A 113,112-nucleotide genomic window follows, 5' to 3' on the forward strand; every position below is an offset into this window, starting at 1 on the left:
TCCCGACTTACCAAACCGATGCAAACTCCGAATACCTACAAGTGCCGAGCATGGGAGACACACGGCGGGTGCTAACGTCCGTCGTGAAAAGGGAAACAACCCAGACCGTCAGCTAAGGTCCCAAAGTCATGGTTAAGTGGGAAACGATGTGGGAAGGCTTAGACAGCTAGGAGGTTGGCTTAGAAGCAGCCATCCTTTAAAGAAAGCGTAATAGCTCACTAGTCGAGTCGGCCTGCGCGGAAGATGTAACGGGGCTCAAACCATGCACCGAAGCTACGGGTGTCACCTCTGGTGACGCGGTAGAGGAGCGTTCTGTAAGCCTGTGAAGGTGAGTTGAGAAGCTTGCTGGAGGTATCAGAAGTGCGAATGCTGACATGAGTAACGACAATGCGAGTGAAAAACTCGCACGCCGAAAGACCAAGGTTTCCTGCGCAACGTTAATCGACGCAGGGTTAGTCGGTCCCTAAGGCGAGGCTGAAAAGCGTAGTCGATGGAAAACAGGTTAATATTCCTGTACTTCCAGTTATTGCGATGGAGGGACGGAGAAGGCTAGGCCAGCTTGGCGTTGGTTGTCCAAGTTTAAGGTGGTAGGCTGAGATCTTAGGCAAATCCGGGATTTCAAGGCCGAGAGCTGATGACGAGTGCTCATTAGAGCGCGAAGTGGTTGATGCCATGCTTCCAAGAAAAGCTCCTAAGCTTCAGATAACTGGGAACCGTACCCCAAACCGACACAGGTGGTTAGGTAGAGAATACCAAGGCGCTTGAGAGAACTCGGGTGAAGGAACTAGGCAAAATGGCACCGTAACTTCGGGAGAAGGTGCGCCGGTGAGGGTGAAGCACTTGCTGCGTAAGCCCACGCCGGTCGAAGATACCAGGCCGCTGCGACTGTTTATTAAAAACACAGCACTCTGCAAACACGAAAGTGGACGTATAGGGTGTGACGCCTGCCCGGTGCCGGAAGGTTAATTGATGGGGTTAGCGCAAGCGAAGCTCTTGATCGAAGCCCCGGTAAACGGCGGCCGTAACTATAACGGTCCTAAGGTAGCGAAATTCCTTGTCGGGTAAGTTCCGACCTGCACGAATGGCGTAACGATGGCGGCGCTGTCTCCACCCGAGACTCAGTGAAATTGAAATCGCTGTGAAGATGCAGTGTATCCGCGGCTAGACGGAAAGACCCCGTGAACCTTTACTATAGCTTTGCACTGGACTTTGAGCTTGCTTGTGTAGGATAGGTGGGAGGCTTTGAAGTGGGGACGCCAGTTCTCATGGAGCCATCCTTGAAATACCACCCTGGCAACCTTGAGGTTCTAACTCAGGTCCGTTATCCGGATCGAGGACAGTGTATGGTGGGTAGTTTGACTGGGGCGGTCTCCTCCCAAAGAGTAACGGAGGAGTACGAAGGTGCGCTCAGACCGGTCGGAAATCGGTCGTAGAGTATAAAGGCAAAAGCGCGCTTGACTGCGAGACAAACACGTCGAGCAGGTACGAAAGTAGGTCTTAGTGATCCGGTGGTTCTGTATGGAAGGGCCATCGCTCAACGGATAAAAGGTACTCCGGGGATAACAGGCTGATACCGCCCAAGAGTTCATATCGACGGCGGTGTTTGGCACCTCGATGTCGGCTCATCACATCCTGGGGCTGAAGCCGGTCCCAAGGGTATGGCTGTTCGCCATTTAAAGTGGTACGCGAGCTGGGTTTAGAACGTCGTGAGACAGTTCGGTCCCTATCTGCCGTGGACGTTTGAGATTTGAGAGGGGCTGCTCCTAGTACGAGAGGACCGGAGTGGACGAACCTCTGGTGTTCCGGTTGTCACGCCAGTGGCATTGCCGGGTAGCTATGTTCGGAAGAGATAACCGCTGAAAGCATCTAAGCGGGAAACTTGCCTCAAGATGAGATCTCACTGGGATCTTGAATCCCCTGAAGGGCCGTCGAAGACTACGACGTTGATAGGTTGGGTGTGTAAGCGCTGTGAGGCGTTGAGCTAACCAATACTAATTGCCCGTGAGGCTTGACCATATAACACCCAAGCAATCTGCGCACGAAAGCAGATTGTGGTGGTGAAGACGAAAGACCCGAAAGTTCGCAACTTCACAAATCACATATCCGAATTGGCTGAGGGTGCTGCAAGGCATTCACGGCAACAGAATTTCTTGACGACCATAGAGCATTGGAACCACCTGATCCCATCCCGAACTCAGTAGTGAAACGATGCATCGCCGATGGTAGTGTGGGGCTTCCCCATGTGAGAGTAGGTCATCGTCAAGATTCATTTCGCAAAACCCCTATCTGCGCGAGCAGGTAGGGGTTTTGTCTTTTCCGCGCCCTCAAAATCAACACTTCCCCCTGTAGGAGCGGCCTTGTGTCGCGAAAGGGCTGCGTAGCAGCCCCGGCGATCTTTGCGTCAATGCTGAGACCATGGGGCTGCTACACAGCCCTTTCGCGACACAAGGCCGCTCCTACAGGTAAAGTGGCGGCTCCAAGCCCGGCGGCAGCCCTTTTCCTATGCAAGCCCTCGGGGCGTGGCTATCATGCCAGCCTTATTCCAAGTCGAGACTGGCATGCTGAAGTTGTTGAATCTCCTCAAGGATGGCCGGTTCCATTCCGGAGAAGCCCTGGGGGCCGCCCTTGGGGTGAGCCGCAGCGCCGTCTGGAAGCAGCTGCAGCACCTCGAGAGCGAACTGAACCTGACCATCCACAAGGTTCGTGGCCGTGGCTATCAACTAGCCGCGCCGCTTAACCTGCTTGAAGCGCAGGCGATCGCTGGATTCTCGGAGGGCGAGCCGTGGCCGGCCTTCATTCACGACAGTATCGACTCCACCAATGCCGAGGGCCTGAGGCTCGCAGCCCAGGGGCAGGCAGCGCCGTTCCTGGTGCTGGCCGAGCGTCAGAGCGCCGGGCGCGGGCGTCGAGGCCGCGAATGGGTCAGCCCTTTCGCTGAAAACCTCTATTACAGCCTGGTGCTGCGCATCGATGGCGGCATGCGCCAACTCGAGGGCCTGAGTCTGGTGGTTGGTCTGGCGGTCATGCGTACGCTGAAGACGTTTGGCCTCAAGGATGTCGGGCTGAAGTGGCCCAATGACGTGCTGGCCAGTGGGCGCAAGATTACCGGGATCCTCCTGGAACTGGTCGGCGATCCGGCGGATGTCTGTCATGTGGTGCTGGGTATCGGTATCAATGTGAACATGCAGGGCGCTGAGCAGATCGACCAGCCTTGGACCTCGATGCGCGGCGAGACCGGGCAGTTGGTGGACCGTAACCGCTTGGTGGCGGAACTCAGCCAGCACCTGCAGCACGAGCTGGCCCGTCATCGCCGCTATGGTTTCGCCGCCTTCCAGGAAGAGTGGGAGCAGGCGCATCTGTGGCAGGGGCGTAAGGTTTCGCTGGTCGCCGGCACTACCCGTATCGATGGGGTGGCGCGAGGCGTGGATGGTCAGGGCGGTTTGCGTCTTGAAATCGACGGTGTGGAAAAGAGCTTCAGCGGTGGCGAGCTCAGCCTGAGGTTGCGTGATGATTCTTGAGCTCGACTGTGGAAACAGCTTTATCAAGTGGCGTGTGATTCACACTGCCGATGCAGCCATCACCGGTGGCGGCATTGTTGATTCGGATCAGGCGCTGCTGGCTGCGGTTGCTGGCCTTGGTGACTTGCCTCTTGTTGGCAGCCGGATGGTCAGTGTGCGTAGCGAGGAAGAAACCTCGTCTTTGTGCGCCCTGATCAAGGAGCGCTTTGGTGTCGCGGTGAGCGTTGCCCAGCCGGTCAAGGAAATGGCCGGTGTGCGCAACGGCTATGAAGACCACCAGCGCTTGGGTATGGATCGATGGTTGGGTGCGCTTGGCGCCTTTCACCTGGCCAGGGGTGCCTGCCTGGTCATCGACTTGGGTACGGCGGCAAAGGCTGACTTTGTGGCGGCGGATGGTGAGCACCTGGGTGGCTATATATGCCCGGGTATGCCATTGATGCGCAGCCAATTGCGTACGCATACGCGGCGCATTCGCTATGACGACGCTTCCGCTGAGCGTGCGCTGAACAGCCTGGCTCCTGGGCGCTCAACCGTTGAGGCGGTCGAGCGTGGTTGTGTGCTGATGCTCCAGAGCTTTGCCCGGGCACAGATCGAGCAGGCCCAGGCACTATGGGGTGATGATTTCACGGTGTTCCTCACGGGTGGGGATGCCCCCCTTGTGCATGTGGCCGCGCCCCAGGCGCGTATCGTGCCGGACCTGGTATTCGTTGGCCTGGCAATGGCCTGTCCGTTGAGCTGAGGTGCCTATGCGCTGGTTGTTTCTTCTATTGGTCGTGCTGAACGTCTTCTATTACGTTTGGCATCAGCAGGAAGCACCCCTGAAGGTCAAGGAAGTGGCCCCGCTCTCCCTTTATAAAGGCAGTCAGCAGGAGATTCGCTTGCTGCGCGAGACGGGGGCCGCGGCACCGACCAGGCGCCGCGACGAATGCCTGGTGGTCGGTGGCGTTGCAGCACGAGAGCAGCTCGAGGCGCTGCGTCAGCGTCTACTGAGCCTTGATATCGCCGCAGCGCCGCTCGCGGGGCAGCTACCAGGGGCTGACGGTTTCTGGCTGAAGGTGGCTCCTGAAAGCGAGCGCTTGTTGGACCCGACAGTGCTCTCGACTCTTTCCAAGGATTTCAAAGACTTAAAACACAAAATTATTTTGTGCGAGGGTATTGCAACTGCTGAATAGCTTGATAGAATGGCGCCCGCTTCACAGGGAACACCACTCAGGTGGTAGAGCTGGAAGCGGTGTCAAAGCAGCTAAGTTTCAGATTTGATTGAAAAAATTTGAAAAAACGCTTGACACTAGGGCGGCAGACAAATAGAATGCCGGCCACATCTGGAGGGATTCCCGAGCGGTCAAAGGGGACGGACTGTAAATCCGTTGCGAGAGCTTCGAAGGTTCGAATCCTTCTCCCTCCACCAGTTTTAGCGAGAGCCGCAAGCTCCGCGGGTATAGTTTAGTGGTAGAACCTCAGCCTTCCAAGCTGATGATGCGGGTTCGATTCCCGCTACCCGCTCCAAGTTTGCTGGATTTTGCGCAAAGTGTTTCGCTCTTGTAGCTCAGTTGGTAGAGCACACCCTTGGTAAGGGTGAGGTCAGCGGTTCAAGTCCGCTCAAGAGCTCCATATAGACAAAGGCAGATATGAAAATATCTGCCTTTGTTTTATCAGCGGTAAGTCTATTTCTTCTGCGGAGGATGTATCGATGGCTAAGGAAAAGTTTGATCGTTCCCTACCTCACGTTAACGTCGGCACTATCGGCCACGTTGACCACGGTAAGACCACTCTGACTGCAGCGCTGACTCGCGTCTGCTCCGAAGTTTTCGGTTCGGCCGTCGTTGAGTTCGACAAGATCGACTCGGCTCCGGAAGAAAAAGCGCGCGGTATCACCATCAACACCGCTCACGTCGAGTACAACTCGAACATTCGTCACTACGCTCACGTTGACTGCCCAGGTCACGCTGACTACGTGAAGAACATGATCACCGGTGCTGCCCAGATGGACGGCGCGATCCTGGTTTGCTCGGCCGCCGATGGTCCGATGCCACAAACCCGTGAGCACATCCTGCTGTCCCGTCAGGTTGGCGTTCCGTACATCGTGGTCTTCCTGAACAAGGCTGACCTGGTAGACGACGCTGAGCTGCTGGAACTGGTCGAGATGGAAGTTCGCGACCTGCTGTCCACCTACGACTTCCCAGGCGACGACACTCCGATCATCATCGGTTCGGCTCGTATGGCTCTGGAAGGCAAAGACGACAACGAAATGGGTACCAGCGCTGTCAAGAAGCTGGTTGAAACTCTGGATGCCTACATCCCTGAGCCAGTTCGTGCCATCGACCAGCCGTTCCTGATGCCGATCGAAGACGTATTCTCGATCTCGGGTCGTGGTACCGTTGTTACCGGTCGTATCGAGCGTGGTATCGTCCGCGTTCAGGATCCGCTGGAAATCGTTGGTCTGCGTGACACCACCACCACCACCTGCACCGGCGTTGAGATGTTCCGCAAGCTGCTGGACGAAGGTCGTGCTGGCGAGAACTGCGGCGTCCTGCTGCGTGGTACCAAGCGTGACGACGTTGAGCGTGGCCAGGTTCTGGTCAAGCCAGGTTCGGTCAAGCCGCACACCAAGTTCACCGCAGAAGTCTACGTCCTGTCGAAGGAAGAAGGCGGCCGTCACACTCCGTTCTTCAAAGGCTACCGTCCTCAGTTCTACTTCCGTACCACTGACGTGACCGGTAACTGCGAACTGCCGGAAGGCGTTGAGATGGTAATGCCAGGTGACAACATTCAGATGACTGTCACCCTGATCAAGACCATCGCAATGGAAGACGGTCTGCGCTTCGCCATCCGTGAAGGCGGTCGTACCGTCGGCGCCGGCGTCGTAGCAAAAATTATTGAATAAGTAGTTGATTTAAATGATCGGGTCGGTATAATGGCCGGCCTGATACAGCGTTAAAGGTCAGTAGCTCAATTGGCAGAGCGACGGTCTCCAAAACCGTAGGTTGGGGGTTCGATTCCCTCCTGACCTGCCATTCACCTCGGTGTGATTGGCTTTCTTCTCACAGGATCCTCCTTGATGACTCCCAAAACTGAAGCCCAAGAATCGCGTTTTGATCTGTTCAAGTGGCTGGCTGTTGTCGCATTGGTAGTCGTAGGTGTTGTGGGTAATCAGTATTACTCCGCCTCCCCGATTCTGTATCGCGTACTCGTCCTGCTTGCTCTGGCTGCTGTCGCTGGCTTCGTTGCCCTGCAGACCGCCAAAGGCAAGTCGTTCTTTGCGCTGGCGAAGGAAGCTCGTACCGAGATCCGTAAAGTCGTGTGGCCGACCCGCCAAGAAACCACGCAGACCACGCTGATTGTCGTGGCTGTTGTTCTGGTCATGGCGTTGCTGTTGTGGGGTCTTGATTCCCTGCTCGGCTGGTTGGTCTCCTTGATCGTTGGCTAAGGGTGTCTCGTGGCTAAGCGTTGGTATGTTGTTCATGCTTACTCGGGTTACGAGAAGCATGTCATGCGCTCCCTGATCGAGCGTGTCAAGCTGGCTGGCATGGAAGACGAATTCGGCGAGATCCTGGTCCCGACCGAAGAGGTCGTCGAAATGCGTAACGGCCAGAAGCGCAAGAGCGAGCGGAAATTCTTCCCTGGCTATGTGCTGGTCCAGATGGAAATGAACGAAGGGACTTGGCACCTTGTCAAGGATACTCCTCGGGTCATGGGTTTCATTGGTGGTACCGCAGACAAGCCTGCGCCGATCACTGATAAAGAAGCTGAAGCTATCCTGCGTCGCGTTGCCGACGGCAGTGACAAGCCGAAGCCGAAGACGTTGTTTGAGCCGGGTGAAGTGGTTCGCGTCATTGACGGTCCCTTCGCTGACTTCAATGGCAGTGTCGAAGAAGTTAACTACGAGAAGAGCCGGCTGCAGGTTGCAGTGCTCATTTTCGGTCGCTCCACCCCGGTGGAGCTCGAGTTCAGCCAGGTCGAGAAGGTCTAGCCGAACGAAGCATCCCATACCCCGCAGCCCTATGTGCTGCGGGGTTTTTTCGTCACTGGGATAAAACGCAAGTCATACGGGGAGCCATCTGGCGCTTGTACCCGATTTTGGAGTAGCTCATGGCTAAGAAGATTCAGGCTTACATCAAGCTGCAAGTAAAGGCCGGCCAGGCCAACCCAAGCCCACCCGTTGGTCCAGCACTGGGTCAACACGGTGTGAACATCATGGAATTCTGCAAGGCCTTCAACGCCCGTACCCAGGGTCAAGAGCCAGGTCTGCCGACTCCAGTGATCATCACTGTCTACAGCGACCGTAGCTTCACCTTCGAGACCAAGAGCACCCCTGCCTCGGTTCTGCTGAAGAAAGCTGCTGGCCTGACCAGCGGTTCGGCTCGCCCGAACACCGTCAAGGTCGGTACCGTTACCCGTGCTCAGCTGGAAGAGATCGCCAAGACCAAACAGGCTGATCTGACTGCTGCTGACATGGATGCAGCTGTGCGCACCATCGCCGGCTCTGCCCGTAGCATGGGCCTGAACGTGGAGGGTGTGTAATGGCTAAGCTGACCAAGCGCCAAAAGGCTATCGCCGAGAAAATCGAAGCAGGCAAGGCCTACAACTTCGAAGAAGCCGCAACCCTGCTGGCTTCGCTGCCGACTGCCAAATTCGTAGAATCCTACGACATCGCTGTCAACCTCGGTGTTGACCCGCGTAAATCCGACCAGGTCGTTCGTAGCGCTACCGTGCTGCCACACGGCACTGGCAAGACCGTACGTGTTGCCGTCTTCACCCAGGGCCCAGCTGCTGAAGCTGCTCTGGCTGCTGGCGCCGACCGCGTAGGCATGGACGATCTGGCTGCCGAAATGAAAGGCGGCGACCTGAACTATGACGTCGTCATCGCATCGCCTGATGCCATGCGCGTTGTAGGTCAGCTGGGTCAGGTCCTGGGTCCTCGTGGCCTGATGCCTAACCCGAAAGTTGGTACTGTGACCCCAGACGTAGCCACTGCCGTGAAAAACGCCAAGGCTGGTCAGGTTCGCTACCGTACCGACAAGAACGGTATCATCCACACCTCCGTTGGCAAGGTCGGCTTCGAAGCTGGCAAGCTGAAGGAAAACGTTGAAGCCCTGATCGCTGATCTGAAGCGTATCAAGCCAGCTTCCTCGAAAGGCATCTACGTCAAGCGCGTTACCCTGAGCACCACCATGGGCCCAGGTCTGATCATCGATCAGAGCTCGCTGAACGTGTAATATTCGGCCGCTGCGACTTGCTCGCAGCGGCTTACTAAATTGGGGTCCCTGCCTGGCGGGGGCTATCCAAGACCGTAGGCGGCGCAAGCCTTAAACCACAAGCCTACGCAGATGGTGCTCCCGATTCGTTTACGAATCAGACACCAAAACGACATCCGGCTTCGGCCAGATGAAACGGTAGAAACCAGGAGTAAACCCGTGGCAATTAAACTCGAAGACAAGAAGGCCATCGTCGCTGAAGTCAACGAGGCTGCCAAAGTCGCTCTGTCCGCTGTCGTGGCCGATGCCCGTGGTGTGACTGTAAGCGCAATGACCGGACTCCGTAAAGAGGCCCGCGAAGCTGGCGTATACGTGCGTGTCGTACGTAACACCCTGCTCAAGCGCGCTGTTGAAGGCACCGAGTACTCGATCCTCAACGACGCGTTCAAAGGCCCGACCCTGATTGCTTTCTCCAACGAACACCCGGGCGCTGCTGCTCGTCTGTTCAAAGAGTTCGCCAAGGGTCAGGACAAGTTCGAGATCAAGGCAGCCGCGTTTGACGGCAATTTGATTGCGGCGAACCAGATCGACGTGTTGGCTTCCCTGCCGACCCGCGACGAAGCTATTGCGAAGCTGATGAGCGTGATCCAAGGCGCTACCAGCAAGCTGGCTCGTACTCTGGCAGCCATTCGCGACCAGAAAGAAGCTACCGCCGCCTAAGGCGTGCGAATTCTTTCAAAATCATTCGTTTAATTTGATGGCTGCGTAGGCTGTCACCCCAATACAGGATTCAAGTCATGTCTCTGACTAACGAACAAATCATCGAAGCAATCGGCCAGAAAACCGTTCTGGAAATTGTTGAGCTGATCAAAGCTATGGAAGAAACCTTCGGCGTTACCGCTGCTGTTGCCGCTGCTGGCCCAGCTGCTGCTGCTGCCGTTGTCGAAGAGCAGACCGAGTTCAACGTCGTTCTGACCGAAGCTGGCGACAAGAAAGTCAACGTGATCAAGGCCGTTCGTGAACTGACCGGTCTGGGCCTGAAAGAAGCCAAAGAGAAAGTCGACGGCGCTCCTCAGGTTATCGCTGAAGGCGTTTCGAAAGAAGCCGCTGAAGACGCGAAGAAGAAGCTGGAAGAAGCTGGCGCTAAAGTCGAGCTGAAGTAATTTCGACTTTGCGACAACAGTCCGAGCGTTGAGCGAAGGGCTGATGGCTGGTGGCTTATGCCACCGGCCTTTTTCCGTTATTGGTGGTCGATCAGGTCGGCCCCGATAACGAGCTGCAAGACACCCAAGTGGGTGGCGCAAACCAAGGGGTTTGCACGATTTTCGGCTGCTCCCGCCGGGAGATGCCAAACAAGCAGGTGACCAAGCTGGGGAATGCTGATGGCTTACTCATACACTGAGAAAAAACGTATCCGCAAGGACTTTAGCAAGTTGCCGGACGTCATGGATGTGCCTTACCTCCTGGCCATCCAGCTGGATTCGTATCGCGAATTCCTGCAGGCGGGAGCATCCAAGGACCAGTTCCGCGACGTCGGCCTGCATGCGGCCTTCAAATCGGTATTCCCGATCATCAGCTACTCCGGCAATGCTGCCCTGGAGTACGTCGGCTATCGCCTGGGCGAGCCGGCGTTCGATGTGAAGGAATGTGTCCTGCGTGGTGTGACCTTCGCGGTCCCGCTGCGTGTGAAGGTGCGCCTGATCATCTTCGACAAGGAATCGTCGAACAAAGCGATCAAGGACATCAAAGAGCAAGAAGTCTACATGGGTGAAATCCCCCTGATGACTGAGAACGGTACCTTCGTTATCAACGGTACCGAGCGTGTGATCGTATCCCAGCTGCACCGTTCGCCGGGTGTGTTCTTCGACCACGACCGTGGCAAGACCCATAGCTCGGGCAAGCTGCTGTACTCCGCACGTATCATCCCTTACCGCGGTTCCTGGTTGGACTTCGAGTTCGACCCGAAAGACTGCGTGTTCGTGCGTATCGACCGTCGCCGCAAACTGCCGGCCTCGGTGCTGCTGCGCGCGCTGGGCTACAGCACTGAAGAGGTGCTGAACACCTTCTACACCACCAACGTCTTCCACATCTCCGGCGAGAAACTGAGCCTGGAGCTGGTGCCGCAGCGTCTGCGTGGTGAAGTTGCGGTCATGGACATCCATGACGGCAGCGGCAAGGTCATCGTTGAGCAAGGCCGCCGTATTACCGCGCGCCACATCAACCAGCTGGAAAAAGCTGGCGTGAAAGAGCTGGACGTGCCGATGGAGTACGTGCTGGGTCGCACCACCGCCAAGGCCATCGTGCATCCGGCGACCGGTGAGATCCTGGCCGAGTGCAACACCGAGCTGACCACCGATCTGCTGATCAAGATCGCCAAGGCTCAGGTTGTCCGCATCGAGACCCTGTACACCAACGACATCGACTGCGGTCCGTTCATCTCCGATACCCTGAAGATCGACACCACCAGCAACCAGCTGGAAGCCCTGGTCGAAATCTACCGCATGATGCGTCCAGGCGAGCCGCCAACCAAGGACGCCGCCGAGACCCTGTTCAACAACCTGTTCTTCAGCGCCGAGCGTTACGACCTGTCCGCCGTTGGCCGCATGAAGTTCAACCGTCGTATCGGTCGCACCGAGATCGAAGGTTCGGGCGTGCTGAGCAAGGAAGACATCGTCGAGGTCCTCAAGACCCTGGTCGATATCCGTAACGGCAAAGGCATTGTCGATGACATCGACCACCTGGGTAACCGTCGCGTCCGTTGCGTCGGCGAGATGGCCGAGAACCAGTTCCGCGTTGGCCTGGTGCGTGTAGAGCGCGCGGTCAAGGAACGTCTGTCGATGGCCGAAAGCGAAGGCCTGATGCCGCAGGACCTGATCAACGCCAAGCCTGTGGCTGCGGCGGTGAAAGAGTTCTTCGGTTCCAGCCAGCTCTCGCAGTTCATGGACCAGAACAACCCGCTCTCCGAGATCACCCACAAGCGCCGTGTCTCCGCGCTCGGCCCTGGTGGTCTGACCCGTGAGCGCGCCGGCTTCGAAGTCCGTGACGTACACCCGACCCACTACGGCCGCGTGTGCCCGATCGAGACTCCAGAAGGTCCGAACATCGGTCTGATCAACTCCTTGGCCGCCTATGCCCGCACCAACCAGTATGGCTTCCTGGAAAGCCCATACCGCGTGGTGAAGGAAGGCGTGGTCAGCGACGACATCGTGTTCCTGTCCGCCATCGAAGAGGCCGATCACGTGATCGCCCAGGCTTCGGCCGCGATGAACGACAAGAAGCAGCTGATCGATGAGCTGGTAGCTGTTCGTCACCTGAACGAATTCACCGTCAAGGCGCCGGAAGACGTCACCCTGATGGACGTTTCGCCGAAGCAGGTTGTTTCCGTCGCTGCCTCGCTGATTCCGTTCCTCGAGCACGACGACGCCAACCGTGCATTGATGGGTTCGAACATGCAGCGTCAGGCTGTACCGACCCTGCGTGCCGACAAACCGCTGGTAGGTACCGGCATGGAGCGCAACGTCGCCCGTGACTCCGGTGTCTGCGTGGTTGCTCGCCGCGGTGGTGTGATCGACTCGGTCGACGCCAGCCGTATCGTCGTTCGCGTTGCCGATGACGAAGTCGAGACCGGCGAAGCCGGTGTGGACATCTACAACCTGACCAAGTACACCCGTTCGAACCAGAACACCTGCATCAACCAGCGTCCGCTGGTGAGCAAGGGTGACAAGGTTCAGCGTGGCGACATCATGGCTGACGGCCCGTCCACCGACATGGGTGAACTGGCACTGGGCCAGAACATGCGCATCGCGTTCATGGCGTGGAACGGCTTCAACTTCGAAGACTCCATCTGCCTGTCCGAGCGTGTGGTCCAGGAAGACCGCTTCACCACGATCCACATCCAGGAACTGACCTGTGTGGCTCGTGATACCAAGCTTGGCCCAGAGGAAATCACTGCGGACATCCCGAACGTCGGTGAAGCCGCACTGAACAAGCTGGACGAAGCCGGTATCGTCTACGTGGGTGCCGAAGTCGGCGCTGGCGACATCCTGGTCGGCAAGGTCACGCCAAAAGGCGAAACCCAGCTGACGCCGGAAGAAAAACTGCTGCGCGCGATCTTCGGTGAGAAGGCCAGCGACGTTAAGGACACCTCCCTGCGCGTGCCGACCGGCACCAAGGGTACTGTCATCGACGTACAGGTCTTCACTCGTGATGGCGTCGAGCGCGACAGTCGCGCCCTGGCCATCGAGAAGATGCAGCTGGACGAGATCCGCAAGGACCTCAACGAAGAGTTCCGCATCGTCGAAGGCGCAACCTTCGAGCGTCTGCGTTCCGCCCTGAACGGCCAGGTGGTCGACGGTGGCGCGGGCCTGAAGAAAGGCACCGTGATCTCCGACGAAGTGCTGGACGGTCTGGAGCACGGCCAGTGGTTCAAACTGCGCATGGCCGAAGATGCACTGAACGAGCAGCTGGAAAAGGCTCAGCAGTACATCGTCGACCGCCGCCGCCTGCTGGACGACAAGTTCGAAGACAAGAAGCGCAAGCTGCAGCAGGGCGATGACCTGGCTCCAGGCGTACTGAAGATCGTCAAGGTCTACCTGGCAATCCGCCGTCGCATCCAACCGGGTGACAAGATGGCCGGTCGTCACGGTAACAAGGGTGTCGTCTCGGTGATCATGCCGGTCGAAGACATGCCGCACGACGCCAACGGTACTCCGGTCGATGTCGTACTGAACCCGCTGGGCGTACCTTCGCGTATGAACGTCGGTCAGATCCTTGAAACCCACCTGGGCCTCGCGGCCAAGGGCCTGGGCGAGAAGATCGACCGCATGATCGAAGAGCAGCGCAAAGCCGCTGAACTGCGCACCTTCCTCACCGAGATCTACAACGAGATCGGTGGTCGTCAGGAGAACCTGGAAGAGTTCACCGACGAAGAGATCATTGCCCTGGCGAACAACCTGAAGAAAGGCGTGCCGATGGCCACCCCAGTCTTCGACGGTGCCAAGGAGCGTGAGATCAAGGCCATGCTGAAACTGGCAGACCTGCCAGAAAGCGGCCAGATGGTGCTGTTCGACGGCCGTACCGGCAACAAGTTCGAGCGTCCTGTGACCGTTGGTTACATGTACATGCTCAAGCTGAACCACTTGGTGGACGACAAGATGCACGCGCGTTCCACTGGTTCCTACAGCCTGGTTACCCAGCAGCCGCTGGGTGGTAAGGCACAGTTCGGTGGTCAGCGTTTCGGGGAGATGGAAGTGTGGGCGCTGGAAGCATACGGCGCGGCATACACCCTGCAAGAAATGCTCACAGTGAAGTCGGACGACGTGAACGGCCGTACCAAGATGTACAAGAACATCGTGGATGGCGATCACCGTATGGAGCCGGGCATGCCCGAGTCCTTCAACGTGTTGATCAAAGAGATCCGTTCGCTCGGTATCGATATCGATCTGGAAACCGAATAACACGTGACGCGAAGGGGAGTGGGGCAGGTAATGCCCGCTCCCTGCTCCGCCAGGAGGAAAGGCCTTGAAAGACCTACTGAATTTGCTGAAAAACCAGGGTCAAGTCGAAGAGTTCGACGCCATCCGCATCGGTCTGGCGTCGCCTGAAATGATCCGTTCGTGGTCGTTCGGTGAAGTCAAAAAGCCGGAAACCATCAACTACCGTACGTTCAAGCCTGAGCGTGACGGCCTGTTCTGCGCCAAGATCTTTGGCCCAGTCAAGGACTACGAGTGCCTGTGCGGCAAGTACAAGCGCCTCAAGCACCGCGGCGTGATCTGCGAGAAGTGCGGCGTTGAAGTTGCCCTGGCCAAAGTTCGTCGTGAGCGCATGGCGCACATCGAACTGGCCTCGCCGGTTGCCCACATCTGGTTCCTGAAGTCGCTGCCGTCCCGTATCGGCCTGCTGATGGACATGACCCTGCGTGATATCGAGCGCGTGCTCTACTTCGAGAGCTATGTCGTTATCGACCCGGGCATGACCACCCTCGAGAAGGGTCAGCTGCTCAACGACGAGCAGTACTTCGAAGCGCTGGAAGAGTTCGGTGACGACTTCGACGCCCGCATGGGTGCCGAGGCTGTCCGCGAGCTGCTGCACGCTATCGACCTGGAGCACGAGATCGGTCGCCTGCGCGAAGAGATTCCGCAGACCAACTCGGAAACCAAGATCAAGAAGCTGTCCAAGCGCCTGAAGCTGATGGAAGCTTTCCAGGGCTCGGGCAACCTGCCTGAGTGGATGGTCCTGACCGTCCTGCCAGTACTGCCGCCGGACCTGCGTCCGCTGGTACCGCTGGATGGCGGCCGCTTCGCGACCTCCGACCTGAATGACCTGTATCGTCGGGTGATCAACCGTAACAACCGTCTGAAGCGCCTGCTCGATCTGTCGGCGCCGGACATCATCGTGCGCAACGAAAAGCGCATGCTGCAGGAGGCGGTCGACGCCCTGCTCGATAACGGTCGTCGCGGTCGCGCCATCACTGGCTCGAACAAGCGTCCGCTGAAGTCGCTGGCCGACATGATCAAAGGTAAGCAAGGTCGCTTCCGTCAGAACTTGCTCGGTAAGCGTGTGGACTACTCTGGCCGTTCGGTAATTACCGTTGGTCCGACCCTGCGTCTGCACCAGTGCGGTCTGCCGAAGAAGATGGCCCTCGAGCTGTTCAAGCCATTCATTTTCGGCAAGCTGGAAATGCGTGGTCTGGCGACCACCATCAAGGCCGCCAAGAAGATGGTCGAGCGCGAGCTGCCGGAGGTGTGGGACGTCCTCGCCGAGGTGATCCGCGAACACCCCGTCCTGCTCAACCGTGCGCCAACCCTGCACCGTCTGGGTATCCAGGCTTTTGAACCGGTTCTGATCGAAGGTAAGGCTATCCAGCTGCACCCGCTGGTCTGCGCCGCGTACAACGCCGACTTCGACGGTGACCAGATGGCTGTTCACGTGCCGCTGACGCTGGAAGCCCAGCTCGAAGCGCGCGCGCTGATGATGTCGACCAACAACATCCTGTCGCCAGCCAACGGTGAGCCAATCATCGTTCCGTCGCAGGACGTGGTACTGGGTCTGTACTACATGACCCGTGAAGCCATCAACGCCAAGGGCGAAGGTCGCGTGTTCGCCGACCTGCAGGAAGTCGACCGCGTATTCCGCGCCGGCGAAGCCGCCCTGCACGCGAAAATCAAGGTTCGTATCAACGAAACCGTGAAGGATCGCGATGGCAGCATCACCAAGAACACCCGTATCGTCGACACCACCGTCGGCCGTGCGCTGCTGTTCCAGGTTGTACCGGCAGGCCTGCCGTTCGACGTCGTCAACCAGTCGATGAAGAAGAAGGCGATCTCCAAGCTGATCAACCAGTGCTACCGCGTGGTTGGTCTGAAAGAGACCGTGATCTTCGCTGACCAGCTGATGTACACCGGTTTTGCCTACTCGACCATTTCCGGTGTTTCCATCGGTGTTAACGACTTCGTTATCCCTGACGAGAAAGCGCGCATCATCAACAGCGCCACCGACGAAGTGAAGGAAATCGAGAGCCAGTACGCCTCCGGCCTGGTAACCCAGGGCGAGAAGTACAACAAGGTCATCGACTTGTGGTCCAAGGCGAACGACGAAGTGTCCAAGGCGATGATGGCCAACCTCTCGAAAGAGAAGGTCGTCGACCGCGAGGGCAAGGAAGTCGAGCAAGAGTCCTTCAACTCGATGTACATGATGGCTGATTCCGGTGCGCGTGGTTCCGCGGCTCAGATCCGTCAGCTGGCCGGTATGCGTGGCCTGATGGCCAAGCCGGACGGCTCGATCATCGAGACGCCGATCACCGCGAACTTCCGTGAAGGTCTGAGCGTACTGCAGTACTTCATCTCGACCCACGGTGCTCGTAAGGGTCTGGCGGATACCGCATTGAAGACCGCGAACTCCGGTTACCTGACTCGTCGTCTGGTAGACGTGGCGCAGGATCTGGTGGTTACCGAGATCGACTGCGGCACCGACCAGGGCCTGCTGATGACTCCGCACATCGAAGGCGGCGACGTTGTTGAGCCGCTGGGTGAGCGCGTACTGGGCCGTGTCATCGCCCGCGACGTGTTCAAGCCAGGCACCGAGGACGTCATCGTTCCGGCCGGTACCCTGGTCGACGAGCAGTGGGTCGAGTTCATCGAGCTGAACAGCATCGACGAAGTAGTCGTGCGTTCGCCGATCAGCTGCGAAACCCGCTACGGCATCTGCGCCAAGTGCTACGGTCGCGACCTGGCTCGTGGTCACCAGGTGAACATCGGTGAGGCTGTTGGCGTTATCGCTGCACAGTCGATCGGTGAGCCGGGTACCCAGCTGACAATGCGTACGTTCCACATCGGTGGTGCTGCAAGCCGTACCTCGGCTGCCGACAGCGTCCAGGTGAAGAACGGCGGTATGGTGCGTCTGCACAACCTGAAGCAGGTCGAGCGCGCCGATGGCAACCTGGTTGCCGTATCGCGTTCCGGCGAGCTGGCCATTGCCGACGAGTTCGGTCGTGAGCGTGAGCGCTACAAGCTGCCTTACGGCGCGGTGATTTCGGTCAAGGAAGGTGAGAAGGTCGAAGCTGGCGCCATCGTCGCCAAGTGGGACCCGCACACCCACCCGATCGTGACCGAGCTGAAAGGTACCGTGACCTTCGTGGGCATGGAAGAAAACATCACCATCAAGCGCCAGACCGACGAACTGACCGGTCTGACCAACATTGAAGTGATGGACGTCAAGGATCGCCCTGCCGCAGGCAAGGAAATCCGTCCGGCGATCAAGATGGTCGATGCCGCTGGCAAGGACCTGTACCTGCCAGGTACCGACGTACCGGCTCAGTACTTCCTGCCGGCCAACGCCCTCGTAGGTGTGGCTGACGGTGCCCAGATCGGCGTCGGTGACGTTATCGCGCGTATCCCGCAAGAAACGTCGAAGACCCGTGACATCACCGGTGGTCTGCCGCGCGTTGCCGACCTGTTCGAAGCGCGTCGTCCGAAAGAAGCCTCGATTCTGGCTGAAGTCAGCGGCACCATTGCCTTCGGTAAAGAAACCAAGGGCAAGCGTCGCCTGGTCATCACCCCGACCGATGGCAGCGATCCGTACGAAGAGCTGATTCCGAAGTGGCGCCACCTGAACGTCTTCGAAGGCGAACAGGTAAACCGCGGCGAAGTTATCTCCGACGGTCCGAGCGATCCGCACGACATCCTGCGTCTGCTGGGTGTGAGCGCGCTGGCCAAGTACATCGTCAACGAGATCCAGGACGTTTACCGTCTGCAGGGCGTGAAGATCAACGACAAGCACATCGAGACCATCCTGCGTCAGATGCTGCGTAAAGTTGAGATTTCCGAGTCCGGCGATTCCAGCTTCATCAAGGGCGACCAGATGGAACTGACTCAGGTACTGGTCGAGAACGAGCGTCTCGCCAGCGAAGACAAGTTCATCTCGAAGTTCACCCGCGTGTTGCTGGGTATCACCAAGGCCTCGCTGTCCACCGAATCGTTCATCTCGGCGGCTTCCTTCCAGGAAACCACCCGCGTACTGACCGAAGCGGCGGTAACCGGCAAGCGTGACTACCTGCGCGGCCTGAAAGAGAACGTGGTCGTGGGTCGTCTGATCCCGGCCGGTACCGGTCTGGCCTACCACAGCGAGCGCAAGCGTCGCCGTGATGCCGACAAGCCGTTGCGTGTGAGCGCCAGTGAGGTGGAAGCCGCACTGACCGAAGCGCTGAACTCCAGCGGTAACTGAGTACAGGGCAGGGCCCCGGCACGCCTCGCCAGGGCATCGGTGACATGAATTGTTGCCGATGACCGGGCGAGGAGGGCCGGGGCCTCGTCTTGACTGGGTGCAAGATCCTCTTTAGACTTTTGTACCCTTAAATTTGGTGAGGCTCCGTCTCGCCAATTTTTGGCTTTCTTGCAAGACAATAGAGTCGCAAGACAATCAGTGGAGCTAGTAGATGGCAACTATCAACCAGCTGGTACGTCAGCCGCGTAAGCGTTCGGTCGAGAAGTCCGACGTTCCTGCGCTGCAGAACTGCCCGCAGCGTCGTGGCGTGTGCACCCGTGTGTACACCACCACGCCGAAAAAACCTAACTCGGCACTGCGTAAAGTATGCCGTGTGCGTCTGACCAACGGTTTCGAGGTTTCCTCGTACATCGGTGGTGAAGGCCACAACCTGCAAGAGCACAGCGTCGTCCTGATCCGTGGCGGCCGTGTAAAAGACTTGCCAGGTGTTCGTTACCACACCGTTCGCGGCTCTCTGGATACTTCGGGCGTCAAAGGCCGTAACCAGGGTCGTTCGAAGTACGGTACCAAGCGTCCGAAGTAATCGGCCGTTTGCAGACATCCATTTTTTTGAGTCGATAAGAGTAAGGTCGGGCAGGGGTCGAAGACCCACGTCCCGGGCTAACCTGAAGACCGTTTGAGGGCTTATCATGCCAAGACGTCGTGTAGCAGCAAAACGTGAGATCCTTGACGATCCGAAGTACGGATCCCAGATCCTCGCCAAGTTCATGAACCACGTGATGGAAAGCGGCAAGAAGGCCGTAGCCGAGCGCATCGTTTACGGTGCCCTGGATACCGTCAAAGCACGCAAGAACAGCGACCCCCTGGAAATCTTCGAGAAAGCTCTCGACGCCATCGCTCCGCTGGTCGAAGTTAAGTCCCGCCGTGTCGGCGGTGCCACTTACCAGGTTCCGGTTGAAGTTCGTCCATCCCGTCGTAACGCTCTGGCAATGCGCTGGCTCGTAGACTACGCCCGCAAGCGCGGCGAGAAGTCGATGGCTCTGCGCCTGGCCGGCGAACTGCTGGATGCTGCCGAAGGCAAGGGTGCTGCAGTCAAGAAGCGTGAAGACGTGCACCGTATGGCCGAGGCCAACAAAGCGTTCTCGCACTACCGCTTCTAATTCAAGCATCAATATTTTTGCGAGGGCTCTATGGCTCGTACTACAGCAATTAACCGCTACCGTAACATCGGTATCTGTGCCCACGTTGACGCGGGCAAGACTACCACTACCGAGCGGATCCTGTTCTACACAGGTCTGAGCCACAAGATGGGCGAGGTGCATGACGGCGCCGCGACCACCGACTGGATGGTGCAGGAGCAGGAGCGCGGTATCACCATTACCTCCGCTGCCGTTACCACCTTCTGGAAAGGTTCCCGTGGTCAGTACGACAACTACCGCGTAAACGTCATCGATACCCCCGGCCACGTTGACTTCACCATTGAAGTAGAGCGTTCGCTGCGTGTACTCGACGGCGCGGTCGTTGTGTTCTGCGGTACCTCCGGCGTTGAGCCGCAGTCCGAAACCGTATGGCGTCAGGCCAACAAGTACGGCGTTCCACGTGTTGTCTACGTGAACAAGATGGACCGTGCTGGTGCCAACTTCCTGCGCGTTGTCGGCCAGATCAAGAACCGCCTGGGTCACACCCCGGTTCCGGTCCAGCTGGCTATCGGTGCTGAAGATGACTTCCAGGGTCAGGTTGACCTGATCAAGATGAAAGCCATCTACTGGAACGATGACGACAAGGGCACCACCTACCGTGAGGAAGAAATTCCTGCGGACATGCTCGAGCTGGCCGAAGAATGGCGCGCGAACATGGTGGAAGCTGCTGCCGAAGCCAACGAAGAGCTGATGAACAAGTACCTTGAAGAAGGTGAGCTGACCGTCGAAGAGATCAAGGCAGGCCTGCGCGCGCGCACCCTGGCCAGCGAGATCGTTCCGGCTGTCTGCGGTTCGTCGTTCAAGAACAAGGGCGTTCCCCTGGTTCTCGACGCTGTCATCGACTTCCTGCCTGCTCCGACCGAAATCCCGGCGATCAAGGGTATCCACCCTGACCTGATCGACGTGCCGAAGGATGAAGTCACTCCAGAGCAGTACGACGAGCGTCCTGCTGACGACAACGAGCCGTTCTCGGCTCTGGCGTTCAAGATTGCCACCGACCCGTTCGTTGGTACTCTGACCTTCGTTCGCGTTTACTCGGGCTTCCTGACCTCCGGTGACTCCGTCATCAACTCGGTCAAGGGCAAGAAAGAGCGCGTTGGTCGTATGGTGCAGATGCACGCCAACCAGCGTGAAGAGATCAAAGAAGTGCGCGCTGGCGACATCGCTGCTCTGATCGGCATGAAGGACGTCACCACTGGTGACACCCTGTGCAACGCCGACAAGCCGATCATCCTCGAGCGTATGGACTTCCCTGAGCCGGTAATTTCGCTCTCCGTAGAGCCGAAAACCAAGGCTGACCAGGAGAAGATGGGTATCGCTCTGGGCAAACTGGCCCAGGAAGACCCGTCGTTCCGCGTCAAGACCGACGAAGAAACCGGCCAGACCATCATCTCCGGTATGGGTGAGCTGCACCTGGACATCCTCGTTGACCGCATGAAGCGCGAGTTCAACGTCGAGTGCAACGTCGGCAAGCCTCAGGTTTCGTACCGCGAGAAGATCACCAAGTCCAACGTCGAGATCGAAGGCAAGTTCGTTCGTCAGTCGGGTGGTCGTGGTCAGTTCGGTCACTGCTGGATCCGTTTCTCGGAGCCGGACGTTGACGAGAAGGGCAACATCACCGAAGGTCTGGTGTTCACCAACGAAGTCGTTGGTGGTGTGATTCCTAAGGAATTCATCGCCCCGATCCAGAAGGGTATCGAAGAGCAGATGAAAAACGGCGTTGTCGCCGGCTATCCGCTGCTCGGCCTGAAGGCCACGGTATTCGACGGTTCGTACCACGACGTCGACTCCAACGAAATGGCGTTCAAGATCGCCGCTTCGATGGCGACCAAGCAACTGGCCCAGAAGGGCGGTGGCGTGGTGCTTGAGCCGATCATGAAGGTCGAAGTTGTAACCCCGGAAGACTACCTGGGTGACGTGATGGGTGACCTGAGCCGTCGTCGCGGGATGATCCAGGGTAATGAAGACTCGGTGTCCGGCAAGGTAATCACTGCTGAGGTACCGCTCGGAGAGATGTTCGGTTACGCAACCGACGTTCGTTCCATGTCTCAGGGTCGCGCAAGCTACTCCATGGAATTCTCCAAATACGCCGAAGCTCCGTCGAACATCGTCGAAGCACTCGTTAAAAAACAAGGCTAATCCCCTTTAGGCAAGAGGTTCACTGTCGTGGCTAAAGAAAAATTTGATCGTTCCCTTCCCCACGTTAACGTCGGCACCATCGGCCACGTTGACCACGGTAAGACCACTCTGACCGCAGCTCTGACTCGCGTCTGCTCCGAAGTTTTCGGTTCGGCCGTCGTTGAGTTCGACAAGATCGACTCGGCTCCGGAAGAAAAAGCGCGCGGTATCACCATCAACACCGCTCACGTCGAGTACAACTCGAACATTCGTCACTACGCTCACGTTGACTGCCCAGGTCACGCTGACTACGTGAAGAACATGATCACCGGTGCTGCCCAGATGGACGGCGCGATCCTGGTTTGCTCGGCCGCCGATGGTCCGATGCCACAAACCCGTGAGCACATCCTGCTGTCCCGTCAGGTTGGCGTTCCGTACATCGTGGTCTTCCTGAACAAGGCTGACCTGGTAGACGACGCTGAGCTGCTGGAACTGGTCGAGATGGAAGTTCGCGACCTGCTGTCCACCTACGACTTCCCAGGCGACGACACTCCGATCATCATCGGTTCGGCTCGTATGGCTCTGGAAGGCAAAGACGACAACGAAATGGGTACCAGCGCTGTCAAGAAGCTGGTTGAAACTCTGGATGCCTACATCCCTGAGCCAGTTCGTGCCATCGACCAGCCGTTCCTGATGCCGATCGAAGACGTATTCTCGATCTCGGGTCGTGGTACCGTTGTTACCGGTCGTATCGAGCGTGGTATCGTCCGCGTTCAGGATCCGCTGGAAATCGTTGGTCTGCGTGACACCACCACCACCACCTGCACCGGCGTTGAGATGTTCCGCAAGCTGCTGGACGAAGGTCGTGCTGGCGAGAACTGCGGCGTCCTGCTGCGTGGTACCAAGCGTGACGACGTTGAGCGTGGCCAGGTTCTGGTCAAGCCAGGTTCGGTCAAGCCGCACACCAAGTTCACCGCAGAAGTCTACGTCCTGTCGAAGGAAGAAGGCGGCCGTCACACTCCGTTCTTCAAAGGCTACCGTCCTCAGTTCTACTTCCGTACCACTGACGTGACCGGTAACTGCGAACTGCCGGAAGGCGTTGAGATGGTAATGCCAGGTGACAACATTCAGATGACTGTCACCCTGATCAAGACCATCGCAATGGAAGACGGTCTGCGCTTCGCCATCCGTGAAGGCGGTCGTACCGTCGGCGCCGGCGTCGTGGCCAAAATCATCGAGTAATCACTCGATCGATTGAAAAAACCCCCGCTCAGCGGGGGTTTTTTTTATTGGGTTGACACTAAATTGGGGCGTCTATAGAATCACGCCTCCTTTTAACGGGCGTAGTGCGCCCGATGGGAACAGCCTGGAGTCTGAAATCCAATGCAAAATCAGCAAATCCGTATCAGGTTGAAGGCTTTCGACCATCGCCTGATCGACCAATCCACCCAGGAAATCGTGGAAACCGCGAAACGTACTGGTGCACAAGTGCGTGGTCCAATTCCACTGCCTACCCGCAAAGAGCGTTTCACCGTTCTGGTCTCCCCGCACGTCAACAAAGACGCGCGTGACCAGTACGAGATTCGCACTCATAAGCGTGTTCTGGACATCGTCCAGCCAACGGATAAAACCGTTGACGCGCTGATGAAGCTTGATCTCGCGGCCGGCGTGGAAGTGCAGATCAGCCTCGGCTAAGACTTCGGTCTGGTCGTGTAACGCTCTGAAATGGGCGGCCATAGCGGGTGAAAGCCCCGTACACTCATGAGGTTTACAACATGACTATTGGTGTAGTCGGTCGAAAAGCGGGTATGACCCGTATTTTCACCGAAGAAGGTGTCTCCATTCCGGTCACGGTCATCGAGATCGAGCCGAATCGCGTCACCCAGTTCAAAACCGAAGAAACTGATGGCTACCGTGCAGTGCAAGTCACTGTCGGCGAGCGTCGTGCTTCGCGTGTGACCGCCGCTCAGGCAGGCCACTTTGCCAAGGCTAACGTTGCCGCTGGTCGCGGTGTTTGGGAGTTCCGTCTTGAAGAAGGCGATTTCCAGGCTGGCGATCTGATCAAAGCTGAACTCTTCACTGCAGGCCAGCTGGTAGACGTAACCGGTCAGTCCAAAGGTAAAGGCTTCGCCGGTACCATCAAGCGTTGGAACTTCCGTGGTCAAGACAACACCCACGGTAACTCCGTATCGCACCGTGTCCCTGGCTCCATCGGCCAGTGCCAGACTCCTGGTCGTGTATTCAAGGGCAAGAAGATGTCCGGTCACATGGGCGCCGAGCGCGTGACTGTTCAGTCCCTGGAAGTAGTACGCGTAGACGCTGAACGCAACCTGCTGCTGATCAAGGGTGCCGTCCCAGGCGCTACTGGCGGCGACGTGGTCGTGCGTCCGGCTGTCAAGGCTCGCGGTTAAGGGGAAACTGACATGCAACTTAATGTAAATGACGCTCAGGCGATCGAAGTTTCCGAACTGACCTTCGGTGGCGAATTCAACGAGACGCTGGTACACCAAGCAGTCGTGGCCTACATGGCCGGCGGCCGTCAGGGCACCAAGCAGCAGAAGACCCGTTCTGACGTAGCCGGTGGCGGTAAGCGCCCATGGCGTCAGAAAGGTACTGGCCGCGCTCGTGCTGGTACTACCCGTGGTCCGATCTGGCGTGGCGGTGGTGTTACCTTCGCAGCTCGTCCTCAGGATCACTCGCAGAAGCTCAACAAGAAGATGTACCGCGCAGCCCTGCGCTCCATCCTCGCTGAGCTGGTGCGTAGCGACCGTCTGGTCGTGGTTCAGGACTTCGCTGTTGAAGCCCCGAAAACCAAAGACCTGCTGAACAAGCTGAACGGCATGGGTCTGAGCGATGTTCTCATCGTTTCGGATGCTGTTGATCAGAACCTGTACCTGGCTGCTCGCAACCTGCCGCACGTCGACGTACGTGACGTTCAAGGTTCCGACCCGGTCAGTCTGATCGCATACGAGAAAGTGTTGATCACTGTCTCGGCCGTGAAGAAATTCGAGGAGCTGCTGGGATGAACCAGGAACGCGTATTCAAAGTCCTCCTTGGCCCGCACGTTTCCGAGAAGGCTACCGTTCTGGCTGAGAAAAAAGGCCAGTTCGTATTCAAGGTTGCTACCGATGCAACCAAGCTGGAAATCAAGAAAGCTGTCGAAGGCCTGTTCAACGTAAAAGTTGAAAACGTGTCGACTGTTAACGTTCTGGGTAAAACCAAGCGTACCGCACGTGGTCTGGGCAAGCGTAATGACTGGAAGAAGGCGATCGTCTCCCTTCAGCCAGGCCAAGATCTCGATTTCAGCAGCAGTGCTGAGTAAGGAAGGGGTGCATCATGGCAATCGTTAAATGCAAACCGACTTCCCCTGGCCGCCGTTTTGTGGTCAAGGTGGTCAACAAGGAGCTGCACAAAGGCGCTCCTCACGCACCGCTGCTCGAGAAAAAATCGAAGTCTGGTGGTCGTAACAACAATGGCCGCATCACCACTCGTCACGTTGGTGGTGGTCATAAGCAGCATTACCGTCTGGTTGACTTCCGTCGCAACGACAAAGATGGCATCCCTGCCACTGTCGAGCGTATCGAATACGACCCGAACCGTACTGCTCACATCGCCCTGCTGTGCTACGCAGACGGTGAGCGTCGCTACATCATCGCCCCTAAAGGCGTGAGTGCTGGCGACCAGCTGATCGCAGGTGCCCTGGCCCCAATCAAGGCCGGTAACTCCCTGCAACTGCGCAACATCCCAGTAGGTAGCACCATTCACGGCATCGAACTGAAGCCGGGCAAAGGTGCTCAGATCGCTCGTTCCGCTGGTGCTTCGGCTCAGCTGATCGCCCGCGACGGTGTCTATGTGACCCTGCGTCTGCGCTCTGGTGAAATGCGTAAAGTCCTGGCTGAGTGCCGTGCGACCCTGGGCGAAGTCTCGAACTCCGAGCACAGCCTGCGTTCGCTGGGTAAAGCTGGTGCCAAACGCTGGCGCGGCGTTCGCCCAACCGTTCGTGGTGTTGCCATGAACCCGGTTGACCACCCACATGGTGGTGGTGAAGGTCGTACCTCCGGTGGTCGTCATCCGGTATCGCCATGGGGCTTCCCAACCAAGGGTGCTAAAACCCGTGGTAATAAGCGTACCGACAACATGATCGTCCGTCGTCGCAAGTAACTAGAGGGATACGACAGTGCCACGTTCTCTGAAAAAAGGTCCTTTTATCGATCTTCACCTGCTGAAGAAGGTCGAAGTGGCGGTGGAAAAGAACGATCGCAAGCCAGTTAAAACCTGGTCGCGCCGTTCGATGATCCTGCCACAGATGGTCGGTCTGACCATCGCGGTACACAACGGTCGTCAACATGTCCCAGTTCTCGTGAACGAAGACATGGTCGGCCACAAACTGGGCGAGTTCGCCGGTACCCGCACTTATCGTGGGCACGTGGCTGACAAGAAAGCCAAGCGTTAAGGGGTAAGGAAATGGAAGTAGCCGCTAAGTTGTCGGGCGCTCGCATCTCCGCCCAGAAAGCCCGCTTGGTCGCCGACCAGATCCGCGGGAAGAAGGTGGGCGAAGCGCTCAACCTGTTGGCCTTCAGCAGCAAAAAAGCCGCTGAAATCATGAAGAAAGTCCTCGAGTCGGCCGTTGCCAACGCCGAACACAACGAAGGCGCAGACGTTGATGACCTGAAGGTCTCCACCGTCTTCGTCAACGAAGGGCGTTCGCTGAAGCGCATCATGCCACGTGCCAAAGGCCGTGCTGATCGCATCGTCAAGCGGTCTTGCCATATCACTGTCAAGGTTGCGGACAAGTAACGGAGTCGATCAGATGGGTCAGAAAGTACATCCCACTGGCATTCGCCTGGGAATCGTCAAGGAGCACACCTCCGTCTGGTACGCAGACGGCGCGACTTACGCAGATTACCTGCTGAAGGATCTGCAAACTCGCGAGTACCTCCAGGACAAACTAAAAAGCGCGTCCGTTAGCCGTATCGATATTCATCGTCCGGCTCAAACTGCACGCATCACCATCCACACCGCTCGTCCCGGTATCGTTATCGGCAAGAAAGGTGAAGATGTTGAGAAGCTGCGTCAGGACCTGACCAAGCAGATGGGTGTGCCTGTGCACATCAACATCGAAGAGATCCGCAAGCCGGAACTCGACGCTATGCTGGTTGCTCAGAGCGTTGCCCAGCAGCTGGAGCGCCGCGTTATGTTCCGTCGCGCCATGAAGCGCGCCGTTCAGAACGCCATGCGTATTGGTGCCAAGGGCATCAAGATCCAGGTGAGCGGTCGTCTCGGCGGTGCCGAGATCGCACGTACCGAGTGGTATCGCGAAGGTCGTGTGCCTCTGCACACCCTGCGTGCCGATATCGACTACAACACCTACGAAGCTCACACCACCTACGGTGTGATCGGTGTGAAGGTTTGGATCTTCAAAGGCGAAGTAATTGGTGGTCGCCAGGAAGAGCTGAAGCCTCAAGCACCAGCGCCTCGTAAAAAAGCTGCTAAGTAAGGGGTACGCCAAATGTTGCAACCAAAGCGTACAAAATTCCGCAAGCAGATGACCGGCCACAACCGTGGTCTGGCACTGCGCGGTAGCAAGGTCAGCTTCGGCGAGTTCGCTCTGAAAGCTGTCGCCCGCGGTCGTCTCACCGCTCGCCAGATCGAGTCGGCACGTCGTGCCCTGACCCGTCACGTAAAACGTGGCGGCAAGATCTGGATCCGTGTCTTCCCGGACAAGCCGGTTACCAAGAAGCCTCTCGAGGTTCGTATGGGTAAAGGTAAAGGTTCCGTGGAATACTGGGTTGCCCAGATTCAGCCAGGCAAAGTCCTGTACGAGATCGAGGGTGTTTCTGAAGAGCTGGCGCGCGAAGCTTTCGCCCTGGCCGCTGCAAAGCTGCCTCTCGCCACCTCCTTTGTTAAGCGGACGGTGATGTGATGAAAGCGAATGAACTTCGTGAAAAATCCGCACAGCAACTGAATGAGCAACTGCTCGGCTTGCTGCGCGACCAGTTCAATCTGCGCATGCAGAAAGCAACTGGCCAGTTGGGGCAGTCGCACCTGCTCTCGCAAGTTAAGCGTGACATCGCTCGCGTGAAAACTGTGCTCAACCAGCAGGCAGGTAAGTGATCATGGCTGAAGCTGAAAAAACCGTCCGTACGCTGACTGGCCGTGTCGTCAGCGACAAAATGGACAAGACCATCACCGTTCTGATCGAGCGTCGCGTAAAGCACCCGATCTACGGTAAATACGTTAAGCGTTCGACTAAGCTGCACGCGCACGACGAAGCCAACCAGTGCAAGATCGGCGACAAGGTTTCCATCCGTGAAACCCGTCCGCTGGCCAAGACCAAGTCCTGGGCACTGGTTGAAGTCCTCGAACGCGCTGTTGAAGTCTAAGGGCTAGGGGTCGGAGAAATTTTATGATTCAGACTCAATCCATGCTCGATGTGGCCGATAACAGCGGCGCTCGTCGCGTCATGTGCATCAAGGTGCTCGGCGGTTCCCACCGCCGTTACGCCGGTATCGGTGACATCATCAAAGTAACCGTCAAGGAAGCGATTCCACGCGGTAAGGTCAAGAAAGGCCAGGTGATGACCGCTGTTGTCGTCCGTACCCGTCACGGTGTACGTCGCGCTGACGGTTCCATCATTCGTTTCGACGGCAACGCTGCTGTTCTGCTGAACACCAAGCAAGAGCCGATCGGTACTCGCATCTTCGGGCCAGTGACCCGTGAACTTCGTACCGAGAAGTTCATGAAGATCGTCTCGCTCGCCCCTGAAGTGCTCTAAGGAGATCCGACATGCAAAAGATTCGTCGTGACGACGAGATCATCGTGATCGCCGGCAAAGACAAAGGTAAGCGCGGTAAGGTGCTGAAGGTTCTCGCTGACGACCGTCTGGTCATCGGTGGTGTCAACCTGGTCAAGCGCCACACCAAGCCTAACCCGATGGCGGGCGTCCAGGGCGGTATCGTCGAGAAAGAAGCGCCACTGCACGCTTCCAACGTCGCCATCTTCAACGGCGAAACCAACAAGGCTGACCGCGTTGGTTTCAAAGTAGAAGACGGTAAAAAAATTCGTGTCTTCAAGTCGACCCAAAAAGCGGTTGATGCTTGAACACTGCTAGGTAGAAGACCATGGCACGACTGAAAGAGATTTACCGGAACGAAATCGCTCCTAAGCTTAAGGAAGAACTTAAGCTGTCGAACGTGATGGAAGTTCCGCGCGTTACCAAAATCACCCTGAACATGGGTCTGGGCGAAGCGATCGGCGACAAGAAAGTCATCGAGCACGCTGTTGCCGACCTGGAAAAGATCACCGGTCAAAAGCCGGTCGTGACTTTCGCTCGTAAATCCATCGCGGGCTTCAAAGTCCGTGAAGGCTGGCCGATCGGTGTCAAGGTGACCCTGCGTCGCGAAAAAATGTACGAGTTCCTGGACCGCCTGCTGGCGATCTCCCTGCCACGGGTTCGCGACTTCCGCGGCCTGAATGCCAAGTCCTTCGATGGTCGTGGCAACTACAGCATGGGCGTGAAAGAGCAGATCATCTTCCCGGAAATCGACTACGACAAGATCGATGCTCTGCGCGGTTTGGACATCACCCTGACCACCACTGCTCGTTCGGACGACGAAGGCCGCGCTCTGCTGCGTGCTTTCAAGTTCCCGTTCCGCAACTGATTGGAGTAGGAAAATGGCCAAGAAGAGCATGAAAAACCGCGAGCTGAAGCGTCAGCTCACGGTAGCCAAGTACGCCAAAAAGCGTGCCGAGCTGAAAGCGACCATCGTCAACCAGAACGCCTCTCCTGAAGAGCGTTTCGCTGCCGTAGTCGCCCTGCAGAAGCAACCACGTGACGCCAGCGCCTCGCGCATGCGTAACCGTTGCCGCATCACCGGCCGTCCGCACGGCGTGTACCGCAAGTTCGGCCTCGGCCGTAACAAGCTGCGCGAAGCTGCCATGCGTGGTGACGTGCCAGGTCTGGTCAAGGCCAGCTGGTAATCCGGTTGGCGTGACCACCGGCGCGAGGGGGTGATCTTCCGACCGCCGGTGACCTCGCAAAGAAACAAGCCCCTATATGGGGCTTGTTTCGTTTCTGCCTTGTGTCTAGAATGACCGGCTCACCTGAGCCTGGGTTTTTTGCCCTGCCTGCTCGGGTGGTTGTGATAGCCGCAAGGCTAATAATTCTTGTATCAGGAGCATCTAGCCCATGAGTATGCAGGACCCGTTAGCGGACATGCTAACTCGCATCCGTAATGCCCAGATGGCTGAAAAGTCTGTCGTAAGCATGCCTTCCTCCACCCTGAAGGTCGCGGTTGCCAAAGTACTGAAAGACGAAGGTTACATCGCCGGCTACGAAGTCACTGGCGAAGCCAAGCCTTCCCTGTCGATCGAGCTGAAGTACTTCGAAGGCCGTCCGGTCATCGAAGAGCTGAAGCGTACCAGCCGTCCTGGCCTGCGCCAGTACAAGGCCGTTACCGAGCTGCCGAAAGTACGTGGCGGCCTGGGCGTGTCTATCGTCTCCACCAACAAAGGTGTGATGACTGACCGCGCTGCGCGCGCTGCCGGTGTCGGCGGCGAAGTTCTGTGCACAGTGTTCTAAGGGGAGATAGGCATGTCTCGCGTCGCTAAGAACCCCGTTAAGCTGCCAGCAGGCGTCGAAGTCAAATTCGCCGGCCAGCAGCTTTCGGTGAAGGGTGCCAAGGGCACTCTCGAACTGAACGTTCACTCGTCTGTTGAAGTTACCGAAGAAGCTGGTGAGCTGCGTTTCGCACCTCGCAACGGTGATCAGCAAGCTCGTGCCATGGCCGGTACCACCCGCGCCCTGGTCAACAACATGGTCCAAGGCGTAAGCCAAGGCTTCGAGCGCAAGCTCCAGCTGGTCGGTGTTGGTTACAAGGCACAGGCCAAGGGCACCGTCCTGAACCTGGCCCTGGGCTTCTCGCACCCAGTGGATTACGAACTGCCAGCCGGTATCACCGCTGAAACCCCAAGCCAGACCGACATCCTGATCAAGGGTATCGACAAGCAGCTGGTAGGTCAGGTGGCCGCTGAAGTCCGCGGTTTCCGTCCGCCAGAGCCTTACAAGGGCAAGGGTGTGCGTTACGCGGACGAAGTAGTCCGTCGTAAAGAAGCCAAGAAGAAGTAGGGCCTAGCAAATGACCGACAAAAAAGTTACTCGACTGCGTCGCGCTCGCAAAGCACGCCTGAAAATGCACGAGCTCGAAGCCGTGCGTCTGTGCGTGTTCCGCTCCTCGCAGCACATCTACGCCCAGGTCATCTCGGCCGACGGCAGCAAGGTTCTGGCAAGCGCCTCGACCTTGGACAAAGAACTGCGTGATGGCGCCACCGGCAACATCGACGCGGCCACTAAGGTTGGCAAGCTGGTAGCTGAGCGCGCGAAAGCCGCCGGTGTATCTCAAGTTGCCTTTGACCGTTCCGGCTTCAAGTACCACGGCCGCGTCAAGGCGCTGGCTGATGCTGCTCGTGAAGGCGGGCTGGAGTTCTAAGTTATGGCAAATAACGATCAAAAGCGCGACGAAGGCTACATCGAGAAGCTGGTTCAAGTTAACCGCGTAGCCAAGACCGTCAAAGGCGGCCGTATCTTCACCTTCACCGCGCTGACCGTGGTAGGTGATGGCAAGGGCCGTGTTGGTTTCGGCCGTGGCAAATCGCGCGAAGTACCTGCCGCGATCCAGAAAGCCATGGAAGCTGCTCGCCGCAACATGATTCAGGTTGACCTGAAAGGCACCACCCTGCAGTACGCCACCAAGGCCGCCCACGGCGCCTCGAAGGTCTACATGCAGCCTGCCTCGGAAGGTACCGGTATCATCGCCGGTGGCGCAATGCGTGCCGTCCTGGAAGTCGCTGGCGTCCAGAACGTCCTGGCCAAGTGCTATGGCTCGACCAACCCGGTGAACGTGGTTCACGCCACCTTCAAGGGTCTGAAAGCCATGCAATCCCCTGAGTCCATTGCTGCCAAGCGCGGCAAGACTGTTGAGGAGATCATCTGATCATGGCAACCGTAAAAGTAACGCTGATCAAGAGCACCGCCGGCCGCCTGCCTAACCACAAACTGTGCGTTAAAGGCCTGGGTCTGCGTCGCATCGGTCACACTGTAGAAGTCCAGGATACTCCCGAGAACCGCGGGATGATCAACAAGGCTTACTACATGCTGAAGGTCGAGGGTTAATCGATGAAACTCAATGATCTGAGTCCAGCGCCGGGTTCCCGTCGCGAGAAGCACCGTCCGGGCCGTGGTATCGGTAGCGGTCTGGGCAAGACCGGTGGCCGTGGTCACAAAGGTCAGACCTCCCGCTCCGGTGGTTCCATCGCTCCAGGCTTCGAAGGCGGTCAACAGCCGCTGCACCGTCGCCTGCCGAAGTTCGGCTTCGTTTCCCTGAAAGCCATGGACCGCGCCGAAGTGCGTCTGTCCGAGCTGGCCAAGGTGGAAGGCGATCTGATCACCGTTCAGTCCCTCAAGGACGCCAACGTGATCGGCCAGCACGTACAGCGTGTGAAAATCATGCTGTCGGGCGAAGTCACTCGCGCAGTCACCCTCAAGGGTATCGCCGTCACCAAAGGTGCACGTGCGGCTATCGAAGCAGCTGGCGGCAAGTTCGAGGAATAAATGGCTAAGCAAGGTGCTCTCTCTTCGCTCGGTAAGGGCGGGATGTCGGAACTCTGGGCTCGTCTGCGCTTTCTGTTCATGGCGATCATCGTCTATCGGATTGGCGCGCACATCCCAGTGCCAGGCATTAACCCGGACCGTCTCGCGGATCTGTTCCGGCAGAATGAGGGGACCATTCTTAGCTTGTTCAACATGTTTTCCGGCGGTGCGCTGGAGCGCATGAGCATCTTTGCATTGGGGATCATGCCGTACATCTCGGCGTCGATCATCATGCAGCTCATGACCGCTGTCAGCCCACAGCTGGAGCAGTTGAAGAAGGAAGGTGAGGCTGGCCGTCGCAAGATCAGCCAGTACACCCGCTACGGCACCGTTATCCTGGCGCTGGTTCAAGCCATTGGCATGTCCATTGGCCTGGCCAACCAGGGCGTGGCGTTTTCTGTAGGCCTGGGCTTCCATGTCGTCGCCGTCTCCACCTTCGTGGCGGGCGCGATGTTCATGATGTGGCTCGGCGAGCAGATCACCGAGCGCGGTGTGGGCAACGGTATCTCGATGTTGATCTTCGCAGGTATCGTTGCCGGTCTTCCGAGAGCAATCGGGCAGTCTTTCGAGTCTGCACGCACGGGCGATATCAACATCTTCGCCCTGGTCGCTATCGGTTTGCTGGCAGTAGCGATTATCGGCTTCGTGGTGTTCATTGAGCGTGGTCAGCGTCGTATCGCCGTTCACTACGCCAAGCGTCAGCAGGGCCGCAAGGTCTTCGCTGCGCAGACCAGCCACCTGCCGCTGAAGGTGAACATGGCGGGCGTAATCCCGGCCATTTTCGCGAGCAGCATCTTGCTGTTCCCGGCTTCGCTGGGTGCCTGGTTCGGTCAGTCCGAAGGTATGGGCTGGCTGCAGGACATCTCGCAGTCGATCGCTCCTGGTCAGCCGTTGAACATTCTGCTGTTTAGTGCAGGGATCATTTTCTTCTGCTTCTTCTACACAGCGTTGATGTTCAACCCGAAAGACGTAGCGGAAAACCTGAAGAAGTCCGGTGCCTTTATTCCGGGTATCCGTCCTGGTGAGCAGTCGGCGCGCTACATTGATGGCGTTCTGACCCGTTTGACCATGTTCGGTGCTCTTTACATGATGGCCGTCTGCCTTCTGCCCCAGTTCCTGGTGGTGGCAGCAAACGTGCCGTTCTACCTTGGCGGGACCTCGTTGCTGATTGTGGTAGTGGTTGTGATGGACTTCATGTCCCAAGTACAATCGCACCTCGTTTCGCACCAGTACGAATCCCTGATGAAGAAAGCCAACCTGAAAGGCTACGGCGGCAGCGGTCTGCTGCGCTGATCTAGCCCCTTAAGGTTCGAGGAGTCGGTAATGAAAGTTCGTGCATCGGTGAAAAAGCTGTGCCGCAACTGCAAGATCATTCGTCGCGAAGGTATCGTGCGCGTGATCTGCAGCGCGGAACCGCGTCACAAGCAGCGCCAAGGCTGAGTGTGATCCGCGCTTCAAACCCAGCAGCTAGTGTGCTGCTGGGTTGATTATTCGTTTCTACAGCGATATTATCTCGCGCCCTATTTCTTGGCTTCCGGGGCGTAGGTAGCTGTCAATTGGAGTCCCACTGAATGGCCCGTATTGCAGGCGTCAACATTCCAGATAACAAGCATACTGTTATCTCGCTGACCTACATCTATGGTGTCGGTCGCACAACTGCGCAGAAAATCTGTGCAGACGCTGGTGTCAACCCAGCCGCAAAGATCAAGGATCTGAGCGACGAGCAAATCGAAACCCTGCGTGGCGAAGTCGCGAAGTTCACCACCGAAGGTGACCTGCGTCGTGACATCAACATGAAGATCAAGCGCTTGATGGACCTGGGTTGCTACCGCGGCCTGCGTCATCGTAAAGGTCTGCCGGTTCGCGGTCAGCGCACCAAGACCAACGCACGCACCCGTAAGGGCCCGCGTAAGCCGATCCGCAAGTAATCGCCCAGGAATATAGACATGGCAAAACCTGCTGCTCGTCCTCGTAAAAAAGTCAAAAAGACAGTGGTTGATGGCATCGCCCACATCCATGCGTCTTTCAACAACACCATCGTGACCATCACCGACCGTCAGGGCAACGCACTGTCCTGGGCTACTTCCGGTGGTTCGGGTTTCCGTGGTTCGCGCAAATCCACCCCGTTCGCAGCCCAGATCGCTGCTGAGCGTGCTGGTCAAGCTGCGCTGGAATATGGTCTGAAGAACCTCGACGTCAACGTCAAGGGTCCAGGTCCAGGTCGTGAATCCGCCGTTCGTGCTCTGAACAGCTGCGGCTACAAGATCGCCAGCATCACCGACGTGACGCCAATCCCGCATAACGGGTGCCGTCCGCCGAAGAAGCGTCGCGTGTAATCAGGAGACAGATAAATGGCACGTTACATTGGTCCAAAATGCAAACTGTCTCGCCGTGAAGGCACTGACCTGTTCCTGAAGAGCGGCGTTCGCGCTCTGGAATCGAAGTGCAACATCGAAGCAGCCCCAGGTATCCACGGCCAGCGCCGTGGCCGTCAGTCCGACTACGGTACCCAGCTGCGCGAGAAACAAAAAGTCCGTCGTATCTACGGTGTACTGGAGCGTCAATTCCGCGGTTACTACCAAGCGGCTGCCTCGAAGAAAGGCGCCACCGGTGAGAACCTGCTGCAGATGCTCGAGTGCCGTCTGGACAACGTCGTTTACCGCATGGGCTTCGGTTCTACCCGTTCCGAGTCCCGTCAGCTGGTTTCGCACAAAGCGATCAGCGTGAACGGCAAGACCGTAAACATTCCATCCTACCAAGTTCGTCCGGGTGACGTGGTCGCAGTTCGCGAGAAGTCGCTGAACCAGCTGCGCATTGTTCAAGCCCTTGAACTGTGCGCCCAGCGTGGCCGCGTTGAGTGGGTTGATGTGGATGCTGCTAAAAAGTCGGGCGTTTTCAAGAACGTTCCTGCTCGCAGCGACCTGTCCGCCGACATCAACGAAAACCTGATTGTCGAGCTCTACTCCAAGTAAGGGCTAGAAAATAGGTGCATCCATGCAGATTTCGGTAAATGAGTTTCTGACACCCCGTCACATCGACGTGCAGGTTGTCAGTCCAACCCGCGCCAAGATCACGCTCGAGCCTCTCGAGCGTGGCTTCGGCCATACCCTGGGCAACGCGCTGCGCCGCATCCTGTTGTCCTCCATGCCTGGCTGTGCAGTAGTCGAGGCCGAGATCGATGGCGTACTCCATGAGTACTCCGCGATCGAAGGTGTACAGGAAGACGTCATTGAAATCCTGTTGAACCTGAAAGGCCTGGCTATCAAGCTGCACGGTCGTGACGAAGTTACGCTGACCTTGTCGAAAAAGGGTTCGGGGGTGGTTACCGCTGCCGATATTCAGCTGGATCACGATGTCGAGATCGTCAACCCCGATCACGTAATCGCGAACCTGGCGTCCAACGGCGCCCTGAACATGAAGCTCACCGTAGCTCGTGGTCGCGGTTACGAGCCGGCCGACTCCCGTCAGACCGACGAAGACGAAAGCCGCAGCATTGGCCGTCTCCAGCTGGACGCTTCGTTCAGCCCGGTGCGTCGTATCGCCTACGTGGTCGAGAACGCCCGTGTTGAACAGCGTACCAACCTGGACAAGCTGGTCATCGATCTGGAAACCAACGGCACCCTGGACCCTGAAGAGGCTATCCGCCGCGCCGCGACCATCCTGCAACAGCAGCTGGCCGCGTTCGTCGACCTCAAAGGTGACAGCGAGCCGGTCGTGGTCGAGCAGGAAGACGAGATCGATCCGATCCTGCTGCGCCCGGTTGACGACCTGGAACTGACCGTACGTTCGGCCAACTGCCTCAAGGCGGAGAACATCTACTACATCGGCGACCTGATTCAGCGTACCGAAGTAGAGCTGTTGAAGACTCCTAACCTGGGCAAGAAGTCCCTGACCGAAATCAAGGACGTCCTGGCCTCCCGTGGTCTGTCTCTCGGCATGCGCCTCGACAACTGGCCGCCTGCAAGTCTTAAGAAAGACGACAAGGCGACTGCCTGATCGTCGTAATCACCGAACGTAGTGTTTGGTAAGGAATGAATCATGCGTCATCGTAAAAGTGGACGTCACCTGAGCCGTACCAGCTCTCACCGCAAGGCTATGTTCCAGAACATGGCAGTGTCGCTGATCGAGCACGAGCTGATCAAAACCACCCTGCCGAAAGCCAAGGAACTGCGCCGCGTTGCCGAGCCGCTGATCACCCTGGCCAAGGAAGACAGCGTAGCCAACCGTCGTCTGGCCTTCGACCGTACCCGTTCGAAGTCCGCCGTTGGCAAACTGTTCAACGACCTGGGCAAGCGCTACGCCACCCGTCAAGGCGGCTACCTGCGCATCCTGAAGTGCGGTTTCCGCGCTGGCGACAACGCGCCTATGGCGTACGTCGAGCTGGTTGATCGTCCAGTCGGTGGTGCTGTAGAAGCTGCCGAGTAAGACGTTCTGTCTGCTGCAAAGAACCGGGCCCTGGCCCGGTTTTTTGTTGTCTGATGAATTGTTATTTTCTATTGATATAAGTCAGTCAATGAATTTGTTCTTGTAACACTGCTCGTCAATACTCTCTCCAAGCCGATTAGCCGGCAGTTCAAGACCCGATAAGGAGAGCCCATGAGCAAGATTCTCACCACCGCCAGCGGTGCCCCCGTTGCTGACAACCAGAATTCCCGTTCCGCTGGCCCGCGCGGCCCGCTGCTGCTCGACGACTTCCACCTGATCGAAAAGCTGGCCCACTTCAACCGCGAGAACATCCCAGAGCGTCGCGTGCACGCCAAGGGCTCGGGAGCCTACGGTACCTTCACCGTCACCCGCGATATCAGCGGCTACACCAGCGCCAAACTGTTCGACGCCATCGGCAAGCGCACCGAAACCTTCCTGCGTTTCTCCACGGTCGGTGGTGAGCGCGGTTCCGCCGATACCGAGCGCGACCCACGTGGCTTTGCGGTGAAGTTCTACACCGAGGAAGGTAACTGGGACATCGTGGGTAACAACACCCCCGTGTTCTTCATCCGCGACCCGTTGAAGTTCCCCGACTTTATTCACACCCAGAAGCGCCACCCGCAGAGCAACCTGAAGAACGCTCAGATGATGTGGGACTTCTGGTCGCACTCGCCGGAAGCGTTGCACCAGGTCACCATCCTGTTCTCCGACCGCGGCATCCCGGATGGCTACCGCCATATGCATGGCTTTGGCAGCCACACCTACAGCCTGATCAACGCCAAGGGCGAGCGCACGTGGGTCAAGTGGCACTTCAAGACCCAGCAGGGCATCAAGAACCTGGCGCCGGCCGATGCCGCACGCCTGGCCGGCACCGACCCGGACTACGCCCAGCGGGACCTGTTCGCGGCCATCGAGCGTGGTGACTTCCCACGTTGGACCGTGTGCATCCAGGTGATGAGCGAAGCCGAAGCGGCCGCCCGGGCAGAGAACCCCTTCGACGTGACCAAGACCTGGTCGCAGAAGGAGTACCCGCTGATCGAGGTGGGTGTGCTGGAACTCAACCGCAACCCGCTCAACTACTTCGCCGAGGTCGAGCAGGCTACCTTTGGCCCGAGCAACATGGTCCCGGGTGTCGGCCTTTCGCCAGACCGCATGCTGCAAGGCCGGGTGTTCGCCTACGCCGATGCGCACCGCTACCGGGTGGGCACCAACCACCAGCAGTTGCCGGTGAACGCCTCGCGTAGCCCGGTCAACAGCTACCAGCGTGATGGTTCGATGGCGATGGGCAACTACGGCAGCGCGCCGAACTACGAGCCCAACAGCTACGCCGACGCGCCCAAGCAGTCGCCACGCCACGCCGAGCCTGCACTGGCGCTCAGCGGTGCGGCGGATCGGTACGATCACCGGGAGGACAGTGACTACTACAGCCACGCCGGCGCGCTGTTCCGCCTGATGAGCGCTGAACAGAAGGCGCTGCTGATCAACAACATCGCCGGCACCATGGCTGGGGTCAGCGAGGACGTGGTACAGCGTCAGTTGCAGTACTTCTTCAAGGCCGATCCGGCCTACGGGGAAGGCATCGCCAAGGCTTTGGGCATCAACCTCGCCTAAGTCGAAGTGATAAGAAGAACCGCCCTCATTTGGGCGGTTTTTCAATGAAAATCACTACGGTTTAACCGATTTTTTGCATCGAATTGCGCATTTTTCAGTGACCGCGAGCAAAAGCTGGTTCACACTAGTGGTCATTGACGCATTCACAGGGAGAAGCAGGGCGATGCAAGGTCACCCGGACGTAATCAACTATCTCGTCACGTTGCTGAAGGGCGAACTGGCAGCACGCGATCAGTATTTCATCCACTCGCGCATGTACGAAGACTGGGGCCTGTCCAAGCTCTATGAACGTATCAACCACGAGATGGAAGAAGAGACGCAGCACGCCGATGCCCTGATGCGCCGTATCCTCATGCTCGAAGGCACTCCCGACATGCGTGCCGACGACCTCGAAGTCGGCAGCACGGTCCCGGAGATGATCGAGGCCGATCTCAAGCTCGAGTACAAGGTGCGTGCCGCATTGTGCAAGGGCATCGAGTTGTGTGAGCTGCACAAGGACTACATCAGCCGCGACATCCTGCGCGCGCAGTTGGCCGACACCGAAGAAGATCACACCTACTGGCTGGAGAAGCAGCAAGGGCTGATCAAGGCGATTGGCCTGGAGAATTACCTGCAGTCGCAGATGTAAAAGCTTGGGGGTTGCTTTGCAGCCCATTCCGGCCTTGCCGAGGCGTCGGACCGGCCGGAATGGGGCGCAAAGCGCCCCCAATGCCTCAGGCCCGGTCGCGTTCCAGCAGCGGCTTGAGGTAATGCCCGGTATACGACTGCTTCTTCTCGGCCAGCTCTTCCGGCGTACCACAAGCGATGATCTGCCCACCCTTGGAGCCACCCTCCGGCCCCAGGTCCACCAGCCAGTCGGCGGTCTTGACCACATCCAGGTTGTGCTCGATTACCACCACGGTATTGCCGTGGTCGCGCAGGCGGTGCAGCACGTCCAGCAACTGCTGGATATCGGCGAAGTGCAGGCCGGTGGTCGGTTCGTCGAGGATGTACAGGGTCTTGCCGGTATCGCGCTTGGACAGCTCGCGGGACAGCTTCACGCGCTGCGCTTCGCCACCCGAAAGGGTAGTCGCCGACTGCCCCAGCTTGATGTACGACAAGCCGACATCCATCAGGGTTTGCAGCTTGCGCGCCAGCGCTGGCACCGCATCGAAGAACTCACGGGCATCCTCGATGGTCATTTCCAGCACTTCGTGGATGTTCTTGCCCTTGTACTTGATCTCCAGGGTTTCGCGGTTATAGCGCTTGCTCTTGCACACATCGCACGGCACGTAGATATCCGGCAGGAAGTGCATCTCTACCTTGATCAGGCCATCGCCCTGACAGGCTTCACAGCGCCCACCCTTGACGTTGAACGAGAAGCGCCCCGGGCCATAGCCGCGCGAGCGCGACTCCGGCACGCCGGCGAACAGTTCGCGGATCGGCGTGAAGATGCCGGTGTAGGTCGCCGGGTTCGAACGCGGCGTGCGACCGATTGGGCTCTGGTCGATGTCCACCACCTTGTCCAGGTGCTGCAGGCCATCCATGCTGGTGTGCGGCGCGGCCTCCAGGCTGCTTGCGCCATTCAGGGCGGTGGCGGCCAGTGGGAACAGGGTGTTGTTGATCAGCGTCGACTTGCCCGAGCCGGAAACACCGGTCACGCAGGTCAGCAGGCCGATCGGGATCTCCAGGTCGACGTTCTGCAGGTTGTTGCCCCGCGCGCCCTTGAGCTTTAGTTGCAGTTTCTTGTTGCGCGGTGTGCGCTTGGCCGGCACGGCGATTTTCTTGCGCCCGGACAGGTACTTGCCGGTCAGCGAGTCAGGGTGGTCCATGACTTCCTGTGGCGAGCCCTCGGCGACGATCTGACCGCCATGCACACCGGCCCCCGGGCCGATGTCGACCACATAGTCGGCCAGGCGAATGGCGTCTTCGTCGTGTTCCACCACGATCACTGTGTTGCCCAGGTCGCGCAGGTGGTTGAGGGTGGCCAGCAGGCGGTCGTTGTCGCGTTGATGAAGGCCGATGGACGGCTCGTCGAGGATATACATCACCCCGACCAGGCCGGCGCCGATCTGGCTGGCCAGGCGGATCCGCTGGGCTTCGCCGCCCGACAGGGTATCGGCGCTGCGGTCCAGGGTCAGGTAGTCGAGGCCGACGTTGACCAGGAACTGCAGGCGTTCGCAGATTTCCTTGAGGATCTTCGCCGCGATCTCGCCGCGCCGCCCGGTCAGGGTTAGCGCGCCGAAGTAGTTGCTGGCTTCGCCGATCGGCAGGTTGGTTACCGCCGGCAGGGTCTTTTCACCTACCCACACATGGCGTGCCTCGCGGCGCAGGCGGGTGCCACGGCAGTCGGGGCAGGGCTGGGTGCCGAGGAACTTGGCCAGCTCTTCGCGCACGGTGGCCGACTCGGTCTCGCGGTAGCGGCGCTCCAGGTTCGGCACGATGCCTTCGAACGGGTGCGAGCGCTTGACGATATCGCCGCGGTCGTTGAGGTACTTGAAGTCGACGCTCTGCTTGCCGCTGCCGTGCAGGATGACTTTCTGGTGATCCGCCGAAAGCTGGCCAAACGGCTCCTCGAGGCTGAAACCATAGTGCGCGGCCAATGAGCCGAGCATCTGGAAGTAGTAGACGTTGCGCCGGTCCCAGCCGCGGATCGCGCCCTCGGCCAGGGTCAGTTCGGCGTTGACCAGGCGTTTGGTGTCGAAGAACTGCTTGACCCCCAGGCCGTCGCAGGTCGGGCAGGCGCCGGCCGGGTTGTTGAAGGAGAACAGCTTGGGTTCCAGCTCGCTGATGGCATGGCCGCAGACCGGGCAGGCGAAGCGCGCGGAGAAGATCATCTCTTCGCCGGGCTCGTCGTCCATCGGGGCTACCAGGGCGATGCCGTCGGCCAGCTTGAGCGCGGTCTCGAACGACTCGGCCAGGCGCTGCTGCAGGTCGGCGCGGACCTTGAAACGGTCCACCACCACATCGATGCTGTGCTTCTTCTGTTTGTCCAGCTTGGGCAGTTCGTCGAGTTCGTAGAGCTTGCCGTTGACCCGGGCACGTACGAAGCCCTGGGCGCGCAGTTCGTCGAACACCGCCAGGTGCTCGCCCTTGCGCTCGCGAATCACCGGCGCCAGCAGCATCAGCTTGCTGCCTTCGGGCTTTTCCAGCACCAGGTCGACCATCTGGCTGATCGTTTGCGCTTCCAGCGGGATGTCGTGGTCCGGGCAGCGCGGAGTACCCACTCGGGCATAGAGCAGGCGCAGGTAGTCGTAGATCTCGGTGATGGTGCCCACGGTCGAGCGTGGGTTGTGCGAGGTCGACTTCTGTTCGATGGAGATCGCCGGCGACAGGCCTTCGATGGTATCGACGTCGGGCTTTTCCATCATCGACAGGAACTGCCGGGCATAGGCCGACAGCGATTCGACGTAGCGGCGCTGGCCCTCGGCGTACAGCGTGTCGAACGCCAGCGAGGACTTGCCGGATCCGGACAGGCCGGTGATCACGATCAGTTTGTCCCGAGGCAGGGTCAGGTCGATGTTCTTCAGGTTGTGGGTACGTGCCCCACGAATCAGGATCTTGTCCACTACGGCCTCGCTCGGCGGGCATAAACAAAGGAGTATACGGCGCGCTGCCAGTACGCGGCAAAGCGTCACGTATATGCCGTCAAGCCGTCGGACTGATAGAATCGCCGCCGGTTCACACGAGGTTAATCCATGCACGACACCCACAACGAGCGCATGAGTGGCAGCGAAACCCGCGCCGCGAGCGGCCTGGCCCTGGTCTTTGCCTTTCGTATGCTGGGCATGTTCATGGTGTTGCCGGTGCTCGCCACCTACGGCATGGACCTGGCCGGCGCCACTCCGGCGCTGATTGGCCTGGCCATCGGTGCCTACGGCCTGACCCAGGCCGTGTTGCAGATCCCGTTCGGGATGATTTCCGACCGTATCGGCCGCCGCCCGGTGATCTACCTGGGGCTGGTGATCTTCGCCCTTGGCAGTGTGCTGGCGGCCCAGGCTGATTCGATCTGGGGCGTGATCGCCGGGCGCATCCTGCAGGGGGCGGGGGCGATCTCCGCGGCGGTGATGGCCTTGCTCTCCGACCTGACCCGCGAACAGCACCGGACCAAGGCCATGGCCATGATCGGCATGAGCATCGGCCTGTCGTTTGCCGTGGCGATGGTGGTCGGGCCGTTGCTGACCCGCGCCTTTGGCTTGTCAGGATTGTTCCTCGCCACCGCAGGACTTGCCCTGGTCGGCATTGGCCTGATCGCCTTCGTCGTGCCCAACTCACACAGCGTGCTGACACATCGTGAGTCTGGGGTTGCCCGCCAAGCCCTTGGTCCGACCCTGCGCAATCCGGACCTTCTGCGCCTGGATATCAGCATTTTCGTGCTGCACGCCATCCTCATGGCCAGCTTCGTCGCGCTGCCCCTGGCCTTCGTCGAGCGCGGCGGGCTGCCCAAGGAGCAGCACTGGTGGGTGTACCTGACCGCGCTGCTGGTTTCATTTTTTGCAATGATCCCCTTCATCATCTACGGGGAGAAGAAGCGCAAGATGAAACGCGTGTTGCTCGGCGCGGTCAGTGTTCTGCTGCTGGTGGAGGTGTTCTTCTGGCAGTGGGCTGACAACTTGCACGGACTGGTGATCGGCACCGTGGTATTCTTTACTGCATTCAACCTGCTGGAGGCATCCTTGCCTTCGCTGGTCAGCAAGGTGTCGCCTGCCGGTGGCAAGGGGACGGCGATGGGGGTGTACTCCACCAGCCAGTTCCTCGGCGCCGCGCTGGGAGGCATCCTCGGTGGCTGGTTGTTCCAGCACGGTGGCTTGAGCATGGTGTTCCTGGGGTGTGCCGTGTTGTGCGTCCTGTGGTTGCTCACTGCATTGCGCATGAACGAGCCGCCCTACGTGACCAGCCTGCGCATGCCGCTGACGCCGGAGGCGGTCCGGGAAGCCGGGCTGACCGAGCGCCTGATGGCCGTGCCGGGTGTGACCGACGCCGTGGTGGTGGCAGAAGAAGCCGCCATCTATATCAAACTGGATACGAAAATTTTGGACCGCGCGACCCTCGAGCGTCTGGTGAACCCAGCCGCTTCGGCGTGCGAAGCCTAGGAGAACGTTATGGCCCGTGGGGTTAACAAAGTCATTCTGGTCGGCACCTGCGGTCAGGATCCCGAAGTCCGCTACCTGCCCAACGGTAACGCCGTGACCAACCTGAGCCTGGCCACCAGCGAGCAGTGGACCGACAAGCAGTCGGGCCAGAAGGTCGAGCGCACCGAGTGGCACCGTGTCTCGCTGTTTGGCAAGGTCGCCGAGATCGCCGGCGAGTACCTGCGCAAAGGTTCGCAGTGCTACATCGAAGGCAAGCTGCAGACCCGCGAGTGGGAAAAGGACGGCATCAAGCGCTACACCACCGAGATCATCGTCGACATCAATGGCACCATGCAGCTGCTCGGCGGTCGTCCGCAGGGCCAGCAGCAGGGCGGCGACCCGTACAACCAGGGTGGCGGCAACTACAACCAGGGTGGTGGCCAGCAGCAACAGTACAACCAGGCCCCGCGTCAGCAGGCGCCACGCCCGCAGCAGGCGCCGCAGCGTCCAGCACCACAGCAGCCGGCGCCGCAGCCAGCCGCCGACTTCGACAGCTTCGACGACGATATTCCGTTCTGAGTCGCAAGTCTGCCTGAAGCCAAGAACCCCTGAAGCGCGAGCTTCAGGGGTTTTTTGTTGCGCGTCAGAGCCCCGGCAATCACCCAAACCATGATCCATGTCATCGCACTTCCATGATTCTTGACTAGTCTTAACAGTTGGCGGTGTCTGTCTACCGTCACCGTGAAGTCACAGAGGCGCCGGCAATGCCCCGTGCGTCCAAACCTGATCAGGAGTGCACGATGGATCTCAACCGTCGGCAATTCTTCAAGGTCGCCGCCGTCGGCCTTGGAGGCTCGAGCCTTGCGGCGTTGGGCATGGCCCCGACACCCGCGTTCGCCGAGCAGGTGCGCCACTTCAAGCTGGCGCACACCATCGAGACCCGTAACACCTGCCCCTACTGTTCGGTCGGCTGCGGCCTGATCATGTACAGCCAGGGTGACGGGGGCAAGAACGTCAAACAGAACATCATCCACATCGAAGGCGACGCCGACCACCCGGTCAACCGCGGTACCCTGTGCCCGAAAGGCGCCGGCCTGCTGGACTTTATCCACAGCCCCAACCGCCTGATGTACCCCGAGGTGCGCAAGCCGGGCAGCAACGAGTGGACCCGCATCGAGTGGGACGAAGCCCTCGACCGCATCGCCGACCTGATGAAGCAGGACCGCGACGCCAACTTCATCGAGAAGAACGCCCAGGGCCAGACGGTCAACCGTTGGCTGACCACAGGCTTTCTCGCCGCGTCCGCCGCTTCCAGCGAAGCGGGCTACCTGACGCACAAGGTGATCCGCTCGCTGGGCATGCTGGGGTTCGATAACCAGGCGCGTGTCTGACACGGCCCGACGGTGGCAAGTCTTGCCCCGACGTATGGCCGTGGCGCGATGACCAATCACTGGTCTGATATCGCCAACGCAAACCTGGTCCTGGTGATGGGCGGCAACGCCGCTGAAGCGCACCCGTGCGGCTTCAAGTGGGTGACCGAAGCCAAGGCGCACAACAAGGCGCGGCTGATCGTGGTCGACCCGCGGTTCACCCGTACCGCCTCGGTAGCCGATTACTACGCGCCGATTCGCACCGGCAGCGACATCGCCTTCATGGGCGGGCTGATCAACTACCTGCTGAGCAACGACAAGATCCAGCACGAGTACGTGCGCAACTACACTGACGTGTCGTTCATCGTCAAAGAGGGCTATGGCTTCGAGGACGGGCTGTTCAGCGGCTACGACGCGGCCAAGCGCATCTATGCCGACAAGTCCGGCTGGGGCTACGAACTGGGCGAGGACGGCTTCGCCAAGGTTGACCCGACCTTGCAGCACCCGCGCTGCGTCTACCAGTTGATGAAGCACCACTACAGCCGCTACACCCCGGAACTGGCGAGCATGACCTGCGGCATGCCGCAGGATCAGATGATGAAAGTCTGGGAGGAGATCGCCACCTGCTCGGTACCGGGCAAGACCATGACGATCCTCTACGCCCTGGGCTGGACCCAGCACTCGATCGGCGCGCAGATCATCCGCAGCGCGGCGATGGTGCAGTTGCTGCTGGGCAACGTCGGCATGCCCGGTGGTGGGGTCAACGCCCTGCGCGGGCACTCCAATATCCAGGGCCTGACCGACCTGGGCTTGCTGTCGAACTCGCTGCCGGGTTATTTGACCCTGGCCGGCGACGCCGAGCAGGACTACGCCACCTACATCGACAAGCGCGCCTCCAAGCCGCTGCGCCCGGGGCAACTGTCGTACTGGCAGAACTACGGCAAGTTCCACGTCAGCCTGATGAAGGCCTGGTACGGCGCCAACGCCACGGCGCAAAACAACTGGGGCTACGACTGGCTGCCCAAGCTCGATGTGCCGGCCTACGACGTGCTGCGCATGTTCGAGATGATGGGCCAGGGCAAGGTCAACGGCTACATGTGCCAGGGCTTCAACCCAATCGCCGCGTTGCCGGACAAGAACCGCGTCACCGCCGCGCTGGCCAAGCTCAAGTGGCTGGTGATCATGGACCCGCTGGCCACCGAGACGTCCGAGTTCTGGCGTAATGCCGGGCCCTTCAACGATGTCGACACGGCCAATATCCAGACCGAGGTGATCCGCCTGCCCACCACCTGCTTCGCCGAGGAAGATGGCTCGCTGGTCAACAGCAGTCGCTGGTTGCAGTGGCACTGGAAGGGCGCCGACGGCCCGGGCCAGACCCGCACCGACGTGCACATCATGAGCGAGCTGTTCCTGCGCCTGCGCAAGCGCTACCAGGCCGAGGGCGGTGCTTATCCCGACCCGATGCTCAACATCAGCTGGCCATACAAGGTGCCTGAAGAGCCTTCGCCGGAGGAACTGGCCAAGGAGATGAACGGCTGGGCGGTCAGCGATCTCACCGACGCAACTGGCGCCACGCTCAAGGCCGGGCAGCAGCTGGCTGGTTTCGCCCAGATGAAGGACGACGGCAGCACCGCGTCCGGGTGCTGGATCTTCGCTGGCTGTTGGACCGAGCAGGGCAACCAGATGGCCCGTCGCGACAACAGCGACCCGTACGGCATGCACCAGGTGCAGAACTGGGCCTGGGCCTGGCCGGCCAACCGGCGCATCCTCTACAACCGTGCTTCCAGCGACCCGCAAGGCAAGCCATGGGACCCAGAGAAGAAGCGCCTGGTGTGGTGGAACGGCAAGGCCTGGACTGGCACCGACGTGCCGGACTTCAAGGTCGACTCGCCGCCGGAAGCGGGGATGAACCCGTTCATCATGAACCCCGAGGGCGTGGCGCGGTTCTTCGCCATCGACAAGATGGCCGAGGGGCCGTTCCCCGAGCACTATGAGCCGTTCGAAACGCCGATCGGCATCAACCCGTTGCACCCGCAGAACAAGAAGGCCATCAGCAACCCGGCCGGGCGGATCTTCGATTCGGTATGGGACACCCTCGGCAAGCATGACGAGTTCCCGTATGCGGCGACCACCTACCGGTTGACCGAGCACTTCCACTTCTGGAGCAAGCATTGCCGGCTCAACGCCATCGCCCAGCCCGAGCAGTTCGTCGAGGTCGGCGAGGTGCTGGCCAACGAGAAAGGCATCAAGGCCGGCGACCGGGTGCGGGTGTCGAGCAAGCGTGGCTATATCGACGCGGTGGCCGTGGTGACCAAGCGGATCCGTCCGCTGCAGGTCAACAACCAGACCGTGCACCAGATTGGCATCCCGTTGCACTGGGGCTTTACCGGCACCACGCGGCACGGCTACCTGACCAACACCCTGGTGCCGTTCCTCGGTGATGGCAACACGCAGACGCCGGAGTCCAAGTCGTTCCTCGTCAAAGTGGAGAAACTCTGATGGCCAGCCAAGACATCATTGCCCGCTCGGCCACCACCACCGTGCCGCCCTCGGTACGCCAGCAGCAGGAAGTCGCCAAGCTGATCGACACCACCAAGTGCATCGGCTGCAAGGCCTGCCAGGTGGCGTGCTCGGAGTGGAACGAACTGCGTGACGAGGTCGGCCACAACCACGGCACCTACGACAACCCCCAGGACCTCTCCGCCGAGACCTGGACCCTGATGCGCTTCACCGAGCACGAGCGCGACGACGGCAACCTCGAGTGGCTGATCCGCAAGGACGGTTGCATGCACTGCGCCGAGCCCGGTTGCCTGAAGGCCTGCCCGAGCCCGGGGGCGATCATCAAGCACGCCAACGGTATCGTCGATTTCAACCAGGACCATTGCATCGGTTGCGGCTACTGCATCACCGGCTGCCCGTTCAATATCCCACGCATCTCGCAGAAGGATCACAAGGCGTACAAGTGCACCCTGTGCTCCGACCGCGTGACCGTGGGCCTGGAGCCGGCCTGCGTGAAGACCTGCCCGACCGGGGCCATCGTCTTCGGCACCAAGGACGAGATGAAGGTGCATGCCGACGAGCGCATCGTCGACCTCAAGTCGCGTGGGTACGAGAACGCCGGGCTGTACGATCCGGACGGGGTCGGTGGCACCCATGTGATGTACGTGCTGCACCACGCCGACACCCCACGGATCTACGCCGGCCTGCCGGACCAACCGGTGATCAGCCCGTTGGTGGGGCTGTGGAAGGGCTTCACCAAGCCGCTGGCGCTGCTGGCCATGGGCGCGGCAGTGGTGGCTGGGTTCTTCCACTATGTGCGGGTCGGGCCGCAGCGGGTCGAGGAGGATGAGCATCCAGCGCCTGTGGATAACAGCGTCCACCAGGTGGATCCGGCGGTGCATGTCTATGATCCGAAGCGCCCGGGTGGCGAAGGGGAGCAGCGGCCATGAGCGACAACAAACCGATCCTGCGCTACAACGCCAACGAGCGCAGCAATCACTGGGTGGTGGCGATCCTGTTCGTGCTGGCTGGGTTGTCTGGGCTGGCGCTGTTCCATCCGGCGCTGTTCTGGCTCAGCCAGCTGTTCGGCGGCGGGCCCTGGACGCGAATTTTGCACCCGTTCATCGGCGTGGCGATGTTCGTGTTCTTCCTGGGGCTGGTGCTGCGCTTCTGGCGCGCCAACTTCATCACCGCCAACGACCGTCTGTGGCTACGGCGGATTGACCGGGTGATGCTGAACAAGGAAGAAGGCGTGCCGCCGATCGGCAAGTACAACGCTGGGCAGAAGCTGCTGTTCTGGACCCTGCTGGCATGCATGCTGGTGCTGTTGGTCTCTGGCGTGGTGATCTGGCGTGCGTACTTCAGCCACTGGTTCGGCATCGACCTCATTCGCCTGTCTGCGTTGCTGCATGCGCTGGCGGCGTTCGTGCTGATCCTCAGCATCATCGTGCACATCTATGCCGGGATCTGGATCAAGGGCTCGATTGGCGCCATGCTGCATGGCTGGGTCAGCCGCGCCTGGGCACGCAAGCATCATGAACTCTGGTACCGGGATGTGACCGGCGACAAGTCGCCGCACAACCATGGTGGAAAAGAAGGATGACCGTTTGAGCACGATTCTCGAACCCGGGCAGATCGAAGCGTCGGCAGTGATGCCGCCGTTCCTGCACCTGCCGCCCGCCAACCTGTTCACACTGCGTGCCATGCGCCTGGAGTATCTGGCCGAGGGCAACGCCCTCGGCGATTACCTGCGGCTGGTGGCGCGGTTGTGCCGTATTCAGCAGCAGCTTGTGGATAACCCACCCGGTGCCTTGCCGGTGGTCGACGAGCGCCAGCGCCTGTGCATAAGTCATGGCCTGCCGCCCTTGGCGGCGGACAGCCTGGTGCGCGAAGGGCCTTGGCTGGCCTGGCTGCAGGCGCTGCTGGAGCACTTCTCGAACGAGCCCGAGGGGCTGTTGGCCGAGGCCGTGCGCAGCTTGTGCGAGGCTGATGAGGCCCAGCGCAAGGGCTGGGGCATCGCCTTGCTCGGCGGCCAGTACGACGCGGTGCCCGCAGCCTTGGTGCCGTTGATTGGTGCCGCGCTGCAGGCGGCCTGGTCCAGCTGGCTGCTGGCGCTGCCGGAGCCGGAGCTCAAGCCGGCCGGCAGCCTGGCCCAGTGCCCGGCCTGTGGTTCGCCGGCCATGGCCGGGATGGTGCGCAACCGTGGCAAGCACAATGGCCTGCGTTACCTGGCCTGCTCGTTGTGTAGTTGCGAATGGCATGTGGTGCGGGTCAAGTGCGTGTATTGCGAGTCGAGCAAGGGCTTGCGCTACAGCAACCTCGAGGATGATCGTCATGCGCCGGGCAAGGCGCCGCTGCGCGCGGAATGTTGCCCGGGGTGCCAGACCTATCTCAAGCAGAGCTACCTGGAAAACGACGCCGCCGCCGAGCCGCTGGCCGACGATCTGGCCAGCCTGGCGCTGGACATGAGGCTGGACGACGAGGGCTTGCATCGCCTGGCGCCCAACCTGATGCTGGCGCCGGGCTAGGGGGTAATTGTCTACACTGCTACACCGAGTTGCCTTCTTCGCGGGACAAGCCCGCTCCTACAGGGACTGCACTGGCCTCAATGTTGTGCGGTTGCTGTGGGAGCGGGCTTGCCCGCGAAGAGGCCGGAACAGACAACGGATCAGTCATAGGTAGTACCGCATGTCTTCAAGCCTCGCCAGCGACACCCCACGCCTGCCCTCCATCGACACCCTGCTGCGTCACCCCACCTGCCAGCCGTTGCTTGAGCGCCACGGTCGCGATGCCACGCTGGCCACCCTGCGCCAACTGCTCGACGATCTGCGCGAGGCGGCCCGCCTGGGCCAGCTGAGTGCCGTGGAGCTGGCTGCCGAGGTGCTCCTGGGCCGCGCCGGAGAACGCCTGGCCCAGCAGCAACGCAGCCAGGTGCGCCGGGTCTTCAACCTCACCGGCACGGTACTGCACACCAATCTCGGCCGCGCGCTACTGCCCGAGGAAGCGGTCGAGGCCATGCAGACCGCCGCCCGCTACCCGCTGAACCTGGAATTCGACCTGGCCACGGGCAAGCGCGGCGACCGCGATGACCTGATCGAGGGCCTGATCCGCGAGCTTACCGGCGCCGAGGCCGTCACCGTGGTCAACAACAATGCCGCTGCCGTGCTGCTGGCGCTCAACAGCCTGGGCGCGCGCAAGGAGGGGGTGATCTCCCGCGGTGAGCTGATCGAGATCGGCGGCGCCTTCCGCATCCCCGACATCATGGCCCGCGCCGGGGTGAAGCTGCATGAAATCGGCACCACCAACCGCACCCATGCGCGCGACTACGAAGCCGCGATCAACCCGCGTACCGGCCTGTTGATGCGTGTGCACTGCAGCAACTACAGCATCCAGGGCTTCACCACCCAGGTGCCCACTGCCGAGTTGGCGCGCATCGCCCACCAGCATGAGCTGCCGCTGCTCGAGGACTTGGGCAGCGGCAGCCTGCTCGACCTGACCCGCTGGGGCCTGCCGGCCGAGCCGACGGTGCGCCAGGCCTTGGCCGACGGCGCCGATATCGTCACCTTCAGCGGTGACAAGCTACTGGGCGGACCGCAGGCGGGGATCATCGTCGGGCGCAAGGACCTGATCGCCAAGATCAAGAAGAACCCGCTCAAGCGCGCCTTGCGGGTGGACAAGATCACCCTGGCGGCGTTGGAGGCGGTGTTGCAGCTCTACCGCAACCCTGATCGTTTGTCTGAGCGCCTACCCAGCCTGCGCCTGTTGACCCGGCCGCAAGCCGAGATCGCCGCCCAGGCCGAGCGCCTGATGCCGGCCTTGGCGGCACACCTGGGCGGGCAATGGGTGGTCACGGTCGAAGCCACGCTAGGCATGATCGGCAGCGGCAGTCAGCCGGTGGCGCGGTTACCCAGTGCGGCGCTGTGCCTGCGTCCGCAGGTTTCGAAGAAGCTGCGCGGTCGCAGCCTGCATGTGCTGGAGCGCGCCTTGCGCGAATTGCCGGTACCGGTGCTGGGGCGTATCGACGATGACGCCCTGTGGCTCGACCTGCGCCAGCTGGACGACGAACCCCAGTGGCTTGCGCAACTGCCGGCCTTGCAGTTGGGGCCGGTGCAGTGATCGTTGGCACCGCCGGGCATATCGACCATGGCAAGACCGCGCTGCTCCAGGCCCTGACCGGCCAGGCCGGTGATACGCGCCAGGAAGAGCGTGCCCGGGGCATGACCATCGACCTCGGCTACCGCTACGCGGCACTGGCCGAAGGCGCGCCGCTGACAGGCTTCATCGATGTTCCCGGGCACGAGCGTTTTATCCACAACATGCTGGCCGGCGCCCATGGCATCGACCTGGTGCTGTTGGTGGTGGCTGCTGATGATGGCGTGATGCCGCAGACGCGCGAGCACTTGTCGATCATTGAATTGCTCGGCATTCCCCAGGCGTTGGTGGCCATCAGCAAGTGTGACCGGGTGGATCCGGCACGGGTGCTTGAGGTGCAGGCCCAGGTCACAGAGTTGCTGGCACCAGGGCCCTATGCGGGGGCGGCGCAGTTTGTGCTGTCGAGTGTCAGCGGTGAGGGCGTCGAGGCGCTGCGTGAGGCCTTGCTGGCGGCAATGGCCAAGGTGCGCCAGCGCGGTGTGGGCGGTGGTTTTCGCTTGGCGGTGGACCGTGCCTTCGCGGTATCCGGCGCGGGAGTCGTAGTCACCGGCACGGCCTTGGCCGGGCAGGTCAGTGCCGGCGATACCCTGCTGCTCGGCAAGGCCGGCAAACCGGTACGGGTACGCGGGCTGCACGCGCAGAACCAGGCGGCACTGGTGGCCGAGGCCGGGCAGCGGGTAGCGCTGAACATCACCGGGGAGCGGCTGGCGGCCGAGCAGGTGCAGCGTGGCGACTGGCTGCTGCCGGAATGGCTGCATGCGCCGAGCGTGCGGGTCGACATCGACCTGGCCCTGTTGCCGAGCGAGTCCCGTACCTTCGAGCATTTCAGCGCCGTGCATGTGCATTTGGGGACTCAGGACGTCACCGCCCGTGTCGCACTGCTCGAAGGCGAAAGCCTGCGGGCAGGCCAGCGCATGTTTGCCCAGTTGCTGCTCAATGCGCCATTGCAGGCCGTGCATGGCGACCGCCTGGTGCTGCGTGACCAGCGGGCCCAGCGCACCCTGGGCGGTGGCCGGGTGCTCGACCCCTTCGCGCCGAGCCGACAACGGCGCAGCGAGGCGCGTCTGCGCCAGTTGCAGGTACTGCGCGAGGCCGAGGCGCTCGAGCAGGCCCTGCCGGACTTGCTCGAGGCCGCACCGGGCGGGCTCGAACCGCAGCGACTGGAGCGTCAGTTCAATCGTCTGCGCGATACCTGGCAATTGCCGGGGCAGGCGCTGGTGGTCGCTACTCGCCAGGGCCCGTTGCTGTTTGACCGTGGGCAATGGCAGGCGCTCAAGCAGCAGGTGCTGGCGCGTCTGGCGCAGTTCCACGAGCAGGAGCCCGATCAGCTCGGTCCGGACCGTGATCGACTGCGCCGGTATACGGCCTTGCCATTGGAGCGCCCGGCCTTTGTCAGTTTGTTGGATGAAATGTTGGGTGAGGGCGCGCTTAGTAGCAGCGGTCCCTGGTTGCATTTGCCGGCGCACAAGGTGCAGTTGAGCGACGCCGATACCGCTTTGTGGTCGCGGCTGGAGCCGCGCCTGCTGACGGGGGCGTTCGACCCTCCCTGGGTGCGGACCTTGGCCAATGAGGAACAGGCCGGGGAAGCCGAGGTGCGCTTGTTGTTGCGTAAGCTGGCGCGGTTGGGGATGGTGCATCAGGTGGTGCGTGACCTGTTCTACCCGGAGGCGACGCTGAGGCGCATGGCAGAGCTGTTGTTGCAGCAAGCGGCGACATCGCCGATAGTGCAGGTCGCGGCGTTTCGCGATATGTTGGGCATCGGTCGTAAACGCAGTGTGCAGATACTCGAATACTTCGACCGGGTTGGCTTGACCCGCAGGGTGGCCGATCAGCGGTATATCCGCGCTGACAGTGCCCTGGCGCAGTTTCAGGCCAGGTCCTGACGATTTCTAAGGAAGGCAATCGCGCCCGGTGGCGCGGCCGGGCTTCAAACCCGGTTGGGGACGGCAGCCGTTCCTGGGCAGGTTCGACTCCCGCTGCCTTCCGCCATTTTCTTTTTGAACTTAACCGTTCGCGGAATATGCCTGCTTACTTCAAGTGCGTTCTTTAGAGGAACATGATGCCTTGTCGGGTCTTGTTGGCGGCGGTCTAGGTTCTTATCCATTTATCCACGGCTGCAAGTAAATCAAGCCTGCTCTTGCTCTTGCTCTTGCTCTTGCTCTTGTTGTTGTTGTTGTTGTTGTTGTTGTTGTTGTTGTTGTTGTTGTTTCTAAGCGCGCGATAGTTCAGGCGCCGCCAATTGCGACTTCAGGAGGCCGAGCGGAGTTCTTGCGTAGTGGGGCGACGGCCATGGATGGCCGTCGAGCGCTGCGCCCCAGGATGGGGCGTACAGCGCGGTCCCCACGGGAGCAAGAACGGAGCGAGGGGACCCCGGAGCGCAGCGTAGGGGCCGGATGAATGGAGCGAGGATTTTTTGATTTTGATCCTTCAAAAAGGGACCCGCCGTAAGGGCGGAAAGGTGACTATGCGTCGCCATCGCCAATGAATGAGCGTATAACTTTCAAAACCCACGCTCTGAAAGTCAAAGTCAAAGTCAAAGTCAAAGTCAAAGTCGGTCGGCGTGGGTTTCTATAGATGTAAGCGCATTCATTGGCGATGCCGACGCATAGTCACCCTTTCGCCCTTACGGCGAGTCACTTTTTGTCAAACGCGACAAAAAGTAACCAAAAAACGCTGCGCTCCATTCATCCGGCCCTCCGCTACGCTCCGGGTTCCCTCACTCCGGCCTTACTCCCGGGAGGACCGCGCTGAACGCCCCATCCTGGGGCGCAGCGCTTGACGGGCATCCATGCCCGTCACCTCCCTCCGCAAGGCCTGCGTTCGGCCTCCTGAAGTCGCGAGGTTAGCAGCGGCGCCTGGGGGGACGCAGCTGTCGCTAGCGGGGTATGGCATCAGCCTATTGGTCGCCGAAGCCAGAAGCAGAAGCAGAAGCCAGAAGCAGAAGCCATTACTGGTACATATAGCCTCTGGCTCGACCTCGCGCTGGCGCGCTAAAGGCCTGGGCGATCAGGCCCGCTCCCCGCAGAGGTCCAACGCAAACCAATGCTCGGCCGAATCGGCATCCAACCCCGCGCCGAGCAGCGCGAACAGCTTACCCAGTGCCGCTTCGCGGGTCATGCCCCCACCGCTGACCAGCCCGGTGTCACGCAGACGGCTGCCAGCGGCATAGGTGTCGAACACCACCGCGCCTTCCGGACACTGGCTGATGGCGACAATCACCACGCCACCCTGGCGGGCATCATGCAAGGCGTCGAGCAACGCCTGATCGTCGGAAGGCCCCGTGCCACTGCCATAGCACTCCAGCACCAGGCCCTGGACACCGCTATCGAACAGACCGCGCAGATGCTCGGCGCCGAGGCCGGGGAACACTGGCAGCACCGCCAGCTTGACCGGCTGGCGTGGTTGGCGGTAATCCAGGCGTGCCGGGATCGAGGGGGCACGCTCGCTGTCGCGGTGGCGCGGCAGCGCCTTGAAGGCGTCGAACGCCTCGCTGCGCAGCTTCGAGGCACGGCAGCCATGCAGCAATTGGCCGTGGAAGAACAGCTGCACGCCATCCTCCAGTCCGCTTTCGAACAGATTCAGGGCGCCGATCAGGTTGGCCCAGGCATCACTGTCCGGCGCACCAGCTGGCAGCATCGAGCCGGTCAGCAACACCGGTGCCGAGAGGCCCAGCAACAGGAACGACAAGGCCGCAGCGCTGTAGGCCAGGGTATCGGTGCCATGCAGCACCAGCACGCCGTCATGACCGTCACGCTCGACTGCCTCGACAATGGCATCGCGCATCGCCAGCCAGTTGGCTTGCTGCATATTGGCGCTGTCGATCAGCGGGTTCAGCTCACGCAGCGACCATTGCACCTCTGGCGCATCGCCGCAGGCGGAAAAGTGTTCGCGCATGCGCGCTTCGAAGCCACCAGCTGGCGCCAGGCCCTCGGCGGTCTGCAGCATGCCGATGGTGCCACCGGTGTAAAGGACGAGAAGATTCTTGACTGCACGCATGGAAGCATTCCGTAGCGATGTAGCGAAGGAAGAGGCAGCCGCCCGCGAACGGGGCGGCTGTGGCAGGGCAGGGTATCAGTGCTGCGCTGGCGCCGGGGCGGCGGCTTTGTCAGCGGCTGTTGCAGCCTGTGCGGTGGCCGGCCAGGCAGCGCGGTCCAGGTCCAGGTCGGCGAACTTGCTGGAATCGAACACCGGTTGCTTGATGCCCGCCTTGCGCTGGTCGTCGTAGTCGCGCATCACGCGCAGGCCGACCTTGAACAGCAAGGCCAGGGCGATCAGGTTGACGAACGCCAGGCAGGTCATGGTGATGTCGGCGAAGGCGAATACGGTCGACAGGTCCTGCATCGAACCCCAGATCACCAGCGCCAGTACCAGGCCGCGGAAGGTCATCAGCACGGCACGGTTGCGGCTGAGGAACTGCAGGCTGTTCTCGCCCAGGTAGTAGTTGTAGAGGATGCAGGTGAAGACGAACAACGACAGCGCGACGCTGACGAACACTCGGCCCCAGTCACCGACCACCGCAGCCAGCGAGTTCTGGGTCAGGACGATGCCATCGCCTTCGAAGCCCGGGGTGTAGAAGCCCGACAGCAGGATCAGCAGCGCGGTGCAGGTGCAGATCACGAAGGTGTCGAGGAACACGCTGAACGCCTGGACCACGCCCTGGGCGCCCGGGTGCTTCACGGCAGCCACGGCGGCAACGTTCGGCGCGCTGCCCAGGCCAGCTTCGTTGGCGAACACGCCACGCTTCACGCCCATGACGATGGCGCTGCCGAGCAGGCCGCCGAACGCCGGGTCGAGGCCGAAGGCGCTCTTGAAGATGGTTTCCAGCATGGCTGGCACGTGTTCGATCTGGGTGCCGATCACGTACAGGGTCACGCCGATGTAAGCCAGGGTCTTGACCGGTACCAGCAGGTCGGACACCGCGGCGATGCGCTTGATGCCGCCGATGAAGGTAATGGCCAGGAGCACGGCGAGGACGATGCCGGTGTGCTTGGGATCGAAGGCAAAAGCGTTCTGCAGCGAGTGGGTCACGGTGTACGACTGCAGGCCGATGAAGGCGAAGCCGTAGGTGACCAGCAGCAGGATCGAGAACACGATCGCCATGCTTTTCAGCTTCAGGCCGTGCTCGATGTAGTACGCCGGGCCGCCGCGGTACAGGCCATCGCCATCGGCGCGCTTGTAGACCTGGGCCAGGGTGCATTCGAAGAAGCTGCTGGCCATGCCGACCAGGGCGGTGACCCACATCCAGAACACCGCGCCTGGGCCGCCGAGGGTCACGGCGATACCGACACCGGCGATGTTACCGGCGCCGACGCGACCGGCCAGGCTCAGCATCAGGGCCTGGAACGAGCTCAGTTGGCCTGCCTGGCCGCGAAGGGATTCCTTGAACACACCGAACATGTGGCCGAAGTGACGGAACTGGACGAACCGAGAGCGGATGGTGAAGTAACCGCCGAGTCCGACGATCAGCACGATGAGGAGTTTCCCCGAAAGGAAATCGTTGAGTGCTTCGAGCATTGAAAAATGACCTCGATTCTTATTCTTCGCGTGGAAAGACCAGCGGACGGCAGGCGCACCGCTATTCATTGGGGGCGCATGGTTGGCCATGACAACTATGGTTACAATTTCGCGTGTTGCTCCGTTTTGGTGCGACTTGATGCTAGACTGGCATCACTCGCATCATCTGGACCCGCGTATCATGGGCGATCAATTCGCTATCAACCTCAAATTGGCCTGCAGCCACTACCGCTCTATCTCAGAGGTTTGCCGGCAGCTGTCGATCAACCGGGCTCAATTCAACAAGTACTTGAGCGGCCAGAGCCGGCCGACGGCGTACAACCTCAAGCGCATTGGCGACTTCTTCGGCGTCGAGGATTACGAACTGGGCCTGCCGCCCGAACAGTTCGCCCGCCTGATCGGCGCGCGCAATCCCGAGCAGCGTGCCAGTCAGCAGGACGACCCGATCAGCGAGCTGTTCAAGCCACTGCATAAAGAAGCTGGCAACCTGTCGCGTTATTGCGGTTACTACTTCGAGTATTCCAACTGCATGTCGGTGCCTGGGTCGATCCTGGTGTCGCTGGTGCACCTGTGGGAAGAGCGCGGCAGTTTCCTGTTCGAGCGCCAGGAGCGGCAGGAGCGCGGCATCGGTAACGATCAGCACGCCGAAGTGCGCTGCCGTTACCTGGGCGCGGCGTTCCAGTTGCAGGACCGGATGTTCCTGATCGACTACGAGTCGCTGACCCTGAACGAGATGAGCCAGACCATTCTCATCCCCAGCTTCAAGAGCCGGATCAGCCGGCTCAATGGCCTCAAGACTGGCGTGTCGAGTGGTGACCGGCGCAACCCGGCCTGCACTCGGGTGGTGTGGGAGTACCTGGGGGAAGAGATCAATCGCATCAATGCCTTCCGCCAGATAAAACTGTACCGGCCGGATGACCCTCGGATCGACGACGATATCCGCGACCGCCTGAGTGCGGGCATGGTCAGCAACGGCTTGTTCGAGATCGAGTAGGCGCATCAATGTGAGCGGATTTACCGGGGCGCTGAAACGCCGCGAAGCCAATGATGCGTTGGCTGGCACCGGCTGCGCCGGTGTTCGCGGGCAAGCCCGCTCCCACAGGGATCGCTCCGACCTCAAGCCATGCGCTACGCCTGTGGGAGCGGGTTTCCCCGCGAAGCAAGCGCGCCAGTGTTCGCGGCTGAAGCCGCTCCCACAGGGATCGCATCAGATCGAGGTGAGGGGTAAGGGCAGTGGCGGCGATATTCCTGTTCAATCGAGCATGAACGCCGCCACCGCCGCGGCCACCTGATCCGCCACCTCCGGCCGCTCGCGCAAGTGCGCGGCAATGCCGTGGTCGCAGTCGGTCAGCATCAGGCATTCCACATGGGGTGCCGGTACCGAGCGCAGCAGTGTATGGGTGACTTCTTCCGGGATCGGACTGTATCGCTCAACACCCGCTAGTCGTCGGGTTCCCGCCGAAGTACCCGGCCCCTGGCCATGCACTTTCGAGTTGAGCCCGTCGTATTCGCCAATCACCAACAGTACCCGGCCCTGGAACTGGCGCAGGAACCCATAGCTGTCGCAATCGAGGAAGGCGAATGGCTTGCGGATGGCCGCCGTGAACGCCGGGCCGAACGGCGCGGTGTGGGCCGCGTCGGGGTAGACCGCCGGGCAGATCAGCACCAGCTTGCGCACCTGTGGCCGTTGGGCCGCCAGCTTGAGCGCGAGGGCGCCGCCCAGGCTATGGCCGATCACGGTGTCGCTGCGGTCGTCGAGGTGCTGGTGAAAACGCAGGGCCTCCTGCAGGTTGCTGGCCAGCGAGGCATCCTTGGCCCCTGGTTCGCTCGCCTGGCTGTGCCCGGACAGGTTGCCTGCAAGTGTGCCGATGCCCTGTTGCTGCAAGCGATACAGCAGTGGGTTGAGGCGGGTGAAGTCCGAGCGCGCGCCGCCGATGACGAATGCGGCTGGTGCACGTTCAGGCGCTGCCAGCAGCAGGCGCGCCTGTTGGCGGTAGCCGTCGAAACCTTCCTCGATGAACCGTTCGGCACCGGGGGCGGGCTCGTTGTATTGCCAGTGATCGCGTTGCGGGAGGATCGACTCGTTGTCCATGCGCGTCTCCTAGAACATCCAGGACGCAGTATAAGTAGCTGGTGACAAAGGCGGAACAGTGCAAAGGGGAGGGCAAATCGACGCGCAGAGGGCGGATTGCCGGGCCTGCGTTGGACTTCCCCTGTAGGAAACAGCAAAATGGCCGCTTCCTCCTTCGACCTGAGCGGACCTGTTGACTCTATGCGTATGCGCCTGATGCTGTTGGGTGGTGGCAATGCCCTCGGGCAAGCGCTGATTCGCCTCGGAGCCGAGGAAGACATCGCCTTCCTGGCGCCGCGTCCGCCGGAGCACGGCTGGGACCCGGCCAGCCTGACCCTGTTGCTCGACGAGCAGCGTCCCGACGCGGTGATCAACCTCGCCTACTACTTCGACTGGTTCCAGGCCGAGGGAGTCAGTGAACAGCGCCTGGAGCAGCAGGAGCGCGCGGTGGAGCGGCTTGCCGAGCTGTGCCAGCACCACGAAATGATCCTGGTGCAGCCGTCCAGCTATCGGGTATTCGATGGCTCGCGCGCCACGGCCTACAGCGAGAAGGACGAGCCGGTGCCGCTTGGCCTGCGCGGCCAGGCACTTTGGCGCATCGAGCAGAGCGTGCGCGCCACTTGCCCGCAGCACGTGCTGCTGCGTTTCGGCTGGCTGCTGGATGAAAGCCTCGATGGCGCCCTCGGCCGCTTCCTGACCCGTGCCGAGCAACCCCAGGAACTGCTGTTGGCCGATGACCGGCGTGGCAATCCGACGCCGGTGGACGACGCTGCGCGGGTGATCCTCTCGGTGCTCAAGCAGCTCGATTGCCAGGCGCCGCTGTGGGGCACCTACCATTACGCCGGCAACGAGGCCACCACGCCGCTGGCGCTGGGCCAGGCGATCCTCGCCGAGGCCGGGCAGTGGCGCAAGCTGGCGGTGCAGGCGCCGACCGCCCAGGCCCACGCCGCGCGTCCGGACGCCAGCGAAGAGCCGCAGCACGCGGTGCTGGCCTGCAAGAAGATCCTTCACACCTTCGGCATCAAGCCGCGTGCCTGGCGCGCCGGTTTGTCGCCCCTACTGGACCGTTTCTACCGACATGGCTGACGCCCCCATCCTGATCACCGGCGGTGCCGGCTTCATTGGCTCCCACCTGTGCGATGCGCTGCTGGATAAAGGCTACGCGGTACGCGTGCTCGACGACCTGTCGACCGGTAAACGCGACAACCTGCAACTGGGCCACCCACGCCTGGAACTGCTCGAGGGCGATGTCGCCGACGCGGCATTGGTCGCGCGCGCCGCCGCTGGTTGCCAGGCCGTGGTGCACCTGGCTGCGGTCGCCTCGGTGCAGGCGTCGGTGGAAGATCCGGTCAAGACCCACCAGAGCAACTTCATCGGCACCCTCAACGTCTGTGAAGCCATGCGCTTGAATGGTGTGCGCCGCGTGCTGTTCGCCTCCAGCGCGGCGGTGTACGGCAACAATGGCGAAGGCCAGTCGATTGCCGAGGACACGCCCAAGGCGCCGTTGACCCCCTACGCCGTGGACAAGCTGGCCAGCGAGCAGTACCTGGACTTCTACCGCCGCCAGCATGGGCTGGAGCCGGTGGTGTTCCGCTTCTTCAATATCTTCGGGCCGCGCCAGGACCCATCCTCGCCGTACTCGGGCGTCATCAGCATCTTCTGCGAGCGTGCCGTCAATGGCCGGCCGATCACCGTGTTCGGTGATGGTGAGCAGACTCGTGACTTCCTGTATGTCGGTGACCTGGTGCAGGTGATGATCCAGGCGCTGGAGCAAGACGCAGTGGAAGAGGGCGCGGTAAATATCGGCCTGAACCAGGCGACTTCGCTCAACCAGTTGCTCAAGGCACTGGAGCAGGTGGTCGGCAGCCTGCCGACGGTCAGCCATGGCCCGGCGCGCTCTGGTGATATCCGCCACTCGCGGGCGGACAACGCACGGTTGTTGGCGCGTTTCGCGTTCCCCAAGCCGACACCCTTCGTCGAAGGCCTGGCGCGGCTGCTGGGCAAGGCCTGAGTCTCCAGCGCGGGCTGGAGCGGCCTTGCGCCGCGAAAGGGCTGCAAAGCGGCCCCGGCGACCTGTGCTCAACACTGAATCCTGGGGCTGCTACGCAGCCCTTTCGCGGCGCAAGGCCGCTCCTTGTATCTCGACTTTCGCCTCCCTAGAGGCGAAAGTTCTCGACTGATCATCGAGGGAAGGCCTTGAAGCAGAGCCGCTCCAAGGGCATCAAGCCCGCACTGTAGATAACGCTCTGGTCTTCCAACCCCACTCGACGAGTTCGAACGGTATCTAGTGCCCGCCCCCGGCGTGAGCACGCATTAACAAGGTTGAACTGAGTGTAGGGTGATCGACTTTCGTAGTTTGAAGGAGGAGATCATGTCCGTCTTTGTTGGCGTTGATGTCGCCAAAAAATCTTTCGACATTGCCATCCCGCTCCCCAATGGCAAGATGCGCACCAAAGCCAAGCTGTCCAATGATCCTGGAGGGTTCAGGCAGTTTAGCGACTGGCTTGAGCGCCATGCTGAACCAGGCGCCTGGATTGTTATGGAGGCTACAGGCATCTATCACGAAGCGCTGGCCGAGCACTGTCACAACCAAGGTTATCGGGTGTGCATTCTGAACCCGGCGGTGATTGCGAAATTCGCTGACGTGGAGCTTCGGCGCGTCAAAACAGATAAGGCTGACGCCAAAGTCATTGCTGCCTATGGCCAACAAAAGGCTGTCTCGCTTCGCCAGTGGGAGCCTGAGCCCCCTGCGCAGCGCCGCTTGCGTGCTCTGGTGCGGCGACTGGACGACCTCAAGGAAATGCGCCAGATGGAGCAGAATCGTTTGGATGTCGCACTAGATGCGGTACAGCAGTCGATTCAAGACGTAATCGGGCACATCAACGAAGAGCTGGAAAAGACCAGGAAGGCCATCGAGCAGACGATCGATGATGATCCAGACCTGCGCAAGCGACGTGAGCTGATTACCTCGATTGATGGTTTGGGTGACACCACTGCTACGTTGCTGCTCGCCGAACTGGGCGATCCACTGAAATACCAAAGCCCTTCTGCGATTGTCGCGTTTTCAGGCTTAAACCCAGTGGTGCAGCAATCGGGAGAGTTCATAGGTAAGAGCACTATTTCGCGTACAGGCGCCTCAAGGCTGCGTGCAGGCTTGTGGATGTCAGGCACTGTCTCAATCAGACATAACCCTGTTGTGAAGGAACTGGCAGAGCGGTTGAGCAGCCGGCACAAAGCTTACAAACAGATCGTCTGCGCGGCGATGCGCAAGCTGCTGCACCTGGTTTACGGGGTGGTGAAGTCGGGGATACCGTTTGACCCCAAAATCCCTCTTGCGGGGTGAGGGTCAAGACGGTATCTACAGGGGGCGCGTATGGTCGAGTATCACCCATGCCGCACCACTCGCCGCCGGCAATTCTCCGGGCCCAGCACCCGCCCATCCTTGGCCCTTACCTGTAGCGTCTCCAGGGGTTGTTCGCGATCATCCACCAGCTGCGAGCGTGTCTCTCCCGCCTCGAACAGAAATCGCTCCCCCCACTGACGCAAGCCGACCACGATCGGAAACACCGACCGCCCCTTCTCCGTCAGCACGTATTCCTTGTAGGCACTGCCATCCGAGGCAGGTTGCTGTGCCAGCAGGCCAGCCTCCACCAGCAGCTTCAGCCGCGAGGCGAGGATGTTTTTCGCCAGCCCCAGGTTTTTCTGCAGCTCACTGAAGCGCCGCAGCCCGTCGAAGGAGTCGCGCAGGATCATCAGCGCCCAGCGATCGCCGAGTACCTCCAGTGCGCGAGCCACCGGGCATTGTTGATTGTGGTCATCGAGCATCGTCTGTCTCCAGTCAATCTGGTTGCAGATTAAAACTAGTTTTGCTAGAAATCCACTTTGTGGTTTTAAATTGAAACCAGTTTGACGAGGTAGTCCTGATGACCTGCCGTTGCGTGCCCCCTCAATCGCTCAGCCCTGGCCTGACCCTGTTGCTGGCGACAGCTTGCGCCCTGGCCGTTGCCACCGTGTACCTGGCCCAGCCGTTGCTGGGCTCGATGGCGGTCAGCTTCGGTATCGACCCCGCCCATGCCGGCCTGGTGGTTGGCGCGACCCAGGCGGGCTACGCCCTGGGCTTGGTGTTGATCGTGCCGCTGGGTGATCTGTTCGACCGCCGTCGTCTGATCCTCGGCCAACTGCTGCTGGCGGCCATGGCCTTGCTGGCCGTGGCGCTGGCCGCGCAGTGGGCGATGCTGCTCGGTGCCGTGGCCCTGGTCGGGCTGGTGGCGGTAGTCGTGCAGGTGCTGGTGGCGCATGCCGCCACCCTGGCCAGCCCGGCGCAGCAAGGCCAGGCCGTGGGCACAGTCACCAGCGGCGTGGTGCTGGGGATCCTGCTGGCCCGCTTGATCTCGGGGCTGGTGGCCGACTGGCTGGGCTGGCGCAGTGTCTACTTCGGCGCCGCCGCGCTGACGTTGCTGATGGTCGGGCTACTGGCCTGGCAGCTTCCCGCCGCTCGGTCGCAGGGCCGACGGCAAGGGTACTGGACGCTGCTGGGCTCGGTGTTTGACCTGTACCGACACGACCGGCTGTTGCGCCAGCGTGGCTTGCTCGCGTTGCTGGTGTTTGCCGCTTTCAGTGTGCTCTGGAGCGCGATGGTGCTGCCGTTGAGCGGCGCACCGCTGGCCCTTGATCACACCCAGGTCGGCCTGTTCGGCCTGGCCGGGGTCGCTGGCGCCCTGGCGGCGTCGAGGGCCGGGCGTCTGGCCGACCAGGGGCAGGGGCGGCGCACCACTGGCCTGGCGTTGGGGTTGCTGACGGGGTCATGGCTGCCGACTGCGTTTCTCGAGCAATCGCTGGTGGCACTGGTGATCGGCGTGGTGTTGCTCGACTTGGCGGTGCAGGCGGTGCATGTCACCAACCAGAGCCTGCTGTTGGCAGGACGACCCGAGCGGGCCAGCCGCTTGATCGGCGCTTACATGTGCTGCTATTCGCTGGGCAGTGGACTGGGCGCCGTGGCGGCGACCTGGGTGTACGGGCAGTGGGGATGGCCGGCGGTGTGCGGGCTGGGGGCGGGGATCAGTGCCTTGGCCTGGGGCTGCTGGTGGTTTCAGCAGCCCCATGGACGCCAGTAGGGTGGGCGTCCATGGGCAGGCGTTGAATCAGAACTTGTAGCCGATACCGACCATGTAGACCCAGGGGTCTACATCCACATCGACCTTGGTCTTGCCGACGCCCAGGGCGCTTGGGCCGTTGATGCTGGCCTTGGTGTCGATGTCGACGTACCAGACCGCGGCGTTGACCAGCAGTTTGTCGGTGATCATGTAGTCCATGCCCAACTGGCCGGCGAAGCCGATCGAGTCCTGCAGTTTCATGTTGCTGAAGCCCTGCTGCTTGCGGGTGCTGCTCAGCTCTTCATCGAAGAACAGGGTGTAGTTGATACCCACGCCAGCGTAGGGCTGGAACTTCGAGGACGGCTCCATCGGGTAGTACTGCAGCGACAAGGTCGGTGGCAGTTGCTTGATGTCGGCCAGCTTGCCATCCAGGCCAGGGCCAAGGCCCTTGACGCCTACGGTGTGCTTGAACGGCGTGGCGGCCAGCAGCTCGAGGCCGATATGATCGGTGAGCATGTAGGCGAAGGCCAGGCCCAGCTGGGTGTCGCTGTCCAGGGTTGCCTTGGTGCCCGAGACCTTGGCGCCGTCGAGCTTGATGTCGCCGCTGTTTTCGTTTGGCGCGGTGGTGATGGCGCCGGCACGGAGGATGAAATCCCCCGCCTGGTGGGCGTGGGCAACAGGGGCTGCAAGCGCCAACGCGACGAGCGAGGCACCGAGCAAGGACTTGTTCATGGAAGCTCCCAGAGGACGTGAGTAATCGAGTAGTCCAATGGTACGAAGCTGACTAAACAGAAAGTTTGACCCAGCTCAACGAAGCCGCGCTATCGGGGTGACGCAGTGCTCACTTTAACTCATAAGCGTAGATTTTTTCTGCTTCCATCTGGTAGCCGGCATCCGCCAGTTCGCTGCTGCTGGCCTTGACCTGCAGCGTGCCCTCGATCCAGTAGGGCTGGTACAGGTCTTCGATGCGCACGCCCATCTCGCTGAAGATGTGCACGATCTGGTTCGAGGGTGGCGGTGGCACGTGGATGCAGGCGCCGTAGTAAGGCACCAGGAGGAACTCGGTGGTACGGCCTTCGTCACTCACCTCCAGCGGCACGATGTAGCCGGGGATTTTCACCGCCTGGCCGTCCAGGGCCTTCACCACCGGAGCGTTGGGCGCTTGCTGGCGCGCGGCGGGTGCCGCCTCGGCCGACAGTGCGTCGCTGATCTGCGACAGGTCGTGCAGGGGCGTGAGCTGCGGTGGAATGATCGGGGCACCCTCGGGGATCAGGGCGGGCCAGTCCAGTTCGCGAGGCTCGGCGGCCCAGAGCGGCAACGAAGCCATGAGCATGATCGTGAGCAGGGCATACCGAACGATCGGTGTTGCCTTCTTCGCGGGTGAACCCGCTCCTACAGGAGGCGAGGCGATCCCTGTGGGAGCGGGTTTACCCGCGAAGAGGGCGGTAAGGTCTAGGGTCATGTCTGTCTCTTAAAGATGAATCGACAAACCATCGGCCAATGACTGCCGGTAGGCGCGCCAGGCCGGCACGCTGCCCATCAGCAGCGCCGCGCCGAGGATGATCGCCAGCAGCGTCCATTCGTGGGCGCTGGGCCATGCCAGAGGCAGATACAGCCCGTAGTTGGCCTGCACATAGCCCTGGGCCAGGGCTATGCCCGCATACAGCAGCCCCAGCCCGGCAGCGACGCCGGCCAAGGCCAGGGCCAGCGCCTCGAGCACCAGCAGCCCGGCGATATGCCAGGGTCGCGCGCCCACCGAGCGCAGGATGGCCATTTCCCGGCGGCGTTCGTTGAGGCTGGTGAGGATCGCCGTGAGCATGCCGATCAAGCCGGTCAGCACAACGAACAGCGATACCACGAACAACGCCTGTTCGGCGGTGCCCATCAGGCTCCACAGCTCCTGCAGGGCCACGCCCGGCAGGATTGCCAGCAAGGGCTCGCCACGGAACTCGTTGATTTCGCGTTGCAGGCTGAAGGTGGCGATCTTGTTGTTCAGGCCGAGCATGAAGGCAGTGATGGCCGTGGGTTGCAGGTCCATGGTGCGCGCCTGCTCGGCGCTGATGCGCCCGGCGCCGCGGGCCGGCACGCCGTTGTGCCAGTCGATGTGGATCGCTTCCATGCCGCCCAGGCTGATGTGCAAGGTGCGGTCCACCGGGGTGCCGGTGCGCTTGAGCACGCCGACCACGGTGAAGGGCTTGTCGTCGTGCTTGACCAGGCTGATGGCGGCGACACCATGGGCCAGCACCAACCGATCGCCGAGCTTGTAGTGCAGCGCCTCGGCGACTTCGGCGCCCAGCACTACCTCGAAGGGGTCGTCGGCGAACGGACGGCCCTGGCTCAGTTCAAGGTGCTGACGGCGACCGTACTGGTAATGGCTGAAGTAGTCGCCGGTGGTGCCCATCACCCGGTAGCCGCGGTGCGAGTCGCCCAGTGAGATGGGGATCGCCCACTTCACCCGGGGATCCTGGGCGTAATGCTGGTAGCTGTCCCAACGGATATTGTTGGTGGCATTGCCGATGCGGAACACCGAGTACAGCAACAGGTTCACCGAGCCCGAGCGCGCGCCGACGATCAGGTCGGTGCCGCTGATGGTGCTGGCGAAGCTGGCGCGGGCCTCAGTGCGCACGCGTTCCACCGCCAGCAGCAGGCACACCGACAAGGCGATGGCGAATGCGGTGAGCAGGGCGGTGAAGCGGCGGTTGGCCAGGCTGGCCAGGGCAAGGCGGAACAGGTACATCAGGCCTCCCGAGGCGTGGCGGCGCGGTTGAGTTCGGCCAGGGACAGGTGGCGGTCGAACAATGGCGCCAGGCTCTGGTCGTGGCTGACGAACAGCAGGCTGGCACCGGCCGCCCGGCATTCGTCGAACAGCAGGCGGATAAAGGCCTCGCGGTTATCGGCATCGAGCGCCGAGGTGGGCTCGTCGGCGATCACCAGCTCCGGCTGGCCGATCAGCGCGCGAGCGGCGGCTACCCGTTGCTGTTGGCCGATCGACAGGCTGTCGGCGCGGCGTGCGAGCAACGCCGGATCATCCAGGCCAAGGTGGGCCAGCAACTGGGCGGCGGCCCGGTCGATACTGCCATGGCGTTGGCCGGCCCGTGTCGCCCGGCTTTTCGAGAAGCGACAAGGCAGCTCGACGTTCTCGCGCACCGAGAGAAACGGCAGCAGGTTGAACTGCTGGAAAATGTAGCCGGTATGATCGACCCGGAAGCGGTCGCGCGCACCCTGGCCCAAGCTCGCCAAGTCCTGGCCGAGCAGGTGGATGCTGCCCTGGCCTGGGCGGTTGACGCCGCCGAGCAGGCCCAGCAGGGTAGTCTTGCCACTGCCGCTGGGGCCCTTGAGGAACAGCGCTTCGCCGGCCTCCAGGCGCAGTGCCGGAATATCCAGCAGCGGCGCCTGGTCGGGCCAGGCGAACACCAGGTCACGCAGTTCGATCAGCGCCTGGCTCATTCAGAAGTCGACCACGGCCTTGGCGGGCGTTGCATCCAGGCCTTTCTGGCCGTTCGGGCCGATCAGTTGCACAGTGATCTTCTGGGTTTGCGGGAAGGTCTTGAAAAACGGTGCGAGGTCGATGCGGGTGAGCTTGTCGGGGTTGGCGCAGGTCAGTTGGTAGTGGGCGTCGACGTCGGCGTGCTGATGGCCGTGGGCTTGCTTGGCGCTGGCCTCGAACAGTGGGCTCTCCAGTTCCTGGTTTTCTTCCGTGCAACCGGCGGCCTGGTCCAGGCCGAACAGCTTCAGCGGTTGTTCCAGCTGCTGGCGGGCAGCGTTGACCTTGGTTTTGTCGGCATCGGTGCTGGCCGCGTGCTCGAAGCCCACCAGGTTCATCGCCGGGCTATCCAGCCCCAATTCGAGGGTGTTGCCGTCGAGCACCACGTTGAGCTTGGCCACGCCGTGCTCGTGGGCGCCGAGGCTATCGTGATCATGGTCGTCGTGGGCATGGGCCACGGCCAGGGGCAGCAGGGCGAAGGGCAGGGCGAGCAACAGACGACGCATGGGCGACTCCACAGGCGGCTTGGATTGATTTGGTAATGTTATAACAACTTTTATTTGCGCCGCCAGCCTGCCTGGCGCAGGTTTCATGTTCGTGGGAGCATGGCTGCATTCAAGCCCGGGATCGAGGAAAACAGCGTGAGAATTCGTGGACAGATCGGTGACTGGCCGGTGGACCTGACTATCGAGCTGGCGCCTGATGAGTGGGCGCAGCTTGGGCATCGGCTGGCGGCGCCGGCCGTGGTCGAGGCCGTTCAGGCCAGCGCCGGTCCGGCGCCGCGCCAGGATGATGGGCAGTGGCTGGCCGCGCGCGAGGTACTGCGCCAGGCGGGGCACATGAGTGGGCCGGAGTTGCTGGAGCGTCTGGAAGGGCTGGCGGGCAGCGTCGCGGCAGGCAAGCGATTGCTGGTGCGCTTGCGCCACAGCAGCGAGGTGAAGGTGCAAAGTGGCGTGGATGCGCCGGTGTATCACTGGGTGGGATGAGGGGCCGCTGTGCGGCCCTTTCGCGGCACAAGGCCGCTACAGGGGGCGGCCGTCTGTAGGAGCGGCCTTCTGCCGCGAAAGGGCTGCAAAGCAGCCCCAACAACCTCAGAACAGCGCAGCGGACAGCTTGCGACGGTACACGCCGACCAGCGGATGCTCGTTGCCGAGCAGTTCGAACACCTGCAGCAAGGCTTTCTGCGGCAAGCCATTCTCATAACCGCGATTGCGCTGGAACAGCTTCAGCAGCCCGTCCAGCGCCGCTTCATATTGCTGGCGCGCCAACTGCTGGATGCACAGCTGGTAGGCGGCTTCATCGTCCTGCGGGTTCTGCGCCAGGCGGCTTTTCAGCTCGGCGGCTTCCGGTAGCGTGGCGGCCTGGCGCAGGAAGGTCAGCTGGGCCTTGGCGCCGGCCAGGGCGGCCTTGTGCTCGTCGGTCTTGACCGCGTCCAGCACCACCTGGGCCTCGCCCAGTTCACCGCGCTCGGCCAGGCAGCGGGCATACAGAATCAGTGCCTCGGCGTTGCTGTTGTCTTCACCCAGCAGCACCTGCAGCAGGGCTTCGGCTTCGCTGAAGCGGCTTTCGGCGAACAGCGCCTTGGCCTGTTCCAGCGGCGCGGCGACAGGCGCGGCGGGCATCTGCACGTGGGGCTCGAGCATGGCACGGATGGCTGATTCGGGCTGGGCGCCGGCAAAGCCGTCGACTGGCTGGCCGTCCTTGAACAGCACCACGGTCGGCAGGCTGCGGATGCCGAACTGGGCCACCACCTGCTGCTCGACGTCGCAGTTGATCTTGGCCAGCAGCAGCTCGCCCTGGTAGCCCTCGGCGATCTTCGCCAGCAGCGGCATCAGCGCCTTGCATGGCGCGCACCACTCGGCCCAGAAGTCCACCAGCACCGGCTTGTGGAAGGAGTTCTCGATGACCAGCTGCTGGAAGGTGGCATCTGTGGCATCGAAGATGTACGGCAGGCTTGTGTTAACAGGGACTTGGCTCATCGTGACTCTCGCAAACGTGAATGCCCCCACTATAAAGGCTCGCGACTGGCGTGGTACAGGCTGACCCGGCGGAATTCGTGCGGCTCGGCCAGGTCCGGCAGGGTCAGTGCCTCGAGCACCCCGAGCGGGCGATATAGCGGGTGGCTGAAGTCGCGGACCCGCGAATCGGCGACCAGTGCCTCGCGGCCGCGGCTGAGAAACGCGTCCAGCAGCGGCAGGTTGGCGCGGTCGTACAGCACATCGGCCACCAGGATCAGGTCGAAGCGGTCGGCCTCGGCGAAGAAATCGCGGCTATAGCCCAGTTCGACACCGTTGAGCGCCGCATTGGCGCGGCAGGCGTCGAGGGCCAGCGGGTCGAGGTCGCAGGCCACCACCTCCCGCGCGCCGGCATGGGCGGCGGCGATCCCGGCAATGCCCGAGCCGGCGCCGAAATCCAGCACCCGCTTGCCGCGCACCCACTGCGGCTGCTGCGCCAGGTAGCGCGCCATGGCCAGGCCGCTGGCCCAGCAGAAGCTCCAGTAGGGCGGCTCTTCGAGGATGCGCCGGGTTTCTTCGCTGCTGAACGCCCGGTCCATGTTCTGATCGTCGATCAGCCAAAGCTTCAGCTCGCAGTCGGGCAGTTCGCTGACCACCAGCCGCGCTTCGCCGATCAGGCTGCCGAGGGCCTGTTGCAGGGCGTGCGGCGCCATTTATGGCGCCTTTTCGAAGCGCAGCGGGCCGGTGGCCTGGGTCTGGGCCTGGGCAATGCGCACTGGCTGCAGGTGCAGGATCAACTGGCCGGAGCGGCTGGCGCGGCCACGCAGTTCGACCCGGGCACCGGCGGGGAAGGCCTCGGGGTTGAAGCGCAATTGGTAGGGCAGGGCCTGGCCGGTGCCGGTCAGATTGCTGCTGGCCAGCAGGCGTTGCGGGCGGCCACGTTCGTCGATGACCAGCAGGGCCAGCTCGACGTCGGCGCCGGCGGGGATGTCCATCAGGGTGCCGCTGAGTTCACGCTGGTAGGCCGGCAGTGGCCCCAGGGGCTGGGCTTTCTTCGCTACTTTGGCCGGCGTGGGCGCTGGAGTCTGTTCGGGCTTGGGCCGGTCGCTGCCGCAGGCGGTGAGCAGGGCGACGCAGCACAGCACGGCGAGCGCTCGATAGTGCATGGGATGATCCTTCACGGGCAGATTTGCATGGATGGTAAACCCTTTGGCTTGTCTTGCCAGTGCAATGCGCTACCATGGCCCTCCCTTTTTTTGTTGCCTGCCACCATGCACTGTCCCTTTTGCGGTGCCAACGACACCAAGGTCATCGACTCGCGGCTGGTCGCCGAGGGCGAACAGGTGCGTCGCCGCCGTGAGTGCGTCGCCTGCGGCGAGCGCTTCACCACCTTTGAAACCGCCGAGCTGGTCCTGCCCCGGCTGATCAAGCAGGACGGTACCCGCCAACCGTTCGACGAAGACAAACTGCGTGCCGGCATGCAGCGCGCGCTGGAAAAGCGCCCGGTCAGCGTCGAGCGCCTGGAAGCGGCGCTGGCGCATATCAAGAGCCGCCTGCGCGCTACCGGCGAGCGCGAGGTGAAGTCGCTGGTGGTCGGCGAGATGGTCATGGCCGAGCTGCGCAAGCTCGATGAAGTCGCCTATATCCGTTTCGCCTCGGTCTACCGGCGCTTCCAGGACCTCGACGAATTCCGCGAAGAAATCGACCGCCTGGCCCGCGAGCCAGCCAAAGAGTAGACATGTCCAGCCAAGCCATTCTCGACGCCCACTACATGGCCCGGGCCGTGGAACTGGCCCGCAAGGGCCTGTACAGCACCCACCCCAATCCGCGCGTAGGCTGTGTGATCGTGCGCGACGGCGAGGTGGTCGGCGAGGGCTGGCACATGCGTGCCGGCGAGCCGCACGCCGAGGTGCATGCCCTGCGCCAGGCCGGTGAGCGCGCCCGTGGCGCCTGCGCCTATGTGACCCTCGAACCCTGCAGCCACCATGGCCGCACGCCGCCGTGCGCCGAGGCGCTGGTCAAGGCCGGCGTGGCGCGGGTGGTGGCGGCCATGCAGGACCCCAATCCGCAGGTGGCTGGCAATGGCCTGCGCCGCCTGCGCGACGCTGGCATCGAGGTCGCCAGCGGTGTGCTCGAGGCCGAGGCTCGCGCGCTCAACCCGGGGTTCCTCAAGCGCATGGAACAGGGCCTGCCGTTCGTGCGCGCCAAGCTGGCCATGAGCCTGGACGGCCGCACTGCCATGGCCAACGGCGAGAGCCAGTGGATCACCGGCCCGGCGGCGCGGGCCGCGGTGCAGCGCTTGCGCGCCCGCTCCAGCGTGGTGCTGAGCAGCGCCGAGAGTGTGCTGTTCGACAAGGCCCGGATGACCGTGCGCGCTGATGAGCTGGGTCTGGATGAGGCATCCACCGCCTTGGCCCTGTCGCGGCCACCGCTGCGCGTGCTGGTCGACGGACGCCTGCGCCTGCCGCTGGATGCGCCGTTCTTCCAGGCCGGGCCGGCGCTGGTGGTTACCGCCGCGAGCGACGATCCGCGCTACGCTGCCGCTGGTCATGAATTGCTGCGCTTGCCCGGCGCGGACGGTCGCGTCGACCTGGCGGCCCTGCTGCAGGCCCTGGCCGCGCGTGGCGTCAACGAAATCCTGCTGGAGGCCGGTGCCGGCCTGGTCGGTGCCTTCGCCCGCCAGGGCCTGGTCGACGAGTACCAGCTGTTCGTCGCTGGCACCTTCCTCGGCTCCGAGGCGCGTCCGCTGCTGGACTGGCCGTTGTCGAAAATGAGCGAGGCACCACGGCTGAAAATCACCGAAATGCGCGCGGTCGGCGATGACTGGCGAGTCACGGCCATCCCCTTGCCGGTCGCCGGCGTATAATGGCTGGCTTGCCGCGCGCAGCCCGTATCTGAGGAGAACACCATGTTCACCGGCATCATCGAATCCATCGGCACCATCCGTAGCCTCACCCCCAAGGGCGGTGACGTGCGCGTCTACGTCGAAACCGGTAAGCTCGACCTGGGCGACGTCAAGCTCGGCGACAGCATCGCCGTCAACGGCGTGTGCCTGACCGCCGTCGAGCTGCCCGGCAACGGCTTCTGGGCCGACGTCAGCGTCGAAACGCTCAAGCGCACCGCCATGGTCGACCTCAAGAGCGGCAGCCGGGTCAACCTGGAAAAGGCCCTGACCCCAACCACCCGCCTGGGCGGCCATCTGGTCAGCGGCCATGTCGACGGCGTCGGCGAGATCGTCGCGCGTGCCGATAACGCCCGCGCCATCCAGTTTCGCGTGCGCGCGCCGAAAGAACTGGCCAAGTACATCGCCCACAAGGGCTCGATCACCGTCGACGGCACCAGCCTGACGGTCAACGAGGTCGACGGCGCCGAATTCGAGCTGACCATCGTCCCGCACACCCTGTCCGAAACCATCATGGCCGACTACCGTCCCGGGCGTCGGGTCAACCTTGAGGTCGATCTGCTGGCCCGCTACCTGGAGCGCCTGCTGTTGGGCGACAAGGCCGCCGAACCAAGCAAGGGCAGTGGCATCACCGAAAGCTTCCTGGCCGCCAACGGCTTCTTGAAATCCTGATTGAGAAGGGGGTGCCGCGTGGCGCTCAACAGCATCGAAGAACTGGTCGAAGACATCCGCCAGGGCAAAATGGTCATCCTCATGGACGACGAAGACCGTGAGAATGAAGGCGACATCATCATGGCCGCCGAGTGCTGCCAGGCCGAGCACATCAACTTCATGGCCAAGCATGGCCGTGGCCTGATCTGCATGCCGATGACCCGCGAGCGCTGCGAAACCCTCAAGCTGCCGCTGATGGCGCCACGCAACGGCTCGGGCTTCGGCACCAAGTTCACCGTGTCGATCGAGGCGGCCGAAGGCGTCACCACCGGCATCTCCGCCGCCGACCGCGCGCGTACCGTGCAGGCCGCCGCGGCCAAGGACGCCAAGGCCGACGACATCGTCAGCCCCGGCCATATCTTCCCGCTGATGGCCCAGCCCGGCGGCACCCTGGCCCGTGCCGGCCACACCGAGGCCGCCTGCGACCTGGCGCGCATGGCTGGTTTCGAGCCGAGCGGAGTGATCTGCGAGGTGATGAACGACGACGGCACCATGTCGCGTCGCGCCGAGCTGGAAGTGTTCGCCGCCGAGCACGGCTTGAAGATCGGCACCATCGCCGACCTGATCCACTACCGCATGATCCACGAACGCACCGTGCAGCGCGTCTCCGAGCAGCCGCTGGACAGCGAGTTGGGCCAGTTCAACCTGGTCACCTACCGCGACGCGGTGGAAGGCGATGTGCACATGGCCCTGACCCTGGGCAAGATCTGCGCCGAGGAGCCGACCCTGGTGCGGGTGCACAACATGGACCCGCTGCGCGACCTGCTGATGGTCAAGCAGCCGGGCCGCTGGAGCCTGCGCGCGGCGATGAGCGCCGTGGCCGAGGCCGGCAGCGGCGTGGTGCTGCTGCTGGGCCACCCGCTGGACGGCGACGTGCTGCTGGCGCACATCCGCGAAAGCGCGGGCGATGCACCGACCAAGACGCCGACCACCTACAGTACCGTTGGCGCGGGTTCGCAGATCCTGCGCGACCTGGGTGTGCGCAAGATGCGCCTGATGAGTTCGCCCATGAAGTTCAATGCGATATCCGGATTCGATCTGGAAGTTGTAGAATACGTGCCCTCCGAGTGACTTGAGGCGGCCTGATCGCCCTCCCGCTCGAGTCCAAACCCTCCCGAGGCCGCCGCAGCGCGGCCTCGCTCTTGAAGATGAGAATATCGGAATGACCCTGAAGACCATCGAAGGTACCTTCATCGCCCCCAAAGGTCGCTATGCTTTGGTGGTTGGCCGCTTCAACAGCTTCGTCGTCGAAAGCCTGGTAAGCGGCGCCGTTGATACCCTGGTACGCCACGGTGTCAGCGAAAGCGACATCACCATCATCCGTGCCCCGGGCGCGTTCGAAATCCCGCTGGTGGCGCAGAAAGTCGCCCAGCAAGGCGAATACAACGCGATCATCGCCCTGGGCGCAGTGATCCGTGGCGGTACCCCGCACTTCGAATACGTGGCGGGTGAATGCACCAAGGGTCTGGCCCAGGTGTCCATGGAGTTCGGTGTACCGGTGGCCTTCGGCGTACTGACCGTCGACTCCATCGAGCAGGCCATCGAGCGCTCCGGCACCAAGGCTGGCAACAAAGGCGGTGAAGCTGCCCTGTCCGCCCTGGAAATGGTCAGCCTGCTGGCGCAGTTGGAGGCCAAGTGATTAGCGACGAAAGCGATCGTTTCAACCCGCGCGATCCAAAACCTGCGGATGCCGGCAAGCCATCGAAGAGCGCCAAGCGTCGCGAAGCCCGCAAGCTCGCCACGCAAGCGCTGTATCAGTGGCACATGGCCAAGCACTCGCTGAACGAAGTGGAAGCGCAGTTCCGGGTCGATAACGATTTCTCCGACGTGGATGGCGCCTACTTCCGCGAGATCCTGCACGGGGTCCCGGCGAAGAAGGTCGAAATCGACGAAGCGCTCAAGCCCTGCCTGGACACCCCGCTGGAAGAGCTCGACCCGGTCGAGTTGTCCGTGCTGCGCCTGTCGGCCTGGGAATTCATGATGCGTGCCGACGTACCGTACCGCGTGGTGATCAACGAAGGTGTGGAACTGGCCAAAGTCTTCGGCGCCACCGACGGGCACAAGTTCGTCAATGGCGTGCTGGACAAGCTGGCGCCGCGCCTGCGTGAAGCGGAAGTCAAGGCGAACAAGCGCTGATCGCAGCGCTGACCAGCCATGGGTGAGTTCGAGCTGATCCGCCATTACTTCGCCGCCGCGCCTTGTGCGCAGGGCGGCGAGGGCGTGGCCCTGGGGATTGGTGACGACTGCGCCCTGCTGGACCTTCCCGCCGGTGAACAGCTGGCGATTTCCACCGACACGCTGGTGGCCGGTGTGCATTTCCCCACTGTCTGTGACCCGCTGCTGCTTGGCCAGCGCTCGCTGGCCGTGGCGGCCAGTGACCTGGCGGCCATGGGCGCCACGGCGATCGGTTTCACCCTGGCCCTGACTTTGCCCGTAGTCGGTCCCGACTGGCTGGCGGCCTATGCCGATGGCCTTGGGCGCATGGCCCAGCGTTGCGGCATGGCGCTGATCGGTGGTGACACCACGCGCGGCCCATTGAGCATCACCGTGACTGTATTCGGCCGTGTGCCGACAGGCCTGGCGCTACGTCGTAGTGGCGCGAGAGTCGGCGACCTGTTGTGCGTAGGGGGCTACCTGGGCAGCGCGGCGGGTGCCTTGCCACTGGTGCTTGGCCAGCGCGAGGCGCCTGCCGAGGTGGCTGCGCCGTTGCTCGAACACTACTGGTCGCCCTTGCCGCAGTTGCACCTGGGCGAGCGCTTGCGCGGCCTGGCCACGGCGGCACTGGATATTTCCGACGGCCTGCTGGCCGATTGCGGGCATATCGCCAAGGCGTCCGGCGTGGCGCTGGAGGTGAACCTGGCGCAAGTCCCCGTGTCTGCTCCTTTGCAGGCATTCCTGGGGCAGGAAGCCGCACAGCATGCGGCACTCACCGGTGGCGACGACTACGTGCTGGCATTCACCCTGCCGGAACGCGCATTGTCTTCCCTGGCCAGCCAGGTGCACGTGATTGGCCGTGTGCTGGCAGGCCAGGGCGTGACCCTGCGGGACCCACAGGGCCGGGACATCACCCCCGTGCAACGGGGCTATCAACATTTTAGGGAGACACCGTGACCGACCACCCCAACCAGGTGCCTGCGGAGTTCGTTCCGCCTTCGGTCTGGCGCAACCCGTGGCACTTCATCGCCTTTGGCTTCGGTTCCGGCACCTTGCCCAAGGCGCCGGGCACCTGGGGCTCGCTGGTGGCGCTGCCGTTCATCCCGTTGTGGCAAATGCTCCCCGACTGGGGCTACTGGCTGCTGCTGGGCATCAGCATGCTGTTCGGCGTGTGGTTGTGCGGCAAAGTGGCGAACGACTTGCGTGTGCACGATCATGAAGGCATCGTCTGGGACGAGATCGTCGGCATGTGGATCACCCTGTGGCTGGTGCCGGAGGGTTGGCAGTGGCTGTTGGCAGGGTTCTTGATGTTCCGTTTCTTCGACATCCTCAAGCCCTGGCCGATCCGCTGGGTCGACCGCCATGTGCATGGCGGCTTCGGCATAATGCTCGACGATATCCTGGCCGGTGTGTTCGCCTGGCTGGGCATGCAGGTGCTGGTGTGGGCGGTGGCCTGATACAGGGAGCGTGGCGATGGGCCTGAGGACTGTAGTGCTGGCATTGATGCTGTACATCGCAGGCCCGGGCGTGATGGCCCAGGAGGCGCCGACACAGGTGCGCCTGGTCAGCGAGGCGTGGATCGACTACACCAACGCCGACGGTACCGGGCTGGCCTGGGACGTGCTGCGCAAGGTGTTCGAACCCGCTGGGGTCAAGGTCGTGGCGCAAAGCGCTCCTTACAGCCGCGCCGTCGGCCTGGTGAAGCGCGGCGAGGCGGACGCCTGGGTTGGTTCGTACAAGGACGAGAACGACGACAACCTCTACCCGCGCTGGTACTTCGACCAGGATCATATCTATGCCCTGGGCCTGGCGGGCAAGCCGGTGCCCACGCGTGAAACCCTGGGCCAGTACCGCCTGGCCTGGGTGCGCGGCTATGACTACGCCAGCTACCTGCCCAATATCCACAATTTCCGCGAGATCCAGCGCCGCGAGGGCATCCTGCCGATGCTCGAGCATGATCGGGTCGACTTCTACATCGATGCGCTGGCCGAGGTCGACTATGTGCTCGGCCAGGCGCCCGACCCCGCGCGCTTGCGCCGTACCCATGTGGCCGAGTTGCCGTTGTACCTGGCGTTCGCCCGCAGCGAGCAGGGCAAGGCCCTGCGCGAGCTGTTCGACCAGCGCATGGAGGTGCTGGTGCGCAGCGGCGAGCTGAAGCCGATCTTCGAGCGTTGGAAGCAGCCGTATCCGTTTACAGCGGATAGTCAGCCGCATTGAGGCTTGTGTCGCTGTTCTTGTAGGAGCGGCCTTGCCGAGGCGTCGGACCGGTCGGAAAGGGCCGCATAGCGGCCCCGGCAATATCAGCTTGATGCGTAGATTTGGGGGGCGCTTCGCACCCCTTTCGCGACACAAGGCCGCTCCTACAGGATTTGGGCACTTCCCATAAGCATCGAACTTTTCGATCTTAAGCCGCGATATTCAGCCTGCGCACCTGTGCCGGGCTGCTGATACAATCGGCCGATCTGAATATTCCTACTTTCCAGGAGCACAACGTGCCCGTCGTCTTTGTTGCCGCCTCTAAACTCCCGACTCCCTTTGCGATCTTCACCATGCATGGCTTCCTCGACGAAGCCACTGGCCGCGAGCACGTGGTGCTCAGCCTGGGTGACATCGCCGATGGCGAGCCGGTGCTGGGGCGCCTGCATTCCGAGTGCCTGACCGGCGACGCGCTGTTCAGCCAGCGCTGCGATTGCGGTTCGCAGCTGGAAGCCGCGTTGCAGGCCATCGCCCGTGAAGGCCGTGGCGTGCTGCTGTACCTGCGCCAGGAAGGCCGTGGCATCGGCCTGCTGAACAAGATCCGCGCCTACGAGCTGCAGGACGGCGGTGCCGACACCGTCGAGGCCAACGAGCGCCTGGGTTTCGCCGCCGACCAGCGCGACTACGGCATGTGCCTGCCAATGCTCGAGCATCTGGGCGTGAAGTCGCTGCGGCTGATGACCAACAACCCGCGCAAGGTCAAGGCGCTCACCGACATGAACATCAAGGTTGCCGAGCGCGTGCCGCTGCACACCGGCCACAACCCGCACAACCGTCTGTACCTGGCCACCAAGGCCGACAAGCTCGGCCACATGATGGGCAACAAGCACCAGGGCGAGGTGCCCCAGGCGTGACCCGGGGCGAGGTGAAGCGTCGGTTGGCCCTGGCCTGGTGGCAGTACCTGGCCGTGGGCCTGGTGCCATTGCCGGTGATGGCCTGGGCGTTCGGCGGCGGCGAGCCGTTGATCCCGGTGCTGGCCATGCCGCTGTTCATCGCCGGGGCCGCGACCATGTTCCTCAGCCTGCCGCGTTTCGGCGCCTACAAACGGACACTGATCGCCACCGACAAGCAACTGGGCACACCGGAAGAACCCGGTGCCTGGATCGAGCTGGCCCGGGTGCGACGCCTGGCCATGTTGTTCGCTTGCTTCCCGGCCTGGGTGGCGGCGTTGTCGGTGTTGGTGGGGCTGGAGGCGGTGCCGCAGATCTTGCTGGCGCTGGCCAGCGTGGTGATCTTGTACCTCTACCGCATTCCGCGTCAGCTGGGCTGATTGATGCGGGCGCTTCTCGCCGCTGTCGCTTTACTGTGTTGCGGCGCCTTGGCCGAAGCCCAGCCGCGCGTGATCAGCCTGGCGCCGTCGATGACCGAGATCATGCTCGAGCTTGCGGCCGGCGACCTGCTGGTCGGCGTGCTCGACGGTGGTGAGCGACCGCAGGCATTGGCCAGTCTTCCCTCCGTCGGTCGCCATGGCCAGCTCGACATGGAGCGCCTGCTCAGCCTCAAGCCCGACCTGCTGCTGCTCTGGCCTGGAAGCGTGGCACCTGCGCAACGCGACCAGCTCAGGCGTCTGGGCATCGCCACGTACAGTGGCGAGCCCGGTGACCTGGACCAGCTGATCGAGCAGATCGAAGCCATCGCTCAGCGCATCGGACGTGACACGCAAGGCCACGCCTATGCCGCCAGACTGCGCGGGCGGCTGCATGGGCTGCGGGAACATTACCGGCGTGAAGTGCCCCTGCGGGTGTTCTACCAAGTCTGGGACAAGCCGCTGTACACCCTGGGTGGGCGCCAGGTGGTCAGCGATGCCTTGCGTGTCTGCGGAGCGCGCAATGTGTTCGATGACCTGACCCAGCCCGCACCGCAAGTCAGTGTGGAGTCAGTGCTGTTGCGCGACCCCGAAGTGATCCTGGCGGGTGATGCGGCGCAGTTGGCCAGCTGGCGCCACTGGCCGCGGCTGAGCGCCGTGAAAGGAGAGCGTTTGCTGGTGGTGCCAGACAAAGGCCTGGAGCGACCGAGCGGGCAGATGATCGAGGCCACCGCCCGCTTGTGCGCGTTGCTTGAGGCTAGAGCGCCGGTGTCCAGGTAACGCTCAGCAGCCAGGTGCGGCCCTCTTCGCGATAGCCGTAGTCATGCCCCTGGTAGGTGTAGAGATTGCGGCTGTAACGCTTGTCCAGCAGGTTGTCGAGCTTCAGGTCGAGCTTCACCTCGCCGGTGGCCGCCCAGCCGCCGCGAAGGCCCAGTAGCCCGTAACCACCGATGGGGGCATTGTTGGCTTCGTCGTTGTAACTGCCGCTGACGGCCTGCCAGCTGGCACCAACATTGAAACGCTCGTATTGACGGTCGATATCCAGGCTCAGTGTGCGGCGTGCGCGCCGGGCAAGGGTGTGGCCGCTCTTCTGGTCACGCGGGTCGATCAACGCCAGCCCCAGTTGCGATGTCCATGCCCCCCACTGCTGGTCCAGCGCCATCTCGAAGCCGTTGATGCGGGCCCGGGCGACGTTGCCCATGTTGTTGGTCTCTGCGTCGTAGCTGATGGCATCTCGCAAGTCGGTGCGATAGAGCGAAGTTTCCAAGCGACTGCTGTCGGTCAGTTGGCTGCGCCATTGCACTTCGTAGGACTTCGAATGCTCCGGTTTGAGGTCGGGGTTGCTGAAGTTGGGGTAGTAGAGGTCGTTGAACGTCGGGGCACGGAAGCCCTCGCTGTAGGACAGCAGTAGGTCGTTGCGGGTGTCCAGCGGCAGGGTCAGGCTGCCGCTCCAGGTGGTCTGGCCGCCGAACTGCTGGTTCTTGTCGTGGCGCACGCCAAGCTCGGTCGAGAAGTGCTCGCCCTGGAAGCGATGCTGGGCGAACACGGCGCGGTTCCAGCGGCTGTCCTCGTTGAAGTCGGTGGCCGCGTGGACTCGGTCCTCATACCAGTCAGCACCGAGCAGCACGCTGTTGTCGTCATCCAGGGTCAGATCGTTCTGCCAGGTGACCTGGTCGCGGTAGGTGTTGAACGGTGTGCTCTGGTGCGTGAGCTTGTCGCGGCTGTCGTCGCGGTTCTCGCTGTGGGCCACCTCCAGCCTGGAGTGCCACCGATCGGCAAGCTGGGCATCGAGGTAACTGCCCAGGCTGCTGACGGCAAAGTTCGAGTAGGGCACCTGCGGGCTGCTGCCGCGAGGCTCGTCGAACTCATGACGCCCACGGCTCTCGAGCAGGTTCAGGCCCGCTTCGAAGCGCTCGTTGAAGGTGTGGCTCAGGCTCAGGTTGAGCGCGCGATTGCGATAGGCGTCATGGTCGGCATCGCTGGCATATGACGGCCCGGTCGAGTCGATACCTGCCGTCTCGTCCAGGCTGGCGCCGAGGTTGAAGCGCGTTGCGCCATTGCCACCGGACAGGCCAAGGCTACGTTGCCAGGTCTGGTTGCTGCCGGCGGCCAGGCGCAGGCGTGGTTGCAGGCCTTGGCCGTTGCCACGTCGGGTGAAGATCTGGATTACCCCGCCAATGGCATCGCTGCCATACACCGCCGAGCGTGAGCCGCGCAGCACTTCCACCCGCTCGATCTGGTCGACGTCGAGAAACTGCAGGCCGCTGTCGCCGGAGGTCGCGTTTGCGATGCGCACGCCGTCGACCAGCACCAGGGTCTGGGCGGCCTTGGTGCCGCGGATGAAGATGCCTGGCAGGCTGCCGCGACCACCGCTGGGGGCCACTTGCACACCGGGTACGCGGGTGAGCAGATCGGTGACGCTGGACGGTTGCAGGCGGTCGATGTCGCTGCGAGTGAATACCGTGTTGGCGGCACTGGTGGCAGCGCGCGACTCGACCTGGCGGCTGGCGCTGATCAATACGTCGGGGAGCTTGAGAGCGTCGTCGCGTTCGGCGGCCAGCAGGAATGTAGGGGCGCAGAGGAGTGCGGCACAGGCGGTTTTTTTCATGGGCAGTTCCATCGCATTCGCGGGTAGACCCGCTCCCACAGGATCTCCACAGATCTTGAACACTGTGCAGTCCCTGTGGGAGCGGGTTTACCCGCGAAAGGGCCCTAGAGGCCGAGCTTGGCCATCCGGGCTTTGACCGAGGCTTCGATCCCGGCCGCATCCAACCCGCATTCAGCCAGCATTTGCGCCGGCTTGGCGTGCTCGACGTAGATATCCGGCAGCCCCAGGTGCAGCAGCGGTTTGACCACGCCCTCGCGGGCCAGGAACTCGCCGACCGCGGCGCCAGCGCCGCCCATGATGGCGTTCTCCTCGATGGTGACCAGCAACTCGTGGCCGGCAGCCATCTCCAGCACCAGCGCCTCGTCCAGCGGTTTGACGAAGCGCATGTCGACCACCGTGGCGTCGAGCTGTTCGGCGACTTGCAGGGCTTCAGTCAACTGCACGCCGAATACCAGCAGGGCGACCTTGCTGCCCTGGCGGCGGACCACGCCCTTGCCGATTTCCAGCGGCTCGAGGTCGCCGCTGATTGGCGCATTCGGGCCGGTGCCGCGCGGGTAGCGCACGGCGGCGGGGCCTTTGTAGTGGTGGCCGGTGCTGAGCATCTTGCGCAGCTCGTTTTCATCGCTTGGGGTCATCACCAGCATGCCGGGGATGCAGCGCAGGTACGACAGGTCGTAGGCCCCGGCGTGGGTCGGGCCGTCCTCGCCGACCAGGCCGGCGCGGTCGATGGCGAACAATACATCGAGGTCCTGCACCGCGACGTCGTGGATCAGCTGGTCATAGGCGCGCTGCAGGAAGGTGGAGTAGATCGCCACCACCGGCTTGGCGCCTTCGCAGGCCATGCCCGCGGCCAGGGTCACCGCATGCTGCTCGGCAATGGCCACGTCGAAGTAGCGCTCCGGGTAGCGTTCGCTGAAGGCGATCAGGTCCGAGCCTTCCTTCATCGCCGGGGTGATGCCCACCAGGCGGTTGTCGGCGGCGGCCATGTCGCACAGCCACTGGCCGAACACCGAGGCGTACTTCGGCCCGCTGGCCTTCTTCGGCGCGACCGGCTTGTCGGCCGGCTCCAGCTTGGTGATGGCGTGGTAGCCGATCGGGTCGATCTCGGCCGGGGCGAAGCCCTTGCCCTTCTTGGTCACCACATGGAGGAACTGCGGGCCCTTGAGGTCGCGCATGTTGCGCAGGGTGGCGATCAGGGTCGGCAGGTCGTGGCCGTCGATCGGGCCGATGTAGTTCCAGCCCAGCTCTTCGAACAGGGTGCCGGGGACCAGCATGCCCTTGGCGTACTCCTCGGTGCGGCGGGCGATTTCCCAGGCGCCGGGCAGGCGCGACAGCACTTTCTTGCTGCCTTCGCGCATGCTGGCGTAGGTGCGGCTGGAGAGGATCTTGGCCAGGTAGTTGGACAGACCGCCGACATTGCGCGAAATCGACATGTCGTTGTCGTTGAGGATCACCAGCATGTCGGCGTTCACTTCCTGCGCGTGGTTCAGCGCCTCGAAGGCCATGCCGGCGGTCAGCGCGCCGTCGCCGATCACCGCGATCGACTTGCGCGGGTCGTTCTGCAGGCGGGCGGCGATGGCCATGCCCAGCGCTGCGCTGATCGAGGTGCTGGAGTGGCCGACGCCGAAGGTGTCGTACTCGCTCTCGCTGCGGCGCGGGAAGGCGGCGATGCCGTCTTTCTGGCGCAGGCTGAGCATGCGCTGGCGGCGCCCGGTGAGGATCTTGTGCGGGTAGGCCTGGTGGCCGACATCCCACACCAGCCGGTCATCCGGGGTGTCAAAGACGTAGTGCAGGGCGATGGTCAGTTCGATGACGCCCAGGCCTGCACCGAAATGCCCACCGGTCTGACCAACGGTGTAGAGCAGCTCCTGGCGCAGCTCGTCGGCCAGGGTCTCCAGGTCGGCTTCGGCCAGCCGGCGCAGGCCGGCGGGCGTGTCGGCGCGGTCCAGCAACGGCGTGACCGGGCGTTCGCGGGGGATCTCTTGAAACGTCGTGGGCATCAGGCGTGTCGTTATAGGTGTGAAGACGCGGCAGTTTACCCCATTGTGGGAAAAGCTGCCCATTCGGACGGGTGTATGAGGGCCACCGGTGCGGCAGAGATCCTGTAGGAGCGGCCTTGTGTCGCGAAAGGGCCGCAAAGCGGCCCCGGTAATCTTTGCGTCAACGCTGAAATCAAGGGGCTGCTGCGCACCCCTATCGCGACACAAGGCCGCTCCTACAGGGGGGATGTGTCAGGCCTTAGTGGCGGCGCTCGACGATGTAGCGGGCCAGCGCCCGCAGCGGCTCGGCGTTGTCGCCGAAGCCTTGCAGCGCGGCCAGGGCCTGGTCGCGCAGTTCCAGGGCATAGGCCTTGGCCGCGTCGAGGCCGAGCAAGGCCGGGTAGGTCGGTTTGTCGCGGGCGATGTCGGCGCCCTGGCGTTTGCCCAGGGTGGCGGTATCGCTCTCGACGTCGAGGATGTCGTCCTGCACTTGGAAGGCCAGGCCGATGGCCTGTGCATAAACTTGCAGGGCATCAAGCTGGGCCGGTTCGGCGCGGGCACTGGCCAGGGCGCCAAGGCGCACACTGGCTTCGATCAGCGCGCCGGTCTTGTGCCGGTGCATGTATTCCAGGGCCTGCTGGTCGAGCTTGACGCCCACCGAGCCCAGGTCGATGGCCTGGCCACCGACCATGCCGGCCGGGCCGGCGGCCTTGGCCAGGGCCTGGACCATCTGCAGGCGAATGGCGTCGGCCTGAGGGCTCAGACGCGCATCGAGCAGGGCGCTGAAGGCCAGACTTTGCAGGCCGTCGCCGGCGAGGATCGCGCAGGCTTCGTCGAAGGCCTTGTGGGTGGTCGGCTGGCCGCGACGCAGGTCGTCGTCGTCCATTGCTGGCAGGTCGTCGTGCACCAGCGAGTAGGCGTGGATCAGCTCCACCGCGCAGGCCGCGCCGTTGGCCTGTTCGGCCGGGACGCCGAAGGCTTCGCAGGCGGCGTAGGCGAGCAGCGGGCGCACACGCTTGCCGCCATTCATCACGCTGTAGCGCATGGCGGCGTAGAGGCGTTCGAGCTCCTTCGACGGCGCCTGGAACAGCGGTTCGAGGGCCGCGTCGACCCGTGCCTGGGCGCTCTGCTGGTACTGGGCGATCATGCCTCGGGCTCCGCGTCGAACGGCTGCGCGGCCAGTTCGCCGTCGCGCTCCAGCAGGATCTGCACCTTCTGCTCGGCCTGGGCCAGGGCGCCCTGGCAATCGCGGGTCAGGGCGATGCCTTGCTCGAAGGCGGCCAGCGACTCTTCCAGCGACAACTCGCCGTTCTCCAGGCGCTCGACCAGGGCTTGCAGGTCGGCGAGGGATTGTTCGAAATCGATGGAGGCTTTTTTGCGGGCCATGGCGACAGTCTCGGTGGTGTTCAGAACGGCGCGACACTAGCAGAGCGGGGCAGGGGGAGCAAATGAGCGGCTGCCGTCGTTCGTCTTATTTTGTTGCACTTGTGCAGTCGCGACCATCTTGCATTCTGCGCAGCAGTCGGATTGTGGGGGGTAGGGCCCTCTGCCATAATCCGCGCGCTCTGGCCCGCGGGCCAGCCCTTCCCGACGTCATGTAATGGACTACGTTGTGAGCTTCCTCTCGATCGAATTCGGCCTCTGCTTCACGCTTTTCTTCGTTGTCTACTGGAGCCTGTGCTGGAGCGTGCGGCTACAAAATGCCCTGTTGCTGGCGGCCAGCTATGGCCTGGTGGCCAGTTTCAGCCTGCAGTCGTTGTACATCCTGCTCGGCTACAGCCTGTTGGTGTACCTGCTGGGTCTGCTGGCCGGGCGTTATCCGGGCCGCTGGTTCAGCCGTGTGTTGTTGCTGGTGCTGGTGCTTGGCTGCTTCTACCTGTTCAAGTACCAGGAGTTCTTCGTCGGCGGGGTGCAGGGCGCCTTGGCCGCGGCCGGGCTGGAAGTGTCGCTGCCAGTGCTGGAAGTGCTGGTGCCGATCGGCCTGTCGTTCTACACCTTCCACTCGGTCAGCTACCTGGTGTCGATCAACCGCGGCGAGCTGACGCCAGCGGCGCCACTGGACCTGGCCCTGTACCTGGCGTTCTTCCCCAGCCTGGTGGCCGGGCCGGTCAACCGCGCCTTGCACATGCTCCCGCAGATCCGCCCGACGGCCATGCGCCAGGTGCTGGAGCCGCAGCGGGCGCTGGGGCTGATCGCGATGGCGGTGGTCAAGTTGTTCTTCCTCAGTGCCTGGCTGGGCAGCGAGTGGGTCGACCCGGTGTTCGACACCCCGGGCAGCGCCACCCCCGAGCAGGTGCTGCTGAGCGTGTACGGCTACAGCTTTCTCATCTACTTCAACTTCAGCGGCTACACCAACCTGGTGACCGGCATCGCCTTGCTGCTGGGCTTTCGTCTGCCGGACAACTTCGATGCGCCCTACGCCGCGCACAACCTCAAGGAGTTCTGGGGGCGCTGGCATATCAGCCTGTCACGCTTCATCCGTGACTACGTCTATATCCCGCTGGGCGGCAACCGCAAGGGCGTGTGGCGCGGCAACCTGAACATGCTGCTGGCCATGCTGGTGTCGGGGCTTTGGCATGGCGCGAGCGTCAACTTCATCATCTGGGGCGCGCTGCATGGCGTCGGCCTGGCCGTGTCCAAGCTGTTCAGCCAATGGCTGCCGGGCTTCGCGCGCCTGCCGGGGGCTGGCTTGCTGGCGCGCTTGATGACCTTCCACTACGTGGCGTTCGCCTGGATTTTCTTCCGTAGCCCAACCCTGGATGGCGCCGTCGAGATGCTTGACGACATCACCGAGCTGAGCCTGGCCGGGTTGCACAGCGCCACCGGCCTGATGCTCCTGGCCTGTGTGCTGGCGGTGGCCAGTTATCCACAGTGGCTGGCGCTGTTGCGCGGCAGTGGCGCGGCCTTCCAGCGCCTGCCCTGGCCGTTGTATCCGATCCCGCTCGGGGTTGGGGTGTCGCTGGTGATTTTCGCTTCGCAGTCGGGCGTGCCGGGGTTCATCTATGCAAGCTTCTGATAGCAAACAGCTGTTCCGGGTGCAGGTCGGCGCGGCCCGTGCGTTGTATGCGATCGTGGTGACCACTCTGTTGCTGTTCTGGCTGAACCAGGACTCGATCAAGCTCTATTGCCAGCAGAAGTACCACCAGGGTTGCGACATCCCGTTGCTTGGCCAGGCACCGGCGTGGCGCTTCGGCGCGCAACTGACCCAGGCGTTGGAGCAGCAGCGCGACAGCCTGCTCGCCCAACTGCAACCTGAGCAGCCTGTGGTACTGCCTGAACCGGTGCCGGTGCTGACGGTGAACCTGGAAACCCCGGCGGTGCTGGCCCGGCCGCTAGCGCACAAACCCGAGCCGACGCATCGGGCAGCAGCGCCGATGTCGGCGCCGACGGCGGTCGTCGTGGCGCATCCGGAGGTCGCGGCGACTGCGCCGACACGGCTGCAGCCGGGCACCGTCGCCGCCCTGGCCACGGGCGACGAAGTGTTCCTGGTGGGCGATTCGCTGATGCAGGGCGTTGCCCCGCACCTGGCCAACAGCCTGCGCAAGCGCTACCAGATCCGCACCGTCAACCTCAGCAAACAGAGCACCGGGCTGGCCTATCCGGGCTTCTTCAACTGGCCGAAGACCGTGGCCGAGACCCTCGAGCACGGGCCGAATATCCGCCTGATGGTGGTGTTCCTCGGCCCCAATGACCCCTGGGACATGCCCCAGGGCAAGGGCAAGCCGTTCCTACGTTTCAAGTCGCCAGAATGGGAGACGGCCTATCGCGCCCGCATCGACTCGATCCTCGAACAGGCCCGCGCCCACCAGGTGCAAGTGCTCTGGGTCGGCCCGCCGAACATGGAGAAGGCGCGGCTTTCCAATGCCATGGGCTACCTCAGCGGGCTGTACCGGGAGCAGACTGCGCTGTACGGCCAACACTATGTGTCGGCCAACCCGATCCTGGGCTACGCCGACGACGGTTTCTCGTACACGACCCAGACGCCCGAGGGCAGGCGGGTCAAGGTGCGGGTCGACGACGGCATCCATTTCACCATCACCGGCCAGAAGCTGATCGCCGAACAGGTATTGTCGATGATCAGCTTTCCGGGCCTGACCGTTACAGGACATTGAGATGCGCCAATGGCATCACGTGCTGGGCCTGGCCCTGCTGATCAGCGCCATGCCCGGTTGCAGCACCGGCGCCAATAGCGTGGCCACCCAGCCTTCTACACGGCCCGCCGCCGTCTCGGGCATGCGTGATGACGGCAATCTCGCACTGCTTGCCGGCAAGTTGCGCAACGCCAGCCGCGCGCCGGTCGCCATCGTCCAGCTCGGCGACTCGCACACTGCCGCCGACCTGTTCAGCGGTGAGCTGCGGCGCTTGTTGCAGGCACGCTACGGCGATGGCGGCATCGGCCTGGTTCCGGCCTCACCGGTGCCGGGGATTCGCAACGACCGGGTGATCATCAAGAGCGAGCAGCGCCAGTGGCAACTGGTGTCGGCGCGCAACCAGCAAAGCGCGCAGTTCCCGCTGGGCGGCTACCTGTCGTTGCCACAGGCCAATCGCGCCAGCGTGCTGTTGCAGGCGCGCGACGAGGATCGCCAGCGCTACAAGATTTCGGCGCTTTACCAAGCCCGCGGCAATGCCACCTTGCTGGTCAATGGCGGCCAGCGGCGCATGCTGCCGGCGAGCAATGGCCTGTGGCGCTTCAGCCCGGCCTTCAGCAACATCGGTTTGCCGGTGCAATTGAGCGTGGAGGGCGGCCAAGGGCTCGCCTTGGGCGGTTGGTACCTCCAGGGCCAGAAGAATGCCGGCGTGACCTATTCGACACTGGGTATCAACGGTGCGCGGCTGGAGGTGGTGGACAAGTGGCAGGCCGGTTGGCGCGATAGCCTCAAGGCGGTGCGCCCGGACTTGGTGATCCTCGCCTATGGCACCAACGAGGCATTCGACGACAAGCTCGACCTGGTGCTGTACCAGGCGCAACTGGACGCGACCCTCAGCGGGCTACGCAAGGATTTGCCAGGTGCGGCGATCCTGCTGGTCGGTCCGCCGGACTCGATCAAGCAGCGCAAGGCGCGTAGCTGCGCGGCTCGCCAGCCGCAGCCGTTGGCGGCGGTGATTCGCGTGCAGAAACAGATGGCGCAGAAGCACAAGGCGTTGTTCTGGGATTGGCAGGCCTTCATGGGCGGGCCTTGCGCGATTGCCGGCTGGCAGGCCAGTGGGCTGGCGCGGCCGGACCTGGTGCACTTGACGGCCGATGGCTATCGCAAGAGTGCGGCGGGGTTGTATGAGTTCTTGAAAGGGCCGTTGGGCTTGCGTTGACCGTCGCAGGAGCCGGCAAGGCCGGCTCCTGTGGGGCTGGGGCCGGGTCAGGCCGGCTCGGCCTCGAGCTCGACCATCGCTTCGCGATAGCGCGCCAGTTCCTCGATGGTCAGCACCGGCAGGTTGTACTGGCGGGCATACACCGCCACCTGCTCGCCGCGGGCCATGCTGCCGTCAGGGTTCATCAGTTCGCACAGCACCGCCGCCGGGCGCAGGCCGGCCAGGCGCGCCAGGTCCACCGAACCTTCGGTGTGGCCGCGACGGGTCAGCACGCCGCCATCACGAGCGCGCAGCGGGAACACATGGCCGGGGCTGACGATGTGGCGCTCTTGCGCGGTGGAGCGCAGTGCGGCTTCGATGGTGGTGATGCGGTCCTGGGCCGACACGCCGGTGCTGACGCCTTGCGCCGCCTCGATGGTGACGGTGAAGCCGGTGCCGTGGCGGGCCTGGTTGTTTTGCACCATCGGTGCCAGTTCCAGGGCGTCGACGGTGGCTTCGTCGAGGCACAGGCAGACGATGCCGCTGCAGTCGCGGATCATCATGGCCATGGTTTGCAGCGAGAGGTTTTCGGCGGCGGCGACGATGTCGGCTTCGTCTTCGCGGTCATCATCGTCGAGCAGCAGCACGGGACGCCCGGCCTGGTAGGCGGCGATGGCGGCGGCGACGTTGGGGAATTGCTTGTGCAGTGGGGTGGACATGAAACGCTCCTCGTGAATGATCGATGAACGTCTCGGGGCGAACAAAATGCGCGCGCAGAGGCGCCCTGTTGGCCCCTGCCTGACGCCTTCTTTCATCCGGACTATGACCGTCGGCCCTGGAATCTCACCAGATCTGCTGACCCCCGGCATGGCCGGGGCGCTCGCGGGCTCATCTTTCGATTTACCGCCGGTGGGGACTTTCACCCCGCCCTGAAGACCGGGCAAGCATACAACACAGTGGCTGGATGCTGGCAACCCCCTACGACTTTGGTCGATGCCGGCCAAGGTTTCAGGCAAATCGATAGACATGTACCACCGAGGCGCTGGCGGGTGGTTCTACTTTGCGGGTCCACCCTGCTTAGGGTAGTCACCATCAAGGAAATTCTGCATGACTGAGCAATACCCCTTTACCGACGCTGATGTAACTTCTGCATTCGAGATTTTGCAAGAGACTCGGTTCAAAAAGGCCCGACGCGATATTGGCGACAACGGCCTGCCGAGCCCCAAAGTGCTTATCGTTGCGGGAGCCCAGGGCTCCGGCAAGACCTATCTTCTGAAAAACCGACTGCAGACAAGCGGCCGTTATGATCATTACGTCAGTCTTTATGAAACAGGCGACCGCGAGTTGCACCCGCGTTACCCGGAGATGATCGAGCACGGCGCCCAGCATGCCTACGCCCATACCGAATCGTTCATCTGGGCATTGGGCGCCAAGGTATTTACCTACTGCCTGCAAAATCAGTACAACTTCATCATGGAGACTGCCCTGGACTCGCTGGCCTTCGCCCAAGGGACGCAAGCGATACAGCGTGCCGGCTACCAGTTCGAGGTGCACTTGATTGCTTGTCACAAGCACTTCGGGCATTGGTCCTCGTTGCGCCGTCTGGTCAAGAGTGTTGCGAAAGGGGAGCTTGAACGTTACGTTTCGTTGGCCGATATCGAAGCTTCCCAGGCGAATGCCTGCTCGATCATCGCGGCTATCCTGAATGCTTGTCAGCACGCTCCAGGCTCCAGTTGTGTCTTCTACAAGCGAGGCTTGGACACGGCTCAGGATAGTGTCGAGTTCGGTCGGGTGCGCTATCCGCATGATCCTCTGGAACTGTCGTATGGCTACACCAATTATCATCATGTGGTGACAAGCGAGCCGACTGACCTACGTGTACGCCAGAGCATGGTCGAAGTATGCCGTGCCACCCTGACTGCCGCCGAACCGCTGCGTGGCGAACTGCCGAGCGCAGTCTTCGCGGACCTGCAACGGTATATCGACCTCTATCAAATGGCGCCTGACGAGGCACCTTGAGCAACAGCCTCAGGGGCTTATGAGCACGTGCCTGCCCTCGTGGCGCATGCGTACGCGGTAAGTCTGCGCCAGCATTGCCAAGGCCAGCGGCAGGTCGTCCAGCGGATAGGTGCCGGACACCGGCAAGTCAGCCAGCGACGGTTCGCATGCCACGGCTTGGTCGGTGTGGCGCATCAGTTCCTGTATCCATTGCCACAGTGGCATGTCCTGGGCCAGCAGCAGGCCATTGCGCCAGGCCAGCTGGCCCTCGCTGGCCGGCTCCGGCGGGCCGACGCGGGCCTGGCTGAAGCGGACTTGCTGGCCGGCCTGGACGACGGTCGGCTGGGCGCCTTGCACCTGCACGGCCCCTTCGTGGACCGTCAACAGGGTTTCCCGAGGCAACTGGCGCACGCTGAAACGGGTGCCCAGCGCCTGCATGATCCCTTGCTCGGTCTGGACTCGCAGGGGGCGGGCAGGGGCTTGTGGGTCCGGCGCGGTGACGATGTAGATCTCACCCTGTTCCAGGTGCAGCAGGCGTTGCTTGGCGTCGAACCTCAGCGCCAGGGCGGTGGCACTGTTGAGCGAGACCTGGCTGCCGTCGACCAGCAGCACATCGCGACGCTCACCCACGTTGGTCTGGTAATCGGCGCGGTATTCGCCGCGGCGTGACAGCCACCAGCCCAGTGGCGCGACCGCAAGCAGCACCGCCAGCCCGCGCAGGACCGCGCGACGGCTGTTGCCTCCTGTTCGTTCCAGGGTGTGCCGGGCCAGGGTCGGCGGCAGGCCGCCGAGGCGCACCAGCAGGCGTTGCGCGCGTTTCCAGGCACGTTCGTGCTGTGGATCGGCGTTGCGCCAGCGCTCCAGCTCGGCCCGTTGCGCCGGGGTCAACGGGCCTTCCTGGAGCAACAGCAGCCAGGCGGCGGCCTGGGCCAGTACTGCCTGGGCAATGGGTTGGTCAGTCATCGAGCATCTGGCTCAGGCAGGCGAGGTAACCCTCGTGGATGTATTTCTTCACGGTGGGCAGGGCGATGTTCAGGGCCTGGGCGATGTCCTTCTGTTTCATGCCGTCCAGCGTCGCCATCAGGAATGCCTGGCGTACGCGTGGGCGCAAGCTGTCGAGCACGGCGTCGACCTCGTGCAGGGTCTCGAGGATGACCGTCTGCAATTCCGGCGATGGATGTGCTGTCGGTGGCACAGTGGCCAGGGCTTCGAGCCAGGCCTGCTCCAGTGAGTGACGACGGCGCCAGCTGACCAGCACGCAATTGGCGATGCGCGTGAGATACGCCCGAGGCTGGCGGATGCTTTCCGGCTGTGCGGCCTCGCGGCTGAGCAGCACGCGCAGGAAGATATCCTGGGCCAGGTCGTCGGCCACGCCATGTCCCCATGAGCGCAGGCGATAGGCCAGCCAGTTGCGCAGCCAGGCATGGTTCTCGAGGTACAGCGTGGTCACGGCGCAGTGCGGGGGTGTTTCAAAGGCAGTCATGGGCAGTGGCGTCGGCAGGACAGGTCGCAAATGCAAACCATTATCAACGGTTTTGCGTAGATCACAAGACGATGTGAAAATACGAATCGATTGCATATACCTTTTTCGATTTCGAGCGACAGAGGGAATGACAGCCCGCCGCGAGTGCCGGGCGCCAACCCTTCGAGCGAGAGAAGCATGCCCGCAACCCATCGGCTTTCCCCTGTTTCGCGCCCCACGTCTCCCCTGCGTTTTGCCGTGCATTGCGCGCTGCTTGGCTGCCTGGTGGCGGGCGCCGCCACCCAGGCCCAGGCCGCCAGTGCGGCGCCTGGCGTGGCCACCCGGCTGGATGACGCGACGCTGCGCGACTACGACATCGCCCAGGGTGCCCTGGGCACCTCGCTGGGGCTGTATGCCAATCAGTCCGGGCTGTTGCTGTCCTATGATTCGGAGCTTACCCGCGGGCGTAGCGCGCCAGCGCTCAAGGGCCGCTACACGGTACTGGAGGCTGCGCGGCGGCTACTGGCGAACACCGGCTTGCAACTGCTGCCGGGGGCTCGTGGGGCTTACTTGCTCGCACCACAAGGCAAGGCCTCCGCGAACGCGACCGAGTTGTCGGCGACCGTTGTCGACGCCGCGCTGGACGACCCGCAACGGGACACCTATCGAGCACCACGTTCCACCGTGCACCTGACCCGCGCGGACCTCGACCGCTTCGCCACGGTGTCGGTGGGCGACATGCTCAAGGGCGTGGCCGGGGTGCAGGTCGGTGACAGTCGCAACGGCGGCGCGCTGGACGTGAATATTCGCGGCATCCAGGGGCAGAGCCGGGTGGCTGTGCGGGTCGATGGCTCCGAGCAGGCGCTGGACGTATACCGCGGTTATGGCGGCACCCAGCAGCGCAGCTACATCGACCCCGACCTGCTCAGCAGCGTGACCGTGAACAAAGGCCCCAGCACCCGCTCCGGGGCGATCGGCGGCTCGGTGGAAATGAAGACCCTGGGCGTCGATGACATTCTGGTGGACGGCAACAGCGTGGGCGTGCGCCTGACCGGCAATCTGTGGAACAACGGTGTCGAGCCGGCCAATCGCAGCCGCCATTCCAAGGACCAGGACCTGAGCACGGTGCCCCGCGACAGCCGCCCTGGCCTGTTCGGTTCGCAGGCTGAGTCCGGCAGTGCCGCGTTTGCCTATAGCCATGAGCGATTCGACCTGGTGGCCGCCTATGCGCACCGCAACCAGGGCAACTATTTCTCCGGCAAGAAAGGCCAGGATCGCTATCGCCTGTACGACCGTTGGGGCGACGAACAGCCAAGCGTGGCCAATACCTACAACGCCGGCGAGGAGGTGCTCAACTCGTCGTCGGAAACCGACTCCTACCTGTTCAAGACCACCTGGCGCCTGGCCGACGATCATACCCTGGACCTCGGCTACCGCCGTTTCGACGGCCAGATGGGCGAGATCATGCCGTCGGACATCTTCCGCTACGGTACCGCGGGGATCTACCAGTACCCCACGAGCGAAGTGCGGCTGGATGCCTACACCGCCCGCTATCACTACCTGCCCGCAGGCAATCCGCTGGTGGACCTGACCAGCACCCTGTGGCTGACCGACGCCAACACCAGCACCTTGACCGCCGCCTGGATGGCGCCCAAGTCGCAGCTGTTCCGCACCGACCGTGGCTGGACGCGCCAGGACAACCGCCGCATCGGCGGCGACCTGAACAACGTGTCGCGTTTCAGCACTGCCCACGGCGACTTCAAACTCGACCTGGGCGGCGCGTTCCAGCTCGAGGACCTGCAGCCGCAGAAGGGCGTGCTGACCACCCAGCACGACATCAATGCCAATCGTATGCTGCGTGACGCCTCGCGCCAGGAATTCAGCTTCAACGGCAAGCTGGAGTACCAGCCCATCGAGCAGGTGACGCTGTGGGGCGGTGGGCGCTACGCCCATTACCAGACCAAGGACAACACAGTTCTGGCCGAGGCCCGGCGTGAGGACCGCAAGCTGCGCTGGATCACCGCCAGCAGCCCGGGGCACTGGGGCAGCATGACCTGGTTCCCGGACCAGAACGGGCAATACACCGACGCCACCGACCCGCGACTGAACAACGGCATCGTCTTCGAAAACAGCAACGAGCCGTTCAACGGCGTGCCTTTCAACGAGGCCGGCGCGACCAGCGTGACGGTGCATCCGGAAAGCATCAGCAATGTGGTCACCGGCTACGACTACACTCCCCAGGGCAAGAGCAGCGGTGGAGGCTTCTCTCCAGCGTTCGGCATCAACGTCGAGTTCCTGCCCGACACCTTCGTGTACGCCTCCTACACCCAGGGCCTGCGCCTGCCTTCGCTGTTCGAGACCAGCCAGGGCACCCAGCAGGTGACCCCGGGCAAGCACCTCAAGCCCGAGCGTTCGCGCAGTTGGGAGTTCGGTGTCAGTGCCTTGCGCGACAACCTGCTGCGCAACGGCGACGAGGCCTCGATCAAGCTGGCGTACTTCGACAACCAGATCAAGAACTACATCACCCGCTACTACGACCCAAGCCCAGGCCTGTGGGGGCAGATGACCTTCAGCAACACCGACAGCTTCAGCACCCGTGGGCTGGAGTTGCAGTCGCACTATGACGCCGGACGTGTATTCGCCGATCTCTCGGCCACTTACTACCTGAAGACCGAAACCTGTGACGCGGCGTTCGCCAGCACGCTGCGCAGCACGGCCAACCGCTACCAGCGTACCCAGGACACCCCGGACTGCACTGCAGGCAGCTATATGGGGTCCTACACCAACACCCAGAATCCGCCGCGTTTCTCGGCCAACCTGGTCAGCGGCCTGCGTTTCTTCGACCAAGCACTGACCCTGGGCGGGCGCATGACCTACACCTCGGGGCCCACCGCGCAGATGGACAAGCCCTGGCAGACCGGGGCCACCACGCCGCAGATCGACTACCGCTCGGTGGCGTTGTTCGACCTGTTTGCCCGTTACAAATTGCTCGAGCACACCGAGGTGAACCTATCGGTGCAGAACCTGACCGATCGTTACTACCTGGACCCCTTGGCCCAGAGCTTCATGCCTGCGCCGGGGCGCACCTGGCGAGTGGGGGTGGTGACGCGCTTCTAGGTGACGAATCCTCGACCAGCCCCGAGGCTGCAATGGCATCTGGGCTGGTCTGCAAGGGGGGCTTCACTATGTAGCATGCCTTACGTGGCGCAGAGAAAGCATACGTATGCATGCGAGATTCTTCCTATCAAAGTTCGCTGCGCATCGGCATAGAGTCTGCCTCTCTGAAGGTCTGGAACCTACCCGAGACGCTCAATGGCTCTTACGCATACAGAAGCACTCTGCGCGCTGGCTGACCCCTATCGCGCCGATGCGCACGCCAATCATCTGTTCGACATGGCGATGCGGGAAATCACGGTCTACCACCAACGGCACACCCCCGGCTATGCCAATTGGCTGCGTCAGCAGCGCTTCGACCCGACGGACCTGGACTTGCCCAATTGGGGGACGCTGCCCCCCATTTTCGCCAACTACCTGAAGCGGAACCTGCTGTTCAGCGAGGCCGGGCGCGACGCCTTGGAGCTGACGTCCTCAGGGACTTCCGGGCAGAAAAGCCGGATGCGTTATGACGAGCGAAGCCTTGGAGCCGCCCAGGGCATGATCGACCGGATCTTCCGTTATTACGGCTGGGAGACCTTGCAGACACCCTGCAATTACCTGCTCCTGGGCTATGAACCCGCCGAGCACGCTACGCTCGGTACGGCCTACACCGACAACTTCCTGTGCAAGTACGCACCGGTCAAGCAGTCGTTCCATGCCCTGCGCCACAACGGCAAAGGCAGCGAATTCGATCCGTTCGGCGTGATCGGCGCGTTGCAGCGTTTTGCCGACGACGGTGCGCCCCTGCGTATCCTGGGTTTTCCTGCGTTCATGTGGTTCGTGCTCGAACGCATGCGTGAAATGAAACTGCCCGCCTTGTCGTTCGATGCCAACTCGCTCGTGCTGTTCGGCGGCGGCTGGAAAACCCATGCCGACCAGCAGGTGCCCAAGTCGCAACTGTATGCCCGTATCACCGAGCAGTTGGGTATTCCGACGCCGCGTTGCCGGGACGGCTACGGTGCCGTCGAGCATTGCGTGCCGTACATCGAATGTGCGCACCACCACCTGCATGTTCCCACCTATGCCCGGGCTTTTACCCGCGACCCGCGCACCTTTGCCTTGCAAGAGTACGGCCTGCCCGGGTTGCTGCAGTTCGTTTCCCCCTACATCACCTCGAGCCCGGCCCACAGCATCGTGATGAGTGACCTGGCCGTGCTGCACCGCGCCGCGACCTGTGGCTGCGGCCTTGCCACCGACTGGTTCGAGATTCTTGGGCGCGCCGGTACCGGCAAGAGCCGCAGTTGCGCACTGGCCGCCTCTGAACTGATAAGGGAGCCCTGATCATGTACCTCATACATGGACAACACCTGGCAGACCTGACGCTGGAGCAGGCATTGCAACGGTTGACCGCTGGATTGGCGCACACCTTGAGCCAGCCTTGCCGCCTGGATAGCGTGCTTGCTTGTACCGGGCGTTTCGCTGAAAAGTTGCTGGACCAAAGCTTCCTGGCCGAGCTCGATGCCGCCAGCCGCGAAGAGCTCCGGGCGTTCTGCCAGGCCGATGTGCTGCGCGCCAAGCTGGAGCACGAACTGGGGGACAACCCGTTCTCCCTGCGCCGTATCGACTACCAGGCCGCTCACTTCGAAAGCTGGCGTCCCTTGGGGGTCGTCGTGCACATCACGCCAGCCAATGCTCCGCTGTTGCCGTTTTTCGCCGTCCTCGAAAGCCTGCTGGTGGGAAACATCAATTGGTTGCGACCGAGTGAGCGCGAGCAGGGTTTGAACACCCGGTTGCTGCAGGCATTGCTCGAGTGTGACGAGTCTGGCCAGCTTGCCAGCCACGTCGCCGTGCTACCGGTGGCCAAGGCTGAACTGCCCAAGTTGCTGGCGCATGCCGACGGAGTTTGCGCCTGGGGTTCGAACGAGACGCTGAAGGCCATTCGCGATCAACTGCCCGATGGCTGTCGCTGGATACCCTGGGGGCACAAGATCAGCTTTGCCTGGCTAGTGCCGGATGCCGTGGATGGCCCGGCGCTGGACGCGCTGGTCGATGAGGTCTGTCGCCTCGACCAGCAGGCCTGCTCCAGCCCCCAGGTGGTGTTTGTCGACAGCGACGATACGGCCACGCTGCATGCCATCGGTGAACAACTGGCTATGGCGCTGCAACGTCGTCAGGCCTGTTGGCCTGCGTTGCGACCCAACCTGCAGGAAGCTGCGCAGATCACCACGACCCTGGCCCTCGCCGAGCTGGACCAGGCCTTTTCCGACAGGCCCGGGCAGGTCTGGAGAGGTGACGGTTGGCAGATCGTTCTCGAGCACAGGATGACCCTCGAGCCCTCACCGTTGTTTCGTAGCCTGTTGCTGCGACCGCTACCACGGCATGCGCTGATCCAGGCTTTGCGCCCCTGGCGGACCCGCCTGCAAAGCTGCGGCCTGATCTGCTCAGCCCAGGCGTTCGCCGGGCTCGGCCAGCTGTTGCTGGCGGCCGGGGTCGACCGGGTGACTGCCATTGCGCAGATGCAAGCCGGCTACAGTGGCGAACCTCACGACGGTGTGTATGCCTTGAGCATGCTGGCTCGCCGAGTATCGGTGAGCCTCGCGGCGGATTGCCTCGCCGGGCAGGCGACCCTCGATCCGCTGGAGCCGGCCCCGATGAGTGCCGTCGGCCTGCCGATCATGGATCGCAGGGCGTTTCTGGAAGACTCGATGAGCGAGCGTGCGCAGTTGTTCTTCCGCTCCGGCGGCAGCAGTGGCGCGCCTAAGCTGGCCGGTTTTACCTACCGTGACTATCACCGGCAGATGCAAGCGGCGGCCGATGGCCTGTTCGCCGCGGGGCTGGACCCGGCGACGGATAACGTGCTCAACCTGATGTATGGCGGCAATCTCTATGGCGGGCTGCTGAGTTTCTTCACCGTGCTGGACAAGCTGGGGGCCAGGCATTACCCCATGGGCGGTCCGCAGGACGACGATTACAGCGAGATCGCCCGGTTCATCGTCAGCCAGGGGATCGACACGCTGATCGGCATGCCCACCACCGTGCATCAGCTGTTCCTGCGCGAGGCACGCACCCTGCGGGCTTATGGTGGGATCCGCAAGGTCCTGCTGGGTGGCGAGCATCTTGGCGCGGCCCAGCGCACCTTCATCCAGGGCTTCGGCGTCCAGACCATTCGCTCGGTGCTCTATGGCTCGGTGGATGCCGGCCCGTTGGGCTACAGCTGCGCTGCCAGTCCGGATGGGGTGTTCCACCTGATGAGCGATATCCAGTGGCTGGAAATCGTCGACCTGGCACGTGATGAGCCTGTGGCGGTTGGAGAGATCGGGCGATTGCTGATCACCTCCCTGGCCCGCGAGGGCCAGCACCTGGCTCGCTATGACATCGGCGATACCGGACGCTGGGTGAGTGGGAGGTGCGCATGTGGTTCCCCCGCGCCGCGCTTCGAACTGTTGGGGCGTCATGGTGGCCTGGTGCGGATCGGTTCCCTGTTCATCCAGCCGCAGCGCTTGGCTGAACTGGCCGAAGCACCGGTGCAACTGCACCTTGAGCACGATCCCGAAAACGGCATCGAGCGCATTCGGCTATGGGTCGACGCTGATCCGGAGATCGTCAAGGCCAAGGTATGCCGCGATACGGAGCTGAACATGGCCTTGGAGCTTGGCGTGCTGGACCTGCAGGTTGCGCAGTTGGCGCAGCGGCATTTCGAGCGCCATCCGCAGTCGGGAAAAACGCCGCTTGTGCTGGATAAACGTCTTTAGTCCGTTTGCAGGAAGAGGAAGTGAAGCATGCATGACAACTGCCCCCCCCTTGAACTGACACGGCTGGTCAACCATGTCCGTGCACATTCTCCCTATTATGCCGAGCTGTGGCGAAAGGTCCCCCAGGCAGGGTGGACACTTGCAGACCTGCCTTTGGTCGATCTTCGTCACTACTGGGCGGCCGGCCTCGACCTGGATAGCTGGCCAGTGCTGACCGGGCCGATGAGCGGCGCGGTGGTCTACAAGACCGGCGGCACGACCGGTAGCGCCAAGCACTCGGTATTCACCCAGGCCGAGTGGGAGCAGTTCGTTGCTACATTCGGGCGTAGCCTGTCCTCTTTGCTGGCGCCAGGTGACCGAGTGGCCAACCTGTTCTTTGCTGGCGACCTGTACGCCAGTTTCCTGTTCATTCAGGGCGCGCTGGCCCGTGCGCAAGTGCCCATCTGCGTGTTCCCCTTCACCGGCGCGGTCGAACCGCAGGTATTGACCGAGCAAATCGAGCTACACCAGATCAACGTGCTGGCCGGGGTGCCGGGAAAGTTGCTGCAGTATGCCTCGCTGCTTGAGCAGCAAGGTGTGCGTTTGCCCGGGGTCAGGATGGTGTTGTATGGCGGTGAAAGCCTGTTCGTCGAGCAGCTTCAGCTGTTCAGGGCCGTGCTGCCCAATGCCCGGGTGGTTTCGATTGGTTGCGCCAGCGTGGACGCGGGCTTGATTGGCGCGAGTACCCCCGATTGCCTGCCGGGCGAGCATCGCGCGTTCGAACCTGAGACCCTGGTCGAGATTGTTGATGAAGCCTCGGGGCTGCCGATCCATGAGGCGCACTGCGCCGGTTTGCTGGTCGTGACCAATCTGACGCGGACTCTGATGCCGATCATCCGCTACCCCGTGGGCGATCTGGCGGAGTGGACCGAAGCGCCCGGACGCGCGGGGCGCAAGTTCAGGCTGATGGGCCGTAGCAGCCAGGGCAACCGGGTAAGGGTCGGTTACGCGACACTGTTCCCTGACGATCTGGCGCAAGTGATCCTCGCACGCCTTGGTCCGCGCCAGTGGCAACTGACTATCGATCAGGTCAATGGGGTCGATCATATCGTGCTGCGCATCGCTCATGACAAGGATCCGGCAGCGGCCAGCGCGTTACTGCAAGCCATCGGGCGCAAGGACCCTGCGGTCGTGGAGCTCATGGCCGAAGGCGCGCTGAGGATTGCGATCGAGTGGTGTCGACCGGCGCAGTTGGCGACGCATCGACGTACCGGAAAGCTGCAGCGTGTCGTTGATCGCCGCGACTATTGCGGCCCTGCAGGACGGTTGCCGCGATGATCGTCGTGCGAGGTTTCGAAGTACAGGATGCGCAGCCGATCAGCGACTTGTTCATGCGGGTGTACGGGGAGCATTACTTCTACCCGCAGATCTACCTGCCGTCGGTCATCTGCCACCATAACCGTACCCAGCAATGGCAGTCGGTGGTTGCGTTGCGCGGGGAGCGTATCGTCGGCCACGCCCTGTTGTGGCGTTCTGCCGATGACGCAAGTTGTGCGGAACTGGCGATGATCGTGGTCGATCCGCAACTCCGGGGGCGGGGCATCGCGGGGCGCATGGGGCGCTACCTGTGCGATCACGCGCGGCGGCAGGGCATGTCGGTACTGACGATCAAGATGGTTGCCAGCCATGAGTGGTCGCAACGGCTGGGTGACTCGCTGGGCTTCCAGGTGACCGGGCTGCTGCTCGACTACGTGGATTCGGCGCTGTGCCCACGTCAACGGGAAAGTGCCATTCTGGGCGTACTGGCGTTCCAGGCTCAGCCTATTCCATTGACGTATACGCCAGTAAACGCGCCCGAGTGGATTGGGCCGTTGCAGGAACACTTCGGTACCGTAGCGCCGGGCTTTGCAGTGCCGGGCGCGGAGCCGACCCTGACCACCATCCGCGAGAATCGCCTGGATGTGACCCTCGAGCATCCCACCAGCGGCGATGCCATCGAACTCATGCGCTTGCCGTCCAAGTGGTTGACCCATGTGCAGGTGCGGATGGACATGAACCTGCCCTCGGTGTTGCCTGTGCTGCATCGCTGTGGCTTCGTTGACACGGGCCTGACCCTGGGGACCGGGCGGCAATGGTACTGGCTGTTGCAGCGAGGCTTTTCCAACAGCTCGTTACAACTGCACTGCCCCATGGCGCGTGCTTTACAGCATGCCGCCCAGCAGCGCATGGCATTGGCGAAAAGTGGTTGAAGGCTGGAAGTCGACAGGCATTAAAAAGCCGGCTTGTGGCCGGCTTCTTGGGGACGGTCTTGGTTTATTTTTGATAAACCGCAACCGCCTTAAACGGTTGGCAACATGGCCTTGAAAAGATGGCGGACGGCTGTGTCGGACGTCGCCAGGGCCTCTGGGATGCGGCTTGCATCCGCTTGGGCGGGATGTGCGGCGTAGCATACTCGGGCAGCCCGGCGATGCCCAGCAAAAAATAGTGCCAGTTGTTTCAAGCGGGGCGTTCCGGGCGCAGGCTCGACCACCAGAAAACCCAGCCGAGGACTTCCAGGCCCTGAACTCTGCGCTGGTAGGCGGTATAGCGTTCGCTGGGGTGGTTGAGGCGATCATGGCTGTGCAGGCACAGCGTGCCGTTGTGGCCGAGGCTGAGGTAGTGCACCCGCAGTCGGCCATTATGCAATAGCGCGTAGCACTCGCCGTCGACCACCCGGGTGAGGCTCCTGTCGATACCCAGAAGGCTGCCCTGGGGCAGCAACGGTGTCATGTTGGCGTGCGGCATGCTCACGCAGATGGCGGCGTGTGGCGGCACCTGCAAGGCGTCCAGCGCCTGTCGCGGGATGGCCTGGCAGTGGCCCGGCAGCGCTTGCAGCGTACTCTCCAGAAGGCGATGAAAGGGCAGGCTGGAATGCTCCGTGCCTTGTGCGAGCAAGGGCGACAGCGCGCCATTGAGCGGCATGGGGGGCAATACGGCGGCAAGTGGCGCCGGGTGCTTCGAGCCTTCGCCGCTGCGCAGCCAGCGCCTGTTCACACAAAACAGATCGGCGAGTTCATCCAGGCGTGACAACGGCACGCCGCGTTTGAACCAGTTGTTGACGTGCTGGGGCGTGACGTTGCGTTGGGCGGCAAAATCGGAAGGGGTCAGGTTGCACTCCAGCAGGAGGGCTTTGAGACGGTCACCGGAAGTGTTCATGAGGTGAGTCTATCGACCCGAGATTTGTGTGGGTATCAACCGGATGTAGAGGCGTTTTGTAGGAAGTGGTGGTTTTTGTAGGCGGGGGCTTAGGAGTGCGTGTGAAATATTCGGGGCTTGAGCACTGGGCGATCAAGGTGGCGCTCAATATCATCGTGGCTGAGATGCCTGGATGAACACCGGCTGCCGCGCTGCCAGCCCCGCGCCAATAAAAAACCCCGCCGAAGCGGGGTTTTCCAGTGCCTGGTCTCAGCCCTTGTAGGCGGCGACCGACTTGGTGATCGCGGCGCGGGCGGCGTCGGCGCCTTCCCAGCCTTCGATCTTGACCCACTTGCCCTTCTCGAGATCCTTGTAGTTCGCGAAGAAGTGCTCGATCTGCTGGATCAGCAGGGCCGGCAGGTCGGTGTATTCCTTCACATCGACGTACAGCTGCGACAGCTTGTCGTGCGGCACGGCGATGACCTTGGCGTCGCCGCCGCCGTCGTCGGTCATGTTCAGCACGCCGACCGGACGGGCGCGGATCACCGAACCAGGGGCGACCGGGTACGGGGTCACGACCAGCACGTCCAGCGGATCACCGTCGTCGGCCAGGGTGTTGGGGATGAAGCCGTAGTTGGCCGGGTAGAACATCGGGGTGGCCATGAAGCGGTCGACGAACAGGGTGTCGCTGTCCTTGTCGATCTCGTACTTGATTGGCGCGTGGTTGGCCGGGATCTCGATAGCGACGTAGATGTCGTTCGGCAGGTCTTTGCCAGCCGGAATCTTGCTGTAGCTCATTGGGCAATGCCCCCGTGTTTGATCAAAAAAGTGGCGGCGATTATAGGCACATTCCCACCGCGCATGCCACGCCCGGCCTGATGTGCGGGCGCTTCAGGCGTGGCTTTCGCGGTAATCCGGATGCTCGGCCTGCAGGCGGCTCAGGCGGGCCAGCGGGTCCTGGCGGTAGAACAATGCCAGCTGCCGGTACACCTCGGGGTAGGCCTGGTGCAGCAGGTCGGGGCCGCTGAAGAAGTACTCGCTGGTGACGGCGAAGAACTCCGCCGGGTTTTCCGCGGCGTAGGGGTCGATGGCCGTTTCGGCGTCCGGGTCGGCATCGAGCTGGTGATTCAGGTCGTCGTAGGCCTGCTGCATGGCAGCGGCCCAGTCCTCGACGCGCATGTCGCCGTGCAACGGTGGCAGGCCGTTGGCGTCGCCGTTGAGCATGTCGAGCTTGTGCGCCAGTTCGTGGATAACCAGGTTGTAGGCCTCCCAGCCACCGCTGGCCAGCACGCCGGGCCAGGCCAGGATCACCGGGCCCTGCTGCCAGGCCTCGCCGCTGTGCTCGGCGTCCCACACGTGCTCCACGCCACTGGCGTCGCGGTGGCGCTGGGGGCTGACGAAATCGTCGGGGTAGAGGATCAGTTCGTGAAAGCCCTGGTACCAGTTGAGCGCGCCCAGGTGCAGCAGCGGCAACTGGGCCTGGACGGCGAGGAACAGGCGCTGCTCGTCGTCCAGCTCGACCCCGGGCAGGGTGGTCAGGTGCTTGTCGTGCAGGAACAGCACGCTGGCTTCACGCAGCCAGCGGTCTTCCTCGGCGCTGATGCCGTCGAGCAGGGGCAGGCGATCGCGGATCACCTGCCACAGGGCCGCGTCAACCGGGTAGCGGGCCAGGGTGCGCCGGCGGCGCCAGGCGCTGAACGACCACATGGCGCGATCAGTGGGCCTTGGCCGCGCGACCGAAACGGCCGCGCAGCAGGCCGAGGATCATCGGCACCAGCGACAGCAGGATGATGCCCACCACCATCAGCGACAGGTGCTGCTTGATGAACGGCACGTTGCCGAAGAAGTAGCCCAGGGTGACCAGGCCGCCCACCCACAACAAGGTGCCGGCCACGCTGAAGGCCAGGAAGCGCGGGTAGTGCATGTGGGCGATGCCAGCGACGAACGGTGCGAAGGTGCGCAGGATCGGCAGGAAGCGCGCCATGGTGACGGTCTTGCCGCCGTGGCGTTCGTAGAACTCGTGGGTGCGCTGCAGGTAGTCCTGGCGGAAGATCTTCGAGTTGGGGTTGCGGAACAGCCGTTCGCCGGCGGTGCGTCCGATCACGTAGTTGGTGCTGTCGCCGAGAATGGCCGCGAGCATCAACAGGCCGGCGAGCAGCACCGGGTCCATGCCGCCCCCGGCGGCCACGGCACCGGCGATGAACAACAGCGAATCGCCCGGCAGGAAGGGCATGACCACCAGGCCGGTTTCGCAGAAGATCACGGCGAAGAGGATGGCGTAGATCCACGGACCGTAGTTGTTGACCAGCAGGTCGAGGTAGGCATCGAGATGCAGGATGAGGTCCAGCGGGTTGAAATCCATGTACAGCACCTGTGTTCTTGACCCGCTTCTACGGGCGCGCGATAACGGACAGCGCCATGGGCATAGGAAGAGTCACCGCTGAGGGGGTAACTATTCGCACATGACAGGAGCGGGGATTATACGGCGAAGTGGCGAAGATGCCCGGAGAGTTTGTAGCGGAGCGTTACGACAGGGTAATGGGGCTTTCAGAGGGAGTGTCTGTGTGTGGGAGCAACTGTCTTGCTTAACTGCTAAAGCTAGCGCGGTCGCTGTGGGAGCGGCTTCAGCCGCGAACACCGGCACAGCCGGTGCCTGGCACCGCGTCGCCTTCTTCGCGGCGGTGCGGCGGTCCGACAAGCCCGCTCCCACAGGTATGGTGCATGCCCTGAGGTCGGCGCGGTCGCTTGCTTCGCGGGTAAACCCGCTCCTACAGAGAGCTGCCAGGCATCACTCCTGGCTGATCGGCAGGATGTAGTTCTCGAACTCGGTATCCTTGCGAAAGCCCATGGATTCGTAGGTCTTGCGCGCCACTTCGTTGTCGCTGCTGGTGGATACGCGCATGCGCACGGCATTGGACTCCCTGGCCATCTTCTTGGCTTCGCGCATCAGGTGGTCGGCCACCAGCATGCGTCGGGAATCTTCGGCGACGTAGATATCGTTGAGGATCCACACGCGCTTGAGCGATAGCGACGAGAAGCTTGGATACAGCTGGCAGAAACCCAGCAGGCGGTCGTCGCCGTCATCCGGCAGGGCCAGGTAGATGATCGACTCGCCACGCTTGAGGCGCTTTTCCAGAAAGCTGCGCGAACTGTCGGGATAAGGCAGCTGGCCGTAGAACTCGCGGTACTTCACGAACAACGGGGTCAGCAGGTCGAGGTGTTCCAGGGTTGCCTTGATGATGCGCATGGGCGGGCCTCTGAGTCCATTGGGGAGACGGCGGATTGCCAGCAGCGTCCTCTGGCATGCTGCCTAAAGCAGGCTAGAAGCGCAATCCGCCTTCTGTGACATGTTTTTTACCCGTCACCGAGCAGGAAGTTCCCGGTTTTGCCCGTGGAGCCTTCACTGTCGATGCTATGGACCTCGGCTTCGTCCTTCAAATTCACCCCTGACAGCTGGCGCCGGCAGGCTTCGCGCATCAGGTACAGCAGGCGATGGGCGGCCATGCCGTAGCTCAGGCCCTCCAGGCGCACGTTGGAGATGCAGTTGCGGTAGGCGTCGGTCAGGCCGACTTTGGGCGCATAGGTGAAATACAGCCCCAGGCTGTCCGGCGAGCTCAGGCCCGGACGTTCGCCGATCAGCATCACCGTCATGCGCGCACCAAGCAGTTCGCCCACCTCGTCGGCCACCGCCACCCGGCCTTGCTCGACCAGCAGCACCGGGGCGCTGGTCCAGCCGTCGGCGGCGGCCTGTTCTTCGAAACGGCTGAGGAAGGGCAGGGTATGGCGGTGTACCGCCAGCGCCGAAAGACCATCGGCGACGACGATGGCCAGGTCGACCCCGCCGGGGTTGGCCTGGGCGTGCTCGCGCAGTGCCTGCACCGAGTCCTGGTGCAGGCGCCGGCCCAGGTCGGGGCGTTGCAGGTACTGGTGACGATCGCTGGCAGCGCTGTGCAGCAGCAGGCTGTCGCGGCCCCGGTCACGCAGTTGCTGGCGCAGGCCGGCATGATCGAATGGCAGGTGCACGGCATCGCGGGCCTGGGCGTGGGCGTACTGGAAGTCCAGCTGCGCGCCGGTCGGCAGGCTGATCCCGGTGCGGCCCAGGGCAATGCGCGCCGGCGTGAGGTTGCGCAGGGCCAGCCAGGGATTGTCCGGGGTGGGGGTGTGTCGTTCCATGGTCACCTCTAGGCCAGATGCCGCAAGGCCTGGCGGAAAGCCGGCGGCAGGTTGTCGCCGAAGCGGATGCGGCCGTCGGCCTGGGTGAAGATGCCGGTGCGCGCCAGCCACGCTTCGAATTCCGGCCCGGGCTTCAGGCCCAGGGTCTGGCGGGCATAAAGCGCGTCGTGGAACGAGGTGGTCTGGTAGTTGAGCATGATGTCGTCGGAGCCAGGGATGCCCATGATGAAGTTGATTCCGGCCACGCCCAGCAGGGTCAGCAGGGTGTCCATGTCGTCCTGGTCGGCTTCGGCGTGGTTGGTGTAGCAGATGTCGCAGCCCATCGGCACGCCCAGCAGCTTGCCGCAGAAGTGGTCCTCGAGGCCGGCGCGGATGATCTGCTTGCCGTTGTACAGGTATTCCGGGCCGATGAAGCCAACCACGGTGTTGACCAGGAACGGCTTGAAGTGCCGGGCCACGGCGTAGGCGCGGGTTTCGCAGGTCTGCTGGTCGACGCCATGGTGGGCGTTGGCCGACAGCGCGCTGCCCTGGCCGGTCTCGAAGTACATCAGGTTCTGCCCGACCGTGCCGCGCTTGAGCGACAGGCCGGCCTCGTAGCCTTCCTGCAACACATTGAGGTTGATGCCGAAGCCGGCGTTGGCCGCCTCGGTGCCGGCGATGGACTGGAACACCAGGTCCAGCGGCACGCCGCGGTTGATCGCCTCGATCGAGGTGGTGACGTGGGTCAGTACACAGGACTGGGTGGGGATGTCGTAGCGCTGGATGATCGCGTCGAGCATTTCCAGCAGTGCGCAGATCGAGGCGATGCTGTCGGTGGCCGGGTTGATGCCGATCATGGCGTCGCCATTGCCGTAGAGCAGGCCGTCGAGAATGCTGGCGGCGATGCCGGCCGGCTCGTCGGTGGGGTGGTTGGGCTGCAGCCGGGTCGACAGCCGCCCGCGCAGGCCCATGGTGCCGCGGAACTGGGTGACCACGCGGATTTTCTGCGCCACCAGCACCAGGTCCTGGACGCGCATGATCTTCGACACCGCCGCGGCCATTTCCGGGGTCAGGCCCGGGGCCAGGGCGCGCAGGCTGTGCTCGTCGGCGTGCTCGCCCAGCAGCCAGTCGCGCAGGCCGCCGACGGTCAGGTGGCTGACCGGGGCGAAGGCCTGCTTGTCGTGGCTGTCGATGATCAGCCGGGTGACTTCGTCGCTTTCATAGGGGATCAGCGCCTCGTCCAGGAAGTGCTTGAGCGGGATGTTGGCCAGGGCCATCTGCGCGGCGACCCGCTCGCCGTCGTTGCTGGCGGCGACGCCAGCCAGGTAGTCGCCGGAGCGTGCCGGACTGGCCTTGGCCATCACGTCCTTGAGGCTGTCGAAGCGGTAGACCTGGTGGCCTACGGTGTGGGTGAAACTTGCCATACAGAATCTCCAGAGCGCCGCAGGCCTGGCCTGCGGCGTAAGTCGGCGATCAGTGCAGGGCCTCTTCGGCCTTCTGGATCGCGGCGAATTCTTCTTCCGGGGTACCGGCCACCAGGTGGTGACGGCTGTAGAAAGCAAAGTAGGCAATCAATACTGCATAGATCACCGCAGCGCCAATCACCACCCGTGGGTCGACCAGGAACCCGGCGACCACGGCGACGCAGGCCAGCACCAGGGCCAGGCCCGAGGTGAAGATGCCGCCAGGGGTGCGGTATGGACGCTCCATTTTCGGCCGACGAATGCGCAGGGTAATGTGCGCGGCCATCATCAGCACATAGGACAGCGTGGCGCCGAACACCGCCACCAGGATCAGCAGGTCGCCCTGGCCGGTCAGTGACAGGGCGAAGCCAATGATCCCGGGGATCACCAGGGCCAGCACCGGCGCCTTGCTCTTGTTGGTTTCCGACAGTTTGCGTGGCAGGTAGCCGGCACGGGACAGCGCAAAGATCTGCCGCGAATAGGCGTAGATGATCGAGAAGAAGCTGGCGATCAGGCCGGCCAGGCCGACCAGGTTGACGAAACCGCCCATCCAGGTGGAACCACCGTAGGCCTTGGCCAGCGCCTCGACCAATGGGTTGCCCGAGGCCTTGAGGGCTTCGGAGCCGGCGCCGCCGGGGCCGACCACCAGGATCAGCAGGGCGAAGGCCAGCAGCACCAGCATTGCGCCGATCAGGCCGCGAGGCAGGTCGCGCTTAGGATTCTTGGTTTCCTCGGCGGCCAGTGGCACACCCTCGACGGCGAGGAAGAACCAGATCGCGTAGGGGATTGCCGCCCACACGCCGACATAGCCGAACGGCAGGAAGCTGCTGGCACCGGCGGCGTTGGTCTGGGCGATGTCGAACAGGTTGGCGGCATCGAAATGGGGCACCATGCCGATCAGGAACACCGCCAGGGCGATGGCGGCGACCGCGGTGATGATGAACATCAGCTTGAGCGCCTCGCCCACGCCGAGGATGTGGATGCCGATGAACACCACGTAGAACGCCAGGTAGATCATCCAGCCGCCGATGCCGAACAGCGATTGGCAATAGGCGCCGATGAAGGTGGCGATGGCCGCCGGAGCGATGGCGTATTCGATGAGGATCGCGGTGCCGGTGAGAAAGCCGCCCCAGGGGCCGAAGGCGCTGCGGGCGAAGCCGTAGCCGCCACCGGCGGTGGGGATCATCGACGACAGCTCGGCCAGGGAGAAGCACATGCACAGGTACATGGTGGCCATCAGCAGGGTGGCGAGGAACATGCCGCCCCAGCCGCCCTGGGCCAGGCCGAAGTTCCAGCCGGCATAGTCGCCGGAAATCACGTAGGCCACGCCCAGGCCCACCAGCAGGACCCAGCCGGCGGCGCCTTTTTTCAGTTCACGTTGCTGGAAATACTCGGAATTGACCTTTTCGAAGTCGACGGAGGAGCTCGCCGGCGCGCCGGCGGAGTGATCGCTTGGCATGGTGTTCACCTGTTGTTTTTCTTAGGTTGCCGGAGGGACTGCCGGCCACTGGTGATTCGTTTGCAGGAAGCGGGCCAGGGGGCAGCTGCAAGCTCCAAGCCGCAAGCTTCAAGGAAAGCAGCCTTTCTCAGGCCTGCTTTTTCTTGTCGCTTGAAGCTTGAAGCTTGAAGCTGCAGTCGTTAGAAGAAGCCCAGCGGGTTGATGTCGTAGCTCACCAGAAGGTTCTTGGTCTGCTGGTAGTGGTCGAGCATCATCTTGTGGGTCTCACGACCAACGCCGGACTTCTTGTAGCCACCGAACGCGGCATGCGCCGGGTACAGGTGGTAGCAGTTGGTCCACACGCGACCGGCCTTGATGCCACGGCCCATGCGGTAGGCGCGGTTGATGTCGCGGGTCCAGACGCCGGCGCCGAGGCCGAACTCGGTGTCGTTGGCGATGGCCAGGGCCTCGGCTTCGTCCTTGAAGGTGGTGACGCTGACCACCGGGCCGAAGATCTCTTCCTGGAACACGCGCATCTTGTTGTTGCCCTTGAGCAGGGTTGGCTGGATGTAATAACCGGTAGCCAGCGCGCCTTCCAGTTGCTCCACCTTGCCGCCGGTCAGCAGCTCGGCGCCCTCTTCCTGGGCAATCTTGAGGTAGGACTGGATCTTCTCGAACTGCTGCTGCGAGGCCTGGGCGCCGACCATGGTCTCGGTGTCCAGCGGGTCGCCGCGCTTGATCTGCAGCACCTTCTTCATCACCACTTCCATGAACTGCGGGTAGATCGATTCCTGCACCAGAGCGCGGGAAGGGCAGGTGCACACTTCGCCTTGGTTGAAGAAGGCCAGGACCATGCCCTCGGCGGCCTTGTCGATGAACGCAGGCTCGGCCTGCATGATGTCCTCGAAGTACACGTTGGGCGACTTGCCACCCAGTTCCACGGTGGACGGGATGATGTTCTCGGCGGCGCATTTCATGATGTGCGAGCCCACCGGGGTGGAGCCGGTGAAGGCAATCTTGGCGATGCGCTTGCTGGTGGCCAGGGCTTCACCGGCCTCGCGGCCGAAGCCTTGGACCACATTGAGCACGCCCTTGGGCAGCAGGTCGCCGATCAGCTCCAGCAGCACGGTGATGCCCAGCGGGGTCTGCTCGGCGGGCTTGAGCACCACGCAGTTGCCCGCGGCCAGGGCCGGGGCGAGCTTCCAGGCGGCCATCAGCAACGGGAAGTTCCACGGGATGATCTGCCCGACCACGCCCAGCGGTTCGTGCAGGTGGTAGGCCACGGTGGTTTCGTTGATCTCGGCGGCGCCGCCTTCCTGGGCGCGGATGCAACCGGCGAAGTAGCGGAAGTGGTCGACCGCCAGCGGGATGTCGGCGTTGAGGGTTTCGCGGATCGGCTTGCCGTTGTCCCAGGTTTCGGTGATGGCCAGCAGTTCGAGGTTCTGCTCGATGCGATCGGCGATGCGCAGCAGCACGTTGGAGCGGTCCTGCACCGAAGTGCGGCCCCAGGCGTCGGCGGCGGCGTGGGCGGCGTCGAGGGCCTTGTCGATGTCTTCGGCGGTGGAACGAGGGAATTCGGCAATCAGCTTGCCGTTAACCGGAGAGGTGTTTTCGAAATATTGCCCTTTCACCGGAGCTACAAACTCACCACCGATGTAGTTGCCGTAGCGGCTCTTGAAGGAAACCTTCGCGCCGTCGGTGCCGGGATGTGCGTAACGCATGGGGTATCTCCTGGTCGTTGTGATTGTTGCGGAGTTTCAAAGCGTAGAGCAAAGGTCGGGCCAGTGCCGGTAGGCCCTTGTGAATCAATGACTTGAGTCAAGCCAGAAAGACTTCATGGAGTGCCTTGTACCGTGGCTGGCACGGCGTGAGTGACACTTTGTGCCGTTCTTGGCACGGTCATGACTCGATGGTCAGCCCGCCATTGCAAAGCCTGCGCCGCTGGAGGATGCTGGCGGGACGCTCGATCTGCGGAGAACAACAACATATGCAGAGCAACCCGTTCAGCCGCCATGCCCAGCAAGTGCTCACGGTCGCCCATGGGCAGACCAGCGGGCCGGGCAGCGACCCGTCCATCGCCCGCTCCTGGCTGCGCTGCCTGGAGGACTACCACCTCGACCCAGCCCGGGCCCAGGCTCCGGTAGTGCTCGAGCACGGCCGCCTGCTGGAGAGCCGCGAGCGCCTGCAGCAGGTGCTGCAGATCGCCGACACCGAGATGAACAGCCTGCACCAGCAGCTGTCTGGCGCCGGCCATGCGGTACTGCTGACCGACGCGCGCGGGGTGATCCTCAACTGCGTCACCGCGCCCAGCGAGCGGCGCATCTTCGAACGCGCCGGGCTATGGCTCGGCGCCGACTGGAGCGAAGCCCGCGAGGGCACCAATGGCATCGGCACCTGCCTGATCGAACGCCAGGCCCTGACCATTCATCAGGATGAACACTTTCGCGGTCGGCACACCGGGCTGACCTGCTCGGCCAGCCCGGTGTTCGACCCGCATGGCGAACTGCTCGCGGTGCTCGACGTGTCGTCGGCGCGGCCCGATATGTCGCGCCAGAGCCAGTTCCACACCATGGCCATGGTCAACCTCTCGGCGAAGATGATCGAGAGCTGCTATTTCCTGCGGCATTTCGAGCAGCAATGGCTATTGCGGTTTCACCTGCAGGCCGAGTCGGTCGGCTTGTTCAGCGAAGGCCTGCTGGCCTTCGATGGCGACGGGCGGATTTGCGCGGCCAACCAGAGCGCGTTGAACCTGCTGGGCAGCATCCGTGGCGGTGTACTGGGCAAATCGGTGGAAAGCTTCTTCGCCTGTGGCCATGACGAGCTGTTCAGCCGCGCAACACCGCAAGGCAGTACCGCTTGGCCATTGCATACCCGCGATGGCCGGCAGGTGTTCGCCAGCCTGCGGGGCCAGGCGCGTGCGCCGGTCTGGTCGGTGCCGGTGGCATTGCCCCAGGCCAGCGACCCCGGCATCTGTCTGCTCGACCCGGCGCTGCAGCATGATTTTCGCCGTGCCGTGCGCGTCTTCGAACGTGACGTGCCGTTGTTGCTGCGCGGCGAGACCGGCTGCGGCAAGGAGGCTTTCGCCCAGGCCGTGCACCAGGCCAGTGCCCGTCGGCACAAGCCGTTCGTGGCGATCAACTGCGCATCGATCCCCGAGAGCCTGATCGAGAGCGAGCTGTTCGGCTACCGCGGTGGCAGTTTCACCGGGGCGCGCAAGGAAGGCATGCGCGGCAAGTTGTTGCAGGCCGATGGCGGCACCTTGTTGCTGGACGAAATCGGCGACATGCCATTGGCGCTGCAGACCCGTCTGCTGCGGGTGCTTGAGGAGCGCCAGGTGGTGCCTATCGGCGGCGAGCCGCAGGCGGTGGATGTGCGGATCGTCAGCGCCACCCACCGCGACCTGCTGGAGCGGGTGGCGCAAGGCACGTTCCGTGAAGACCTCTATTACCGGCTCAATGGCCTTGAAGTGGCGCTGCCGGCGCTGCGCGAGCGCAGTGACAAGGGGCAGTTGCTGGATTTCTTGCTGGCGCAGGAGGCCGAGGGCCAGGTCATTGGTCTTGAGCCCGGCGCTCGCCAGGCGCTGCTGGATTTCAACTGGCCAGGCAACGTGCGGCAGTTGAGGAATGTGCTGCGTACCTTGGTGGCGTTGTGTGACGGTGCGAATATCGAGTTTTCCGATCTGCCTACCGTTGTCCGCCAAGGCGCGTCCTCCGTAGGAGCGGCCTTGTGCCGCGAAAGGGCCGCAGAGCGGCCCCAGGATCCTGAAGTCGCCG

Annotated in this window: 111 protein-coding genes, 5 tRNA genes, 2 rRNA genes and 1 riboswitch (2 of these 119 cut by a window edge); of the genes, 89 read left to right on the forward strand and 29 right to left on the reverse strand. The window is 62.3% G+C overall.

Translation table 11 applies throughout. The features are described 5' to 3' along the window. From HU772_RS02355 to bfr, 52 genes are all read left to right on the forward strand, one after another. Positions 1–2,016 (forward strand): 23S ribosomal RNA (locus HU772_RS02355); it begins 877 nt to the left of the window's first position. Between the two features lie 133 nt (positions 2,017–2,149). After that, a 5S ribosomal RNA gene (gene rrf, locus HU772_RS02360) occupies positions 2,150–2,265 on the forward strand. Between the two features lie 293 nt (positions 2,266–2,558). Next, positions 2,559–3,518, forward strand: coding sequence for a bifunctional biotin--[acetyl-CoA-carboxylase] ligase/biotin operon repressor BirA (birA, locus tag HU772_RS02365; protein ID WP_186662118.1), 960 nt, complete (start codon positions 2,559–2,561; stop codon positions 3,516–3,518). Continuing rightward, the gene (locus tag HU772_RS02370) at positions 3,508–4,257 is read left to right on the forward strand and encodes a pantothenate kinase (RefSeq protein ID WP_186662117.1); all 750 of its coding nucleotides are present in this window, start codon (positions 3,508–3,510) and stop codon (positions 4,255–4,257) included. The genes birA and HU772_RS02370 overlap by 11 nt, the downstream gene beginning before the upstream one ends. A 7-nt stretch (positions 4,258–4,264) precedes the next feature. Beyond that, entirely contained in the window at positions 4,265–4,690 is a 426-nt protein-coding gene (locus HU772_RS02375; RefSeq protein ID WP_186662116.1) for a hypothetical protein, read from the forward strand. 152 nt (positions 4,691–4,842) lie between these two features. Beyond that, positions 4,843–4,926: transfer RNA gene (locus HU772_RS02380), tRNA-Tyr, on the forward strand. A gap of 24 nt (positions 4,927–4,950) precedes the next feature. Further along, positions 4,951–5,024, forward strand: a tRNA-Gly gene (locus tag HU772_RS02385). 29 nt (positions 5,025–5,053) lie between these two features. Beyond that, a tRNA-Thr gene (locus HU772_RS02390) sits at positions 5,054–5,129 on the forward strand. A gap of 79 nt (positions 5,130–5,208) precedes the next feature. Continuing rightward, a complete protein-coding gene (tuf, locus tag HU772_RS02395) occupies positions 5,209–6,402 on the forward strand; it encodes an elongation factor Tu (RefSeq protein WP_182323863.1) in 1,194 nt (397 codons plus the stop codon). Between the two features lie 54 nt (positions 6,403–6,456). After that, a tRNA-Trp gene (locus tag HU772_RS02400) sits at positions 6,457–6,532 on the forward strand. Positions 6,533–6,576: 44 nt separating this feature from the next. Further along, entirely contained in the window at positions 6,577–6,945 is a 369-nt protein-coding gene (gene secE, locus HU772_RS02405) for a preprotein translocase subunit SecE (protein ID WP_011531879.1), read from the forward strand. Positions 6,946–6,954: 9 nt separating this feature from the next. Continuing rightward, entirely contained in the window at positions 6,955–7,488 is a 534-nt protein-coding gene (gene nusG, locus HU772_RS02410; RefSeq protein ID WP_011531880.1) for a transcription termination/antitermination protein NusG, read from the forward strand. Between the two features lie 119 nt (positions 7,489–7,607). Beyond that, positions 7,608–8,039, forward strand: a complete 432-nt coding sequence (gene rplK, locus HU772_RS02415; protein ID WP_186662115.1) for a 50S ribosomal protein L11 — start codon at positions 7,608–7,610, stop codon at positions 8,037–8,039. Next, positions 8,039–8,734, forward strand: a complete 696-nt coding sequence (gene rplA, locus HU772_RS02420; RefSeq protein WP_011531882.1) for a 50S ribosomal protein L1 — start codon at positions 8,039–8,041, stop codon at positions 8,732–8,734. The genes rplK and rplA overlap by 1 nt, the downstream gene beginning before the upstream one ends. A 198-nt stretch (positions 8,735–8,932) precedes the next feature. Then, positions 8,933–9,433, forward strand: a complete 501-nt coding sequence (rplJ, locus tag HU772_RS02425) for a 50S ribosomal protein L10 (protein WP_136912671.1) — start codon at positions 8,933–8,935, stop codon at positions 9,431–9,433. A 77-nt stretch (positions 9,434–9,510) separates the two neighbouring features. Continuing rightward, on the forward strand, positions 9,511–9,876 hold the full coding sequence (gene rplL / locus HU772_RS02430; protein ID WP_186662114.1) for a 50S ribosomal protein L7/L12: 366 nt from the start codon (positions 9,511–9,513) through the stop codon (positions 9,874–9,876). A 219-nt stretch (positions 9,877–10,095) separates the two neighbouring features. Then, positions 10,096–14,169, forward strand: coding sequence for a DNA-directed RNA polymerase subunit beta (gene rpoB / locus HU772_RS02435; protein WP_186662113.1), 4,074 nt, complete (start codon positions 10,096–10,098; stop codon positions 14,167–14,169). Positions 14,170–14,233: 64 nt separating this feature from the next. Further along, a complete protein-coding gene (gene rpoC / locus HU772_RS02440; protein ID WP_134693397.1) occupies positions 14,234–18,433 on the forward strand; it encodes a DNA-directed RNA polymerase subunit beta' in 4,200 nt (1,399 codons plus the stop codon). Between the two features lie 211 nt (positions 18,434–18,644). Next, on the forward strand, positions 18,645–19,016 hold the full coding sequence (gene rpsL / locus HU772_RS02445; RefSeq protein ID WP_003255492.1) for a 30S ribosomal protein S12: 372 nt from the start codon (positions 18,645–18,647) through the stop codon (positions 19,014–19,016). A gap of 106 nt (positions 19,017–19,122) precedes the next feature. Continuing rightward, the gene (gene rpsG, locus HU772_RS02450; RefSeq protein ID WP_003246741.1) at positions 19,123–19,593 is read left to right on the forward strand and encodes a 30S ribosomal protein S7; all 471 of its coding nucleotides are present in this window, start codon (positions 19,123–19,125) and stop codon (positions 19,591–19,593) included. A gap of 30 nt (positions 19,594–19,623) precedes the next feature. Then, complete coding sequence (gene fusA, locus HU772_RS02455) at positions 19,624–21,771, forward strand: elongation factor G (protein WP_186662112.1); 2,148 nt, start codon at positions 19,624–19,626, stop codon at positions 21,769–21,771. 27 nt (positions 21,772–21,798) lie between these two features. After that, positions 21,799–22,992: an elongation factor Tu gene (gene tuf / locus HU772_RS02460; RefSeq protein ID WP_182323863.1), complete on the forward strand. Its 1,194-nt coding sequence runs from the start codon at positions 21,799–21,801 to the stop codon at positions 22,990–22,992. 141 nt (positions 22,993–23,133) lie between these two features. Next, a complete protein-coding gene (gene rpsJ / locus HU772_RS02465; RefSeq protein ID WP_003186070.1) occupies positions 23,134–23,445 on the forward strand; it encodes a 30S ribosomal protein S10 in 312 nt (103 codons plus the stop codon). Positions 23,446–23,525: 80 nt separating this feature from the next. Further along, on the forward strand, positions 23,526–24,161 hold the full coding sequence (rplC, locus tag HU772_RS02470) for a 50S ribosomal protein L3 (RefSeq protein ID WP_011531887.1): 636 nt from the start codon (positions 23,526–23,528) through the stop codon (positions 24,159–24,161). 12 nt (positions 24,162–24,173) lie between these two features. After that, entirely contained in the window at positions 24,174–24,776 is a 603-nt protein-coding gene (gene rplD / locus HU772_RS02475; RefSeq protein ID WP_003255485.1) for a 50S ribosomal protein L4, read from the forward strand. Then, the gene (gene rplW / locus HU772_RS02480) at positions 24,773–25,072 is read left to right on the forward strand and encodes a 50S ribosomal protein L23 (protein WP_003255484.1); all 300 of its coding nucleotides are present in this window, start codon (positions 24,773–24,775) and stop codon (positions 25,070–25,072) included. Before rplD ends, rplW begins: the two co-directional genes overlap by 4 nt. Before the next feature lie 14 nt (positions 25,073–25,086). Further along, positions 25,087–25,911, forward strand: coding sequence for a 50S ribosomal protein L2 (gene rplB / locus HU772_RS02485; RefSeq protein WP_016393391.1), 825 nt, complete (start codon positions 25,087–25,089; stop codon positions 25,909–25,911). Positions 25,912–25,927: 16 nt separating this feature from the next. Continuing rightward, a complete protein-coding gene (rpsS, locus tag HU772_RS02490; protein WP_003255482.1) occupies positions 25,928–26,203 on the forward strand; it encodes a 30S ribosomal protein S19 in 276 nt (91 codons plus the stop codon). A gap of 11 nt (positions 26,204–26,214) precedes the next feature. After that, positions 26,215–26,547 (forward strand): 50S ribosomal protein L22, encoded by a 333-nt coding sequence (rplV, locus tag HU772_RS02495; protein WP_003103908.1) that lies wholly within the window; start codon positions 26,215–26,217, stop codon positions 26,545–26,547. Positions 26,548–26,560: 13 nt separating this feature from the next. Further along, entirely contained in the window at positions 26,561–27,247 is a 687-nt protein-coding gene (rpsC, locus tag HU772_RS02500; RefSeq protein WP_011531889.1) for a 30S ribosomal protein S3, read from the forward strand. A gap of 12 nt (positions 27,248–27,259) precedes the next feature. Then, complete coding sequence (gene rplP, locus HU772_RS02505; RefSeq protein ID WP_009397508.1) at positions 27,260–27,673, forward strand: 50S ribosomal protein L16; 414 nt, start codon at positions 27,260–27,262, stop codon at positions 27,671–27,673. Beyond that, positions 27,673–27,864: a 50S ribosomal protein L29 gene (gene rpmC, locus HU772_RS02510; RefSeq protein ID WP_002555481.1), complete on the forward strand. Its 192-nt coding sequence runs from the start codon at positions 27,673–27,675 to the stop codon at positions 27,862–27,864. The genes rplP and rpmC overlap by 1 nt, the downstream gene beginning before the upstream one ends. A gap of 2 nt (positions 27,865–27,866) precedes the next feature. Next, positions 27,867–28,133 carry a 30S ribosomal protein S17 gene (gene rpsQ, locus HU772_RS02515; protein ID WP_003255478.1) on the forward strand — a complete coding sequence of 89 codons (267 nt, stop codon included), beginning with the start codon at positions 27,867–27,869 and terminating at the stop codon, positions 28,131–28,133. A gap of 23 nt (positions 28,134–28,156) precedes the next feature. Further along, a complete protein-coding gene (rplN, locus tag HU772_RS02520) occupies positions 28,157–28,525 on the forward strand; it encodes a 50S ribosomal protein L14 (RefSeq protein WP_008089810.1) in 369 nt (122 codons plus the stop codon). Positions 28,526–28,536: 11 nt separating this feature from the next. Further along, positions 28,537–28,851, forward strand: a complete 315-nt coding sequence (gene rplX, locus HU772_RS02525; RefSeq protein ID WP_003255476.1) for a 50S ribosomal protein L24 — start codon at positions 28,537–28,539, stop codon at positions 28,849–28,851. A gap of 20 nt (positions 28,852–28,871) precedes the next feature. Continuing rightward, the gene (rplE, locus tag HU772_RS02530; RefSeq protein ID WP_012316517.1) at positions 28,872–29,411 is read left to right on the forward strand and encodes a 50S ribosomal protein L5; all 540 of its coding nucleotides are present in this window, start codon (positions 28,872–28,874) and stop codon (positions 29,409–29,411) included. 13 nt (positions 29,412–29,424) lie between these two features. After that, complete coding sequence (gene rpsN / locus HU772_RS02535) at positions 29,425–29,730, forward strand: 30S ribosomal protein S14 (RefSeq protein ID WP_134693399.1); 306 nt, start codon at positions 29,425–29,427, stop codon at positions 29,728–29,730. 208 nt (positions 29,731–29,938) lie between these two features. Then, positions 29,939–30,331: a 30S ribosomal protein S8 gene (rpsH, locus tag HU772_RS02540; protein ID WP_134693400.1), complete on the forward strand. Its 393-nt coding sequence runs from the start codon at positions 29,939–29,941 to the stop codon at positions 30,329–30,331. Between the two features lie 12 nt (positions 30,332–30,343). Then, complete coding sequence (rplF, locus tag HU772_RS02545; RefSeq protein ID WP_028690237.1) at positions 30,344–30,877, forward strand: 50S ribosomal protein L6; 534 nt, start codon at positions 30,344–30,346, stop codon at positions 30,875–30,877. A gap of 10 nt (positions 30,878–30,887) precedes the next feature. After that, positions 30,888–31,238 carry a 50S ribosomal protein L18 gene (gene rplR / locus HU772_RS02550; protein ID WP_011531893.1) on the forward strand — a complete coding sequence of 117 codons (351 nt, stop codon included), beginning with the start codon at positions 30,888–30,890 and terminating at the stop codon, positions 31,236–31,238. Between the two features lie 3 nt (positions 31,239–31,241). Beyond that, entirely contained in the window at positions 31,242–31,742 is a 501-nt protein-coding gene (rpsE, locus tag HU772_RS02555; RefSeq protein ID WP_023629184.1) for a 30S ribosomal protein S5, read from the forward strand. Between the two features lie 2 nt (positions 31,743–31,744). Next, a complete protein-coding gene (rpmD, locus tag HU772_RS02560; protein WP_028690238.1) occupies positions 31,745–31,921 on the forward strand; it encodes a 50S ribosomal protein L30 in 177 nt (58 codons plus the stop codon). Positions 31,922–31,924: 3 nt separating this feature from the next. Next, the gene (gene rplO, locus HU772_RS02565; RefSeq protein ID WP_011531896.1) at positions 31,925–32,359 is read left to right on the forward strand and encodes a 50S ribosomal protein L15; all 435 of its coding nucleotides are present in this window, start codon (positions 31,925–31,927) and stop codon (positions 32,357–32,359) included. Next, the gene (gene secY, locus HU772_RS02570) at positions 32,360–33,691 is read left to right on the forward strand and encodes a preprotein translocase subunit SecY (RefSeq protein WP_003257108.1); all 1,332 of its coding nucleotides are present in this window, start codon (positions 32,360–32,362) and stop codon (positions 33,689–33,691) included. Between the two features lie 30 nt (positions 33,692–33,721). Further along, positions 33,722–33,838 carry a 50S ribosomal protein L36 gene (rpmJ, locus tag HU772_RS02575; RefSeq protein ID WP_011531897.1) on the forward strand — a complete coding sequence of 39 codons (117 nt, stop codon included), beginning with the start codon at positions 33,722–33,724 and terminating at the stop codon, positions 33,836–33,838. A gap of 131 nt (positions 33,839–33,969) precedes the next feature. Next, on the forward strand, positions 33,970–34,326 hold the full coding sequence (rpsM, locus tag HU772_RS02580; protein WP_003255457.1) for a 30S ribosomal protein S13: 357 nt from the start codon (positions 33,970–33,972) through the stop codon (positions 34,324–34,326). Positions 34,327–34,344: 18 nt separating this feature from the next. Then, complete coding sequence (gene rpsK / locus HU772_RS02585) at positions 34,345–34,734, forward strand: 30S ribosomal protein S11 (RefSeq protein WP_003255454.1); 390 nt, start codon at positions 34,345–34,347, stop codon at positions 34,732–34,734. 15 nt (positions 34,735–34,749) lie between these two features. Continuing rightward, the gene (gene rpsD / locus HU772_RS02590; protein ID WP_134693401.1) at positions 34,750–35,370 is read left to right on the forward strand and encodes a 30S ribosomal protein S4; all 621 of its coding nucleotides are present in this window, start codon (positions 34,750–34,752) and stop codon (positions 35,368–35,370) included. A 22-nt stretch (positions 35,371–35,392) separates the two neighbouring features. After that, a complete protein-coding gene (locus tag HU772_RS02595) occupies positions 35,393–36,394 on the forward strand; it encodes a DNA-directed RNA polymerase subunit alpha (protein WP_003255452.1) in 1,002 nt (333 codons plus the stop codon). A 42-nt stretch (positions 36,395–36,436) separates the two neighbouring features. Beyond that, on the forward strand, positions 36,437–36,823 hold the full coding sequence (gene rplQ / locus HU772_RS02600) for a 50S ribosomal protein L17 (RefSeq protein ID WP_003255451.1): 387 nt from the start codon (positions 36,437–36,439) through the stop codon (positions 36,821–36,823). A 171-nt stretch (positions 36,824–36,994) separates the two neighbouring features. Next, positions 36,995–38,434: a catalase gene (locus tag HU772_RS02605; protein ID WP_186662111.1), complete on the forward strand. Its 1,440-nt coding sequence runs from the start codon at positions 36,995–36,997 to the stop codon at positions 38,432–38,434. Positions 38,435–38,597: 163 nt separating this feature from the next. Beyond that, positions 38,598–39,062: a bacterioferritin gene (gene bfr / locus HU772_RS02610; RefSeq protein ID WP_012316512.1), complete on the forward strand. Its 465-nt coding sequence runs from the start codon at positions 38,598–38,600 to the stop codon at positions 39,060–39,062. Between the two features lie 85 nt (positions 39,063–39,147). Here the strand turns inward: bfr and uvrA are convergent, their stop codons facing one another. After that, a complete protein-coding gene (uvrA, locus tag HU772_RS02615; protein WP_186662110.1) occupies positions 39,148–41,982 on the reverse strand; it encodes an excinuclease ABC subunit UvrA in 2,835 nt (944 codons plus the stop codon). A 129-nt stretch (positions 41,983–42,111) separates the two neighbouring features. Between uvrA and HU772_RS02620 the strand changes: the two genes are divergently transcribed. The 9 genes from HU772_RS02620 (at position 42,112) to HU772_RS02660 (ending at position 53,495) form a co-directional block, all read left to right on the forward strand. Continuing rightward, complete coding sequence (locus tag HU772_RS02620) at positions 42,112–43,506, forward strand: MFS transporter (protein WP_186662109.1); 1,395 nt, start codon at positions 42,112–42,114, stop codon at positions 43,504–43,506. A gap of 9 nt (positions 43,507–43,515) precedes the next feature. Beyond that, positions 43,516–44,064 (forward strand): single-stranded DNA-binding protein, encoded by a 549-nt coding sequence (locus HU772_RS02625; protein ID WP_186662108.1) that lies wholly within the window; start codon positions 43,516–43,518, stop codon positions 44,062–44,064. Positions 44,065–44,285: 221 nt separating this feature from the next. Then, a complete protein-coding gene (fdnG, locus tag HU772_RS02630; protein ID WP_186662107.1) occupies positions 44,286–47,354 on the forward strand; it encodes a formate dehydrogenase-N subunit alpha in 3,069 nt (1,022 codons plus the stop codon). Further along, positions 47,354–48,304: a formate dehydrogenase subunit beta gene (fdxH, locus tag HU772_RS02635; RefSeq protein ID WP_186662106.1), complete on the forward strand. Its 951-nt coding sequence runs from the start codon at positions 47,354–47,356 to the stop codon at positions 48,302–48,304. The genes fdnG and fdxH overlap by 1 nt, the downstream gene beginning before the upstream one ends. Then, complete coding sequence (locus HU772_RS02640) at positions 48,301–48,957, forward strand: formate dehydrogenase subunit gamma (RefSeq protein WP_186662105.1); 657 nt, start codon at positions 48,301–48,303, stop codon at positions 48,955–48,957. The genes fdxH and HU772_RS02640 overlap by 4 nt, the downstream gene beginning before the upstream one ends. 4 nt (positions 48,958–48,961) lie before the next feature. Continuing rightward, positions 48,962–49,882 (forward strand): formate dehydrogenase accessory protein FdhE, encoded by a 921-nt coding sequence (fdhE, locus tag HU772_RS02645; protein ID WP_186662104.1) that lies wholly within the window; start codon positions 48,962–48,964, stop codon positions 49,880–49,882. 160 nt (positions 49,883–50,042) lie between these two features. Continuing rightward, positions 50,043–51,470, forward strand: a complete 1,428-nt coding sequence (selA, locus tag HU772_RS02650; RefSeq protein WP_186662103.1) for an L-seryl-tRNA(Sec) selenium transferase — start codon at positions 50,043–50,045, stop codon at positions 51,468–51,470. Beyond that, positions 51,467–53,389 carry a selenocysteine-specific translation elongation factor gene (selB, locus tag HU772_RS02655; RefSeq protein WP_186662102.1) on the forward strand — a complete coding sequence of 641 codons (1,923 nt, stop codon included), beginning with the start codon at positions 51,467–51,469 and terminating at the stop codon, positions 53,387–53,389. The genes selA and selB overlap by 4 nt, the downstream gene beginning before the upstream one ends. A gap of 10 nt (positions 53,390–53,399) precedes the next feature. After that, positions 53,400–53,495: transfer RNA gene (locus HU772_RS02660), tRNA-Sec, on the forward strand. 1,017 nt (positions 53,496–54,512) lie between these two features. Here HU772_RS02660 and HU772_RS02665 read toward each other — a convergent pair. Both HU772_RS02665 and HU772_RS02670 read right to left on the reverse strand, forming a co-directional pair. Continuing rightward, the gene (locus tag HU772_RS02665) at positions 54,513–55,502 is read right to left on the reverse strand and encodes an asparaginase (RefSeq protein WP_186662801.1); all 990 of its coding nucleotides are present in this window, start codon (positions 55,500–55,502) and stop codon (positions 54,513–54,515) included. Positions 55,503–55,577: 75 nt separating this feature from the next. Beyond that, complete coding sequence (locus tag HU772_RS02670; protein ID WP_186662802.1) at positions 55,578–57,020, reverse strand: alanine/glycine:cation symporter family protein; 1,443 nt, start codon at positions 57,018–57,020, stop codon at positions 55,578–55,580. A gap of 181 nt (positions 57,021–57,201) precedes the next feature. On the opposite strand from HU772_RS02670, the gene HU772_RS02675 reads away from it, so the two are divergent. Further along, a complete protein-coding gene (locus HU772_RS02675) occupies positions 57,202–58,014 on the forward strand; it encodes a helix-turn-helix domain-containing protein (protein ID WP_186662803.1) in 813 nt (270 codons plus the stop codon). Positions 58,015–58,272: 258 nt separating this feature from the next. On the opposite strand, the gene HU772_RS02680 is transcribed toward HU772_RS02675, so the two are convergent. Then, positions 58,273–59,112: an alpha/beta hydrolase gene (locus tag HU772_RS02680; protein WP_186662804.1), complete on the reverse strand. Its 840-nt coding sequence runs from the start codon at positions 59,110–59,112 to the stop codon at positions 58,273–58,275. Positions 59,113–59,292: 180 nt separating this feature from the next. Between HU772_RS02680 and HU772_RS02685 the strand changes: the two genes are divergently transcribed. The 3 genes from HU772_RS02685 (at position 59,293) to HU772_RS02695 (ending at position 62,434) form a co-directional block, all read left to right on the forward strand. After that, a complete protein-coding gene (locus tag HU772_RS02685; RefSeq protein WP_186662806.1) occupies positions 59,293–60,177 on the forward strand; it encodes a sugar nucleotide-binding protein in 885 nt (294 codons plus the stop codon). Beyond that, on the forward strand, positions 60,170–61,102 hold the full coding sequence (locus tag HU772_RS02690) for an NAD-dependent epimerase/dehydratase family protein (protein ID WP_186662805.1): 933 nt from the start codon (positions 60,170–60,172) through the stop codon (positions 61,100–61,102). Before HU772_RS02685 ends, HU772_RS02690 begins: the two co-directional genes overlap by 8 nt. A 360-nt stretch (positions 61,103–61,462) precedes the next feature. Continuing rightward, positions 61,463–62,434, forward strand: coding sequence for an IS110 family RNA-guided transposase (locus HU772_RS02695; protein ID WP_217858722.1), 972 nt, complete (start codon positions 61,463–61,465; stop codon positions 62,432–62,434). Positions 62,435–62,475: 41 nt separating this feature from the next. Here the strand turns inward: HU772_RS02695 and HU772_RS02700 are convergent, their stop codons facing one another. Continuing rightward, on the reverse strand, positions 62,476–62,916 hold the full coding sequence (locus tag HU772_RS02700) for a winged helix-turn-helix transcriptional regulator (protein ID WP_186657393.1): 441 nt from the start codon (positions 62,914–62,916) through the stop codon (positions 62,476–62,478). A gap of 98 nt (positions 62,917–63,014) precedes the next feature. On the opposite strand from HU772_RS02700, the gene HU772_RS02705 reads away from it, so the two are divergent. Next, positions 63,015–64,205 (forward strand): MFS transporter, encoded by a 1,191-nt coding sequence (locus HU772_RS02705; protein ID WP_186657392.1) that lies wholly within the window; start codon positions 63,015–63,017, stop codon positions 64,203–64,205. 27 nt (positions 64,206–64,232) lie between these two features. Here HU772_RS02705 and HU772_RS02710 read toward each other — a convergent pair whose 3' ends face one another. The 5 genes from HU772_RS02710 to HU772_RS02730 form a co-directional block, all read right to left on the reverse strand. Continuing rightward, positions 64,233–64,916, reverse strand: a complete 684-nt coding sequence (locus HU772_RS02710) for an OmpW/AlkL family protein (RefSeq protein ID WP_186657388.1) — start codon at positions 64,914–64,916, stop codon at positions 64,233–64,235. 109 nt (positions 64,917–65,025) lie between these two features. Further along, entirely contained in the window at positions 65,026–65,517 is a 492-nt protein-coding gene (locus HU772_RS02715) for a DUF3299 domain-containing protein (protein WP_186657386.1), read from the reverse strand. 138 nt (positions 65,518–65,655) lie between these two features. Further along, positions 65,656–66,921, reverse strand: a complete 1,266-nt coding sequence (locus tag HU772_RS02720; protein WP_186657383.1) for an ABC transporter permease — start codon at positions 66,919–66,921, stop codon at positions 65,656–65,658. Next, positions 66,921–67,631 (reverse strand): ABC transporter ATP-binding protein, encoded by a 711-nt coding sequence (locus HU772_RS02725; RefSeq protein ID WP_186657380.1) that lies wholly within the window; start codon positions 67,629–67,631, stop codon positions 66,921–66,923. The genes HU772_RS02720 and HU772_RS02725 overlap by 1 nt, the downstream gene beginning before the upstream one ends. Then, positions 67,632–68,174: a DUF2796 domain-containing protein gene (locus HU772_RS02730; protein WP_186657377.1), complete on the reverse strand. Its 543-nt coding sequence runs from the start codon at positions 68,172–68,174 to the stop codon at positions 67,632–67,634. Between the two features lie 135 nt (positions 68,175–68,309). Here HU772_RS02730 and HU772_RS02735 point away from each other — a divergent pair, with 135 nt between their 5' ends. Next, complete coding sequence (locus HU772_RS02735) at positions 68,310–68,654, forward strand: hypothetical protein (protein ID WP_186657375.1); 345 nt, start codon at positions 68,310–68,312, stop codon at positions 68,652–68,654. Positions 68,655–68,759: 105 nt separating this feature from the next. Here the strand turns inward: HU772_RS02735 and trxA are convergent, their stop codons facing one another. From trxA to HU772_RS02750, 3 genes are read right to left on the reverse strand one after another with little or no spacing between them, the layout of a single operon-like run. Next, positions 68,760–69,647, reverse strand: coding sequence for a thioredoxin (gene trxA / locus HU772_RS02740; protein WP_186657373.1), 888 nt, complete (start codon positions 69,645–69,647; stop codon positions 68,760–68,762). A 29-nt stretch (positions 69,648–69,676) separates the two neighbouring features. Next, complete coding sequence (locus HU772_RS02745) at positions 69,677–70,336, reverse strand: class I SAM-dependent methyltransferase (RefSeq protein ID WP_186657369.1); 660 nt, start codon at positions 70,334–70,336, stop codon at positions 69,677–69,679. After that, entirely contained in the window at positions 70,337–70,789 is a 453-nt protein-coding gene (locus HU772_RS02750) for a YbaY family lipoprotein (protein WP_186657366.1), read from the reverse strand. It abuts the gene before it with no gap. A gap of 105 nt (positions 70,790–70,894) precedes the next feature. Between HU772_RS02750 and nrdR the strand changes: the two genes are divergently transcribed. From nrdR to HU772_RS02810, 12 genes are all read left to right on the forward strand, one after another. Continuing rightward, positions 70,895–71,359, forward strand: a complete 465-nt coding sequence (nrdR, locus tag HU772_RS02755; RefSeq protein ID WP_009685710.1) for a transcriptional regulator NrdR — start codon at positions 70,895–70,897, stop codon at positions 71,357–71,359. A gap of 2 nt (positions 71,360–71,361) precedes the next feature. Continuing rightward, a complete protein-coding gene (ribD, locus tag HU772_RS02760) occupies positions 71,362–72,489 on the forward strand; it encodes a bifunctional diaminohydroxyphosphoribosylaminopyrimidine deaminase/5-amino-6-(5-phosphoribosylamino)uracil reductase RibD (protein ID WP_186657365.1) in 1,128 nt (375 codons plus the stop codon). Positions 72,490–72,531: 42 nt separating this feature from the next. After that, on the forward strand, positions 72,532–73,197 hold the full coding sequence (locus tag HU772_RS02765; protein WP_186657363.1) for a riboflavin synthase: 666 nt from the start codon (positions 72,532–72,534) through the stop codon (positions 73,195–73,197). An 18-nt stretch (positions 73,198–73,215) separates the two neighbouring features. Next, positions 73,216–74,307, forward strand: a complete 1,092-nt coding sequence (gene ribBA / locus HU772_RS02770) for a bifunctional 3,4-dihydroxy-2-butanone-4-phosphate synthase/GTP cyclohydrolase II (RefSeq protein WP_186657361.1) — start codon at positions 73,216–73,218, stop codon at positions 74,305–74,307. 91 nt (positions 74,308–74,398) lie between these two features. Continuing rightward, the gene (gene ribH / locus HU772_RS02775) at positions 74,399–74,875 is read left to right on the forward strand and encodes a 6,7-dimethyl-8-ribityllumazine synthase (RefSeq protein WP_103448796.1); all 477 of its coding nucleotides are present in this window, start codon (positions 74,399–74,401) and stop codon (positions 74,873–74,875) included. Beyond that, on the forward strand, positions 74,872–75,372 hold the full coding sequence (gene nusB, locus HU772_RS02780) for a transcription antitermination factor NusB (protein ID WP_186657359.1): 501 nt from the start codon (positions 74,872–74,874) through the stop codon (positions 75,370–75,372). Before ribH ends, nusB begins: the two co-directional genes overlap by 4 nt. 18 nt (positions 75,373–75,390) lie before the next feature. Then, positions 75,391–76,347 (forward strand): thiamine-phosphate kinase, encoded by a 957-nt coding sequence (gene thiL, locus HU772_RS02785; protein ID WP_186657357.1) that lies wholly within the window; start codon positions 75,391–75,393, stop codon positions 76,345–76,347. Beyond that, positions 76,344–76,847 carry a phosphatidylglycerophosphatase A family protein gene (locus HU772_RS02790; protein ID WP_023632630.1) on the forward strand — a complete coding sequence of 168 codons (504 nt, stop codon included), beginning with the start codon at positions 76,344–76,346 and terminating at the stop codon, positions 76,845–76,847. The genes thiL and HU772_RS02790 overlap by 4 nt, the downstream gene beginning before the upstream one ends. A 16-nt stretch (positions 76,848–76,863) precedes the next feature. Further along, complete coding sequence (locus tag HU772_RS02795; RefSeq protein ID WP_186657355.1) at positions 76,864–77,607, forward strand: substrate-binding periplasmic protein; 744 nt, start codon at positions 76,864–76,866, stop codon at positions 77,605–77,607. Between the two features lie 275 nt (positions 77,608–77,882). Further along, the gene (ribA, locus tag HU772_RS02800) at positions 77,883–78,500 is read left to right on the forward strand and encodes a GTP cyclohydrolase II (RefSeq protein ID WP_167659496.1); all 618 of its coding nucleotides are present in this window, start codon (positions 77,883–77,885) and stop codon (positions 78,498–78,500) included. Beyond that, entirely contained in the window at positions 78,497–78,916 is a 420-nt protein-coding gene (locus HU772_RS02805; protein ID WP_186657352.1) for an MFS transporter, read from the forward strand. Before ribA ends, HU772_RS02805 begins: the two co-directional genes overlap by 4 nt. 3 nt (positions 78,917–78,919) lie before the next feature. After that, the gene (locus HU772_RS02810) at positions 78,920–79,732 is read left to right on the forward strand and encodes a cobalamin-binding protein (protein ID WP_186657349.1); all 813 of its coding nucleotides are present in this window, start codon (positions 78,920–78,922) and stop codon (positions 79,730–79,732) included. On the opposite strand, the gene HU772_RS02815 is transcribed toward HU772_RS02810, so the two are convergent. The 4 genes from HU772_RS02815 to HU772_RS02830 all read right to left on the reverse strand — a co-directional run bounded on the left by HU772_RS02815 (position 79,710) and on the right by HU772_RS02830 (position 84,925). Then, on the reverse strand, positions 79,710–81,560 hold the full coding sequence (locus HU772_RS02815) for a TonB-dependent receptor domain-containing protein (protein WP_186657348.1): 1,851 nt from the start codon (positions 81,558–81,560) through the stop codon (positions 79,710–79,712). The two genes, HU772_RS02810 and HU772_RS02815, sit on opposite strands and share 23 nt — an antisense overlap. A 104-nt stretch (positions 81,561–81,664) precedes the next feature. Beyond that, positions 81,665–83,560 (reverse strand): 1-deoxy-D-xylulose-5-phosphate synthase, encoded by a 1,896-nt coding sequence (gene dxs / locus HU772_RS02820; protein ID WP_186657345.1) that lies wholly within the window; start codon positions 83,558–83,560, stop codon positions 81,665–81,667. A 238-nt stretch (positions 83,561–83,798) separates the two neighbouring features. Beyond that, a complete protein-coding gene (ispA, locus tag HU772_RS02825; RefSeq protein ID WP_186657343.1) occupies positions 83,799–84,686 on the reverse strand; it encodes a (2E,6E)-farnesyl diphosphate synthase in 888 nt (295 codons plus the stop codon). Then, positions 84,683–84,925, reverse strand: a complete 243-nt coding sequence (locus HU772_RS02830) for an exodeoxyribonuclease VII small subunit (protein WP_011531978.1) — start codon at positions 84,923–84,925, stop codon at positions 84,683–84,685. Before HU772_RS02830 ends, ispA begins: the two co-directional genes overlap by 4 nt. Positions 84,926–85,139: 214 nt before the next feature. Between HU772_RS02830 and HU772_RS02835 the strand changes: the two genes are divergently transcribed. The 3 genes from HU772_RS02835 to HU772_RS02845 are packed head-to-tail and all read left to right on the forward strand — an operon-like array spanning position 85,140 to position 88,846. Beyond that, complete coding sequence (locus tag HU772_RS02835) at positions 85,140–86,555, forward strand: MBOAT family O-acyltransferase (protein ID WP_186657341.1); 1,416 nt, start codon at positions 85,140–85,142, stop codon at positions 86,553–86,555. After that, entirely contained in the window at positions 86,542–87,651 is a 1,110-nt protein-coding gene (locus HU772_RS02840) for an SGNH/GDSL hydrolase family protein (protein WP_186657339.1), read from the forward strand. Before HU772_RS02835 ends, HU772_RS02840 begins: the two co-directional genes overlap by 14 nt. Position 87,652: 1 nt before the next feature. Next, positions 87,653–88,846: an SGNH/GDSL hydrolase family protein gene (locus HU772_RS02845; RefSeq protein WP_186657337.1), complete on the forward strand. Its 1,194-nt coding sequence runs from the start codon at positions 87,653–87,655 to the stop codon at positions 88,844–88,846. Positions 88,847–88,893: 47 nt separating this feature from the next. Here HU772_RS02845 and ribB read toward each other — a convergent pair whose 3' ends face one another. After that, entirely contained in the window at positions 88,894–89,544 is a 651-nt protein-coding gene (gene ribB, locus HU772_RS02850; protein ID WP_134692732.1) for a 3,4-dihydroxy-2-butanone-4-phosphate synthase, read from the reverse strand. A gap of 80 nt (positions 89,545–89,624) precedes the next feature. Continuing rightward, positions 89,625–89,766, reverse strand: a riboswitch (FMN riboswitch). Between the two features lie 166 nt (positions 89,767–89,932). Between ribB and HU772_RS02855 the strand changes: the two genes are divergently transcribed. After that, positions 89,933–90,844 carry a zeta toxin family protein gene (locus tag HU772_RS02855; RefSeq protein ID WP_186657334.1) on the forward strand — a complete coding sequence of 304 codons (912 nt, stop codon included), beginning with the start codon at positions 89,933–89,935 and terminating at the stop codon, positions 90,842–90,844. A 9-nt stretch (positions 90,845–90,853) separates the two neighbouring features. On the opposite strand, the gene HU772_RS02860 is transcribed toward HU772_RS02855, so the two are convergent. Together HU772_RS02860 and HU772_RS02865 are read right to left on the reverse strand one after the other, a co-directional pair. Beyond that, a complete protein-coding gene (locus HU772_RS02860; RefSeq protein ID WP_186657331.1) occupies positions 90,854–91,786 on the reverse strand; it encodes a FecR domain-containing protein in 933 nt (310 codons plus the stop codon). Next, complete coding sequence (locus HU772_RS02865; RefSeq protein ID WP_186657328.1) at positions 91,779–92,306, reverse strand: sigma-70 family RNA polymerase sigma factor; 528 nt, start codon at positions 92,304–92,306, stop codon at positions 91,779–91,781. Before HU772_RS02865 ends, HU772_RS02860 begins: the two co-directional genes overlap by 8 nt. Positions 92,307–92,483: 177 nt before the next feature. Between HU772_RS02865 and HU772_RS02870 the strand changes: the two genes are divergently transcribed. The 5 genes from HU772_RS02870 to HU772_RS02890 all read left to right on the forward strand — a co-directional run bounded on the left by HU772_RS02870 (position 92,484) and on the right by HU772_RS02890 (position 101,361). Further along, on the forward strand, positions 92,484–95,402 hold the full coding sequence (locus HU772_RS02870) for a TonB-dependent receptor (RefSeq protein ID WP_186657325.1): 2,919 nt from the start codon (positions 92,484–92,486) through the stop codon (positions 95,400–95,402). A 195-nt stretch (positions 95,403–95,597) separates the two neighbouring features. Continuing rightward, positions 95,598–96,722 (forward strand): LuxE/PaaK family acyltransferase, encoded by a 1,125-nt coding sequence (locus tag HU772_RS02875; protein ID WP_186657315.1) that lies wholly within the window; start codon positions 95,598–95,600, stop codon positions 96,720–96,722. Between the two features lie 2 nt (positions 96,723–96,724). Beyond that, entirely contained in the window at positions 96,725–99,133 is a 2,409-nt protein-coding gene (locus HU772_RS02880) for an aldehyde dehydrogenase family protein (protein WP_186657313.1), read from the forward strand. A gap of 27 nt (positions 99,134–99,160) precedes the next feature. After that, positions 99,161–100,450, forward strand: coding sequence for a phenylacetate--CoA ligase family protein (locus HU772_RS02885; protein ID WP_186657311.1), 1,290 nt, complete (start codon positions 99,161–99,163; stop codon positions 100,448–100,450). Beyond that, entirely contained in the window at positions 100,447–101,361 is a 915-nt protein-coding gene (locus HU772_RS02890) for a GNAT family N-acetyltransferase (protein ID WP_186657308.1), read from the forward strand. Before HU772_RS02885 ends, HU772_RS02890 begins: the two co-directional genes overlap by 4 nt. Before the next feature lie 247 nt (positions 101,362–101,608). On the opposite strand, the gene HU772_RS02895 is transcribed toward HU772_RS02890, so the two are convergent. From HU772_RS02895 to exaC, 9 genes are all read right to left on the reverse strand, one after another. Further along, positions 101,609–102,307, reverse strand: a complete 699-nt coding sequence (locus HU772_RS02895) for a LexA family transcriptional regulator (RefSeq protein ID WP_186657305.1) — start codon at positions 102,305–102,307, stop codon at positions 101,609–101,611. A 249-nt stretch (positions 102,308–102,556) separates the two neighbouring features. Further along, positions 102,557–103,084: an inorganic diphosphatase gene (ppa, locus tag HU772_RS02900; RefSeq protein ID WP_003255365.1), complete on the reverse strand. Its 528-nt coding sequence runs from the start codon at positions 103,082–103,084 to the stop codon at positions 102,557–102,559. Positions 103,085–103,177: 93 nt separating this feature from the next. Then, complete coding sequence (locus tag HU772_RS02905) at positions 103,178–103,993, reverse strand: M90 family metallopeptidase (RefSeq protein ID WP_186657302.1); 816 nt, start codon at positions 103,991–103,993, stop codon at positions 103,178–103,180. Between the two features lie 7 nt (positions 103,994–104,000). After that, entirely contained in the window at positions 104,001–104,648 is a 648-nt protein-coding gene (locus HU772_RS02910; RefSeq protein WP_186657299.1) for a DedA family protein, read from the reverse strand. 426 nt (positions 104,649–105,074) lie between these two features. Further along, positions 105,075–105,533 (reverse strand): GNAT family N-acetyltransferase, encoded by a 459-nt coding sequence (locus HU772_RS02915; RefSeq protein WP_186657297.1) that lies wholly within the window; start codon positions 105,531–105,533, stop codon positions 105,075–105,077. A 107-nt stretch (positions 105,534–105,640) separates the two neighbouring features. Beyond that, entirely contained in the window at positions 105,641–106,459 is an 819-nt protein-coding gene (eutC, locus tag HU772_RS02920) for an ethanolamine ammonia-lyase subunit EutC (protein WP_186657295.1), read from the reverse strand. Positions 106,460–106,467: 8 nt separating this feature from the next. Next, positions 106,468–107,862: an ethanolamine ammonia-lyase subunit EutB gene (locus HU772_RS02925; RefSeq protein WP_186657293.1), complete on the reverse strand. Its 1,395-nt coding sequence runs from the start codon at positions 107,860–107,862 to the stop codon at positions 106,468–106,470. 49 nt (positions 107,863–107,911) lie between these two features. Further along, on the reverse strand, positions 107,912–109,360 hold the full coding sequence (eat, locus tag HU772_RS02930; protein ID WP_186657291.1) for an ethanolamine permease: 1,449 nt from the start codon (positions 109,358–109,360) through the stop codon (positions 107,912–107,914). A 179-nt stretch (positions 109,361–109,539) separates the two neighbouring features. Further along, positions 109,540–111,060 carry an acetaldehyde dehydrogenase ExaC gene (exaC, locus tag HU772_RS02935; RefSeq protein ID WP_186657289.1) on the reverse strand — a complete coding sequence of 507 codons (1,521 nt, stop codon included), beginning with the start codon at positions 111,058–111,060 and terminating at the stop codon, positions 109,540–109,542. 266 nt (positions 111,061–111,326) lie between these two features. Between exaC and HU772_RS02940 the strand changes: the two genes are divergently transcribed. Then, positions 111,327–113,112, forward strand: the 5' portion of a protein-coding gene (locus tag HU772_RS02940; RefSeq protein WP_186657287.1) for a sigma-54-dependent Fis family transcriptional regulator. The gene runs 179 nt beyond the window's last position; only the first 1,786 of its 1,965 coding nucleotides appear in the window; it begins with the start codon at positions 111,327–111,329; the stop codon falls past the right edge of the window.

It is taken from the genome of Pseudomonas xantholysinigenes (genome assembly GCF_014268885.2).
Taxonomy (GTDB): domain Bacteria; phylum Pseudomonadota; class Gammaproteobacteria; order Pseudomonadales; family Pseudomonadaceae; genus Aquipseudomonas; species Aquipseudomonas xantholysinigenes.

Bases quoted from the DNA above. Each gene is read 5' to 3' on its own strand.
- birA (WP_186662118.1), top strand. From the start codon at position 2,559: ATGCTGAAGTTGTTGAATCTCCTCAAGGATGGCCGGTTCCATTCCGGA.
- HU772_RS02370 (WP_186662117.1), top strand. From the start codon at position 3,508: ATGATTCTTGAGCTCGACTGTGGAAACAGCTTTATCAAGTGGCGTGTG.
- HU772_RS02375 (WP_186662116.1), top strand. From the start codon at position 4,265: ATGCGCTGGTTGTTTCTTCTATTGGTCGTGCTGAACGTCTTCTATTAC.
- tuf (WP_182323863.1), top strand. From the start codon at position 5,209: ATGGCTAAGGAAAAGTTTGATCGTTCCCTACCTCACGTTAACGTCGGC.
- secE (WP_011531879.1), top strand. From the start codon at position 6,577: ATGACTCCCAAAACTGAAGCCCAAGAATCGCGTTTTGATCTGTTCAAG.
- rplK (WP_186662115.1), top strand. From the start codon at position 7,608: ATGGCTAAGAAGATTCAGGCTTACATCAAGCTGCAAGTAAAGGCCGGC.
- rplA (WP_011531882.1), top strand. From the start codon at position 8,039: ATGGCTAAGCTGACCAAGCGCCAAAAGGCTATCGCCGAGAAAATCGAA.
- rplL (WP_186662114.1), top strand. From the start codon at position 9,511: ATGTCTCTGACTAACGAACAAATCATCGAAGCAATCGGCCAGAAAACC.
- rpoB (WP_186662113.1), top strand. From the start codon at position 10,096: ATGGCTTACTCATACACTGAGAAAAAACGTATCCGCAAGGACTTTAGC.
- rpsL (WP_003255492.1), top strand. From the start codon at position 18,645: ATGGCAACTATCAACCAGCTGGTACGTCAGCCGCGTAAGCGTTCGGTC.
- rpsG (WP_003246741.1), top strand. From the start codon at position 19,123: ATGCCAAGACGTCGTGTAGCAGCAAAACGTGAGATCCTTGACGATCCG.
- fusA (WP_186662112.1), top strand. From the start codon at position 19,624: ATGGCTCGTACTACAGCAATTAACCGCTACCGTAACATCGGTATCTGT.
- rpsJ (WP_003186070.1), top strand. From the start codon at position 23,134: ATGCAAAATCAGCAAATCCGTATCAGGTTGAAGGCTTTCGACCATCGC.
- rplC (WP_011531887.1), top strand. From the start codon at position 23,526: ATGACTATTGGTGTAGTCGGTCGAAAAGCGGGTATGACCCGTATTTTC.
- rplD (WP_003255485.1), top strand. From the start codon at position 24,174: ATGCAACTTAATGTAAATGACGCTCAGGCGATCGAAGTTTCCGAACTG.
- rplW (WP_003255484.1), top strand. From the start codon at position 24,773: ATGAACCAGGAACGCGTATTCAAAGTCCTCCTTGGCCCGCACGTTTCC.
- rplB (WP_016393391.1), top strand. From the start codon at position 25,087: ATGGCAATCGTTAAATGCAAACCGACTTCCCCTGGCCGCCGTTTTGTG.
- rplV (WP_003103908.1), top strand. From the start codon at position 26,215: ATGGAAGTAGCCGCTAAGTTGTCGGGCGCTCGCATCTCCGCCCAGAAA.
- rpsC (WP_011531889.1), top strand. From the start codon at position 26,561: ATGGGTCAGAAAGTACATCCCACTGGCATTCGCCTGGGAATCGTCAAG.
- rplP (WP_009397508.1), top strand. From the start codon at position 27,260: ATGTTGCAACCAAAGCGTACAAAATTCCGCAAGCAGATGACCGGCCAC.
- rpmC (WP_002555481.1), top strand. From the start codon at position 27,673: ATGAAAGCGAATGAACTTCGTGAAAAATCCGCACAGCAACTGAATGAG.
- rpsQ (WP_003255478.1), top strand. From the start codon at position 27,867: ATGGCTGAAGCTGAAAAAACCGTCCGTACGCTGACTGGCCGTGTCGTC.
- rplN (WP_008089810.1), top strand. From the start codon at position 28,157: ATGATTCAGACTCAATCCATGCTCGATGTGGCCGATAACAGCGGCGCT.
- rplX (WP_003255476.1), top strand. From the start codon at position 28,537: ATGCAAAAGATTCGTCGTGACGACGAGATCATCGTGATCGCCGGCAAA.
- rplE (WP_012316517.1), top strand. From the start codon at position 28,872: ATGGCACGACTGAAAGAGATTTACCGGAACGAAATCGCTCCTAAGCTT.
- rpsN (WP_134693399.1), top strand. From the start codon at position 29,425: ATGGCCAAGAAGAGCATGAAAAACCGCGAGCTGAAGCGTCAGCTCACG.
- rpsH (WP_134693400.1), top strand. From the start codon at position 29,939: ATGAGTATGCAGGACCCGTTAGCGGACATGCTAACTCGCATCCGTAAT.
- rplF (WP_028690237.1), top strand. From the start codon at position 30,344: ATGTCTCGCGTCGCTAAGAACCCCGTTAAGCTGCCAGCAGGCGTCGAA.
- rplR (WP_011531893.1), top strand. From the start codon at position 30,888: ATGACCGACAAAAAAGTTACTCGACTGCGTCGCGCTCGCAAAGCACGC.
- rpsE (WP_023629184.1), top strand. From the start codon at position 31,242: ATGGCAAATAACGATCAAAAGCGCGACGAAGGCTACATCGAGAAGCTG.
- rpmD (WP_028690238.1), top strand. From the start codon at position 31,745: ATGGCAACCGTAAAAGTAACGCTGATCAAGAGCACCGCCGGCCGCCTG.
- rplO (WP_011531896.1), top strand. From the start codon at position 31,925: ATGAAACTCAATGATCTGAGTCCAGCGCCGGGTTCCCGTCGCGAGAAG.
- secY (WP_003257108.1), top strand. From the start codon at position 32,360: ATGGCTAAGCAAGGTGCTCTCTCTTCGCTCGGTAAGGGCGGGATGTCG.
- rpmJ (WP_011531897.1), top strand. From the start codon at position 33,722: ATGAAAGTTCGTGCATCGGTGAAAAAGCTGTGCCGCAACTGCAAGATC.
- rpsM (WP_003255457.1), top strand. From the start codon at position 33,970: ATGGCCCGTATTGCAGGCGTCAACATTCCAGATAACAAGCATACTGTT.
- rpsK (WP_003255454.1), top strand. From the start codon at position 34,345: ATGGCAAAACCTGCTGCTCGTCCTCGTAAAAAAGTCAAAAAGACAGTG.
- rpsD (WP_134693401.1), top strand. From the start codon at position 34,750: ATGGCACGTTACATTGGTCCAAAATGCAAACTGTCTCGCCGTGAAGGC.
- HU772_RS02595 (WP_003255452.1), top strand. From the start codon at position 35,393: ATGCAGATTTCGGTAAATGAGTTTCTGACACCCCGTCACATCGACGTG.
- rplQ (WP_003255451.1), top strand. From the start codon at position 36,437: ATGCGTCATCGTAAAAGTGGACGTCACCTGAGCCGTACCAGCTCTCAC.
- HU772_RS02605 (WP_186662111.1), top strand. From the start codon at position 36,995: ATGAGCAAGATTCTCACCACCGCCAGCGGTGCCCCCGTTGCTGACAAC.
- bfr (WP_012316512.1), top strand. From the start codon at position 38,598: ATGCAAGGTCACCCGGACGTAATCAACTATCTCGTCACGTTGCTGAAG.
- HU772_RS02620 (WP_186662109.1), top strand. From the start codon at position 42,112: ATGCACGACACCCACAACGAGCGCATGAGTGGCAGCGAAACCCGCGCC.
- HU772_RS02625 (WP_186662108.1), top strand. From the start codon at position 43,516: ATGGCCCGTGGGGTTAACAAAGTCATTCTGGTCGGCACCTGCGGTCAG.
- fdxH (WP_186662106.1), top strand. From the start codon at position 47,354: ATGGCCAGCCAAGACATCATTGCCCGCTCGGCCACCACCACCGTGCCG.
- HU772_RS02640 (WP_186662105.1), top strand. From the start codon at position 48,301: ATGAGCGACAACAAACCGATCCTGCGCTACAACGCCAACGAGCGCAGC.
- selA (WP_186662103.1), top strand. From the start codon at position 50,043: ATGTCTTCAAGCCTCGCCAGCGACACCCCACGCCTGCCCTCCATCGAC.
- HU772_RS02665 (WP_186662801.1), bottom strand. From the start codon at position 55,502: ATGCGTGCAGTCAAGAATCTTCTCGTCCTTTACACCGGTGGCACCATC.
- HU772_RS02670 (WP_186662802.1), bottom strand. From the start codon at position 57,020: ATGCTCGAAGCACTCAACGATTTCCTTTCGGGGAAACTCCTCATCGTG.
- HU772_RS02675 (WP_186662803.1), top strand. From the start codon at position 57,202: ATGGGCGATCAATTCGCTATCAACCTCAAATTGGCCTGCAGCCACTAC.
- HU772_RS02680 (WP_186662804.1), bottom strand. From the start codon at position 59,112: ATGGACAACGAGTCGATCCTCCCGCAACGCGATCACTGGCAATACAAC.
- HU772_RS02685 (WP_186662806.1), top strand. From the start codon at position 59,293: ATGCGTATGCGCCTGATGCTGTTGGGTGGTGGCAATGCCCTCGGGCAA.
- HU772_RS02690 (WP_186662805.1), top strand. From the start codon at position 60,170: ATGGCTGACGCCCCCATCCTGATCACCGGCGGTGCCGGCTTCATTGGC.
- HU772_RS02695 (WP_217858722.1), top strand. From the start codon at position 61,463: ATGTCCGTCTTTGTTGGCGTTGATGTCGCCAAAAAATCTTTCGACATT.
- HU772_RS02700 (WP_186657393.1), bottom strand. From the start codon at position 62,916: ATGCTCGATGACCACAATCAACAATGCCCGGTGGCTCGCGCACTGGAG.
- HU772_RS02705 (WP_186657392.1), top strand. From the start codon at position 63,015: ATGACCTGCCGTTGCGTGCCCCCTCAATCGCTCAGCCCTGGCCTGACC.
- HU772_RS02710 (WP_186657388.1), bottom strand. From the start codon at position 64,916: ATGAACAAGTCCTTGCTCGGTGCCTCGCTCGTCGCGTTGGCGCTTGCA.
- HU772_RS02715 (WP_186657386.1), bottom strand. From the start codon at position 65,517: ATGCTCATGGCTTCGTTGCCGCTCTGGGCCGCCGAGCCTCGCGAACTG.
- HU772_RS02720 (WP_186657383.1), bottom strand. From the start codon at position 66,921: ATGTACCTGTTCCGCCTTGCCCTGGCCAGCCTGGCCAACCGCCGCTTC.
- HU772_RS02725 (WP_186657380.1), bottom strand. From the start codon at position 67,631: ATGAGCCAGGCGCTGATCGAACTGCGTGACCTGGTGTTCGCCTGGCCC.
- HU772_RS02730 (WP_186657377.1), bottom strand. From the start codon at position 68,174: ATGCGTCGTCTGTTGCTCGCCCTGCCCTTCGCCCTGCTGCCCCTGGCC.
- trxA (WP_186657373.1), bottom strand. From the start codon at position 69,647: ATGAGCCAAGTCCCTGTTAACACAAGCCTGCCGTACATCTTCGATGCC.
- HU772_RS02745 (WP_186657369.1), bottom strand. From the start codon at position 70,336: ATGGCGCCGCACGCCCTGCAACAGGCCCTCGGCAGCCTGATCGGCGAA.
- HU772_RS02750 (WP_186657366.1), bottom strand. From the start codon at position 70,789: ATGCACTATCGAGCGCTCGCCGTGCTGTGCTGCGTCGCCCTGCTCACC.
- nrdR (WP_009685710.1), top strand. From the start codon at position 70,895: ATGCACTGTCCCTTTTGCGGTGCCAACGACACCAAGGTCATCGACTCG.
- ribD (WP_186657365.1), top strand. From the start codon at position 71,362: ATGTCCAGCCAAGCCATTCTCGACGCCCACTACATGGCCCGGGCCGTG.
- HU772_RS02765 (WP_186657363.1), top strand. From the start codon at position 72,532: ATGTTCACCGGCATCATCGAATCCATCGGCACCATCCGTAGCCTCACC.
- ribH (WP_103448796.1), top strand. From the start codon at position 74,399: ATGACCCTGAAGACCATCGAAGGTACCTTCATCGCCCCCAAAGGTCGC.
- thiL (WP_186657357.1), top strand. From the start codon at position 75,391: ATGGGTGAGTTCGAGCTGATCCGCCATTACTTCGCCGCCGCGCCTTGT.
- HU772_RS02795 (WP_186657355.1), top strand. From the start codon at position 76,864: ATGGGCCTGAGGACTGTAGTGCTGGCATTGATGCTGTACATCGCAGGC.
- HU772_RS02810 (WP_186657349.1), top strand. From the start codon at position 78,920: ATGCGGGCGCTTCTCGCCGCTGTCGCTTTACTGTGTTGCGGCGCCTTG.
- HU772_RS02815 (WP_186657348.1), bottom strand. From the start codon at position 81,560: ATGAAAAAAACCGCCTGTGCCGCACTCCTCTGCGCCCCTACATTCCTG.
- dxs (WP_186657345.1), bottom strand. From the start codon at position 83,560: ATGCCCACGACGTTTCAAGAGATCCCCCGCGAACGCCCGGTCACGCCG.
- ispA (WP_186657343.1), bottom strand. From the start codon at position 84,686: ATGATCGCCCAGTACCAGCAGAGCGCCCAGGCACGGGTCGACGCGGCC.
- HU772_RS02830 (WP_011531978.1), bottom strand. From the start codon at position 84,925: ATGGCCCGCAAAAAAGCCTCCATCGATTTCGAACAATCCCTCGCCGAC.
- HU772_RS02835 (WP_186657341.1), top strand. From the start codon at position 85,140: ATGGACTACGTTGTGAGCTTCCTCTCGATCGAATTCGGCCTCTGCTTC.
- HU772_RS02840 (WP_186657339.1), top strand. From the start codon at position 86,542: ATGCAAGCTTCTGATAGCAAACAGCTGTTCCGGGTGCAGGTCGGCGCG.
- HU772_RS02845 (WP_186657337.1), top strand. From the start codon at position 87,653: ATGCGCCAATGGCATCACGTGCTGGGCCTGGCCCTGCTGATCAGCGCC.
- ribB (WP_134692732.1), bottom strand. From the start codon at position 89,544: ATGTCCACCCCACTGCACAAGCAATTCCCCAACGTCGCCGCCGCCATC.
- HU772_RS02855 (WP_186657334.1), top strand. From the start codon at position 89,933: ATGACTGAGCAATACCCCTTTACCGACGCTGATGTAACTTCTGCATTC.
- HU772_RS02860 (WP_186657331.1), bottom strand. From the start codon at position 91,786: ATGACTGACCAACCCATTGCCCAGGCAGTACTGGCCCAGGCCGCCGCC.
- HU772_RS02865 (WP_186657328.1), bottom strand. From the start codon at position 92,306: ATGACTGCCTTTGAAACACCCCCGCACTGCGCCGTGACCACGCTGTAC.
- HU772_RS02870 (WP_186657325.1), top strand. From the start codon at position 92,484: ATGCCCGCAACCCATCGGCTTTCCCCTGTTTCGCGCCCCACGTCTCCC.
- HU772_RS02875 (WP_186657315.1), top strand. From the start codon at position 95,598: ATGGCTCTTACGCATACAGAAGCACTCTGCGCGCTGGCTGACCCCTAT.
- HU772_RS02880 (WP_186657313.1), top strand. From the start codon at position 96,725: ATGTACCTCATACATGGACAACACCTGGCAGACCTGACGCTGGAGCAG.
- HU772_RS02885 (WP_186657311.1), top strand. From the start codon at position 99,161: ATGCATGACAACTGCCCCCCCCTTGAACTGACACGGCTGGTCAACCAT.
- HU772_RS02890 (WP_186657308.1), top strand. From the start codon at position 100,447: ATGATCGTCGTGCGAGGTTTCGAAGTACAGGATGCGCAGCCGATCAGC.
- HU772_RS02895 (WP_186657305.1), bottom strand. From the start codon at position 102,307: ATGAACACTTCCGGTGACCGTCTCAAAGCCCTCCTGCTGGAGTGCAAC.
- ppa (WP_003255365.1), bottom strand. From the start codon at position 103,084: ATGAGCTACAGCAAGATTCCGGCTGGCAAAGACCTGCCGAACGACATC.
- HU772_RS02905 (WP_186657302.1), bottom strand. From the start codon at position 103,993: ATGTGGTCGTTCAGCGCCTGGCGCCGCCGGCGCACCCTGGCCCGCTAC.
- HU772_RS02910 (WP_186657299.1), bottom strand. From the start codon at position 104,648: ATGGATTTCAACCCGCTGGACCTCATCCTGCATCTCGATGCCTACCTC.
- HU772_RS02915 (WP_186657297.1), bottom strand. From the start codon at position 105,533: ATGCGCATCATCAAGGCAACCCTGGAACACCTCGACCTGCTGACCCCG.
- eutC (WP_186657295.1), bottom strand. From the start codon at position 106,459: ATGGAACGACACACCCCCACCCCGGACAATCCCTGGCTGGCCCTGCGC.
- HU772_RS02925 (WP_186657293.1), bottom strand. From the start codon at position 107,862: ATGGCAAGTTTCACCCACACCGTAGGCCACCAGGTCTACCGCTTCGAC.
- eat (WP_186657291.1), bottom strand. From the start codon at position 109,360: ATGCCAAGCGATCACTCCGCCGGCGCGCCGGCGAGCTCCTCCGTCGAC.
- exaC (WP_186657289.1), bottom strand. From the start codon at position 111,060: ATGCGTTACGCACATCCCGGCACCGACGGCGCGAAGGTTTCCTTCAAG.